At 35.3% G+C, this 110751-nt stretch carries 101 protein-coding genes and 5 riboswitches; of the genes, 42 read left to right on the top strand and 59 right to left on the bottom strand.

Annotated elements, in window-relative coordinates; all coding sequences use genetic code 11:
• The 7 genes from D1606_RS00520 to D1606_RS00480 all read right to left on the bottom strand — a co-directional run.
• On the bottom strand, positions 1-459 hold a 459-nt coding region (locus D1606_RS00520; protein WP_119414059.1), incomplete at its 3' end, for an aminotransferase class I/II-fold pyridoxal phosphate-dependent enzyme.
• Positions 446-1402, bottom strand: coding sequence for an adenosylcobinamide-phosphate synthase CbiB (cbiB, locus tag D1606_RS00515; RefSeq protein WP_119414058.1), 957 nt, complete (start codon positions 1400-1402; stop codon positions 446-448). The genes cbiB and D1606_RS00520, both read right to left, overlap by 14 nt.
• Position 1403: 1 nt before the next feature.
• Positions 1404-2879, bottom strand: a complete 1476-nt coding sequence (locus D1606_RS00510) for an adenosylcobinamide amidohydrolase (protein ID WP_119414057.1) — start codon at positions 2877-2879, stop codon at positions 1404-1406.
• A gap of 2 nt (positions 2880-2881) precedes the next feature.
• A complete protein-coding gene (locus D1606_RS00505) occupies positions 2882-3877 on the bottom strand; it encodes a FecCD family ABC transporter permease (RefSeq protein ID WP_119414056.1) in 996 nt (331 codons plus the stop codon).
• Positions 3874-4833, bottom strand: coding sequence for an ABC transporter substrate-binding protein (locus D1606_RS00500; RefSeq protein WP_119414055.1), 960 nt, complete (start codon positions 4831-4833; stop codon positions 3874-3876). Before D1606_RS00500 ends, D1606_RS00505 begins: the two co-directional genes overlap by 4 nt.
• Positions 4834-4945: 112 nt before the next feature.
• A riboswitch (cobalamin riboswitch) is annotated at positions 4946-5135 on the bottom strand.
• A gap of 1213 nt (positions 5136-6348) precedes the next feature.
• On the bottom strand, positions 6349-8016 hold the full coding sequence (gene argS / locus D1606_RS00485; RefSeq protein WP_119414052.1) for an arginine--tRNA ligase: 1668 nt from the start codon (positions 8014-8016) through the stop codon (positions 6349-6351).
• Entirely contained in the window at positions 8013-8453 is a 441-nt protein-coding gene (locus D1606_RS00480) for a YwiB family protein (protein WP_119414051.1), read from the bottom strand. The genes argS and D1606_RS00480 overlap by 4 nt, the downstream gene beginning before the upstream one ends.
• A 325-nt stretch (positions 8454-8778) precedes the next feature.
• Between D1606_RS00480 and D1606_RS00475 the strand changes: the two genes are divergently transcribed.
• On the top strand, positions 8779-10833 hold the full coding sequence (locus D1606_RS00475) for a transglycosylase domain-containing protein (protein WP_119414050.1): 2055 nt from the start codon (positions 8779-8781) through the stop codon (positions 10831-10833).
• Between the two features lie 331 nt (positions 10834-11164).
• Here the strand turns inward: D1606_RS00475 and D1606_RS00470 are convergent, their stop codons facing one another.
• Positions 11165-11677 carry a YwhD family protein gene (locus D1606_RS00470; RefSeq protein ID WP_119414049.1) on the bottom strand — a complete coding sequence of 171 codons (513 nt, stop codon included), beginning with the start codon at positions 11675-11677 and terminating at the stop codon, positions 11165-11167.
• 67 nt (positions 11678-11744) lie between these two features.
• Here D1606_RS00470 and D1606_RS00465 point away from each other — a divergent pair, with 67 nt between their 5' ends.
• Positions 11745-11930: a 2-hydroxymuconate tautomerase gene (locus tag D1606_RS00465; protein ID WP_119414048.1), complete on the top strand. Its 186-nt coding sequence runs from the start codon at positions 11745-11747 to the stop codon at positions 11928-11930.
• A gap of 53 nt (positions 11931-11983) precedes the next feature.
• Here D1606_RS00465 and D1606_RS00460 read toward each other — a convergent pair whose 3' ends face one another.
• The 3 genes from D1606_RS00460 to D1606_RS00450 form a co-directional block, all read right to left on the bottom strand.
• On the bottom strand, positions 11984-12490 hold the full coding sequence (locus D1606_RS00460; RefSeq protein ID WP_119414047.1) for a YwgA family protein: 507 nt from the start codon (positions 12488-12490) through the stop codon (positions 11984-11986).
• Positions 12491-12512: 22 nt separating this feature from the next.
• The gene (locus D1606_RS00455; RefSeq protein ID WP_119414046.1) at positions 12513-13811 is read right to left on the bottom strand and encodes an HD domain-containing protein; all 1299 of its coding nucleotides are present in this window, start codon (positions 13809-13811) and stop codon (positions 12513-12515) included.
• Between the two features lie 172 nt (positions 13812-13983).
• On the bottom strand, positions 13984-14241 hold the full coding sequence (locus D1606_RS00450) for a YuzB family protein (protein ID WP_119414045.1): 258 nt from the start codon (positions 14239-14241) through the stop codon (positions 13984-13986).
• A gap of 170 nt (positions 14242-14411) precedes the next feature.
• Here D1606_RS00450 and D1606_RS00445 point away from each other — a divergent pair, with 170 nt between their 5' ends.
• Positions 14412-15053: an RsfA family transcriptional regulator gene (locus D1606_RS00445; protein ID WP_119414044.1), complete on the top strand. Its 642-nt coding sequence runs from the start codon at positions 14412-14414 to the stop codon at positions 15051-15053.
• Between the two features lie 100 nt (positions 15054-15153).
• Here D1606_RS00445 and lipL read toward each other — a convergent pair whose 3' ends face one another.
• Positions 15154-15987: an octanoyl-[GcvH]:protein N-octanoyltransferase gene (lipL, locus tag D1606_RS00440; RefSeq protein ID WP_119414043.1), complete on the bottom strand. Its 834-nt coding sequence runs from the start codon at positions 15985-15987 to the stop codon at positions 15154-15156.
• 163 nt (positions 15988-16150) lie between these two features.
• Here lipL and hemQ point away from each other — a divergent pair, with 163 nt between their 5' ends.
• On the top strand, positions 16151-16918 hold the full coding sequence (hemQ, locus tag D1606_RS00435) for a hydrogen peroxide-dependent heme synthase (protein ID WP_119414042.1): 768 nt from the start codon (positions 16151-16153) through the stop codon (positions 16916-16918).
• A gap of 41 nt (positions 16919-16959) precedes the next feature.
• Here the strand turns inward: hemQ and D1606_RS00430 are convergent, their stop codons facing one another.
• A complete protein-coding gene (locus tag D1606_RS00430; RefSeq protein ID WP_119414041.1) occupies positions 16960-17724 on the bottom strand; it encodes an HAD-IIB family hydrolase in 765 nt (254 codons plus the stop codon).
• Between the two features lie 365 nt (positions 17725-18089).
• On the opposite strand from D1606_RS00430, the gene gerQ reads away from it, so the two are divergent.
• A complete protein-coding gene (gene gerQ / locus D1606_RS00425) occupies positions 18090-18467 on the top strand; it encodes a spore coat protein GerQ (RefSeq protein WP_119414040.1) in 378 nt (125 codons plus the stop codon).
• Between the two features lie 202 nt (positions 18468-18669).
• On the opposite strand, the gene D1606_RS00420 is transcribed toward gerQ, so the two are convergent.
• The 4 genes from D1606_RS00420 to D1606_RS00400 form a co-directional block, all read right to left on the bottom strand.
• Positions 18670-19044: a DUF423 domain-containing protein gene (locus tag D1606_RS00420; RefSeq protein WP_119414063.1), complete on the bottom strand. Its 375-nt coding sequence runs from the start codon at positions 19042-19044 to the stop codon at positions 18670-18672.
• Between the two features lie 16 nt (positions 19045-19060).
• Positions 19061-19348 carry a YwdI family protein gene (locus D1606_RS00415; RefSeq protein WP_119414039.1) on the bottom strand — a complete coding sequence of 96 codons (288 nt, stop codon included), beginning with the start codon at positions 19346-19348 and terminating at the stop codon, positions 19061-19063.
• 325 nt (positions 19349-19673) lie between these two features.
• Positions 19674-20351 (bottom strand): uracil-DNA glycosylase, encoded by a 678-nt coding sequence (locus D1606_RS00405; protein ID WP_119414038.1) that lies wholly within the window; start codon positions 20349-20351, stop codon positions 19674-19676.
• 4 nt (positions 20352-20355) lie between these two features.
• On the bottom strand, positions 20356-21090 hold the full coding sequence (locus tag D1606_RS00400; protein WP_119414037.1) for a DUF4230 domain-containing protein: 735 nt from the start codon (positions 21088-21090) through the stop codon (positions 20356-20358).
• A 248-nt stretch (positions 21091-21338) separates the two neighbouring features.
• Here D1606_RS00400 and D1606_RS00395 point away from each other — a divergent pair, with 248 nt between their 5' ends.
• Together D1606_RS00395 and thiD are read left to right on the top strand one after the other, a co-directional pair.
• On the top strand, positions 21339-21608 hold the full coding sequence (locus D1606_RS00395) for a hypothetical protein (protein ID WP_119414036.1): 270 nt from the start codon (positions 21339-21341) through the stop codon (positions 21606-21608).
• Positions 21609-21816: 208 nt separating this feature from the next.
• Complete coding sequence (gene thiD / locus D1606_RS00390; RefSeq protein ID WP_119414035.1) at positions 21817-22650, top strand: bifunctional hydroxymethylpyrimidine kinase/phosphomethylpyrimidine kinase; 834 nt, start codon at positions 21817-21819, stop codon at positions 22648-22650.
• A gap of 90 nt (positions 22651-22740) precedes the next feature.
• Here the strand turns inward: thiD and D1606_RS00385 are convergent, their stop codons facing one another.
• Together D1606_RS00385 and D1606_RS00380 are read right to left on the bottom strand one after the other, a co-directional pair.
• Positions 22741-24186 carry a magnesium transporter CorA family protein gene (locus D1606_RS00385; protein ID WP_119414034.1) on the bottom strand — a complete coding sequence of 482 codons (1446 nt, stop codon included), beginning with the start codon at positions 24184-24186 and terminating at the stop codon, positions 22741-22743.
• 69 nt (positions 24187-24255) lie between these two features.
• Complete coding sequence (locus D1606_RS00380) at positions 24256-25026, bottom strand: ABC transporter permease subunit (protein ID WP_119414033.1); 771 nt, start codon at positions 25024-25026, stop codon at positions 24256-24258.
• A 214-nt stretch (positions 25027-25240) separates the two neighbouring features.
• On the opposite strand from D1606_RS00380, the gene D1606_RS00375 reads away from it, so the two are divergent.
• Complete coding sequence (locus tag D1606_RS00375) at positions 25241-25594, top strand: YojF family protein (protein WP_119414032.1); 354 nt, start codon at positions 25241-25243, stop codon at positions 25592-25594.
• Positions 25595-25610: 16 nt separating this feature from the next.
• Entirely contained in the window at positions 25611-26303 is a 693-nt protein-coding gene (bshB2, locus tag D1606_RS00370) for a bacillithiol biosynthesis deacetylase BshB2 (protein WP_119414031.1), read from the top strand.
• A 204-nt stretch (positions 26304-26507) separates the two neighbouring features.
• Here bshB2 and D1606_RS00365 read toward each other — a convergent pair whose 3' ends face one another.
• The gene (locus D1606_RS00365; RefSeq protein ID WP_119414030.1) at positions 26508-28670 is read right to left on the bottom strand and encodes an ATP-dependent helicase; all 2163 of its coding nucleotides are present in this window, start codon (positions 28668-28670) and stop codon (positions 26508-26510) included.
• 182 nt (positions 28671-28852) lie between these two features.
• On the opposite strand from D1606_RS00365, the gene ilvA reads away from it, so the two are divergent.
• Positions 28853-30112: a threonine ammonia-lyase IlvA gene (gene ilvA, locus D1606_RS00360; RefSeq protein WP_119414029.1), complete on the top strand. Its 1260-nt coding sequence runs from the start codon at positions 28853-28855 to the stop codon at positions 30110-30112.
• Between the two features lie 88 nt (positions 30113-30200).
• On the opposite strand, the gene D1606_RS00355 is transcribed toward ilvA, so the two are convergent.
• From D1606_RS00355 to D1606_RS00340, 4 genes are all read right to left on the bottom strand, one after another.
• Complete coding sequence (locus D1606_RS00355; RefSeq protein ID WP_119414028.1) at positions 30201-30731, bottom strand: hypothetical protein; 531 nt, start codon at positions 30729-30731, stop codon at positions 30201-30203.
• Positions 30732-31054: 323 nt separating this feature from the next.
• A complete protein-coding gene (locus D1606_RS00350; RefSeq protein ID WP_119414027.1) occupies positions 31055-31852 on the bottom strand; it encodes an ABC transporter ATP-binding protein in 798 nt (265 codons plus the stop codon).
• Complete coding sequence (locus D1606_RS00345) at positions 31845-32867, bottom strand: ABC transporter permease (protein ID WP_119414026.1); 1023 nt, start codon at positions 32865-32867, stop codon at positions 31845-31847. The genes D1606_RS00350 and D1606_RS00345 overlap by 8 nt, the downstream gene beginning before the upstream one ends.
• Before the next feature lie 16 nt (positions 32868-32883).
• Positions 32884-33888 (bottom strand): ABC transporter substrate-binding protein, encoded by a 1005-nt coding sequence (locus D1606_RS00340; RefSeq protein WP_119414025.1) that lies wholly within the window; start codon positions 33886-33888, stop codon positions 32884-32886.
• A 291-nt stretch (positions 33889-34179) separates the two neighbouring features.
• A riboswitch (PreQ1 riboswitch) is annotated at positions 34180-34225 on the top strand.
• Between the two features lie 7 nt (positions 34226-34232).
• Here D1606_RS00340 and D1606_RS00335 point away from each other — a divergent pair.
• Positions 34233-34718, top strand: coding sequence for a QueT transporter family protein (locus D1606_RS00335; protein WP_119414024.1), 486 nt, complete (start codon positions 34233-34235; stop codon positions 34716-34718).
• A 61-nt stretch (positions 34719-34779) separates the two neighbouring features.
• Here the strand turns inward: D1606_RS00335 and D1606_RS00330 are convergent, their stop codons facing one another.
• A complete protein-coding gene (locus tag D1606_RS00330; protein WP_119414023.1) occupies positions 34780-36387 on the bottom strand; it encodes a long-chain fatty acid--CoA ligase in 1608 nt (535 codons plus the stop codon).
• A gap of 318 nt (positions 36388-36705) precedes the next feature.
• Here D1606_RS00330 and D1606_RS00325 point away from each other — a divergent pair, with 318 nt between their 5' ends.
• Positions 36706-37032, top strand: a complete 327-nt coding sequence (locus tag D1606_RS00325; RefSeq protein WP_119414022.1) for a YflT domain-containing protein — start codon at positions 36706-36708, stop codon at positions 37030-37032.
• Positions 37033-37193: 161 nt separating this feature from the next.
• On the opposite strand, the gene D1606_RS00320 is transcribed toward D1606_RS00325, so the two are convergent.
• Positions 37194-38141 carry an L-threonine 3-dehydrogenase gene (locus tag D1606_RS00320; RefSeq protein WP_119414021.1) on the bottom strand — a complete coding sequence of 316 codons (948 nt, stop codon included), beginning with the start codon at positions 38139-38141 and terminating at the stop codon, positions 37194-37196.
• Positions 38142-38386: 245 nt separating this feature from the next.
• On the opposite strand from D1606_RS00320, the gene D1606_RS00315 reads away from it, so the two are divergent.
• Complete coding sequence (locus D1606_RS00315; protein WP_119414020.1) at positions 38387-39025, top strand: hypothetical protein; 639 nt, start codon at positions 38387-38389, stop codon at positions 39023-39025.
• A 108-nt stretch (positions 39026-39133) separates the two neighbouring features.
• Here the strand turns inward: D1606_RS00315 and D1606_RS00310 are convergent, their stop codons facing one another.
• The 6 genes from D1606_RS00310 to D1606_RS00285 all read right to left on the bottom strand — a co-directional run bounded on the left by D1606_RS00310 (position 39134) and on the right by D1606_RS00285 (position 44886).
• Positions 39134-39967: a MetQ/NlpA family ABC transporter substrate-binding protein gene (locus D1606_RS00310; protein ID WP_119414019.1), complete on the bottom strand. Its 834-nt coding sequence runs from the start codon at positions 39965-39967 to the stop codon at positions 39134-39136.
• Between the two features lie 55 nt (positions 39968-40022).
• Entirely contained in the window at positions 40023-40715 is a 693-nt protein-coding gene (locus D1606_RS00305) for a methionine ABC transporter permease (protein ID WP_119414018.1), read from the bottom strand.
• Positions 40705-41718, bottom strand: a complete 1014-nt coding sequence (locus tag D1606_RS00300) for a methionine ABC transporter ATP-binding protein (protein ID WP_119414017.1) — start codon at positions 41716-41718, stop codon at positions 40705-40707. The genes D1606_RS00305 and D1606_RS00300 overlap by 11 nt, the downstream gene beginning before the upstream one ends.
• Before the next feature lie 128 nt (positions 41719-41846).
• Positions 41847-41946, bottom strand: a riboswitch (SAM riboswitch).
• A gap of 121 nt (positions 41947-42067) precedes the next feature.
• A complete protein-coding gene (locus D1606_RS00295) occupies positions 42068-42403 on the bottom strand; it encodes a YolD-like family protein (protein WP_119414016.1) in 336 nt (111 codons plus the stop codon).
• A gap of 39 nt (positions 42404-42442) precedes the next feature.
• Positions 42443-43699, bottom strand: a complete 1257-nt coding sequence (locus D1606_RS00290; protein WP_119414015.1) for a Y-family DNA polymerase — start codon at positions 43697-43699, stop codon at positions 42443-42445.
• 398 nt (positions 43700-44097) lie between these two features.
• Complete coding sequence (locus D1606_RS00285) at positions 44098-44886, bottom strand: carbon-nitrogen family hydrolase (RefSeq protein ID WP_119414014.1); 789 nt, start codon at positions 44884-44886, stop codon at positions 44098-44100.
• Between the two features lie 160 nt (positions 44887-45046).
• Here D1606_RS00285 and D1606_RS00280 point away from each other — a divergent pair, with 160 nt between their 5' ends.
• The 4 genes from D1606_RS00280 (at position 45047) to D1606_RS00265 (ending at position 49139) form a co-directional block, all read left to right on the top strand.
• Positions 45047-46222, top strand: coding sequence for a pyridoxal phosphate-dependent aminotransferase (locus D1606_RS00280; RefSeq protein WP_119414013.1), 1176 nt, complete (start codon positions 45047-45049; stop codon positions 46220-46222).
• A gap of 139 nt (positions 46223-46361) precedes the next feature.
• Positions 46362-46471, top strand: a riboswitch (SAM riboswitch).
• Between the two features lie 90 nt (positions 46472-46561).
• The gene (locus D1606_RS00275; protein WP_119414012.1) at positions 46562-47386 is read left to right on the top strand and encodes a MetQ/NlpA family ABC transporter substrate-binding protein; all 825 of its coding nucleotides are present in this window, start codon (positions 46562-46564) and stop codon (positions 47384-47386) included.
• A 62-nt stretch (positions 47387-47448) separates the two neighbouring features.
• A complete protein-coding gene (locus tag D1606_RS00270) occupies positions 47449-48468 on the top strand; it encodes a methionine ABC transporter ATP-binding protein (protein ID WP_119414011.1) in 1020 nt (339 codons plus the stop codon).
• Positions 48468-49139, top strand: coding sequence for a methionine ABC transporter permease (locus tag D1606_RS00265; RefSeq protein WP_119414010.1), 672 nt, complete (start codon positions 48468-48470; stop codon positions 49137-49139). Before D1606_RS00270 ends, D1606_RS00265 begins: the two co-directional genes overlap by 1 nt.
• A 205-nt stretch (positions 49140-49344) precedes the next feature.
• On the opposite strand, the gene D1606_RS00260 is transcribed toward D1606_RS00265, so the two are convergent.
• The 3 genes from D1606_RS00260 to D1606_RS00250 form a co-directional block, all read right to left on the bottom strand.
• Positions 49345-50544: a glycine C-acetyltransferase gene (locus D1606_RS00260; RefSeq protein WP_199670621.1), complete on the bottom strand. Its 1200-nt coding sequence runs from the start codon at positions 50542-50544 to the stop codon at positions 49345-49347.
• 221 nt (positions 50545-50765) lie between these two features.
• Entirely contained in the window at positions 50766-51473 is a 708-nt protein-coding gene (locus D1606_RS00255) for a response regulator (protein WP_119414008.1), read from the bottom strand.
• A complete protein-coding gene (locus tag D1606_RS00250; protein WP_158582295.1) occupies positions 51463-54120 on the bottom strand; it encodes a sensor histidine kinase in 2658 nt (885 codons plus the stop codon). The genes D1606_RS00255 and D1606_RS00250 overlap by 11 nt, the downstream gene beginning before the upstream one ends.
• Positions 54121-54391: 271 nt before the next feature.
• On the opposite strand from D1606_RS00250, the gene kdpF reads away from it, so the two are divergent.
• From kdpF to kdpC, 4 genes are read left to right on the top strand one after another with little or no spacing between them, the layout of a single operon-like run.
• Positions 54392-54469 (top strand): K(+)-transporting ATPase subunit F, encoded by a 78-nt coding sequence (gene kdpF / locus D1606_RS19260; RefSeq protein ID WP_119414062.1) that lies wholly within the window; start codon positions 54392-54394, stop codon positions 54467-54469.
• Positions 54470-54484: 15 nt separating this feature from the next.
• The gene (gene kdpA, locus D1606_RS00240; protein ID WP_119414006.1) at positions 54485-56188 is read left to right on the top strand and encodes a potassium-transporting ATPase subunit KdpA; all 1704 of its coding nucleotides are present in this window, start codon (positions 54485-54487) and stop codon (positions 56186-56188) included.
• A 14-nt stretch (positions 56189-56202) separates the two neighbouring features.
• Positions 56203-58248 carry a potassium-transporting ATPase subunit KdpB gene (gene kdpB / locus D1606_RS00235; protein WP_119414005.1) on the top strand — a complete coding sequence of 682 codons (2046 nt, stop codon included), beginning with the start codon at positions 56203-56205 and terminating at the stop codon, positions 58246-58248.
• Positions 58249-58263: 15 nt separating this feature from the next.
• Positions 58264-58872 carry a potassium-transporting ATPase subunit KdpC gene (gene kdpC, locus D1606_RS00230; RefSeq protein ID WP_119414004.1) on the top strand — a complete coding sequence of 203 codons (609 nt, stop codon included), beginning with the start codon at positions 58264-58266 and terminating at the stop codon, positions 58870-58872.
• Between the two features lie 472 nt (positions 58873-59344).
• Here kdpC and D1606_RS00225 read toward each other — a convergent pair whose 3' ends face one another.
• The 5 genes from D1606_RS00225 to D1606_RS00205 form a co-directional block, all read right to left on the bottom strand.
• Complete coding sequence (locus D1606_RS00225) at positions 59345-59974, bottom strand: YczE/YyaS/YitT family protein (RefSeq protein ID WP_119414003.1); 630 nt, start codon at positions 59972-59974, stop codon at positions 59345-59347.
• A 105-nt stretch (positions 59975-60079) separates the two neighbouring features.
• The gene (gene ybaK, locus D1606_RS00220) at positions 60080-60562 is read right to left on the bottom strand and encodes a Cys-tRNA(Pro) deacylase (protein WP_119414002.1); all 483 of its coding nucleotides are present in this window, start codon (positions 60560-60562) and stop codon (positions 60080-60082) included.
• A gap of 15 nt (positions 60563-60577) precedes the next feature.
• Positions 60578-61204, bottom strand: a complete 627-nt coding sequence (locus D1606_RS00215; RefSeq protein ID WP_119414001.1) for a hypothetical protein — start codon at positions 61202-61204, stop codon at positions 60578-60580.
• Between the two features lie 134 nt (positions 61205-61338).
• Entirely contained in the window at positions 61339-63513 is a 2175-nt protein-coding gene (locus D1606_RS00210) for a DNA topoisomerase III (RefSeq protein WP_119414000.1), read from the bottom strand.
• A 261-nt stretch (positions 63514-63774) separates the two neighbouring features.
• A complete protein-coding gene (locus D1606_RS00205; protein WP_119413999.1) occupies positions 63775-64338 on the bottom strand; it encodes an NADPH-dependent FMN reductase in 564 nt (187 codons plus the stop codon).
• Positions 64339-64573: 235 nt separating this feature from the next.
• Here D1606_RS00205 and D1606_RS00200 point away from each other — a divergent pair, with 235 nt between their 5' ends.
• The 5 genes from D1606_RS00200 to D1606_RS00180 all read left to right on the top strand — a co-directional run bounded on the left by D1606_RS00200 (position 64574) and on the right by D1606_RS00180 (position 68958).
• On the top strand, positions 64574-65650 hold the full coding sequence (locus tag D1606_RS00200; protein ID WP_119413998.1) for a CMP-N-acetylneuraminic acid synthetase: 1077 nt from the start codon (positions 64574-64576) through the stop codon (positions 65648-65650).
• A gap of 47 nt (positions 65651-65697) precedes the next feature.
• Positions 65698-65889: an SE1832 family protein gene (locus D1606_RS00195; RefSeq protein WP_119413997.1), complete on the top strand. Its 192-nt coding sequence runs from the start codon at positions 65698-65700 to the stop codon at positions 65887-65889.
• Between the two features lie 334 nt (positions 65890-66223).
• Positions 66224-67786 (top strand): ribosomal protection-like ABC-F family protein, encoded by a 1563-nt coding sequence (gene abc-f, locus D1606_RS00190; protein ID WP_119413996.1) that lies wholly within the window; start codon positions 66224-66226, stop codon positions 67784-67786.
• A gap of 317 nt (positions 67787-68103) precedes the next feature.
• The gene (spx, locus tag D1606_RS00185; RefSeq protein WP_119413995.1) at positions 68104-68508 is read left to right on the top strand and encodes a transcriptional regulator Spx; all 405 of its coding nucleotides are present in this window, start codon (positions 68104-68106) and stop codon (positions 68506-68508) included.
• 24 nt (positions 68509-68532) lie between these two features.
• Complete coding sequence (locus D1606_RS00180) at positions 68533-68958, top strand: MarR family winged helix-turn-helix transcriptional regulator (RefSeq protein WP_119413994.1); 426 nt, start codon at positions 68533-68535, stop codon at positions 68956-68958.
• Positions 68959-69162: 204 nt separating this feature from the next.
• Here D1606_RS00180 and D1606_RS00175 read toward each other — a convergent pair whose 3' ends face one another.
• On the bottom strand, positions 69163-69711 hold the full coding sequence (locus tag D1606_RS00175) for an RNA polymerase sigma factor (protein WP_119413993.1): 549 nt from the start codon (positions 69709-69711) through the stop codon (positions 69163-69165).
• A 377-nt stretch (positions 69712-70088) separates the two neighbouring features.
• On the bottom strand, positions 70089-71336 hold the full coding sequence (locus tag D1606_RS00170; protein ID WP_119413992.1) for a hemolysin family protein: 1248 nt from the start codon (positions 71334-71336) through the stop codon (positions 70089-70091).
• A 162-nt stretch (positions 71337-71498) separates the two neighbouring features.
• On the opposite strand from D1606_RS00170, the gene D1606_RS00165 reads away from it, so the two are divergent.
• Positions 71499-72881, top strand: a complete 1383-nt coding sequence (locus D1606_RS00165) for a dipeptidase (RefSeq protein WP_119413991.1) — start codon at positions 71499-71501, stop codon at positions 72879-72881.
• 83 nt (positions 72882-72964) lie between these two features.
• On the opposite strand, the gene D1606_RS00160 is transcribed toward D1606_RS00165, so the two are convergent.
• Together D1606_RS00160 and D1606_RS00155 are read right to left on the bottom strand one after the other, a co-directional pair.
• The gene (locus D1606_RS00160; protein ID WP_119413990.1) at positions 72965-73543 is read right to left on the bottom strand and encodes a nitroreductase family protein; all 579 of its coding nucleotides are present in this window, start codon (positions 73541-73543) and stop codon (positions 72965-72967) included.
• Between the two features lie 112 nt (positions 73544-73655).
• Entirely contained in the window at positions 73656-74135 is a 480-nt protein-coding gene (locus tag D1606_RS00155) for an amidase domain-containing protein (RefSeq protein ID WP_119413989.1), read from the bottom strand.
• Between the two features lie 304 nt (positions 74136-74439).
• On the opposite strand from D1606_RS00155, the gene D1606_RS00150 reads away from it, so the two are divergent.
• The gene (locus D1606_RS00150) at positions 74440-75462 is read left to right on the top strand and encodes a DUF2804 domain-containing protein (RefSeq protein WP_119413988.1); all 1023 of its coding nucleotides are present in this window, start codon (positions 74440-74442) and stop codon (positions 75460-75462) included.
• Between the two features lie 37 nt (positions 75463-75499).
• Here D1606_RS00150 and D1606_RS00145 read toward each other — a convergent pair whose 3' ends face one another.
• Positions 75500-76243, bottom strand: coding sequence for a glycerophosphodiester phosphodiesterase (locus tag D1606_RS00145; RefSeq protein ID WP_119413987.1), 744 nt, complete (start codon positions 76241-76243; stop codon positions 75500-75502).
• 354 nt (positions 76244-76597) lie between these two features.
• On the opposite strand from D1606_RS00145, the gene helD reads away from it, so the two are divergent.
• Positions 76598-78820 carry an RNA polymerase recycling motor HelD gene (gene helD, locus D1606_RS00140; protein WP_119413986.1) on the top strand — a complete coding sequence of 741 codons (2223 nt, stop codon included), beginning with the start codon at positions 76598-76600 and terminating at the stop codon, positions 78818-78820.
• 315 nt (positions 78821-79135) lie between these two features.
• Here the strand turns inward: helD and D1606_RS00135 are convergent, their stop codons facing one another.
• Entirely contained in the window at positions 79136-79999 is an 864-nt protein-coding gene (locus D1606_RS00135; protein ID WP_119413985.1) for a GNAT family N-acetyltransferase, read from the bottom strand.
• Positions 80000-80116: 117 nt separating this feature from the next.
• On the opposite strand from D1606_RS00135, the gene D1606_RS00130 reads away from it, so the two are divergent.
• The gene (locus tag D1606_RS00130) at positions 80117-81163 is read left to right on the top strand and encodes an acyltransferase family protein (protein WP_119413984.1); all 1047 of its coding nucleotides are present in this window, start codon (positions 80117-80119) and stop codon (positions 81161-81163) included.
• Positions 81164-81248: 85 nt separating this feature from the next.
• Here the strand turns inward: D1606_RS00130 and D1606_RS00125 are convergent, their stop codons facing one another.
• The gene (locus D1606_RS00125) at positions 81249-83072 is read right to left on the bottom strand and encodes an ABC transporter ATP-binding protein (protein ID WP_119413983.1); all 1824 of its coding nucleotides are present in this window, start codon (positions 83070-83072) and stop codon (positions 81249-81251) included.
• The gene (locus D1606_RS00120; protein ID WP_119413982.1) at positions 83065-84798 is read right to left on the bottom strand and encodes an ABC transporter ATP-binding protein; all 1734 of its coding nucleotides are present in this window, start codon (positions 84796-84798) and stop codon (positions 83065-83067) included. Before D1606_RS00120 ends, D1606_RS00125 begins: the two co-directional genes overlap by 8 nt.
• Before the next feature lie 508 nt (positions 84799-85306).
• Between D1606_RS00120 and D1606_RS00115 the strand changes: the two genes are divergently transcribed.
• Positions 85307-87319: a bifunctional diguanylate cyclase/phosphodiesterase gene (locus D1606_RS00115; RefSeq protein WP_119413981.1), complete on the top strand. Its 2013-nt coding sequence runs from the start codon at positions 85307-85309 to the stop codon at positions 87317-87319.
• A gap of 71 nt (positions 87320-87390) precedes the next feature.
• Here D1606_RS00115 and D1606_RS00110 read toward each other — a convergent pair whose 3' ends face one another.
• Both D1606_RS00110 and D1606_RS00105 read right to left on the bottom strand, forming a co-directional pair.
• Positions 87391-87855 (bottom strand): threonine/serine exporter family protein, encoded by a 465-nt coding sequence (locus tag D1606_RS00110; RefSeq protein ID WP_119413980.1) that lies wholly within the window; start codon positions 87853-87855, stop codon positions 87391-87393.
• 10 nt (positions 87856-87865) lie between these two features.
• Positions 87866-88612, bottom strand: a complete 747-nt coding sequence (locus tag D1606_RS00105) for a threonine/serine exporter family protein (RefSeq protein WP_119414061.1) — start codon at positions 88610-88612, stop codon at positions 87866-87868.
• A gap of 141 nt (positions 88613-88753) precedes the next feature.
• Between D1606_RS00105 and D1606_RS00100 the strand changes: the two genes are divergently transcribed.
• Positions 88754-90145, top strand: a complete 1392-nt coding sequence (locus D1606_RS00100) for a polysaccharide deacetylase family protein (RefSeq protein WP_119413979.1) — start codon at positions 88754-88756, stop codon at positions 90143-90145.
• A gap of 62 nt (positions 90146-90207) precedes the next feature.
• On the opposite strand, the gene D1606_RS00095 is transcribed toward D1606_RS00100, so the two are convergent.
• Positions 90208-91380 carry a saccharopine dehydrogenase family protein gene (locus tag D1606_RS00095; RefSeq protein WP_119413978.1) on the bottom strand — a complete coding sequence of 391 codons (1173 nt, stop codon included), beginning with the start codon at positions 91378-91380 and terminating at the stop codon, positions 90208-90210.
• A 295-nt stretch (positions 91381-91675) separates the two neighbouring features.
• Here D1606_RS00095 and D1606_RS00090 point away from each other — a divergent pair, with 295 nt between their 5' ends.
• The 5 genes from D1606_RS00090 (at position 91676) to D1606_RS00070 (ending at position 96578) form a co-directional block, all read left to right on the top strand.
• Positions 91676-92470: a TIGR00266 family protein gene (locus D1606_RS00090; RefSeq protein WP_119413977.1), complete on the top strand. Its 795-nt coding sequence runs from the start codon at positions 91676-91678 to the stop codon at positions 92468-92470.
• A gap of 265 nt (positions 92471-92735) precedes the next feature.
• Positions 92736-92858: a cytochrome c oxidase subunit 2A gene (locus tag D1606_RS00085; protein ID WP_119413976.1), complete on the top strand. Its 123-nt coding sequence runs from the start codon at positions 92736-92738 to the stop codon at positions 92856-92858.
• Positions 92859-92891: 33 nt separating this feature from the next.
• Entirely contained in the window at positions 92892-93368 is a 477-nt protein-coding gene (locus tag D1606_RS00080; protein WP_119413975.1) for a cytochrome c oxidase subunit II, read from the top strand.
• Positions 93369-95060, top strand: coding sequence for a b(o/a)3-type cytochrome-c oxidase subunit 1 (locus tag D1606_RS00075; protein ID WP_119413974.1), 1692 nt, complete (start codon positions 93369-93371; stop codon positions 95058-95060). It begins immediately after the preceding gene.
• A gap of 327 nt (positions 95061-95387) precedes the next feature.
• Positions 95388-96578, top strand: coding sequence for an MFS transporter (locus tag D1606_RS00070; protein ID WP_119413973.1), 1191 nt, complete (start codon positions 95388-95390; stop codon positions 96576-96578).
• 57 nt (positions 96579-96635) lie between these two features.
• On the opposite strand, the gene D1606_RS00065 is transcribed toward D1606_RS00070, so the two are convergent.
• The 8 genes from D1606_RS00065 to D1606_RS00030 all read right to left on the bottom strand — a co-directional run bounded on the left by D1606_RS00065 (position 96636) and on the right by D1606_RS00030 (position 106936).
• Positions 96636-97676: a ribonucleotide-diphosphate reductase subunit beta gene (locus D1606_RS00065; RefSeq protein WP_119413972.1), complete on the bottom strand. Its 1041-nt coding sequence runs from the start codon at positions 97674-97676 to the stop codon at positions 96636-96638.
• 14 nt (positions 97677-97690) lie between these two features.
• Complete coding sequence (locus D1606_RS00060) at positions 97691-99904, bottom strand: ribonucleoside-diphosphate reductase subunit alpha (protein WP_119414060.1); 2214 nt, start codon at positions 99902-99904, stop codon at positions 97691-97693.
• A gap of 182 nt (positions 99905-100086) precedes the next feature.
• Positions 100087-100263, bottom strand: a riboswitch (cobalamin riboswitch).
• Between the two features lie 223 nt (positions 100264-100486).
• On the bottom strand, positions 100487-101800 hold the full coding sequence (locus D1606_RS00055) for a PepSY domain-containing protein (protein ID WP_158582294.1): 1314 nt from the start codon (positions 101798-101800) through the stop codon (positions 100487-100489).
• A gap of 84 nt (positions 101801-101884) precedes the next feature.
• A complete protein-coding gene (locus D1606_RS00050) occupies positions 101885-102574 on the bottom strand; it encodes a PepSY domain-containing protein (RefSeq protein ID WP_158582293.1) in 690 nt (229 codons plus the stop codon).
• Positions 102561-103919 (bottom strand): HAMP domain-containing histidine kinase, encoded by a 1359-nt coding sequence (locus tag D1606_RS00045; protein ID WP_119413969.1) that lies wholly within the window; start codon positions 103917-103919, stop codon positions 102561-102563. The genes D1606_RS00050 and D1606_RS00045 overlap by 14 nt, the downstream gene beginning before the upstream one ends.
• A complete protein-coding gene (locus D1606_RS00040; RefSeq protein WP_119413968.1) occupies positions 103909-104628 on the bottom strand; it encodes a response regulator transcription factor in 720 nt (239 codons plus the stop codon). Before D1606_RS00040 ends, D1606_RS00045 begins: the two co-directional genes overlap by 11 nt.
• Positions 104629-104907: 279 nt before the next feature.
• Complete coding sequence (locus D1606_RS00035; protein WP_119413967.1) at positions 104908-105735, bottom strand: undecaprenyl-diphosphate phosphatase; 828 nt, start codon at positions 105733-105735, stop codon at positions 104908-104910.
• 112 nt (positions 105736-105847) lie between these two features.
• Positions 105848-106936 (bottom strand): metallophosphoesterase, encoded by a 1089-nt coding sequence (locus D1606_RS00030; protein ID WP_119413966.1) that lies wholly within the window; start codon positions 106934-106936, stop codon positions 105848-105850.
• Between the two features lie 189 nt (positions 106937-107125).
• Between D1606_RS00030 and D1606_RS00025 the strand changes: the two genes are divergently transcribed.
• From D1606_RS00025 to D1606_RS00005, 5 genes are all read left to right on the top strand, one after another.
• On the top strand, positions 107126-107476 hold the full coding sequence (locus D1606_RS00025; RefSeq protein WP_119413965.1) for a lmo0954 family membrane protein: 351 nt from the start codon (positions 107126-107128) through the stop codon (positions 107474-107476).
• Positions 107477-107490: 14 nt separating this feature from the next.
• On the top strand, positions 107491-108147 hold the full coding sequence (locus tag D1606_RS00020; RefSeq protein ID WP_119413964.1) for a PspA/IM30 family protein: 657 nt from the start codon (positions 107491-107493) through the stop codon (positions 108145-108147).
• A 138-nt stretch (positions 108148-108285) separates the two neighbouring features.
• On the top strand, positions 108286-108981 hold the full coding sequence (gene liaF, locus D1606_RS00015; protein ID WP_119413963.1) for a cell wall-active antibiotics response protein LiaF: 696 nt from the start codon (positions 108286-108288) through the stop codon (positions 108979-108981).
• Positions 108978-110027: a sensor histidine kinase gene (locus D1606_RS00010; protein WP_119413962.1), complete on the top strand. Its 1050-nt coding sequence runs from the start codon at positions 108978-108980 to the stop codon at positions 110025-110027. The genes liaF and D1606_RS00010 overlap by 4 nt, the downstream gene beginning before the upstream one ends.
• Positions 110005-110640 carry a response regulator transcription factor gene (locus D1606_RS00005; protein ID WP_119413961.1) on the top strand — a complete coding sequence of 212 codons (636 nt, stop codon included), beginning with the start codon at positions 110005-110007 and terminating at the stop codon, positions 110638-110640. The genes D1606_RS00010 and D1606_RS00005 overlap by 23 nt, the downstream gene beginning before the upstream one ends.
• Positions 110641-110751: the final 111 nt, after the last annotated feature.

Genomic DNA, 110751 nt, shown 5'->3' with positions numbered 1-110751 from the left:
TGTACAAAGATATAAAATATCAGCTTGTTGCATGTCTTTAATAATTTGAACAATCGGTAACTTCCAAGTTGTTATGTCATCGACCTCGATATGAACCATTTCAACATGATTAGCTGCCAAAGTTGCTTCATATTCAGAAAATGTTGGATGAATAATGATAGCCCTTTTGCGTTGAAATATGGTTGCCAATAATGAGAATATCTCTGCAGCTCCGTTTCCCAATAACACTTGTTCCTCATCAACATTATGAAACTTTGCTATAGCAGCCAAAAAAGGTTGTCCTTGTGGATCTGGATAACGTGAAATTAGTGGAAATAAGTCATCCCACTTTTCTCGAATGAAAGATGGTGGTCCAGCAGGATTTACATTTTCACTAAAATCAATCATTTCCATAGGTTTTTTTATGGATAATTGTTCATATAAACGATGTGGATTAGCGCCATGATTAGGTAATGACAATATAAATTCCTCCTATTACTACACCTATTAGCCAAAACCAAGTTGTCACTGTGTGCATTTGTTCAATTGCTAGTTTAATATGTTTTGGTGCAAGTTCTGTTTCTGGTTCTCCCATTTTTGCTCGTTCAGAAATAATTCCTTTATAACGATTTGTTCCGCCTAGTTGAATACCAAGTTGATAGGCTGTTGCTGCTTCTAAAAATCCACTATTAGGACTTGGATGTTGTTTAGCATCTCTTAACCATCCTTTAAGACGATATGAAAATGAATGCAAAGACTCTTTTTTTGTCCCGATTAACATAAGAAATCCAGTTATTCTGCTCGGTATGTAATTAAAAACATCATCTGTATGTGCAGCAACATATCCGAAATCTCCATATTCTTCATTCTTATAAGCAACCATTGAGTCAAGTGTATTGACAGCCTTGTACATCCAGGCTCCTGTTGCACCAAATAGGAATGCCCAGAATAACGGAGCTGTAACGCCATCGCTTGTATTTTCAGATACCGTTTCTACTACACCCCTCGTCACTTCTGGTACAGATAACTTTTCAGTGTCTCGACCGACAATCCATGAAAGCTTTACGCGTGCTTCTTTTAAGTCTCCTCCAACGAGTGGCGTATAAACGTCCATCGCAGCTTGTTGGAGACTCTTTTGTGCTAGAGCTACGGCAATCATTATGCCTTCCACTAATATGCCGAAGATCGTTCCCACCGTATAAGCAGCAATAACAATGGCGTAGCTTACAACAGTTGATATTCCAACAACTATCATAACAAGAAGTAATCCTTTTAACTTTCGAAATTTGCCCTTATTCAAGTGAATAGTAAGCCATTGAATTAGATTACCTATCCATCTTACAGGATGCGGCATTTTGGGCGGATCACCGATAAAACGATCTAGTACTACCCCAAGCGTACAGGCGATTAAATGTGCCAGCATCTTACAACACCCCTTTTGCACGTTTATAGTCTTGTAGTGCAATGCGAGTTGTTTCAAATACCCCACGGCCAATTAGTTTACCTATCCCTGTAATAGTTCCTGCATATTCAAAAAAGGGACCGTTTTGTGTAGCAGCAATAAGAACACTATCTGTAGATGTGCCGGTTGCAGTTGTATTAGATATATTATCTTGAATATTCTCTACTGCTAATGCCTTTACTTTCGCTTCTGTTGCAGTAATCATTGCTTGCATAAAGGACTCATCTGTTAAAGTGCCATTGACGAACACCCATGTATTAATCGTCCCAACATGAGTTGTTTCAACACGTTTATAAGCTTGTGAAACATCTACTGCGTTCCCTACACCTGCTGTAACCGCTACTACAATACTGCCTACTTGAGACGAATACTCCCTGATTACGACGTGTTTTGATGCAACTGCAGTCATCATGGCTACTGTATTAGATGGTGAAAAGCCGTGTTTTTCAAGATACTGTTTTAGTTCTTCATGCGCATTCTCACACATATAATTCTTATCAACTGAACGATTGATAAATGATTGAAACCATCCAAAACCTGCGTTATGAACAGCTGAAGAAATTGTTTTTAACGGAAACATTGTTTGTAACTCCACAAATTCATCTTTAACCTTTATTTGCTTTGATGTGATGGTCATTGATGCTTGCCCTTCTTCTTGAAAATCAGGGATTAACGTTACCTGTGGCTTCGGCATCACAGGGTGTGGATAGCTTGAAACTTTTGTATGGTAGACCTCCATCACATGCTTCTCTTTTAACACTTCATGTGGTTCACCAATAGAGCTAATTTGTCCATTTTCGAGTAAAATCAATTGATCACAATATAGTGAAGCTAAATTCATATCATGAAAAATCGAAATCACCGTTAAATCATGATACACAACCTCATGTCGAATCATATCCATCAGTTTCCGTTGATGTTCGATATCTAAATGATTAGTTGGTTCATCTAATAGTAGTAAATCGGCTTGCTGCGCTAAAGCTTGTGCAACAAACGCCCTTTGTTGCTCCCCACCGGAAAGAAAATCCAATTGTTGATCTGTGTATTGTGTAATCCCTGTTTGATCCATTGCAGTAGCAACTGCCTCTTCATCATCTTTTGACCATGTTTGAAACCAACTATTTTGATGAGGATAACGGCCAATTGATACAGTCTCACGAACTGAATGTGAGAAGGCATGTGCATGTAACTGAGGTAAAACAGCCATTTTGCGTGCTAATTCTTTCGTTGAATAGTCTTTACGATTCTTTCCATCAATCAGAACTGAACCACTTGTTTCAGCAAGTATTCCACTAATTACTTTTATAAGTGTAGATTTCCCGCTTCCATTAGGGCCTAAAATGCCAACAAATTGCCCTTTTTCTACTTTAAATGAAATATCCTTTATAATAGGTTTTTTAGGATCATATCCACCACTAAGTTGTTTTACATTAAGCATTCCTATGCTCCCTTCGTTCTACGTTGACGGAAGAAAATATAAGCAAAAACCGGCGCGCCAATAAAGGATGTTATAACACCGATAGGTAATTCTGTTGGTGCAATGATTATACGGGCGACCAAGTCACATACAATCAGTAATGATGCTCCATTGATAAAAGATAATGGTAATAGATGACGATGATCTGCACCAAATAGTAATCTAGTCATATGTGGGACAACTAGTCCGATAAAGCCAATCGTTCCTGAAACCGCGACCGCCGAACCAGTTAACATTGAACCCCCAAGTAGAAGCATAAGTTTACTTCTTTTCACATTAACACCTAAATACTTTGCCCTTTCTTCTCCAAACAACATAGCATTTAGCTCACGGCGATTAAACCATAACATCAATGCCCCTATAAGGATGAATGGCCATACCATCTTCACATAAGGCCACCCACGCATCGATACGCTTCCCATCAACCAGCTAATTATTTGTCGAAGTTCTTCTCCTGTTAGCGCAATCATTAATGATATAACAGCGCTTAAAAATGAACTCATGATTATTCCTGTTAAAATAAGTGTTTCCATCTTCATCGTACGATCAACTAATTTAGCAAATCCAATCACTGCAAATAGAGATAGCATTGCTCCTACCATGCTAAATGTAGGTAAAGTGAATATCCCTAAAATAGGGGCTGAAATATTGAAAAAAAGCGTCATCACTGCACCTACTGAGGCACCTGATGACACTCCTAACGTATATGGATCAGCAAGTGGATTTTTTAATAAGCCTTGAAAAGCAGCACCTGCAATTGCTAATGCTGCTCCAACAAGTCCAGCCAATAAAACACGTGGCATACGAATATTCCATAAAATATTTGTTGCCATTTCATCAGCTTCTGTATCCCATAACGTACTTAGTGGTACCTTTACAGAACCTACAGATATACCGAGCCATATACTCAGTAACAAGATGAATATGGCTACAATATACCCCACTACTATTTTCCTCATTTGAATACCTCTGGATAAACTGCTTTTGCTATTTCTTCTAGACCATCAGCAAGGCGAGGGCCTGTCCGAGCTGTTAAATCTTGATTCACTTGTACAACTGCGTCATTTTTGACTGCTGTAATACTATTAAATCCTTGACGTTTTTTTACTTTTTCTACGATATTCGGAACATCTTCCATTACAATCATTGTATCTGGATTACGTTTAACAATTTGCTCTGAATCGATTTTAAACCAACCTGATTGATCATCTACAACATTTTTGATATTTGCTAGGTCTAAGATTTCTTGCATAAATGTATCCTTACCTGCTGTATAAATTTCCGGTTCATCTGAAGTTTCTACAAAAACAGAACGTTGTTTCACATTTGCTACTTTATCTTGAACTTCTTGTACTTTTGCTTTCATATCTTCAACAATTTGATCTGCTTTTTGCCCTTTGTCTGTAATTTGGCCAATTTGTTCGATCGTGTTATATGTTTCTTCAAAGTTTGTTGCATTTTTTACTACAAAAACAGTAATTCCTGCATCTTTTAGTTGTTGTAATCCTGCCTCTACTGATTTGGCATTGGATTCATGCGCAAACACTACATCTGGTTTTAAACTTAGTATTTTCTCAATATCATATTCCATGCCGCCCACTTTTTCCTTTTTAGTAGCAGCTTCTGGATAGTTATCGTTATCAGTTACACCTACAATTTTGTCGTCTAAACCTAGCGCAAATAATATTTCTGTATTACTAGGGACTAAAGAAACTATCTTTTTAGGGGCTTCTTTAAATTCCACATTGTTACCGAGTGCATCTTTTACCATCATTGGATATGTAGACGTATTTTTTGTTGTTTGCGTAGAATTTGTTTTGTCACTAGATGATTTTTGCGAATCTCCTTGTCCACATCCTACAAGTAAAGCAAATACCATTGTGAGCATTATTGCTAATTGCCATATTCTTTTCATTGATCGAAGTGCCTCCTTCAGCAAAATAAAAAGCCTCTCTATTTTTTCGAGAGGCATCATGAATCCAGTAAATATTAAATATACTGGCACCCATCCTATCCTCGTAGTTAAACTGGTGTCTTTAAATACGGCAGGTATCCTGGCTTGTGTTCAACGCTTCTCGTGCCTTCCCGAAAATTTTTCAGTGGCAATTATACGAGTTACTCACACTTACAGTGGCGGGACCGCATCGGATTTTCACCGATTTCCCTTTTCACTTAACATTTTACCGAATGTTAAGAACCGTACTTTTTTAACTATTGAATTGTCTATCATTATACCGAATATTTTGTTTTTATGGAAGGTACCTTAAAATAATTAAAGTTTTACGGAATAGTTTTGACCTATTGAGTGGGGGTATAATTCTTATGAGTTGTGCTAATTGGTGCCTGAGTTGTGCTAAACAGGGCGCGAGTTTCCTAACTTTATACTCTCGGTAATTTTATACTTGAAGCTATGTATCTCTTATTTTTTCTTTCGATTGAGTAATTTTAGTCGATGGAGCTTACATGTCCCCTAATTCTTTCCTACGTAAAAAAGCTAAGCAAAATAAAAGGACATCGCATATTTTCACACAAAATATACGATGCCCTTGCTTATTTTTTGAGATTCGGGCCTTCCAGCGCTTGTCGGGAGCCCACAGGATATGGGTCAGATAGCCGTTGCGACACGATGTTGCGCTTTTAGGCTATCTTCCTCTTAGCGAGCGCGTTCAGCAATTAAATTATCCAGCTTCTGCGGCTAGTCCCTCGAGTCACAACGCTTTCTCGGTCGAAAACTGAAATGACGTTTTCGATTCGAAAGCTTTTGTGATTTTCGGGTCTGAGCAAGCCGCCTCAGCATTTAATTTTATCCAGCTTCTCGCGCCAGCCCCTCGAGGTCGCTTCAGTCCCTCGGTCAAAAGCTGAAAACATGCTTTTGATTCGGGCCTTCCAGCGCTTGTCGGGGCTAAACGGACGCGTTCAGCATTTAACTTTATCCGGCTTCGGGCGCTAGCTGCTCGAGTCGCTTCGGTCTCTCGGTCGAAAGCTGAAAACACGCTTTCGATTCGAGCCCTCCAGCGCTTGTCGCAGCTGAACGAGCGCCCTCAGCACTTAGTTTTATCCAACTTCTGCGGCTAGTCCCTCGAGTCACAACGCTTTCTCGGTCGAAAACTGAAATGACGTTTTCGATTCGAAAGCTTTTGTGATTTTCGGGTCTGAGCAAGCCGCCTCAGCATTTAATTTTATCCAGCTTCTCGCGCCAACCCCTCGAGGTCGCTTCAGCCCCTCGGTCAAAAGCTGAAAACATGCTTTTGATTCGGGCCTTCCAGCGCTTGTCGGGGCTAAATGGACGCGTTCAGCATTTAACTTTATCCGGCTTCGGGCGCTAGCTGCTCGAGTCGCTTCGGTCTCTCGGTCGAAAGCTGAAAACATGCTTTCGATTCGAGCCCTCCAGCGCTTGTCGCAGCTGAACGAGCGCCCTCAGCACTTAATATTACATTTTTTCTGGTGCTGATACGCCTATTAGTTTTAGTGCGTTTGCTAATGTTGTACGTACTGCTGTGATTAATGCGATACGTGCTTCAGAGCGTTCTTTGTTTTCTTCATCTAAAACTTTTTCTGCATTATAGAAACTGTGGAATGTTGCAGCAAGTTCTTGGATGTAGTTAGCGATACGGTGTGGCGCACGTACACGAGCAGCATCCGCTACGACTTGTGGGAAGTCTCCAACTTTTTTCAATACTTCAATGTCTTTTTCAGATGATAATGTATCAAGATGTTCAGTTGAAGCTGCAAAGCCTTTTTCTGATGCTTGACGTAAGATTGAGCAAATACGTGCATGTGCATATTGTGCATAGTACACCGGGTTTTCGTTTGATTGTTTTACAGCTAAGTCTAAATCAAAGTCTAAATGAGTATCGCCTGCACGCATTGCAAAGTTATAACGAACAGCATCTAAACCTACTTCTTCTACAAGTTCGCGAAGAGTTACTGCGTTACCAGTACGTTTAGACATTTTAACTTTTTCACCATCACGTAGAAGGTTTACCATTTGAATTACTTCTACTTCTAATGTATCACGATCATAACCAAGTGCTTCGATAGCCGCTTTCATACGTGGAATGTAACCGTGGTGGTCAGCTCCCCAAATGTTGATAAGCTTATCGAAACCACGACGTAATTTATCTTCGTGATATGCGATATCAGGAGTTAAATATGTGTAAGAACCATCAGTTTTGATCAATACGCGGTCTTTGTCATCACCAAATGTAGTAGAACGGAACCATGTTGCGCCGTCTTGTTCAAATACATGACCGTTTTCTTTTAGTTTTTGTAATGCAGTTTGAACTTTTCCTTCTTTGTATAAAGAAGTTTCAGAGAACCAAACATCAAAATCTACACGGAAGTCTTTTAAGTCTTTTTGAAGTTTACCGAATTCATGTTTCAATCCATGTTCACGGAAGAATTCAAAACGTTCTTCATCAGATTTTTCTAATACGTCTTTACCGTATTCAGCAGAAAGTTCTTTTGCAATGATAATGATATCTTTACCATGGTAGCCATCTTCAGGCATATCAAAATCTAAACCTAGCGCTTCACGATAACGCGCTTCTAGAGATTTTGCTAATTTTGTGATTTGGTTACCTGCATCATTAATGTAATATTCACGTGATACATTGAATCCTGCGAAATCTAAAACATTACATAAAGAATCACCAACAGAAGCACCACGAGCGTGACCTAAGTGAAGGTCACCAGTTGGGTTAGCAGAGACGAATTCTACTTGAACTTTTTCACCTTTACCGGCATCTGTACGTCCATAGTTAGAACCTTGTTCAAGAACTGTTGTCACTACTTCAGCTAAGTAATCTTTGCGTAAAATAATATTCATAAAACCAGGTCCTGCAATATCAATTTTTTCAATATTTGTGCCTTCAGTTTCAAGATTTTCTAAAATCGTTTCAGCAATTGCACGAGGTGGTTTTTTTGCTAATTTTGTTAGCTGCATAGCGATATTAGTTGCGTAGTCGCCGTTTTCTTTGTTTCTTGGTGTTTCTAAATGAATGTTCAAAGCAGTTGTATCTTCTACAAGATTTGCTTTTTGGATTGCTGCAACAAGTGCTTCTTTAATAGATTGTTGAACTTGTTCTACTGCGTTCATTTGTTTCCCTCCGTATAGTTCAGTTCTAAACAATAGTCTCCGACAGATTGTTCACCGATTATTAGTTCATATTGCAAATAAAATCGACCGTTTTGAATAGTTTCGGACGGTTCAAATTTCATTTCTTTCGTTTTTGTTACAATAGGCAATTGACCATATTCACTATTATAATGACCTCTTCTTACTTGTCCAAGTACAAATGGCATTCGCATTTTCACATCACCATTGCGCATGATAATGGCATCTTCTTGGCCAAATCTAAGAGTCGTATTCATACGTTGATCTTCTTGTATTTCCTCGTATTGCAAATAGATTTGATCATTCTTTTGCATAATTTCCCCTTCAGACCACAGTTCAAATTTCTCAGTTTCTGTGCCTGGTTGGGTAATCGTTGTTATGATTTTTAATTTTACGGGTGCTGTCAATACATCTGACATTTTAAGACGCCTCCGTTTTCCGTTTAATATAACCTTCTTATTATAGGATAGGAATATACCTATTTTCAAGATACAACATGAATATAGGACATTTTTGTGATTATACGATTTACTCACGAGTGTTTTCGCTCACTCTCGATACTATTCCAATAGAAAACAATTTCCTAATGAATATAAAACTCTAAACCAGACATTTACCCACATCTCTCAAATAATGATATGGATGCAAACTTCTAATTTTTCGACAAAATTAGTGTTTTTCCTTCGTTTAGTTTATCTAAAGACTTCACATACTAGATTCATCAATGTGAAAGGAAGCGATTAGATGAACCGAGCTGAACATCAACGGCAACGGAAAAGAAAACAACGTCTAAAGAAAATCGTCATTTGGGTTATCGTATGTGGCTCAGCAGTTGCATCTGCCCTGTTATCACTTCGAATATATGCACAAATTACAGGTGCGCCTTCCTTGACGGTTCCAAAAGCAACTGTTTTCTTAGATGCAGATGGAGCACAATTAGGAGATAAATTTGCACAACAGCGTCGATATTGGGTAGATCTAGATGAGATTTCTCCTTTTGTAACGAAGGCGCTTATTGCCACGGAGGACCAAGACTTTTATAGCCATAACGGATTTGACTATACACGAATTGCCGGTGCCTTATTTAAGGATATAAAGGCAATGAAAAAAGTCGAGGGTGCTAGCACAATTACACAACAATATGCTAGAAACTTATATCTATCACATGATAAAACATGGTTAAGAAAAATAAATGAAGCATTATATGCCTATCGCTTAGAAACTTTTTATAGTAAAGATCAAATATTAGAAGGCTATTTAAATACCGTATATTTTGGTCATGGAATGTATGGTGTAGAGGCTGCAAGTAGATATTATTTTGCAAAATCAGCAAAAGATCTAACTCTTCCAGAGGCTGCATCGTTAATAGCAATTCCAAAAGGTCCAAGTATCTATTCGCCTCTTGCAAATGAAGAAAAAAATCATGATAGACAGCAACTTATTCTAGCACTTATGCAGAAACAAAATATAATTACTAAAGAGGCTAAAGAACGAGCACAACAAACAAGACTCTCCTTCAAATATGATGAATGGGATAGTGGAAAAACAAGCGCACCGTACTTTATCGATACAGTATGGGCAGAAGCACAGAAAATATTAGAAAAGAATGGACGTAGTATTGAAGAGGGAGGATGGACAATTCAAACAACGTTAAATACTTCCCATCAAAAAGCTGCAGAAGAAGCAATTGAAAAGAATTTACCTAATTCAGGTTTACAAGTTGGCTTTATTAGTATGGATCCAAAGACTGGATACATTACAGCATTAGTCGGTGGTAGTCAGTATGCAAAAAGTCCATTTAACCGTGTGACCCAAGCTAAGAGACAACCAGGCTCAGCCATTAAACCATTCTTATATGCAACTGCATTAGAGGATAATTTTTCGCCTTTAACATTTATGGATGCAGAAAAAACAATTTTCACTTATGATGGTGGACGTTCTGAATATGAACCTAAAAATGTGAATGGAAAGTATGCTAACCATCCACTATCATTGGCACAAGCACTTGCGATATCCGATAATATATATGCTGTAAAAACATATGAAGAAATCGGTTATCGTAAATTCAAACAAATGTTAGATCGTTTTGGTATAGGTGAAACTTTACAAAATACACCTTCTGTAGCATTAGGTACAACTGAAGTAACACTAAAAAATATAACATCAGCTTATAATACGATTGCTGCAGGTGGTGTTAAGAGAACACCTATTTCAGTACTCTCTATAAAAGATTCAGATGGAAAAGTTCTTTACAAAGTGAAAAAACAAAGAGGATCTAAGAGAGTATTGAAGAAAGACGATAATTTTATCTTGACTCAACTAATGACAGGTATGTTCGACCCAGTATTTAATGATTATGCACCGGCAACAGGTATTAGCATTAGAAACAAACAAACACGCCCGTATGCAGCAAAATCAGGTACCACTCTCACCGATCAAATGATGATAGGATTCTCCCCTACATTAACTGCTGGTGTTTGGAATGGTTACGATCAAGGAAAGCAAATGACAAGTGAAGCGGATAGCCGTGCGACTAAACAAATTTGGATAGACTTTATGGAAAGTGCTCACAAAGATTTACCTAGTGAACCGTTCATAGCACCTAATGGAGTAGAAGCAGCTATCGTTGATGTTGAAACTGGTGGTATAGCAACAAAAAGCTGTAGCAGACAACGTCTTGTTTATGTAAAGAAAAAGGATGTACCCAAGAAAAAATGTACAGATCCTTCTATTGTAAAAGATTTGACAAGAGAAACAGACGATTCGTGGAGCCTTTTCCCTTTTTCTCTTTTTGAATAATATATTTTAAACTGACTCGCATTGTTTTTAAGGTTTGTTAAACCTAAAACAATGCGAGTTTTTTTATGCACTAAAAAACTTTCATTCCAATGAAGTCCGTTATCCATTGGAATGAAAGCCTCTTCGCTTACTAAAGTATAAGAATTATTAAGCATTAAGCTTGGTCCATACAAAATGCCAAATAATACTCATTTAAAAGTCAATAAGCATTTGTCCTAGCTTACTTTACTTTTGTAAGCTTTACCTTCAGTTTATCGTCTTTCCATGTCAGTTTCAACTATGTTTCTGAAAACACTTAGGAAATGTCACAGATTTTTCAATTTTTGGTTTCCTAAAATCCTAAATCAGTGTGTAATTGAGTATCACTGTTTTCCCACATTTCTTTATTGAAATTCTTCAAGAATTCCCCTAAAACGTGTTTTGATGAATCATCCATATGTTCTACAATGATATGTCTTTTCATCGATTTGTCCATTTTATTGACATGGTCTGCAAGAATTTTATAACCACGGCGTTTTTCACGATTAACAACCATTTCACATGCTGTTACACCTGCATAATATGCGCCTTCTGGTTTTTGCTCAATTGTCACCCAAACTAACCAATATGGTTTTCCGCCCTCTGAATCAGCTCGATCAGTGGTGAATTTTATGCCCTTTTCTACTGCACTTCGAGCATGCATGGCCCCAATATCAACTTCAGCCGTTTTTTCTTCAATATCAATAATAACAGGTGATACATTTTCAAGTGATAGAGTTCCAATACCAAACCCTTTGTGACCGTCAGTCGGATTGTTTTTTATAATGGTAAATTCCATTTTTTTTGGTTTTTCTTCATTTGTCATACGCTAAATCCCTCCGTTCTGTTATTATAACGAATATACACTATATTTTACATGAGGAGGACTTAGAATGCCTGTAGTAACGATTAAAATGATTGAAGGACGTACTGACGAACAAAAACACAATCTAGTCGAAAAAGTGACCGATGCTATTTCAGAAACGGTTAATGCCCCTAAAGAAAATATTACAATTATTATTGAAGAAATGAAAAAAGAACATTATGCAATCGGTGGCGTTCGTAAAAGCGAACAGTAATATAAAAAAGTGTATTCGGTAGAAAAGTCGAATACACTTTTTGTGATTTAATATTAGTTCACTTTAAATGTTGAGAGCATGTCAATTAGTTCGAAGGCGTCCTTTATTTCTTGTTCTGTAAAATTCAGTTTTCCCTTTACAACATGGACTTTCTCGATTTGCTCTTCTCTTGATAATTCTCCAAAGTATAATAGTGTTGATACCAATTCCAAAAATCTCGCACTTTTACTATTCAAAATATGAACAACTTCGTTTAAATTTTGTTGTTCTTCACATAAAGCTTTTGAAAAATCTATCCCCTTATCTGTTACTTCATAACAATATTGAACATAGGATCCCTTGTCTTCCATTTGTTCAGTTAAAAAGCCCATTGTACATAGTTCCTCAACACGTAATGTAAGTTCTTCTGAATACGGTCCATAAATATGGAAATGATATTTTTCATGGAATGGAAATTGCATCTTCTTAGCTATATAAACCATCTTCTGTAACTTTTTGCGACCAGTGACTTGTCCTGCTAATGACACGAATTGTACGACTTTAGCATGTTCTTCTAGCACGATTTTCTCCTTTCGAGAAGGCTTATCCTCTCAACACATTTAGTATTTGTTTTCGTAATGTTTTTTGTTTCCCGTTTTGCAATAATGCATCTTCAGGAAAATACAGTTTGTGATCTGATCTACGTTTACCTGATATAGCATCTACTATTTGAGAACAACGTGATAATTCTTTTATCTCTCCATTTGGCATTAATAATTGAATCGGTACACGTTCCTCTTCTTCACCAGGGCGATAGAAATCATATGGTAAGTCAGAAATAGAATCATGTACTAAGTAATATTTTGGGTTAATCCCTACTTGGATAAACAAATCCTCTAAATCTCTTAGTTTTTGATACTCATTTGCCGGATCAAATTCGATATATTTGAATAACTTTCTATTAATAAAGCGGCGACTCAAATCACTTAATATAGGATCCTTTTCTTTTGTCCACATTTGAAAATACGTTAACAATATACTTTCATCTAAAGATATATAATCTTCCAACTCTATCTGGTTATTGAAAAACGCGATAAATGGCGTAGGTTCTTGTAAAAATTGATAGTTTTCTTTACTTAACTCTTTTGCGCGATGCAAGATTTTCGTTAAAATAACTTCAGCACTTCTGGAAACAGGGTGGAAATAGACTTGCCAATACATTTGATAGCGACTCATAATATAGTCTTCTACTGCATGCATACCACTAGATTTAATCACTACTTGGTCTTCTTGAGGCCTCATAACGCGAAGTATTCTTTCCATATCGAAGTGCCCATAACTAACACCTGTAAAATACGCATCTCTTTGTAAGTAATCCATGCGATCTGCATCGATTTGGCTTGAAATCATACTAACCACTTGTTTGTTTACATACGTTTTAGCTATAACATCCGAAACTTTCTGAGGAAAGTCTGGTGCCACGCGAGTTAATACTTCGTTTACTTCTGTGTCACCTTTGATAATAGCTCTAGTAAATGCTTCATGGTCTAAGTCAAAAACATGTTCAAATGCATGCGAAAATGGGCCGTGACCCAAATCGTGCAATAAAGCTGCACAAAGTACAACGAGGCGTTCGCCTTCATCCCATTCTGGTCTACCCTTGAACACATCATCGACCATCCGACGTACAATTTCATAAACTCCTAAAGAGTGGCTAAAGCGGCTATGCTCTGCACCGTGAAACACCAAATACGTCGTTCCTAGCTGTTTAATACGGCGTAACCGTTGGAACTCCTTAGTACCGATTAAATCCCAAATCACTTGATCTCGTACATGTATATAGCGATGCACCGGGTCTTTGAATACTTTCTCTTCAGCTAACTTTTTTGTCGCATAACTCAATTTAAGCACCTCCACTAACCCTGTTTTAAAGTTCTTGCATACCTTTTATATTTCAACATTATAAACGAAAAAACCACCTTATTAAAAGGTGGAAAAAGTCGTATAAAAGAAAAATTTATGATACTTTTTTATTCTAATTTCGCGAAAAATTAAGATACTTCTAAGTAGTACCTTATTTTTCTTGATAACTTTCTGGTAATTTCTTTTGTGATTTTAATTTTGCGATAATTTTGGGCATTAATTCATCTTCCGTATGAGCTGCACATGGACGATTATTTACAATAGTAAATGTTTTCCGAAGTCCAGGTCCGCAATAAGATTGGCATTTAATATCTATCGTCGCATCTGGATCAATTTCTTTAAGCTTAGGAATTAATGTTTTTAAATTAACGGCCTGACATTCATCGCAAACACGAAATTCGTTTGCCATTTTGTCTACAACCCTTTCTATATCTCAATTTTAAGTCTATGTAATAGTGTAGCGTATTTTCTATCTTTCATTCAAGACATAATACTCATAAAGCGTTTACAAGTTTATGAATAAAAAATATAAAAACTGTCTAGGCTAATCCTATGAATCAAATAGGAGGTTTTAAATCAATGAAAACAAGACAAGATGCTTGGTTACCAGAAAATGATGAATTATTAGCAGAAGCTGTTTTACGCCATGTAAAAGAAGGAAGTACACAACTCACCGCTTTCGAAGAAGCTGGAGATGCACTAAACCGCACTGCTGCGGCTTGCGGCTTTCGCTGGAATGCAGTAGTACGAAAAAACTATGAGAAAGAACTAGCTTCTGCTAAAAAAGAGAGAAAGGAAAGAATGCGCATTTATGGTACTTCTGCTAGAAGAAGAACTGCTGGACTATATCTGCTGCCAAATGAAAAGCATAATGAAGTGACGCGTTCAATTCCACTTTCTGCAATGTCAATCGACCTTGTTATTGCATATCTAATGCGTTTACAACAAAGTGACTTCCATGATGAAGAAGTGACAAGATGGCGTCATCTAGCAAATATAGCAAATGAAAAAGCTTCACAATTAGAAAAAGAAGTACTGCGATTAGAAAAAGAGCATCGTAATATGAAAAAAGATTACGACCAATTTATGCAAGTGATGAACCGCGCAAGACGTTTAATGACTCTAGGCACAGAAGATGAACATATCGCACCTATATTTACGATGGAGCGAAATGGTAATCTCGTTAAAAAAGAAGATTCTTCAGTAGGTGTCGAAGAATAGTATTTAAAAAGCCTGATTGTTATTGTTGAAAAATAGCAATCAGGCTTTTTCTAAATTTCCCAGGAAATCGACAGAATAGGAAATTAAATTATAAATGTCTTTAACGTTTTGACAACATCGATTGATTTCTGTCGAGAACTCTCTTCAAATAGAATGTATACAATTCCATTTCATCTTCTTGTAATGTTCCCATTTTCACTTCATCACTTAAAGTAACTAGCAAACTCTGCAAGTCTATAGTTGTTTGTTGTACAGTCAATGTTTCATCTACTAATTCGTTTAAAGAAGCCATTACTTCTGGTTTAATATCTGGATATTTAAACTTTGTTTCTGCTCCTTGCAAACTAATGTCATAGAAATCACGGACAAGCTTTGCTCTTTCGACTCCGCTTCCTTCAATACATAGATAAATTTGTACAGCAATCCCTTGACGTAAACGGCGTTGGGAAATCCCTGCAAATTTCTTACCATTAATACTTAAATCATAGGAGCCTGGGCAATAAGAACCCACAATTTCATATGCTTCTATCTTATCTGCAACTTTTGGAAATAACCTTTTGATCAGCGAAACCATAATATCATAGCCAGTATTAATATCTATTTTTTCCTCTTTCTCAGATAAAACCATTGAAATATTCAATACACCTGGATCTAATACAACAGCCAAGCCACCTGAATTTCGAACGATTGGTTTAAATCCTCTATCTTTTAATAATGCCATTCCTTCCTGAACATGTGGCAAGCGATGATCTTGAATCCCAAGTACAACCGATTGATCGTGTACCCACGTCCGAATTGTTGCTGGGGATAAACCTTGTCCAACTAATTGGCATAGTGTATCATCGGCAGCAAATGATTCTAATGGTGAACGTCCTTTACCACTAACCGATTGATCCCAAAAACGCCATACTGATTGTTGTAAATAATCTTTCATAGTCAATTCTCCCGAAATTGTTTTATATACCCTATAAGCATACATGATTTTAACGAATAACTCATGTCAAAATGGTGAAACCGAAGCGTTCTACATAGACCTCTCAAGCATTTATGTTAAAATTAACGTGAATGATTCTCAATAAGAAGGAGTGTCCACGATTATGATCGAAGCAGCACAAACACTAGATGGTTGGTACGTATTACATGATTTCCGTTCAATTGACTGGGCTTCATGGAAATTAGTTTCCGAAGAAGAACGTAAAGCAGCCGTTGATGAATTCATCAACTATCTAGAAAAAATTAACGAAGCAGATATTGCTAAAACAGGTAGCCATGCTTTCTACTCTATCTTAGGTCAAAAAGCAGACTTCGTGTTAATGACATTACGCGAAACAATGGAAGAACTACAAGATCTTGAAAACGAATTCAACAAATTAGCAATAGCTGATTTTACAATTCCAACTTACTCATATGTATCTGTAGTTGAACTTTCTAACTACTTAGCAAGCAAAAAAGCTGGAGATGAACCAGCTGAAGATCCATATCAAAATCCTCATGTACGTGCACGTTTATACCCTGAGCTTCCACGTTGGGAACATATTTGTTTCTATCCAATGGACAAACGTCGTCAAAAAGGCGCTAACTGGTACATGATGGAGATGGATGCACGTCGCGAATTAATGCGTTCTCACGGTTTAATCGGTCGTAGTTATGCTGGTAAAGTTAAACAAATTATTTCTGGTTCTATCGGTTTTGATGACCATGAATGGGGCGTTACATTATTTGCTCATGATGTTCTTGAATTTAAAAAACTTATTTACGAAATGCGCTTTGATGAAGTTTCAGCTCGTTATGCAGACTTCGGCGAATTCTTCGTTGGTAACATCATGGATAATGATAAATTAGTTAAGTACTTAGCTGTAAAATAAAAAAATTCCCGCTCTTTCTAGAATAAGAAGAGCGGGTTTTTTTAATATGCGAAACGGTTATCCAATTCCGATAGTTTTTCAATTATTTTTTCTTCTCGCAACGAATCGTTTTCAATATTTTCATCTGCGTAATGTGACAGTAAGGGATGTTTTCCAATCATTACACTATGTTGGGCATTTTCGAACATACTGATATCATTAGCATCATTGCCAAATGCAATATACTTTCCTTTTTGAACGCCTAATTGTTGAAGGGCATTCCACTTATGAATACCACAAGGAGTAATCTCTAATATCCCCTCTTGGTGATGAGTTTGGATAATTACGTCTAATTTATCTAGCTTTTTTCTTAGCCCCATCATATTAAAAGAAGTTAGAATAGCAATTTTCACAACATGCTCTAATTTTCCTATTGGTTTATTTACAGCAAGCTTTTTTGTATCAAAATTAGTTAAAATTGGATGATCAGCCGGACCTGTATAAGAATAATCCCAATCACCTTCAATTAAATAGGTAGCGTGATATTCTTCCATTAAATGTTTTATCTTTTCTAAAGTAATATCATCAAACCCAGCGTTTTGTTTTATATTCCCATTTACACATAATAGAGAACCATTTCCTCCAACCATTTTATAGCCATGGAATCTTTTATGTAGAATTGGCAATATATCACGAATTGGGCGTGCAGATGCAAATATAACTTCATGTCCTTTTTCCGTTAACAGTTCGAGACTGTTTAATATAGATTCAGTAACTTGCTTTCCTTCAAAACAAATCGTACCATCTAAATCAAAAACAAATTGCATATAAACACTTCTTTCTGTTTTTTTACATAATCATCTTAATACTTTACTTAAAAGTATACGATTGTATTGATTACATACGAAGGATGTGGCATGTATAAGATTATTTCCCTCCTTCCAATAATTTTATACAAATTTTCTGGTTCTTATTTTACCCAACTGTCATATATAAAGAAGAGGAGGTTATATAATGCCTGTTTTAGAGTAATGTCCAAAGAGCTTGATTTACTGCTCTAGTTATGTAGGTTACAGGTGATTATCCTACAAACTTTTATAGGCATCTAAAGACTGACATTATAAAGCACATGTTTTTTGTCTCCATCAGTAGATGATTGTCCACAAGTATAATATTCTGAAAGGAAGATGAAATGGTTCAATATTATTGGACACCAAATTATTCTGGCGGTACGCAATATCCTAGTGGTGCAGCCTTTCCTAGTGGCACCCCTCAACCTACTGCAGGTACGCCTGGAACAACAAACGTTTTTCCACAAAGAGAACAGTCCTATATCGAGAATATTCTCCGTTTAAATCGAGGAAAGCCTGGAAACTTTCACTTTTCTTTTGAACATGCGGTTGCTCCACAAGGAAATACCCTTAATATAAGAGGTGTTGTGGAAGCTGCAGGTCGAGATCATGTTATTTTACGTGAACTTAATACAAATCATCGATTCTTGATGCCTATGATTTACTTCGATTATGCAGAATTTGATGAGCAAATGAATTACTTCAATCAAAATCCATAGGCGTAAAAATGCCATATGCTATAAGCATATGGCATTTTTAGTTTTTAGAACTCAAGCTGCTTTTCGTCCGGCTTCGCTTTTATTTATCCAGCTCTGCCGGCTTGACCCTCGTGTCATTTCGGTCCCTCGGTCGAAAGTTGTAAAAATACTTTCGATTCGGGCCCTCCAATGCGCGTCGGGCCAGTTCGAGCCGGCTTCGCTTTTATAGTTTTGATGCAGTTAAGATTACCATTAGCCATGAGATTAGGAATAGGACGCCTCCAATTGGCGTAATGGCACCTAGAATTTTTATTTGAGTGATTGCTAGAACATATAGGCTTCCTGAGAAGATTATGACCCCTATGAACATAATAATTCCTGCGCGTGATAGCATTGTGGTTGGTCCTAGAATACCTTTACTAATTAAAATACCAATTACGATTAAACCAATTGCATGGAACATTTGATATTGTACAGCCGTATCCCATATTGCTGCATAATGTTCTGTTAATACATCTTTTAATGCATGTGCACCAAAGGCACCAAAAGCAACTGCTAGAAGTGCATATACTGCACCTGCTATAATATTAAATTTCATCGTTGTACATTCCTTTCTAAAAGTCAAAAATTGAATCACCATTTGCATCGTCTTCTTGTAACTTGTTAACCATCAACGATGGGGAAACTTGTCCGGAAGTTTGCTGTGGTGATGGATTTACATTTGTCATCATCTTAGGAAAACTAGGACTAGATGGAAGTTTTGTCCCTTCCCTATGTAAAGCTACATCACATAATGCGCGAATGGCAGAAAGCTCCTCACGTATTTGTGCATCTGAAGTAGTAGATTGCGCTTGTGTTATATGCTTTGCTATTTCAGTGACAATTACTTCATAAGAAATCATTGTACTTTTCCCCCTGCTTTTTGCTCAAACTTTAAACAATCCAAGCCTGACGATTTTTTTACTACAATTGAAGGAATCGCTTTACTTTTGAATTGATAGGCACGACATCCTCTAGGATTGTGCTGATCCCAAGTGACAAAAAAAGTGTTTACATTTAAAACAACTCTGTTGCATCTTGCGTCCCCTCTTCACTTGACTTTAAGAATGATTCGCCAAATTGAAAGTTTAAAAGACACTTTCGATCTGGTCCCTCTTTTAGTATCACTTTACCATGTTTATAGTTTTTGGTGTAGTGTGATTACTTATACTGTCATAGACTTTTCATCTATTTTGTTAAATCAAAGTCAATCGGTTCCATCCCCCATGCCACTAGTTGATTGTTGATTTTCGAATATGGGCGACTGCCAAAGAATCCTCTATAGGCACTCAAAGGACTTGGATGAGGTGCTTTAATAATAGCATGACGTGTCGTATCAATTAGTCGTTCTTTTTGTTGTGCTGGTCTTCCCCATAATACAAAGACAATAGGTTCGTTTCGTTGTGATAACTTTTGAATGACTGTGTCTGTAAACTGCTCCCATCCATGAGCTTTATGTGAATGAGCTTGATGAGCACGGACGGTAAGCACTGTATTTAATAATAATACTCCTTGTTGAGCCCATTTGATCAACGTACCGTCTCTTGGAATATCATATCCGAGATCGTCATGTAGCTCCTTGAACATATTTTGTAAACTTGGTGGATGTGGTACACCGGGTTTAACTGAAAAACTCATTCCATGTGCTTGACCTGGTCCATGATAAGGATCTTGCCCTAAAATCACAACTTTTACTTTGGCATAAGGTGTATAACGAAAGGCACTCCACATATCTTCCATAGGTGGATAAACTGTTTTCGTAAAATATTCTTGCTTTAAAAACTCGCGTAATTGTAGATAATATGGTTTTTCAAACTCTGCTCCTAATACATCTTGCCAATCATTATCAAAAATAATCTTCGACATTTTTCTACTCCTTAAACTTCACTGTGACATGGTACCCAACTAAAGAGAACATTTCAGCTACTGATTTCTTAGCATTTCTTTCAGCAGTCTTCAGTACTCCCTGTGTCGTTGCCTCTTCAATCATCTGTTTTTTTGCAGCAGCGGCTAAATCATATGCTTCTGAAATATCCGGTTTACTTCGGAATAGTCCTTCACTTGAAAACACTTGTACTTTATCAAAGTCAATCTCTGGTTCACCTAATATTTCTGCTGAAGGTAATGTAATTGTAGCTATCTTTTTCTTTTCATTAATCTCAATATTTTTATCCGATACATTTGAAAAATTGACTCCAGCCTTTACTCCCCCAGGAATAACGACTAGTAATTGTCTTTTAGTACCAGGTAAATTTATACCAATTTCTTTTCCGAATAGTTCGTTATTTTCACGTTCAATCATGACCTTTGTATAAGCTTCTGCAGTTGTTAACTCATTGAGGTTTTGAATACGCTCTACAAGAGAACCCTTTTGTTCAGCAAAACTATTTCCTTGAATAAGCTTCCAAGTAGCAAAGGGTAAGATTATTATTGATAAGATTATTATTATCGCTGCCCACACATACCAATTTTTCAATAAGCGGATTAGTATCCTACTTCTAAAACGTACGCGAGAGCCTGATGCAACCTCCATAATCGTGGCTGCTTGTTGCTCACCCATATGGAAATCCTTTAGCACTTTTTCTAGCTCTTTGTTAGTTTTCATAGGCTTTCCTCTTTTCTTACCTTTATTATATCTTTCTATTAATATACTTTCTGCTATTGTAGCTAGAAAGTAGACTATTTGTCGAAATGTTAGGTTTCTCAAAAATATTTCTTTTTTATCCAAAAATCATTTACGATACTACTAGAGGAATGAAGGAATGAAGAAATTAATAAATAAATAATTTCTTTTAAATCAAATTTAATCTTACAATACATATCTCTTTTTTTATTCTACTGGAGGAATTTTAGATGAATTTTCAATGGAAAGAAAGACTTAAAAAAGTTTCAGATGTAACTACAAACACAAAATATGTACCTGAAAAAGCGAAGACTATTGGGGTTTTCTTCTTTTATTTATTTGTTTTAATCATTATGCTTGTTTTATTGTTTTTTGTCGTTGGTTTATGCCAACGAAATCATTACATTGCCGCTATCATAGTTGCTATCATTGGTTGTAGCATAACTTTCTTTTTATGGAAAATCATTAGCGCTGATTCAATTGACAATGAGGAATTTTAAATTGGTGATTCAACTCACTTAAATGTGCGCAAATAAAACTGACCACATCAAATTTATGATTTTTGACTATTTTCTTCTACTCAGTTTAGTCCCTATAATAAAGAATAATAGATATACACAATATCCCGCTTATGAAAAGGCGCAGGAAGGACAAACTATAACAACTGTTGTCCGAAAAATTTGATAACTATTTAAAGGAGTCCTCATTATGTCATTGAAAAAAACGTTAACAATTGCTGGTTCTGATGCATCAGGTGGTGCTGGTTTAGAAGCAGATTTAAAAACATTCCAAGAACACGGCACATATGGTATGGCTGCAGTGACTGTCATTGCAACAATGGATCCGGATAATAATTGGTCTCATGGAGTTTACACATTACCAATAGATGTCTTAAAAGCACAATTAAAAACTACTTTTTCAACAGGTATCGATGCACTTAAAACAGGTATGTTATCAACAGAAGAAGTGATTAAAACTTCTGGTGAAGCGATCAAAAATTCTGGTGTACAAAATGTTGTTATCGATCCAGTTATGGTATGTAAAGGTGAAGATGAAGTATTAAACCCTGGTAATGTCGATGCAATGATCACATACTTACTTCCTCTTGCTTTAGTAACAACTCCAAACTTATTTGAAGCAGGTCAATTAGCAGGTATGAAGACCCCTAAAAACATTAATGAAATGAAAGAAGCTGCTGAAAAGATTCATGCACTTGGTGCGAAAAATATCGTCATTAAGGGTGGTCGTTCAATCGATCCAACTAAAGCATTCGATTTATACTACGATGGTGAAAAACACTATTTACTAGAAACACCTAAAATCGATACTAGCTATAACCATGGCGCAGGTTGTACTTTTGCTGCCGCTGTCACAGCTAACCTAGCAAATGGACTTGATGTAAAAGCAGCAGTTATTGAAGCAAAAGAATTTGTTGCTGCTGCAATTACTCATGGTTGGAAATTGAACAAATTTGTAGGTCCTGTTATGCATGGTGCTAAAGGCGTTTATGGCGCACCAGAAATTACAGTAACTGAGATTTAATAGAATAAAACTAACGAAAAGAGCTTCCATTCCATTTTAAGGTTGGAAACTCTTTTACTTTATGATTGAACAAATTTCAATTATGCTTTTTTAATACCACTTTTTCAACTGAATTTTTCTTCTTCCCCATAAGTATATGGTGCTTAACAATAATCCGGCAGACATCAAAATTCCTGTTACTGCTGTCACCAAACATATCCATTCATATATTGAATAGTGTAAGATTTTTGACCACTTATAGCCATTATCCCATTCATTTACAACAAGGTTCATACCGAAAATTCCAGAAATAACTGAGAACATCGTTAAAATAAATAATAATTGGTTTTGTCTCTGGTCTGATGTTTTTTCTTGATTGACATATAGTGCATCCAATGTTTTTGCAACATCTCCAAATAACTCATCGATTTTGAATATACTGCGTAATCTTTTTGCCATTTCTCTACTAGACGAACGACTGCTAACTTCTTGAAAATAGAATTTAGATGAAAATATTGTTATTTGCTTCATCAACTTTTCTATATACACTTCATCTGTTCTCCAAGAAAGCTCGCTATATCTAAAGGATAATTCTAATAATGTTAGTTTATAAAAATAATGTAACAACACATTATAATAATGAATGCCCATAAATCGAGCTCTAGCTTTTCTCCGCAATACTTCATCAGCTTGCTTAAAAACAATCGTTGTTTGCACATGCTCTGTTGTAATGTCGCATAACTTCGGCATATATCGGTTGTTAATCTTCGTTTGTAGATACTCTTTCATATGTTCCTTGTTACCTGAAGAGATATAAGGAAGACCATTTTCTGTAAAGCCATCTAATTGGCTTACCCGGTAAATTTGTTCGATTGATAATTCATCTTCATCTATCTCGATATATGACGAGACCAGCATTCTTTCATCTTCAAAAAAAGGTAAACTACCATAGTAACCGTTACGAATTTCATCATGAATAATATACGGTTGAATTTCTGGACAAAGATACATCATAAAAAGATCATTTACAGTATGAAAAGTATAAGACGAAACAAAAAGCCTGACACCCTTTTCATCCAAAGCTTTCGGTTCTAATATACGGAAGTGATGCATAAAATCCAATGTTTCAGACAGCGAATAATTATCTTGTAATTCAACCCGTACTGTGGCAAATCCTACACCAAATGGACAAAGTATTACGTCTACGCTTAATATTTGAAAATGATAGTGGCGATCATGGATGACCATTTCACCTTTTTTAGGAATAGCTTTTGAAAAGCGATGAAAAGCATGTTCATCGACGCTACTAGGAAATAGTCTGCGTTCTATGTATGGCAAAAAATTTTGATTGAGTGCGATATTCGAAATTTTAATATCTCCATAATAGGCAGATTCCTGAGTTTCGTCTTGCAAATCAAAAAATTTAAAGCCTTTTGCCAACAATTCTTCTGCCAACTTCTTATTATCTTTCTCAACAAATAAAAAAGGCATCATAGACGTCATCCATACTCTTGAAGTTTTACTTTCTTTATCTACACTTGGTAATGTGAAATTCACCCTACTCGCCTCCTTGACCTAGTATCCCCAAAGTTACTTTTTTTATGAACATAGGGAAAACAAAGCCTTTTAACGAGTTTTTTCTTTTAATAAAATCATTTTTTCTTTTAGTTGTTGCTGATTCCACGCAACAACATCTTCGGGAATATCCTTACGATTAGATAACTTCCTATCTAAAGATTTTGTAACAACAGAAGCTCTTGAATATCCTTCAATCATAGCAGCGATAGATAAAATCACTAATGCGAAGCAAATTGCTGGACCTAATGGTAACCAAGGTGCACCTTGCAAGTAGCCGAAAGTTGAACCAAATAACCCCGCCCATTCAAAAGATATGGACATCGGTGGATCGCCGAACATTGGGCTGTAATTTACCTTTGTCCCACCCAAAAATAAATCTAACAAACCCAAATGTGCAAAAACTATTAGTGTCTCCAAAATTTGTTGACCATATAAAACAAATAGTTTTTCTCGCAATTGAGGAAATAAGTGTTTTCGAATAATGCGAAACTTACTTGCCCCAAGTGTTCTAGATGCTAAAATATATTCCTTTTCGTATAATATGGCAGCCTCATTACTAATTAGCGAAGCAACTATTGGTACAGTCAACATAGCTAATATTACGACTTCAATGATAATTCTCTCCAGTAAAGAGTTACTAAAACCGTCTTGTGGCATCCACAGTACAGGCATTAAAATTATAGCGTCTAAATAATAAGTAAAAGTAAATAAAAATGTATGACTTTGTACACCTTCTATTAAAATTGGTAATCCACTTATCAAAATAATCCCTATAATAGCGCAGATCAGTTGTAATAGACGATTAGAAAAATCCTTCATTTTTTACACCTCCAAAAACAAAAATTAAAAATAATCAGATAATTTTAATGATAGCATATGTTAATTCAGTTTTATGAACAATTTCTTACGAAAAGCCCTATAGGGTAAGGACCTTTTTTAAAAAGCTATATTATAAAAATGCTTAGCAATCGCATTTACTTTAATAATTCTCTATACTATAGAGTAGATTCTATCTTCTGGAAGGAGCATTTTGATGGAAATAGTAGATACAAAAAAGCTGCAAGAACTTCTGAATTCCTTTGCAAATAAAGATGTCTATATACATTTAGAAACTACAAATGGGGCGTATGCAAGTCACTTTGATGAAAAAGTATTTAATGCAGGTGCCTTTATACGCAACGTAAAATTGAGCTATGAATTAGGTAAAGTAACCCCTGATGCACCTCATCGTGTTGGTTTAAAACTGCATAATGATGGTTGGGTTTACGCACAAGGTATTACACACTATGAACTAGATGAATTGGGTCGCTTATTAATGGCTGGACATGGCTACGATGGCAAATTGGCCGTTGCTTTAGAAATTAGCGAAACACCATTCGCTTATTAAAAGGAGTTGAAAAAACATGCTACAACCTGAACGTCAAATTCTTGTCGTATTCCCACATCCAGATGATGAAGCATTCGGAGTATCTGGAACATTAGCGCAATATGCAAAAGCAGGCACACCGATTACATATGCTTGTCTTACTTTAGGTGAAATGGGTCGAAATCTTGGTAATCCTCCATTCACTACACGTGAAGGACTTCCACTTATTCGTAAAGAAGAGTTGAAAGCTTCATGTGATGCAATCGGTATTAAAGATTTACGTATGATGGGCTTACGTGATAAAACCGTTGAATTTGAAGATGACGAGAAAATGGTTCAAATGATGACGGATCTTATTGACGAATTAAACCCTTCACTAATCATTACCTTCTATCCAAACTATGCAGTTCATCCTGACCATGAAGCAACTGCAAGAGCAGTAGTCCGAGCAGTACGACGCATCCCTGAAGAAAATCGTCCACGTCTTTATGGTGTTGCTTTTGCAAACGATACTCTAGAAGGACTTGGCGAACCAGATATCGTGAATGATATTCAAGATGTCAAAGAAGCTAAATGGAATTCTATGCATGCGCATATTTCACAAACTGGTTGGATTTTACAAGAAGAAGCCAAACGAAAAAATGAAGGTGCAACAGAAGATGATAACTGGCTTGTCATTGAACGTATGTATTCTTATCGTTGGCATGAAGATTTTGAAGAGAAATTCTAGAATTAGAAGTCCCTTTTGAAGAGGCTATCCAAAGTATGCTTCTAAATACTTTGGTATAGCCTTTTTTTAATAATACGCCTCAATAATATATTTCAGATTGAAACTGGATATAAAATATTCAATGTCATTTTTGCTATAAGATTCCGTTGAAAGATCTTTACTCTCATCGTAATTTTGTAAAATTATTGTGTATTCCTTATTTGCCTATGTTCTTTTTAAATATCCATGACTCAAACAAAAATCTAGCATGAACTTTTTAGGACCTACGGATTCAAAATCAATTTCAATTGAGTCTAACGTAATGCTTGTAATTCTTCCAACTCCATATAAATGATGTTCTACTTCATGTCCTATACTTAAATCTGATTCATCTGTAATTGCATTTTCAGATATTACTTGATAACTTGGGCGTTTAGGTTGTTTCCTTGCTGTCGTTTGTTTCACATCTTCTGGCGCGATGATTCTACGGACATTTTGAACAAAGCGTGATTCTTTTACATGCACATCACTTCGAACATTGTAAGTTAGCAATTCTAAATGATGACGTGCTCGTGTCATCCCCACATAAAAGAGGCGTGTTGCTTCTTCCATTTCATCTGTATTTCCTAATTCGTACTCTTTAATATCCTCATGATTTGGTAGAATCCCCTCGATTAAATCAATCATATATACACTGTCATATTCCAATCCTTTTGAACTATGTAGTGTTGATAGAGTTACAACGTTTTGGCCTTTATACATTTTAGAAGTTCGCATTAGCTTTTCAATTTCTTTTAAGCGTCGGGCAAATGATTCTAGATCTGGACGTTCTTTAGCAATTTGCTCTAATGTATTTAAAACGTCGAATAAGTTATCCTCATTCATCCGCAAATGTTCAGCCATGTTTTTTAAGGACTTATCATATCCTAATTTTTGGCGAATCATTTGAATCGCTTCATAAGGTTCTTGTATTTGAAGTTTATGAATGGTTTGCTTTGCCCTTTTTAGCACTTGCTCTTGGTACGGGGCATGGACAATTTTTTGCAACCGGTCAAATGCTGATTCTTTACTAGCACTTCTTTGTAGTTGTTGAATTTGTCCTTTTTTAATATAGGCGCCAATTTTTGTATAAACCTTTTCCAAAATATCGACGCGCGAATCATTATAAGAAAGTCTCATAATATTTAAAATATCTTCTACAATCCAATGACGGAAAAACTTTAACTCAACATCTTTCATATAGAAGGGAATGCCTTCATCCATTAGCTTATTGCACAGTAAAATGGCTGAGTTATTGTTGCGATATAAAATAGCAACTTCTGATGGATGTTCTGCTTTTTGTATTTCACCAACAACATAATTAAGTTGTAAATCATAGCGTTTCAAATTATGAATTTCAATTGGTTCACCCGCTGGATTTTCTGTGAACATCTTCTTCGGATAACGATGCCGATTCCTTTTAATAAATTCGTTTGCAGTATCTACTATTTCTGACGTCGAGCGATAGTTTTGTGCCATCGTCACAGTCTTGGCATTTGGATAGATCTTTTTAAAATTGAGAAGCTTTCTTACATCTGCTCCCCGCCACATAAAAATCGACTGATCATCGTCTGCTACTACACAAATATTAAATTGTGGAGCAGCTAGAAGATAGACAATTTCATGTTGAATAACTGAGTTATCTTGGCTTTCATCCGTTAAAATATATTCAAATCGTTGTTGATACTTGTTTCGTAAGAACTCGTCTTCACTCAATGCTTTATAACAATAAGTTAACATATCATCAAAATCTAATAGCACTAATCCTGGATATTGGACCTTAAAAGCTTCGTACTGTTTATACATATCTACAAGCCCTGGCATCATCGTCTTTTTTTGAACAAGAGAATCTTCAGGAATCATTCTATTTTTGACAAAACTACAGTATGTTATTAGTTCATCCATTTCATCTTCAGAAGGAATTGTATTGCGTTTTTGTGCGAAGATATTCCGCAAAATTGTCTTTTTATCAAAATCATTGTTCAGATTTCCCTCAATAATTTCAAAGTTTTGGTGATGAATAGAGAAATACTCGCGTACAATTTGAAATGCAATACTATGAATTGTAGAAAAGTGAACACGTTCACGAATAACAGATGAGAAGAATTGATCAAACCTTGCAGCCATGTCTACGGCTGAAGCCTTACTAAAAGTGATGGCTAGAATTTTATGTGCAGGTACTTTTTTTACCAATAATAAATACCCTATTTTCATATTCAATGTTGTTGTTTTCCCTGACCCTGGGGATGCAAGTAGTAATAGCGGTCCTTTCGAATAACGTACAGCTTTTTGTTGTACTTCATTCAGACATACTCCTGTCAACTTTTGCATCTTCTCAAAAAAGTTCATACTGCACTAACCTTCCTCTTATTATGTTCTTTCTATTATAACGAAAATATCGTTCGTATAACCTTTTTCATCATTTTTGTAATTATTATATAAAATATTTAGAATTGACTTAAAATTTCGGATTTTTAGAGCTATAATTAGTTAAACTCTTTTGAATCTTACAGAAAGTGGGAGGTTTTAATGTGACTGTACAAGACAAAACTGTACAGGTGGAAAACGTACTAATCGCCTATCAATTTTTGAAGGATGTCGTCGTACATACACCTTTACAAAAGAATGAATATTTATCAGAAAAATATGAAAGTAATGTTTACTTAAAACGTGAAGATTTACAACATGTTCGCTCGTTTAAACTTCGCGGGGCCTACTATAAAATTAAAACAATCGAAGAACAAGCACGTGAAAAAGGTGTTGTTTGTGCAAGTGCAGGAAATCATGCACAAGGTGTAGCTTATGCTTGTGCACATTTAGGCATTTACGGGCATATTTTCATGCCAACAACCACACCAAAGCAAAAGATTGATCAAGTAAGGATGTTTGGTCGTGAATTCGTCGAAATTATTTTAGCTGGAGATACTTTCGATGATTCCGCGAAAAGTGCAATGGAGTTTTCTGATGCAGATGGTCATATTTTCATCCATCCATTCGATGATGCAGATATTATTGCCGGACAAGGTACAGTTGCTGTGGAAGTGATGAATGATATTGAAGAGCCACTTGATTTTGTATTTGCTAGTATTGGGGGCGGCGGACTAATCTCCGGAATCTCTGCGTACGTTAAAAATCTTTCACCACAATCCTCTATTATTGGTGTTGAACCTGCTGGTGCAGCAAGTATGAAAGAAGCTCTTGCTGAAGGTCATCCAGTCGAGTTACCTCATATTGATAAGTTCGTGGATGGAGCAGCTGTTCAATGTGTTGGAGAAAAAACATTTGAGATTTGTAAAAAGTATGTAGACGATATTGTTACAGTACCTGAGGGAAAAGATTGTACGACAATTTTAGATTTATATAATAAGCACGCAATTATTGCAGAGCCTGCTGGTGCTCTACCTGTTGCTGCACTCGATTATTATAAAGATCAAATTAAAGGCAAATCTGTTGTTTGTATCATTAGTGGCGGTAACAATGATATTAGTCGTATGCAAGAGATAAAAGAAAAATCACTTATTCATGAAGGATTATTATATTATTTCCTTGTTAGTTTTCCACAACGAGCTGGTGCACTTCGCCAATTCCTAACGGAAGTATTAGGACCAGAGGATGATATTACAACCTTTGAATATACAAAGAAAAATAATAAAGAAAGTGGTCCTGCACTAGTAGGCATCGAATTAAAAAATCCTGAAGATTATGCAGGATTACTCGATCGCATGAAGCATAATGGATTTTCTTTCAAAGAAGTAAACAATGATAGTACACTATTTGCATTATTAGTATAAGTATGTAGCTTAACTTTAAATAAAACAAATTGAAATCTTCCTACGTAACGTAACAAAACCTCCAAAGAAGCCATGATCTTTGGAGGTTTTACTGTATTGAATAGTTGTTATGAAATGCTGATACTTTACTTTTTTTATGATTTTCAAACTCATTTAGAAGCTGTTCATGCATCGTTTTAGCATTTTGTACGCTAACCCAAAATATATCAAAAGAGTAACCAGACACTGTCGGGTTCCATTTACTAAGGCGCTTTTGGATGTCTTTTCCATACTTTTCCGATGTAGAAATAACCGTTGATCTACCAATGCCAGGATGATTTATGCATTGTATATCTTCAATTTCATACCAATAGATTTTATGATGACTAAAATCTATCTTAACCCCTTCATCGTCCCAGCAAATCCCACGTTTCTTTATACGAGCAATCAAATAATAAAAGCCTAAAAATGAAAATGAAAAATAAACACATATTCCAACAAAAAGCATAACAAATTGACGCCATGTCCAACTAGTTAAATCCGGATTGTTAGCAATTTGAGCAATAGCACCAACAATTGTTAAAAAGCCTACGACTAATAATAAAAGTGTACTCCATAAATTTGGCAAAAATTTATTCATATGAATGCTCCTCGACTCTTGGTAGATTCGTTAATGGTAACTGAATTTATTCTATTATAACGGATATTTGTTTGCAGGACCTTTTTTGTTTATTAAACTTAATTTAATTATATCCTTTAGGCTATAATAATTCATTTTCTTAGGCGTATGAGTATGAGCGATTCGATTTAATATTAAGTTTTTTATTTAAAAGCATAAATTTCCTTTCTAGAAAGACGATTTTCGGGTGCACGGTTTCAATTTCAAACAAATCATGTAAAAAATAGAGAAAAAGGCGACTTTCCGTTCAAAGTAAAACAGAAAGTCACCGGTATTTCTCCTTATTAAACACTTAATAGAGTTCGATCTGACACCATTTTCTCTCCACGTATACGTTGGAATTCGGCCATTAAATCATCGATTTGTAAATCTTTTTTCGCTGATGGTTCTACTTCTAAAATGATTTGTCCCTTATCCATCATAATTAGTCGATTTCCTAAGTCAATGGCTTGTTGCATATTATGCGTTACCATTAATGTAGTTAGGTTATCTTTTTCAACAAGTTGTTTAGTAAGATTCGTGATTAGTTCCGCTCTTGATGGATCAAGTGCCGCTGTATGTTCATCAAGCAAGAGAATATTAGGCTTAGTAAAAGTTGCCATTAATAGTGATAATGCTTGGCGTTCCCCACCTGATAAAAGACCGACCTTCGCATTTAAGCGATTTTCTAGATTTAAATGTAAGGTTGCTAAAGATTCTTTAAAAAATTCTCTACGTTTTTTATTTACACCAATACGTAGTGAACGTTTTTGATGACGCGAATACGCAATGGCAAGGTTCTCCTCGATTGTCATCGTTGGCGCTGTTCCTGCCATTGGATCTTGGAATACACGACCTATAAATTGTGAACGTTTATATTCTGGTAATCTTGTTACATCTTTACCATCAATTTTTATATGCCCAAAGTCAGGAAGTAAAGCTCCGGAAATCATGTTCATCATTGTTGACTTTCCAGCACCGTTACTACCAATAACCGTGACAAAATCCCCTTCTTTTAAGTCTAGAGTAATATTATCTAGAGCTACTTTTTCATCGGGCGTTGCTTCATTGAAGATTTTGTTGATTCCTTTTAGGTTAAGCAATTGTCTTCGCCTCCCGTCTTTCTGCTAAAGCACGTTCTGCACGACGTTTTGCTTTTCGAACCTTGTCTTTCCGTTTTTTTCGAAGCGTTGGTACTACTAATGCTATGACAACTATAATTGCTGTGATTAACTTCATATCTCCTGTATCTAAAAACTCTACTTGTAATGCTAATGCAAGAACAATTCGATAAATAATCGCACCGAAAATGACAGCAAATGTTGTACGAACGATTGTCTTTGTTCCGAAAATGGCTTCCCCAATAATAACAGAAGCTAAACCAATAACGATCATGCCGATTCCCATTCCAACATCAGCAAATTTACCATATTGTGCAATTAGAGCGCCTGATAGTGCAACCAGTCCATTGGATAAACCTAACCCTAAAATCACTAGTGTATCTGTATTTGCAGAGAAACTACGAATCATCTTGTCGTTATCTCCTGTTGCACGAATTGCTAAACCCACTTCTGTTTTTAAGAACCAGTCGAAGGTAAACTTAATCGCAAATGTCAAAACGAACATGATAAAAATTGTGCCCCATGTATTCGGAACATGTTCTACACCTAAGCTTAGTAACATGTTGTTTAAAGCAGTATCTATTCCAAGCTTTTCCCAAAATCCAAAAAATAGAGTAAAAAGTGAATCTGAGTTTGCGAGTGGAATATTCGGGCGTCCAACAGCTGTATCTATAGTCAATCCCATAATTCGCAAGTTAATGGAGTATAAAGCAATCATCATTAATATCCCTGATAGTAGTGGATTGATTTTTGCTTTAGTGTGTAGGAGGCCTGTAATTGAACCGGCAACAAAGCCAGCTAATGTTGCACATAATGTGGAAATAATCGGATTGTATCCTAGTGTAATCATTGTTGCTGCGGTTGCGGCACCTGTTACAAAACTGCCGTCTACTGTTAAATCAGGAAAATCTAACACTCGGAATGTTAGATACACTCCGAGTGCCATAATAGCGTAGATGATCCCTTGCTCCACTGAGCCAAAAATTGCTGTAAACACATGAATCATCTCCAATCTATTTAACTACTTCTGCTTTCCATTCTTCTTTAATGTCTACGCCAATTTTATCTGCTGTTGTTTTGTTAATTTCCAACTTTAAGTTTGCAGGGTATGCTACAGGAATATCTGCTGGCTTTTTACCATCCTTTAGAATTTCTACAGCTTTTTGTCCAGCTTCATAACCAATATCATAATAACTGAAACCGTATGCTCCAAGACCACCGCGTGCTACTGAATCTAATTCCCCTACCATGACAGGAATTTTCTTGTCATTTGCTACATCTAATACAGATTCAAGAGCTGATACTACTGTGTTATCAGTAATAATGTAAATTGCATCAACTTTACTAACTAGTGATTCTGTCGCTTGTTTTACCTCCGCTGATGTAGATGCAGATGCTTCTACTATTGTAATTCCAGCATTTTTTGCTTCCTTTTTCACTCTATCAACTTGTACTCGTGAATTTTGTTCACCAGAGTTAAATACCATTCCTACTTTTTTAGCCCCTAATTGTTCGGATAAGAACTTCACAGTATCTGGAATTGCTTCAGGATGTGTATCTACCGTTCCTGTTACGTTACCACCTGGTTTTTCCATTGATTTAACTAATTCTGCCCCTACTGCATCTGTTACTGATGTGAACACAATTGGGATATCAGATGTTGCTGCTGCTACAGCTTGAGCACTTGGTGTTGAATTTGCAAAGATCAAATCCGCTCCGCTGCCTACTAAATTATTAGCTGCTGTTGTATTAACACTTTGATCGCCTTGCGCAATTTCTGTTTGATACTCAACTTTTAAACCAGCATCTTTTAGTGCTGCTTTAAATCCTTTTGTAGCTTCGTTTAATGATGGATGCTCCACTATTTGTGTTATACCAACTTTATATGTTTTGCTATCTGCCCCTGCATTTGAATCTTCTTTGTTAGATGATGAATCATTTTTGCTACCACATGCTGCTAAGGCTAAAACGACTATAGCTGTTATTAAAAGTAATACATACTTTTTTGTTTTCTTCATATAGCAATCCCCCTATTTTTCTTCTATATAATAAAGAATTATTGTAATATTACAGAATGCTCTTACAATAGTCAATAATATTTAGAATATTTGAAAACTTTAAGACGCCAAACTTTAGCGCTTCAACCCGTTGAATCATTGGCGTATAAGGAGTTCCGGAGTCCTCCTTTAATTTGTGTCTAATTTGTGAATTTTTTAATGTACTCAATAGCCTATTTAATCACTCTTTTAATTAATGAAAGTTTGACATTCTATTTTCATAGATTTAAAATTGATTTTTGGTTGATTAAAAGTAACGTGGTTCGAGACCATCCCACGTAAAAAAAACTAGGGGGAACTTAATAATGAAGACAAAATCTTTAGCAGTTAGCGCAATTATTGCCGCTCTTTACGTTGCGGTTTCAATGCTTATTGCGCCCTTTGGCTTTACAAATGTACAATTTCGCATATCAGAAATGTTCAATCATCTTGTTGTTTTTAACAAAAAATATATGATTGGCATTGTACTTGGTGTAGTTGTCACTAATCTTTTCTCACCACTTGGAACGTATGATTTAGTATTTGGTGTAGGACAATCGATTCTAGCACTTAGCATTACTATTTTTTCGGCTCGCTTTATCAAAGGCCAACTATCTCGCATGATTTTCAATACAATTGTGTTCACGATTACAATGTTCATCATTGCAATTGAGTTGAATCTTGCGTTAAATCTACCATTCCTATTTACATGGTTGACAGTAGCTGTTGGTGAATTTGTTGTAATGGCTGTCGGAATTCCCGTTATATCAGCACTTAATAAGCGCATTCACTTTGGTCGATTAATAGATTAGTATTTTATAAAAAAGAGCAATTTCCTGTCAGGTTGACATAGGAAATTGCTCTTTTGTAATTTTATAATTTTAGACTTTTTAAATCTTCTCGAAGTTTTGCTTTTAGGAATTTCCCAACAGATGTCTTAGGGATTTCCTTTAAGAAAACTACATGATCTGGTACCCACCATTTTGCAAATTGTCCTTCTAAATAGGTAAGTAATTGTTCTTTTGTCGTTGTTCTTCCTTCTTTTAGAACGATACATGCTAACGGCCTTTCTTGCCATTTTTCATCTGGTATCGCAATAACGGCTGCTTCAAACACATCTTCATGTGTCATTAAAGCGTTTTCAAGATCTACCGAGGAAATCCATTCTCCCCCACTCTTAATCAGATCTTTTACACGATCAGTTATTTTAATATAACCTTCAGGTGTCATGACTGCGATGTCTCCTGTATATAACCAACCGTCTTTAAATGCTTCTGCTGTTCTTTCGTCACGATAGTATTCGTCGGCAATCCATGGTCCCCTGATTGTTAACTCACCCATCGTCTTTCCGTCCCAAGGCACTTCACCAGTCTCATTTACAACACGAGTTTCGATCAAAGATACTGTTAAACCTTGTGTTGCACGAATGTCTAATTTTTCTTCTTTTGACCATTGCTCCATTTCAGTAGTATAGGTAGATAAACTAACTATCGGTGAAGTTTCTGTCATACCATAGCCTACGATAAATGGTACGTTATACTTTTCTTCAAAGGCTTTGATCAAACCTTTCGGTGAAGCTGATCCACCACTTATAATGGTACGTAAAGAAGAAATATCTCTAGGATTCCCTTCTAATTCTTTTAAAACCCCTAGCCAAATTGTTGGTACGCCGGCTGTTAATGTCACTTTTTCTTGTTCTATCAAATCTAATAATAATGCTGGCGTGAACATTGGGCCTGGTAATACTTGAGTTGTTCCAAAATTAACTGCAGCAAAAGGCATTCCCCATGCATTTACATGGAACATTGGAACAACTGGCATAGCCACATCACTTTCGCGAATCCCAAGTGAATCTGCTAAACCAAGTGCTATACTGTGAAGTACTAAACTACGATGCGTATAAACAACGCCCTTAGGAAATCCTGTAGTTGCACTTGTATAGCACATCCCAGCTGGCATATTTTCATCTAAGTCCTCTGGGAATTCGTAATCCTCTCCCGCATCGGCTAGTAATTGTTCGTATGAATGAACATTCTCTAGCGTTGTTTCAGGTAGTTCTAATCCATCTTGCATGACGACAATATGTTTTACTGACTTTAACATTGGAATTGCCTTTTCTACCAATGGAAATAGATCCCCATCAATTAATAGAATCTCATCTTCTGCATGATTGATAATATAAATAATATGTTCTGGTGAGAGACGGATATTAATCATGTGAAGAACTGCTCCTGCACAAGGAACCGCAAAATATGCTTCTAAATGTCGATGATGATTCCATGCAAAAGAACCAACCTTTGTGCCCCTCTTCATGCCTAATTTCGTTAAAGCTTTTGCTAACTTTCTAGTACGTTGTCCAAACTCCTTGTAAGTTATACGATGAATCGTATTTTCTGCCGTTCTTGAAATAATGAGTTTCTTTGGAAAATAACGCTCTGCCCTCTTTACGAAATCTGTTAATACTAACGGTGCTTGCATCATGTTAAATCATCTCCTTTGTAAAAATACTTTTAAAAACACATCAAGTAAGTTTTCACATAATGTAGATATTTTCCATCCATATTATGCATTTATCTATATGAGACCCAATTCCATTAGTAAACTTTATTTAAAAAGTTTAAAAATAATGAAATCAATTCAATCTAGTTAATACTATGATTTCTTAAGAGAATTATGTGTGAATATATGGTAGTAGATTAAAATATTTTATACCGATGTACGCTGAAAATATGAAAACAACGTGTATTCTTGTCACTTTTGGGAATAACTTAAGGAGAATTCAAATAGGAGGAGAAGCTTATGATTCATAATTTTTCTGTAGAAAATGTAGTTCAAGCAAAAAGTCAGATTGAGAAGTTGGAATCACAAGGTCTTAAACGTGATAGTATTTATGTTTTTGCCCACTACGATGAACGTGAAGAAGATATTACTAATGCTTTCAAAACTGCTGAAGTAGGGATGAAGGACCAAGGCTTTTTTAATACGATGAAAAATATTATCGTTTCTCGTGGAAACGAACTTCGCAACCAAATGGAAGCTATAGGGTTAAGCAAAGAAGAAGCAGCTGTTGCAGAAAAAGAGTTAGATCAAGGTAAACTTATTATTATCGCTAAAGGATTGCAATAAATTTTTAGTTAGGCGTTGTTGTTTCTATTTTAGTGAGGTTTATTTCTTTTTGGTGGTTTTTATTTCTTTTTTAGAGTGTTTTATTTCTTTTTGGCACTCCTTTATTTCATAAAAAAGAGAATCCCAATTCATCCAGAATGGGATTCTCTTTTTGTTCAAAATTATGCTGAATGGCTAATTTTTTTTTCTAATTTTTTTAGCATATCTATTGTCATTGCATCTAAATCATATTTTGCGTTAAATCCCCATTCCTCTTTTGCGGCACTTGCATCAAGAGAATCTGGCCAGCTATCTGCAATCGCTTGACGAACGGGATCTACGTCATAATCCATTTTGAATTTAGGCATTTGTTTGCGAATAGAAGCAGCTATTTGTTCAGGTTCAAAACTCATAGCTGTTAAGTTAAAGGCATTTCTGTGTATTAACTTATCTGGGTTTGCTTCCATCAAGTCAACAATTGCTTGTAAGGCATCTGGCATATACATCATATCCATGTAAGTATCTTTTGCGATATAAGACGTATATTTTCCTTCTTGTACAGCTTTGTAGTAAATATCAACAGCATAATCTGTTGTACCACCACCAGGAGGCGTAACATTTGAGATTAAACCTGGGAAACGGACACCGCGTGTATCTAATCCAAAACGAGTATGATAGTAGTCACATAAAAGCTCACCAGCCACTTTGTTAACACCATACATGGTTGTTGGACGTTGCAAAGTATCTTGAGGCGTATTATGTTTTGGTGTTGAAGGTCCAAATGCACCGATAGAACTTGGTGTGAAGAATTGTAAACCTAATTCACGAGAAACTTCTAATGCATTAACAAGGCCACCCATATTTAAATTCCAAGCGAATAGTGGTTTTTCTTCTGCAGTTGCAGATAATAACGCCGCCATATGCATCATTGTATCGGCACCAAATGCTTTTGCTATATCGTGCATACGTGTAGCATCCATGACATCAAGAACCTCAAACGGTCCTGCTTGTGTAGATACTTTTCTTATATCTGTCGCCAACACATTATCCTTACCATATTCATCGCGTAATTTCGCCACTAACTCAGATCCAATTTGTCCACATGCACCAGTAATCATAATTTTTTTCATTGTTACTCCTCCTTCTGTCAACTACATATGTATTTTTGGAGTGTACATATTTTATAAAAATACAACTGTATTTTTAGAGTGTACATTAATAACGCTTTTATTTAACGTTATTACTATATTTTTCGTTAAAAATATTATATATTGTATTCTTTAAAAACACAATAGTTGTTTCTCTTAAAAGAACACATATACAAAAAGACTTTTTTGAATATTTTAATTATAATAAATGAAAAGGAGTGAAGCTCATGCAATTATGGAAATTGACACTGATTTATTTATTTGCAATTATCGCTTGTACTTTTTTGCTATTAATGGATATATCTAAATGGCTAATTTTCATTTTACTTTTTCTTTATGTTTTTTCATTTACCATGTATCCTCACTTCAACGCATTATTATGGACAAACAATCTAAAAAAAGTGGAACATTTTCTTGAATCAAATAAGCATCGCTCTCTCTATGCATACCCTTATGCAATCGCACATCAGACTGTCGCCGAACAAAAAGCCGCTCTACAAAAAATAATCACCTCCTATAAGCAACCGTACGTCAAGCATAACTACGCTTCTATACTTGCAATGCTAGAGAAGGATTATCATCGTGCCTTATCTGAAGCAAAGCAAATTACAAGAGAACCATTCCAAAGCTATATGATTGCCCACAGTGAAGTATTTTTAGGAAACTATGAACAAGCTAAAGCTTTAATACCCAAATTCACAGAAAAGTGGATGTCGCCTTCCATTGAAAGTTTAATCTCTTTTAAACAACAAGATAGGAAAAATTTTAAGTATCATTCAACAAAAGCTATTAAACAAGCTAGAGGTATTCAAAAGTATTTGCTCGTTTATAGCTTTCAAGAAATGGAAGGGAAAATGAAAAGCTGATTGGCTGCTTTTCTATAAAAGAATATTGAATAGCCCATATAAAAAGGGAAATTGCGCCAGGCAATTTCCCTTTTTGTTTATATCGAACATATGCGATTAGGACTGATTCTATTTATTTTTCATCCAATCAGGTTTACCAAATCCTTTGAATTGTGAATCGATTACTTTTTCAAATTCATCAGATTCAACAACTTCTTTAAGATCTTTTGCAAGTTGTGAATTTTCATCTGCTTCACGCACTGCTACGACATTACGGAATTGATCAGGCATGTTTTCTAGGAATACGGCATCGTCTAATTTCATACCTGCTGCTAATGCAAAGTTTCCTGGTACACCAGCTAGATCCGCACTTTCTACAGCACGAGGAAGTCCTGCTGCTTCAATTTCTTTGAATTTTAAGTTTTTAGGATTTTCCTTTATATCTTTTGTAGAAGCTTTTAATTGGTCAATATTATCATCAATTTTGACTAGTCCCTGATCTTGTAAAGATTTTAAAGTACGAGCTAAGTTTGATGGGTCGTTTGCAATGGCAATTGTTGCTCCATCTTTGATATCATCGACTGATTTATATTTTTTAGAGAAAAAGCCCATTGGTGCTGTTGGTACAATGATTAGACCTTTGATTTTTGTTCCATTTTGTTTGTTAAAGTTTTCTAAGTAGATAGAGTGTTGGAATAAATTCGCATCAATGTCACCAGAATCTAATGCTTTGTTCGGTTGGATATAATCACTAAATTCTTTTAACTCTACTTTGTATCCTTTCTTTTCAAGCTCCGGTACGATTGCTTTTTTAAGCATATCACTATATGGACCTGCTGTTGCACCAATTGTAATGTCTTTTGTTTTTGTTGCTTTACTTGTATCTTTTGATTTATCTCCACCACAAGCCGCTAAAGCCACTGCTAGTACTAGCGTTAATACGCTAAACAAAAATTTCTTCATGTTTAAAACCCCCAATTTTTTATAAAAAGCTATTTTTTCAGAATGCTAGTTACTTTTAACGTTTATCGACTGCTTTTGCAATCGCGTCTCCTGCTAATTGAATTGCTTGGACAATGATGATTAATATCACAACTGTCGCGATCATAATAGTGTTGTCATAACGGTAGTAGCCAAAGCGAATTGCTAGGTCACCAATACCACCACCACCGATGATTCCTGCCATTGCTGAGTATGCTACTAAACTAATAATTGTCATGGTGATTCCTTGAATGACACCAGACTTTGCTTCTGGGAGTAACACGTCCTTAATAATCATCCAACGCGTCGCTCCTACAGCAATAGACGCCTCAATAACACCTTTATCAATTTCTCGAAGTGATGTTTCAACAAGTCTTGCGAAAAACGGAATTGATGCGACTGACAAAGAAACACTTGCTGCAATAGGCCCTATCGTATCGCCTATTAACCACTTAGTAACTGGGAATAACGCTACTAAAAGAATGATATATGGAATTGAACGTATTAAGTTAACGATAAAGCCAACCACTACATTCACAAAGCGGTTACCAAGTAAACCGGATCTACTTGTAGAAAACAAGCCTTTTCCTGTGATGAATAAAAGCAAACCAAGTGGTAAACCAATCACCAAGGCTACTGCTAAAGAAATCCCTACCATTAGAAGCGTTTGACCAAATGCTTTCCAAATATCAGGAAGCATTTCTGTAAAATGACTAGGATCAAATAACATTGTCTAACACCTCCACTGTGACTCCACGACTTTCCATATAGGAAATCGAACGGTTAATATCTGCAACTTGCCCATTCAGTTCCATTAGGAAAATGCCGAGTGGCCTTTCCTGTATATATTCAATCGTGCCATGTAGAAAGTTCCCACGTACTTCAAATTGTTGTAGCATATCTGAAATGACACCTTCGCCAGCTACATCACCTTTGAATAAGATTTTAACAATTCTCCCTTTGACGTTTTGTAAAATGGTTGGTGGAATATCAAACGACACTACACTGTTTATAAATTCTTGCGTTAGGGGCTTTTCAGGGTTGGCGAAAATATCATAAACCGCCCCTTCTTCGATTACCTTTCCATTTTGCATAATCGCCATGCGATCACAAATTTCCTTCACAACGTCCATTTCATGTGTTATTAGAATAATTGTAATACCAAGTTCTCGGTTGATTTTCTTTAACAATCGTAAAATAGAGGTTGTTGTTGTTGGGTCAAGCGCTGATGTTGCTTCATCGCAAAGTAATATAGAGGGGTTATTAGCTAATGCTCTTGCGATTCCCACACGCTGTTTTTGTCCACCACTTAACTGGGCTGGAAACACATCTTTTTTATCTGACAAACCAACCATATGGAGCAACTCTTTGACTCTTTCATTTCTCTTTTCTTTTGATATATTTGCAGCTTTCAATGCAAACTCAATATTTTCCCCTACTGTTTTTTGGCTAATTAAGTAAAAGTGTTGGAAAATCATCCCGATTTTCAATCGTGCTTGTCGAAGTTGCTCACCTTTTAATTTTGTTAAATCTTGACCATCGATTAATATCTGTCCATCTGTTGGCTGTTCTAATAAATTAATGCACCGTAATAAGGAACTCTTGCCTGCTCCAGAATAACCAACTATTCCAAATATCTCTCCGTTATCAATTGTCAATGAGACATGATCTACACCGGTTACGCTTTTCTTTTTTACCTTGTAAATCTTTGATACATTTTGTATTTCCAGCATATACATCCCTCTAATCATTGTTAAATTACTATTGCACAAAAATTCATAATTTCTATTGAAAAACTATGTATTCCTACTAAAAAAAGATACATCCTTCTACTGAAAGATGTATCTTCTAATCAGATGTCGATTTATCTTTCAGAAATAAATTCTGTAGGAATTAGCACCTTCCCAAACGGGGGTTGCTGGACTTCACAGGGCCTATCCCTCAGTCACTCTTGATAAATTCCATTTGTTAAGTTGTAAGTTTATGTTAACCATATTATTTCTTTTTATATTATTTGTCAATCTATTTTTAGAAAAAATAAATTATTTAAAAATATTTTTATATTGGCTTATTTTATGTCTATTATTCAAATACCTTAACATTGAGGATAAATTCTACCGGAACCCATTTATCTTTATATTGGGTATCATTGTGTAGGCATAGCTTTTTTTCTTCGCTAATTAGTTTGGTGATGATTCCTCTATAGTGAACACTAGTTTGTTGGTGCCAAACGTCTAATAATACTTCTTTTTTGCCGTAATATGCTTGCAAAAGTTCTTCCTCTAAGGCTTGTAGGGTCCATTCATCAAAGGTCGGCTTTGTGATTTGCTGATCTTCTTGTTGCCAGGTTCTTAGTCTTTGTACATGTTCTGGCAACATCATAGCAGTCCATTTTATGTTACCTCGATCACGTAACATTTGTAATACCACTCCTTAGTATTGGAATCAGTTTTAGATTTAAATTTTATGCCCACCGAGTAATTTAGAACGATCGATAGCTGTTCCTGCATTTGTATATGATACGGCACGTAATAGAGCCGTAGAACCATAGTGGGTACGAAGGTGATCCATTGTGGTCCCAAGTTGTCGCCGTTTCCAACGTGTTTTATCAAAAAAACTAAGTTGCATAGAATGTTCTGATTCTAACTTTGAAATACTGACACTGATTTGTCGTACAGGGCGCTCGTTGTATTGTTCGTTCAATATCTGTTGGCAAATTTGATAAATAATCATCGTATCGTTTGTTGCTTCATCTATCGTACGTGAACGCTGGAAACCTCCTCCAAAAGCGTTTTTGCTATAAGAAATCCCAAGCGTAATCGTACGTCCTACTTTATAAGCTTCACGCGCTCTTCTTGCCACATCTTCACACATTTCTAGAAGTACGGCGAGCACTTCCGTTTTAGTGTTGTAATCCCGCATCAATATTTGGCTTTTACCATAACTAATTTGACCTTCTATCAATGGCGCTTCGCCAACTTTTGATAGATCAATTCCCCAAGCGTGATAGTAGAGTTGATTGCCCATAATACCAAAATGCCTTTCTAATGTTGTTAAATCAGCGTGCGCTAAATCCCCAACAGAAAAAATCCCCATATTATTAAGGGTTCGCTCGATTCGATGGCCAATTCCCCACATTTTAGATAATGGTGCAACAGGCCATAGCTTTTTTTCTACATCTTCAAAGTCCCACTTCGCAAACCCTGTTTTTTTTGCATCTAAATCAAGTGCAAGTTTTGCTAATAACATATTAGGACCCATCCCAACTGTGCTAGGAATTTCAAATTGGTTATAGAGTTCATATTGGATTTGGTGTGCTGTTTCTACAGGATCTCCCCACAGTTTTTCAGTGCCAGTCAGATCCACAAAACTTTCGTCAATGCTGTATACATGGATGGCCTCCTTCGGCACATAGCTGTTCAATAACTTGGTGATTTCGACTGACATGCGTACAAAGTATTCCATCTTAGGTTCAAACAAATGAATATCTGGATGCTTCGGTATCTCATATAGTCTCGTTCCAGTTTTCACTTGAAAACGTTGTTTCATTATTGGAGAAGCAGCCAGTACAATACTTCCTTTTTGTTCGAAATTCCCTATAACTGCAATTGCCTCTTTTTCAACGTCTAAATGAGCTAAAGTAGCCATACAACTAGCATAAAAACATCTCATATCTATACACATAATGGATCTTCTCGGCATATTTTCATACATTTCAGCACACCTCACAAAAGGAACGTTTGTTCTTATTTTAAAATGAGATAAGTGAGATGGCAAGTAAGAATTCGCACTTACCAATAAACAACAATATTTTTGTTGGTATTATCCTTTTCAGGAAGTCCGTTTAAAGATCGTGCTATTTAATCCACGGAATTTCTTGTTCAATCCACGCCTTTCTGTCTTCAATCCACGCAAATGCATGTTTAATCCACGCTTTCTCGTCTTCAATCCACGCAATTTTGAATTGTATCCACGTTCCGTGAAATTGATGTCATTAATTAAAAAAGGCTTTCATAATGCGTCCATTTAGTTCTCATGCTTTAATCCGTAAAAAAATATATGAAAATCCCCAAACTAAAACCCACTCTGCTCAGCAAAATGGGTTTAAGTCGTTATTTCAAAATATCTTTATACAATTCTGGGCGTCTATCATCATATACAGGAATCTTCTTACGTACCTCATCAACTTTTGAAAAGTCTACATCGACTATGGCTAACTCTTCATCTTCGCTCCCTGTCCATAAAACTTCACCCCACGGTTCAATCACCATCGATTGACCATTAAAGTTTTCTTTTTTATGGCTGATGCGATTTACCGCAATGATAAAACTTTGGTTTTCAATGGCACGAGCCTGCAACAAAGTTTTCCAATGATCAATTCTTGCAGTTGGCCATTGTGCCGATACAAATATAACTTTTGCGCCATTTAACGCATGAAGACGAAGCCATTCTGGGAAGCGAATATCATAACAAATCACTCCAGCACCTTGTAAGTCTCCTAATTCAAAATTATTTTGCCCCTCACCAGCAGATAGATATAAATGTTCATCCATCAAGCGAAACAAATGCGCTTTATCATACTCTCCAACTAATTCGCCATCACTATCTACTGTGAACATTGTATTGAAGAATCCTTCTCCTTTTTTCGTTGCTACTGAACCACCTACAATATGGATGTGGAGCTCTGAAGCTAATGCTTGGAGGAATTTCTTTGTCCTTTCACCATTCACATCAGCTAACTCACCTAGTTTTTCTAATGCATAGCCCGTATTCCACATTTCTGGCAAAATAACGAGTTCAGCTCCTTTACTAGCTGCTTCTCTTATAAATTCTTCTGCTCTTGTAAAATTTTTTTCAACGTCGCCAAAAGCTACGTTTAATTGGATACATCCGATCTTCATTTTTGCACCACCTATGGACATTTTTTGAAAAAGGTTATAGTATTTTCACTAAATCGTTTTTTAATTCTGAAAATTCATCTTTATACTATTCTATCTATATCAGATTGAAATGTATAGTCATGAACTTAACACAATCTTAATGTATTGGAGGAATACATATATGGAGTTATCCACAAAACTACAAAATTTACCGAAACAATTTTTCGCAAATCTCGTAAAGCAAGTAAGCGCGGCCATTGCAGAAGGCAGGGATGTGATCAACTTAGGACAAGGAAACCCTGATCAACCTACACCTGCACATATTGTCAAAGCAATGCAAGAGGCAACTGCCGATCCACAGATGCACAAATATTCACCCTTTCGTGGTTTACCTGAACTAAGAGAAGCCATCACTACATTTTATAAGCGTGAATACGATGTAGATATTGACCCTGCTACAGAAGTATCGGTTCTTTTTGGTGCGAAAGCAGGTCTTGTTGAACTACCTTTAGCAATTTTAAACCCAGGTGATACGATGCTATTACCAGACCCTGGATATCCCGATTATTTATCAGGTGTTACATTAGCTGATGTTCGATTTGAAACAATGCCACTATTGGCTGAAAATGATTTTCTTCCAAATTATCAAAAGCTTTCTGAGGATGTTAAGAAACAAGCAAAATTGATGTATTTGAACTACCCAAATAATCCTACAGGCGGCGTTGCTACAAAGGAATTCTACGAAGAAACTGTCAAACTAGCAAAAGAAAATGATATTACCGTATTGCAGGATTTCGCCTATGGAGCAATTGGCTTTGATGGTAAAAGACCAATTAGTTTTCTTCAAACTGAAGGTGCTAAAGACGTTGGTATTGAATGCTATACATTATCCAAAACGTATAATATGGCAGGCTGGCGCGTCGGTTTTGCCGTTGGTAATGCACAAATCGTCGAAGCATTGAACCTTATACAAGATCACCTCTTTGTTAGCCTATTCCCGGCAATACAACTTGCAGCAGTTGAAGCATTAACTGGTGATCAATCTTGTGTGACAGAACAAGTGACGATTTACGAAAACAGACGAAATACATTAATCAAAGCTTGCAAAGAAGCTGGTTGGTCTGTAACAGCACCAAAGGGATCCTTCTTTGCATGGCTTCCTGTTCCAAAAGGATTTACAAGTCAGGAATTTGCCGATTTGCTTTTAGAAAAAGCAGATGTGGCAGTGGCTGCGGGTAACGGCTTTGGAGAATATGGCGAAGGTTATATACGCGTAGGATTATTAGTAGATGAAAAGCAAATAATTGAAGCTGTTAAAAGAATTAAAAAATTTAATTTTTTTAAAGAAACTGTTTAAGTTAGAAAATAAATGCATTTTCGATTAAAAGCCATTAAAAATCCATACTATTCTAGGTGGAATTATATAAAATGATATTGACTATACTGAATTTTTACTGTAAATTGAATTATCATAAAGTTTCAAATTAAATAAAAACCTCTTATCAAGAGTAGCTGAGGGACTGGCCCTATGAAGCTCGGCAACCTTCCCACCCGTGGAAAGGTGCTAAATCCTGCAAGACGTACAAAACGTTTTGATAGATAAGAGAGGTGAACTCTAAAAGATGAAGCCCCTCTTACTATTAAAAGAAGAGGGGCTTTTTTATTAAACTCTTATGAACAAAAAGGAGGAAATCAAATGAAAAAATTTAGTTTCGCATTTATTTTATTATTACTTGTAGCCGTTGTTAGTGCGTGTGGCAATGGTGAAAAAACTGAGGACGGTAAAGCTGCTGCATTAAATACCAAGAAATTAGTAATAGGTGTTACAGCAGGACCTCATGAAGAAATCGCAGAAAAAGTAGCTGAAGTTGCAAAAAAAGAAGGATTAGATATCAAATTAAAAGTATTCTCAGATTATGTATTACCTAACACAGCATTACATGAAGGTAGCTTAGATGCAAACAGCTTCCAACACGTTCCGTTCTTAAAACAATATAACAAAGATAAAGGTGACAATCTTGTAGCTGTTGGTAAAACCATTTTAACTCCAATGGGTATCTACTCTAAAAAATATAAAAACTTCGATGATATTCCAAATGGTTCAAAAATTGCTATTCCAAACGATCCGACAAACGGCTCTCGAGCACTAGAAATTTTAGAAAAAGAAGGATATATCACTTTAAAAGACACTGGGGATGACCTTCCAACAGTCTATGATGTTGATCAAAACAAAAAGAATCTTAAATTTATCGAATTAGAAGCTGCACAAATTCCAAAACAATTATCTGAAGTTGCAGCAGCAGCAATTAATACAAACTTTGCTTTAGAAGCTAAACTTAGCCCTAAAAAGGACTCTATCTTACTTGAAGGTACAGATTCACCTTATACAAACGAAATTGTTGTACGTAAAGAAAACAAAAACGATCCAACTATTAAAAAATTCGTGAAAGCTTATCAATCTGATGAAGTAAAAAAATTCATAGAAAAGAAATATGAAGGTTCTATAATCCCATCTTGGTAGAACATAGTTAACATGGATTGCCATCACATCGGTGGCAATCTCTTTTAAAAAGGAGTGATATGATGATTAAACTAGAACATGTTACAAAGAAATTTGAAGTTAACAAGAAAACAATAACTGCTGTTAATGATGTCAATATTGATGTTAAAAAAGGTGAAATTCATGGGGTAATTGGTTATAGTGGTGCCGGAAAAAGTACATTAATCCGCTGTGTAAATTTACTTGAAAAACCAACAGAAGGAGATATATACATAAACAATCAAAAAATTACCGACCTCTCTCCTAACAATCTTCGGACAGTTCGTACAAAAATCGGTATGATTTTCCAAGGTTTTAATCTATTAAAAACAGCTACTGTTTACGACAATATTGCACTCCCCCTCAAACTATTAGGTTTTGATAAAAAAGAAGTAAAAAAACGCGTTGAAAAATATTTGAAAATTGTCAATTTGGAAGATAAGGCAAATAACTATCCAGCTCAATTATCTGGTGGTCAAAAACAGCGTGTTGCTATCGCTAGAGCACTATCTCAGGAGCCGGAAGTTTTACTAAGTGATGAGGCGACAAGTGCTCTTGATCCAGAAACAACAGAATCCATTCTTGACCTACTACTTAAAATTAATAAAGAATTTGGCATCACTATTCTACTAATCACTCATGAAATGAACGTTATTCAAAAAGTTTGCGATTATGTATATGTATTAGAAAGTGGTCAAATTGTTGAACAAGGCTCTACGATTGACTTATTCACGAGTCCACAACAGCCTACAACGAAAAAATTTCTAAGCACCATTTCACAACGTAACCTATCCAATTCACTAATTGAACAACTCAATGTAACAGGGAGCGTTACTCGCCTTACATTTGTTGGAGAAAGTACAGGTAAACCTGCATTGGCTGAAGTGAGTAAATTATTTAATGTAACTCCTAATATTTTAACAGCCAATATTATTGAGCTAAAAAATGGTGTTGTCGGCAATATTGTCATCCATTTAAATGGAAATTCGCAAGATGTGAACAAAGCACTTCAATATTTAGAAGAACAAGGTGTTCATACTGAACAATTAAGAGGTGAAAACTAATGAATCGTTATGAAAGATTTGTAGATCAATGGCTGCCTATCATTTGGAAAGCAGTTTTAGAAACCTTCCAGATGGTCGGAATTTCTTTACTATTTGCTGTTGTCATTGGTATTGCATTAGGTATTCTAGTCGTTCTAACTAGACCTGGTCAAGCTTTAGCAAATAAATTTGTATATCAAATTATTAACTTAATCATTAATATTGTTCGTTCTGTCCCATTCATCATATTATTGTTCTTTATCTTACCTTTTACAAAGGCAATTGTTGATACAACAATCGGTGTTCGCGGAGCAATTGTTCCACTCGTTGTTTATACAGCTCCTTATATAGCACGTTTAATAGAATCTGCTTTGTTAGAAGTAGATGCCGGTGTAGTAGAAGCCTATACAGCAATGGGTGTCAAAACTCGAAAAATTATCTGGAATGTTATTTTACGTGAAGCAAGACCGTCCATTATATTAGGTCTTACGATTGCAACTGTTAGCTTAATTGGTGCAACAGCAATGGCTGGTATGGTCGGTGCTGGTGGACTTGGTGACCTCGCTTACCGTTTTGGATACTTACGTTATGAAGTAGATGTTATGTATGCAACAGTTTTCTTACTAATTGTGATTGTTCAAATCATTCAATCTTTTGGCAACCGCTTAGCAGCTAAATTGAAAAAAGATTAGAATGATTTTGTAAGCTATCCTATTAAAACCTCTAAAATTTCCAAGTAAAGCATGAGAAATCAAAAAAGGCTGTCCTATAAGTAGTAACTTACGGGCAGCCCTTTCTTTTTATAACAAATATCCGCTATGAAGTATTACTCCCTGCGGTGGACGAATTAAGAATCCACCATCCTCATAGCAAAGTATGATTATCAAGAAATTTGAATTATTTAATAACCCCTAATTCTTTCCCTACTTTTTCATAAATAGCTAATGCATCATCCAACATTTCCTTTGTATGAGCTGCAGTTGGCATATTACGAACACGGCCAGTACCTTTTGGAACAGTCGGAAAGACAATGGCTTTTGCATAGACGCCTTCTTCAATTAGACGAGATGAGAATTGTTGAGTTAGTTTTTCATCTCCAATAATACATGGAGTGATTGGCGTTTCAGAGTGGCCAATATTAAAACCTAATTTCTTCAGACCTGCTTTTAAATAATCACCGTTTTCCCAAAGCTTGTCACATAGTTCTGTTGAATCGATTAACATTTGAACAGCACGAGTAATCGCCGCTACATCGCCTGGCGGTAGAGCTGTTGAGAACAAGAATGGACGTGAACGAACTTTTAACCAATCGATTAAGTTTTTCTTCCCTGCTACATAGCCACCAACAACACCAATTGCTTTTGATAGTGTACCAATTTGGAAGTCAATTTCATTTTGTAAACCAAAATGTTTAACAGTACCTTTTCCCTTCCCTGTTACTCCAGTACCGTGAGCATCATCAACATATGTAATAAGGTCAAATTCCTTTGCAATTTCTACGATTTCAGGAAGTTTGGCAATATCACCATCCATTGAGAAAACACCATCAGTAATGACCATGACTTTATTGTAAAGACCAGATTCAGTGGCCTCTTTTGCTTTTTTATGAAGATCTTCCATATCAGAATGGTTAAAAGCAATAATTTTTGCTTTAGAAAGACGACAACCATCAATAATAGAAGCATGATTTAACTGGTCAGATAAAATCGCATCATTCTTATCCATAACAGCTGAAATAGCAGCCATATTACAGTTGAAGCCGGATTGATATGAAATAGCAGCCTCTGTTCCTTTAAACTCTGCTAATTTTTCTTCTAATTTCACATGTAGATCGAGTGTACCGTTAATCGTACGGACAGCACCAGCACCAACGCCATATTTGTCAATTGTTTGTTTAGCAATTTCTTTTAGTTCAGGATTTGTTGCTAAGCCCAGATAGTTATTTGAAGATAGGTTGATCAGTTTCTTACCACGTACTTGAATAATCGGACCATTAGCACCTTCAACAGGATCAATGTGGTTGTATAAACCTTGGTCACGAAGTTCTTGCAAGTTGTCATTAACGAATTTGTTGAGCACGTTAGACAAGGTCATCATCCCTTTCATACATTATAACGATATTGTAGCATATCAAACTTTCATTTTGTACTCCTGAAAAGAACCATTATAAAGAAATCTTTTGTATTCCTTTACAAAAAGGCACTCAATGTACTTTTCAAAAATACAGTTGTATTTTTGAAAATAAACCCCATCCGAATTTCATGCTAGTTTTCTAGTAAAAAAAGCCAATCTCCTTTTTAAAGAGATTAACTTTACCCTCATTTACGTTTCTCCCAATGAATCATGCGATAGCCTATTCGAATATGGGTTTGAATAAATCTTGGTTGATTTACATCTTTCTCAATTTTTTTTCGAAGTGTAGCCATGAAGACACGCAAATTTGGTACGTCAGTATCGAGCGCATCTCCCCAAACTTGCTTTAGTAAATAGTTATGAGTAAGTACTTTGCCGAGATTTTTACTTAGCGTTTCTAATAGCTTATATTCGTTTGGAGTGAGATGAATTTCCTCGTTATTAACATACACAGTATTGGATAAATAATCTATTGAGAGTGGTCCATTCGTAAATACAGATTGTTCTTTTTCTATATCGATATTAGCAACTGAGCGTCTTAGCGCAACACGAACACGAGCAAGCAATTCATCAACACTAAAAGGTTTTTCGACATAATCATCTGCTCCCATATCAAGCGCTTTAATTTTCTCAGTTTCTTCGCCACGAGCACTGACGACAATAATTGGCGTTTTTGACCAAGTACGGACTTTTAAAATAACGTTGATACCATCCATATCCGGTAAACCGAGGTCTAAAATGATGACATCTGGATGCATTGAAACAACTTCCTTTAATGCATCCATGCCCTTTGTAACAAGTTTATAATCGTAGTCGTGAAGTTCTATTGTCATTTTAATAAGATTTCCGATGGCAATATCATCTTCAACAATTAGTATTTTTTTATGATTCATTCACTACACCTCCTTTTTTTAAATAAAAGCTAAAAATAGCTCCATGAGGCATATTATCTCGAACATTTAATTCACTTTCATGCAATTTTAAAATGGTTTGACAAAGAGATAAGCCAATACCTAGCCCGCGCTTTGCATCACTTTGTTCCATATGACTCTTTTTAAATGCTTGAAACAGTTCTTTCTTTTGTTCATCAGCAATACCGTTGCCTGTATCTCGAACTTCAATAAAAACATTATCCCCTTTTTCAAAAGCGTAAATTGCAACACTACTTTGGTGAGGAGTATAGGTCACCGCATTATCAAGTAAGTTAATAAGTACTTGCCCAATTAATCGTGTGTCCATATATGCCAAAAGAAACTCAGATTCAATATGTGCTTGAATTAGTCGGGTACTATTTTTTGAAAGTTGATGAATTGCATCATTAATAACATCTTCAACCAATTCCTCTTGAATTTGAAGAGGAAAGTACCCATTACTTAACTTTGATACAGCAAGTAAATTTTCTACCAGTTGTACAAGTCGATTGGAATTGTAATAAATATCTTCATACAGTGTTTGGCGCTGATTTATAGACATTTTGTAATCATCCGTTTTCAAAATATCTGCATGTCCCAAAATACTTGTAAGTGGTGTTCGCAAATCATGTGAAATAGAGCGCAACAAATTGGATTGAATTTCTTCTAATTCCTTTTCACGGCGTACATTCTCATTAATACGCAGTAGTTGCCATTTATCAATTGCGAGTGAAAATTCATTTAAAATCGCATGTAATATTTGACGTTCAAAAGTAGGCAACTGACCTTTTTTATGAAGTGAAATGCCAATTACACCTGTAACTGTATTATTTGAAAGAAAAGGAACGTAATAACCGTAAGCTTCTTTAAAGACATCTGTTGCCATACCTGCAACACGTTCGTTATTTATAACCCATTGTACAATGGCAAGTTCATTTTTATTGTTGAATTCATTCTCCTGTTCCTTATTCTGCGCTGAAGAAAGAAAAGGTGATTTATAAAATGTATGCTTTATATCCCGTTTATCCTTAATAATGTAATAGCATACAGGGCGCTCAGTTAATTTAACAATTTCCGAGGAACCCACTTCAATTAATTGTTCAAAAGATGAGGCAGATTGAAGCTTACGATTCGTTTCTAGTAGTGTTTCCATACGATAGGATTTTTGAATGGCCTGTCGTTCTTGCATTTTTACTTTTTTCGTTAAGCTACTTGTAATGATACCCGAAACAAACATGATAATAAAAGTCATTGGGTAATCCTGATTGTACGCTTCAAACGAAAAGATTGGTTTCGTGAATAGGAAGTTAAAGATCAATACTGCAACAAGTGAACTAATAATGTTCATTACCCAGCTAGTCGTCCAGATAGCTACTATCAATACACCTAAGATATAAATTGTAATAATATTTGCTTCACTAATCCCGAGGGATTTAAAGAACATCCCAACAATCGACGCGATGCTAAAGATAAGAATCATCTTAAGTAAGTCAAAAGGTTGTAGTTTGAAATCTGTTTTAAAATCCATCGTTTTCTTTGGTGTATTTTCTTGATCTGGGACAATGTAGATTGATAAATTCGGTAAAAGCTCATTTAACTTATCAGTGATTTTCGTTCGTCCCCAATAATTTGCTTTCGTTATCGTTCTGCCAATAACAAGCTTTGTTACGCCACTTAATTGAGCATAATTAGCAATTGCTGTAGCGATGCTGTCTTCTTGAACTGTAACCACATTGCCACCCAACTGATCAGCTAATTTCAAATGTCGCTTTAGTCGTTCTTCATTTGCTTGTGTCATCGTTTGGTTGGTATCTCGCTCTACATAAAGCGCGGTAAATTTACCATGTAATGCTTGCGCAAGTCTAGCAGCAGTTCGAATTACTTTTGCATTCGTAGGAGAGCTACTAATCCCTACTAATATATGTTCTAGCACGTTATTTTGCATAGCATTTTCATATGAGTTGTTCGTTTTATTATGAATTGTATCAGCAATTCTTCTCAGAGCAATTTCTCTTAATGCTATAAGGTTGTTAATTTGAAAGAAATGATTTAAAGCTTTCTCTACATACGTTTTTTTATAAATCTTGCCATCTTTTAATCTTTCAATTAACTCATCAGGTTCAATATCGACGAGTTTAATCTGTGATGCCTGGTCGATAATTACATCTGGTATACGCTCACGAACTTTAATATGCGTAATTTCTTCAACAAGGTCATGTAGACTTTCAATATGCTGAATGTTTAGAGTGGTATACACATTAATCCCCTGATTCAGTAATTCCTCTACATCCCCATAGCGCTTGGTATGCCTAAGATTGGGTGTATTCGTATGAGCCAATTCATCGATTAAAACAATATCTGGTGCACGCCGAATAATACCATCTAAATTCAATTCCATAAATTGTTTTCCTTTATATGAAATAGCTTTTGTTGGTACTACTTCAAAACCTTCAATAAGTTCCATCGTTTCTTTACGAGGATGTGGCTCTATATAACCGATGACGACATCTGTTCCAAGTTTGAGTTGCTCTTTTGCTTCTTTTAACATGGTATAAGTCTTTCCAACACCTGCTGCATACCCCAAAAATATCTTTAACTGACCACGCTTATGATTTGAATACTGAGTCACTTCAACATCGCCTCCCCTTGCCTTCATTATAATTACTTTCCACACAAAAAGGACGCGCTTCTTAACATCTTAATGCCATCTTAATATCTAATCTAAAATCCAAACACTATATTAATTTCTTTTCATCTATAGTAAAACCAATCACAAGCAAGAAAGGATGTGCAAAATGTTGGAACTATACATGATTTTCATATTAATAATAAGCTTTATGAGTCTTTTTGCTTTAACGACATGGTGCTACAAAGAAGTTGAAAAGTAGAGGTGAAATCAAATGTGGATCTTATTAATGATCATGATTATTTTAATTGGATATCTCGTACACGCTTTACTAAATCCAGAAAAGTACTAAAGGAGGTCCTTTACCATGTGGCAAATTACGATTGTTTTACTTATCTATTTACCACTCGTCCTTATCGCAGGACGCTACTTATATAAAGTCACGATGAAGGAAAAGATGTGGGGCGATGGTTTCTTTAATCGAGTGGAGAGCATTATTTATAAACTGAGCGCAATTAAGCAAGAGGAGATGACAGGGAAACAATATATTTTCTCTTTACTATTTTCAAATGCAGTAATGATTGCTATTGGATATTTCATTTTACGTATCCAATCTTCTCTTTTCTTAAATCCCAATGATATTGGAAATATGGAAACGACATTATCATTTAATACGATTATTTCCTTTATGACGAATACGAATCTACAGCATTATAGTGGCGAATCAGGTTTAAGCTATTTATCTCAAATGCTTGTAATTATCTTCATGATGTTCACGTCTGCAGCATCAGGCTATGCCGTATGTATGGCTTTTTGCCGAAGACTAATTGCTAAAACAGATGTACTTGGGAATTTCTATGTTGACTTTGTACGTGTTATTACCCGTATTTTATTGCCTTTATCTTTTGTGGTTTCTCTATTTCTAGTATCGCAAGGTGTCCCTCAAACGTTTAAAGAGAATATTACTTTAACTACGATTGAGCATAAACAACAAGACATTGCGTTTGGGCCCATTGCAGCAATGGAATCAATTAAACACTTAGGAACAAATGGAGGTGGTTTTAATGGGGCGAACTCATCCACACCATTTGAAAATCCAACTGTGCTATCCAATATAGTAGAAATACTTTCGATGATGTTACTGCCTGGTGCTTGTGTAGTTGCACTTGGTTTAATGATTACGTATCGGAAAAACCGTAATCACAAAGCTTTGATTGGTAAGCAAGGTACCTCTATTTTCATAGCAATGAGTGTGATTTTTCTTATTGGAATTGCTGTTGTATATGCGAGTGAAAGTGCAGGAAATCCAGAAATCCATGCAATTGGCATTGACGATAGTACCGGTAATATGGAAGGAAAAGAAACCCGCTTCGGCATCGCCCAATCTTCATTATTTACTGCTGCAACGACTGCATTTACAACAGGAACTGTAAATAATATGCATGACACATTAACACCCCTTGGAGGTTTAGTACCATTATTCAATATGATGCTAAATGTCGTATTCGGCGGTAAAGGTGTCGGCTTGATGAATATGATGATGTACGTTCTTCTTACAATCTTCATTGCGTGTTTAATGATTGGTCGAACACCACAGTTTTTAGGGAAGAAAATTGAAGCAAAAGAAATGAAACTCATTGCACTTTGTATTTTAATTCACCCTACTATTATTCTTGGCTTCTCAGCATTAGCAGTCACCACAGCAGGCGGAGTTGCAGGGATTACAAATCCAGGTGCTCATGGCTTATCACAAGTACTTTATGAATTTGCATCATCTTCGGCGAATAATGGTTCAGGATTTGAGGGGTTGGCAGATAACTCAACATTCTGGAATGTGACAACCGGTTTGGCTATGTTTTTTGGCCGCTATACATCCATTGTGTTACAAATCGCTATTGCTTCGTTACTAGCGAAAAAACTCGTGCACAATGAATCAATCGGTACATTAAATACAACCAATGCGACATTTACAGTATTCTTAGTCGCAATTGTCCTCGTTGTTGGTGCATTAACATTCTTACCTTCGATTGCACTTGGACCAATTACGGAATTTTTACAGCTTAACTCATGAAAAGGAGTGAGAACATGGGAGCAAAAAAGAATGGCCTCTTAACAAAGGAGATTGTAGCCACTTCATTCGTAAGTGCTTTTAAAAAATTTAATCCAATATATATGTTAAAAAACCCTGTTATGTTTGTCGTTGAAATTGGATTTTTCCTCGTTGTACTGTTATCAATCTTTCCTTCTCTATTTCACGCAGGAGAAGAAGATCTTCGTTTATATAATGGCATTGTTGCGGTTGTGTTATTTTTAACGATTTTGTTTGCAAATTTTGCAGAATCAATAGCACAAGGTAGAGGAAGGGCGCAAGTTGCAACTTTGAAGAAAACCAAATCTTCTACATCGGCAAGAGTGATTATTGATGACCATGAAGTAATGAAACAAGCGAGTGAGCTTAGACATGGTGATATTGTTATAGTTCGTGCCGGTGAAACGATTCCAAATGACGGTGAAGTAATTGATGGAATTGCAACTGTAGATGAATCCGCTATTACAGGTGAATCTGCGCCAGTCGTGAAGGAAAGAGGTGGTGATTTCTCATCTGTTACAGGCGGTACGATTGTCACAAGTGATGAATTAACCATTAAGATCACTTCACTTCCAGGGGAGTCCTTTTTAGATAAAATGATTTCTTTAATTGAAGGAGCAAATCGTAAAAAAACTCCTAATGAAATTGCATTAAGTACATTGCTCGTAAGTTTAACCATTATCTTCTTATTAGTGGTGATGACGCTTTATCCAATGCTGCAATATTTAAACATCGACATTTCAGTTGCAACTTTAATCGCATTAACAGTTTGTCTTATTCCAACAACAATTGGAGGTTTACTATCTGCAATTGGTATCGCAGGAATGGACCGAGTAACACAATTCAATGTGATTGCGATGAATGGGAAAGCAGTAGAAGCATGTGGTGATGTAGATACATTAATTTTGGATAAAACAGGAACAATTACTCACGGAAATCGTATGGCAACAGCTTTTCTTCCAGTAACGGGCGTTAGTCAAGAAGAACTGACAAAAGCAGCATATTTAAGCTCATTAACGGACGACACCCCTGAAGGAAAATCAATTATTACTTTAGCTAAGGAGCAAAAACTTGCTGTGCAAGATGTTGAACAGATCATTCAATCAAGTGAGCATATTCCGTTTACTGCACAAACACGAATGAGCGGTCTCGATACAGCAGATGGTGTACGGTATCGAAAAGGAGCTTATGACACGATTAAGAAAGAAAGCAAGGCTGTTCCTGGAGATTTAGAAAAGCTTATTCACGTTGTATCAAACGAAGGTGGTACGCCTCTAGTTGTAATGAAAAATGAAGTAATTCTCGGCGTAATTTACTTAAAAGATGTTGTGAAGTCTGGTTTGAAGGAACGCTTCAAACAGCTACGCGAAATGGGTATTAAAACCATTATGTGTACAGGAGATAATCCACTTACAGCCGCTTCAATCGCAAAAGAAGCTGGAGTTGATGGTTTCATTGCAGAAAGTAAACCAGAAGATAAAATCCAAGTAATAAGAGATGAACAAAATCTAGGAAAGGTTGTCGCCATGACAGGTGATGGTACGAATGATGCACCAGCACTTGCTCAAGCAGATGTTGGTATGGCAATGAATTCAGGTACAAATTCTGCCAAAGAAGCAGCAAATATGATTGACCTAGATTCCGATCCAACAAAAATAATTGAAGTCGTTGAAATCGGGAAGCAGCTTTTAATGACTCGAGGAGCACTAACAACATTCAGTATCGCAAATGATATTGCGAAGTATTTTGCGATTATCCCAGCAATTTTATTAGTCGGCATTCCGGAGATGAATCGTTTAAATATTATGCACTTAGAGTCTTCAACAAGTGCTATTCTTTCAGCACTTGTTTTCAACGCCATTATTATTCCCCTACTCATTCCTGTGGCGATGAAAGGTGTGCAATATAAAGCGATGAGTTCATCAAAACTATTAATCAAAAACAGCATAATTTACGGAGTTGGCGGTGCGATTGTACCCTTCATCGGCATTAAAATGATCGATATGATCATTGCACCACTACTCAAAATGATAGGAATTTAGAGAGGAGTCATGACGATGAAAAAAATATTTTCACAAATCAAGGCAGCTTTTTTAACATCTGTTGTGATGATGATTATCTGCGGCCTTATTTATCCATTTGCTGTGACTGGTGTTTCACAACTAGTTTTCCATGATAAAGCAAATGGTAGTCTGATTAAGATAGATGGTAAAGTAGTAGGATCGAAATTAATCGGTCAAACCTTTGAAAATCCAGCTCACTTTATTAGTCGCGTTTCCAGCGTGAATTATAATGTATATGAAAAAAATGATCCAAACTATGCAGGTGTCAGTTCTGGAAACTTTAACTACGCCCCATCTAATCCAGAATTGACGAAAAGAATGAATGACAGTGTAAATGAATTTTTAAAGAACAATCCAACTGTTTCTAAAAAAGATATTCCCGCTGATTTAATCACAAGTTCAGGCTCTGGATTAGATCCACATATTTCAATTCCTTCAGCTAAAATACAGATTGATCGTATTGCAACAGCATCTCATTTATCGAAAGAAGAGGTGCAAAATATTATAAAAGAGGCCACATCCAAAAAGGTATTTGGTGTGTTAGGAGAAGACAAGATGAATGTATTGGAGGCTAATATGTTAATAGATAAAAAGATGAAGTAAGAGAACAAACATTATCTGCATATTTCAAAAAATTTTCAATTTAACATAAAAATATTAAAAAGCAGAAACGAAAAACAAATTATCTTGTTTTTCGTTTCTGCTAATATAATTTGAACTTAATAGCCAGTATTCATTATATAAGATTATTTATATTTCCCTTTTTGCTTTCCCTTATTTGGTTTTTCCCCCTCTAAAATCGCTTCATAAGCGAAATCTACAGGGTTTAATGTCATGTTTTGCTGCATAAAAAGTAATCATCTTCACATTACCTTTTTTAAACATCTTTCTAATATCCAGTGCTTGCGTATCTGTTACATTAGATGGATTTTGTTTATCTGCCTAACTACCTGTATTCCCCATAAAACTTGTTTACCGAAGCCAAGTGGAATGATTGATTACTGATTTCCATGCAATGGTAAGAAGTCTACTCCAACCTCTAATTTCTTTTGAAAAATCAAGGGATTTAATATTATTAATAAAATGCGACTTGTTGTTCACCAATACATTTCTTTAATAGTTTACGACAAATTGTTAAAGAAATTTGTACAATTGGTCCGAGTGCAAATACCATAATAATTGTTCCAATGCCCACTGGTCCTCCAAGAAGGTACCCAGCTACTGCAACAACAATTTCCATAATCGTACGCGCTACTGTAATACTACAATGGAACTTTTCTACAGCTAATAGCATTAAACTATCTCGAGGTCCTGCACCTAAATTAGCAGAAATGTAAATACCTCCTCCTACAGCGATTAAGATCACGCCCAAGGAAAAGTCCATAAATTGCAATGCAATATGATCAACATCTGGTAATAACCAGTTGAAAAAATCAAGGAATAATCCCACAAAAATCATATTAAGAAATGTCCCTATTTTTGGAAGTTGGTGCATACCTATTGAGGAAATTGTGATAATGAGAATACCTGCAATATCCGACCATAAACCAATAGATAAACCAAAGTGATTAAATAATCCAATATGGAGAACATCCCATGAGCCTACACCAAAGCGTTGTCCTTTTACTGTTAATGCAATTCCTAGACCAATCACCATAAGTCCCGTAAAAAAGAATAACCAACGCCATCTATTTGCCTTCTTCATATAAATCCTTCTTTCTTAATAACAAACAAAAAGCCATTTTATGTTTATACATAAATGGCTTTTTGATAAACTAACTTTTCTATTGTATCAAGAATAAGAGGATTTTCAAGTAAGTGATATTAATTTTGCCATAGAAGCTTTTACCAGATTCTCTGGTGTAATACAAATCTGCATACCGATTTTCCCCGCACTTATATACATTTCATCCACCTGTTCAGCAGAAATATCGACAAATGTTGGATATTGCTTCTTCATACCAATTGGTGAACACCCGCCACGAATATAACCTGTGTTCGGAAGTAAATCCTTTACATGAAGCATTTCAATTTTCTTTTCCCCAACAACTTTAGCGGCTTTTTTTAAATTGAGCTCTTCAGCTACAGGTATTACAAAAACATAGAGTTTTCCTTTACCTGCTGTAGCTACAAGTGTTTTGAAGACCTTTTCTACTGGTTGGTTAATCTTTGTTGCAACTGATAAACCGTCTATTTTTCCTTCTTCTACCTCATATTCCGCAAGTAGATAAGGAATCTTTTGTTGATCTAACAGCCGTACTGCGTTTGTTTTTTGTATTTTATGTTTTGCCATGGAACATCACTTCCTCTATACAGCACGGTAAATTGTTGGTTCTGCAAAATGGAATCCTTGTTTAGCCATTTGCATATGGAAAGCGTAATGAGTAATAGCCTTTTTGAAAAGACGTTGTTTGGCTTTTTCTTGTGCATCTTTAGCGCTATCAATTGCAGTTGTACTTTTTGCTTTCTCATGGTCGTTCATTTGGATGACATTAGATAATTCCGTTTTATGAGTAGATTGACTTTGTGTTTTTTGGATTGTTTCAGTAGCAGTGGCAGCCACGTTCAAATCCTGTTCACTTGGATTTTCTGGAGCCAGTGCCGCTTGACGTACATCCTCTAAAATCGCAATGGTTTTGTTATCAGGAGAATCTATGTTCACTTGGCTCATTTCACTATAATCAGTGGAACTTGGCACTTCTTCCTGGTTAACTTGATCCTTTAAATCGCGAATAGCTGCCTGAACTTGAGGTTGATGTTCTTTTTCTTTTTTCCCTGTCAATAAATCCACCAGTTCTTCAAGCGCTGGATTAAATTGAGGTTTAAAATATTGTGCGTTTTTTCGATATGCATCATCTGCTGTTTTCTGGCGTAGTGCTCTCTTACGATTTTCAACTTCAGCATAACGATTACTTACAAGAGAAGTCACATTCATGTCAATCACCTCTTTACTAATATCGATATAGTTATTATTATATTAGCACCAAAAATCGAGATACAAAAATGTCTATTTCCTCAAATCTATTAACAATATTATACAGGTAAATATTACTACATTTAACAGTAAAATTAATCTTTGTCCCCAAACAACTTTTGTAACGCCTCTGCCATTGCATTATTTGCTGGTTCTTCTTGCTTTTTCATATACTTTTGAACATCACGTTTCGATACTTTTGTATTACCTGTTGCCTTTTTTCGTTTTTCAAAAGCTGATAGTTTTTCACGGTGACCACATGAACATACGAAGATACGTCCATCACCTTCACCACGTAATTCTAATTTTTTATGACAAACTGGACAACGGGCATTTGTTAATGTCGATAATTTTTTCTTATATCCGCAAGTACGGTCTTGGCAGACTAACATTTTACCGCGTTTTCCGTTTACTTCGAGTAAAAGTTTTCCACAATCTGGGCAATGCTTGCCAGTAACATTATCATGTTTGAACTTTTTATCACTAGTTTTAATATCTTTTACTGCCTTTTTAGAAAAATTAACCATATTATTAATGAAATCGGATTTTTTTGCAGAACCTTTAGCAATTTTCGTTAATTCTGTTTCCCATTGTGCTGTCAATGCTGGGGATTTCAAATCGGCAGGTGCAAGGTCTAATAGCTGACGACCTTTTGACGTTGTGTATAAGTCTTTTCCTTTTTTCTCAATAACAAATGACTTAAAGAGTTTTTCAATAATATCAGCACGTGTTGCAACTGTTCCGATACCACCTGTTTCATGTAATGTTTTGATCAACTCTTTGGATTCCCCACTCATAAATTGCGTTGGATTTTCCATTGCTGCAAGTAGTGTACCTTCATTGAAACGTGCTGGTGGTTTGGTTTCTCCCTGTGTCATCGCAATGGCACGTAATTTTACATTTTCACCTTTTTTGAATACTGGCAATGTATGACTAGATGATTCTTCATCATCTTGGTGATATACCTTTTTCCATCCTTCATCACGAACCGTGTTGCCTTTTACTTTGAATATTTCGCCACTTACATTCAAAGTAACGGTTGTTTGATCATATTGATAAGGTCCAAAGAATACTGCTAAAAATCGTTTGGCGATAAGATCGTATAATTTTCTTTCTTTGTCAGAAAGGTTAGGCAAAATAGCTGGTTCTTCTGTTGGAATAATGGCATGGTGATCTGAAACCTTGGCGTTATCCACTACGCCTTTTTGTGGTCTTACTTGTTTATTTCTTAACAATGAGTTAGCTGCAGCACGGTTATCCCCAACCGCTGATGCTTTAATACGTTCAGCTAACGTGCCCACCATATCAGATGTTAAATGTTTGGAATCTGTCCGTGGATAAGTAACAATTTTATGGTGTTCATATAAGTTTTGTAATGTGGATAACGTTTCTTTTGCAGACCAACTCCAGCGTTTGTGTGCTTCTTTTTGTAATTCTGTTAAGTCAAAGAGTGTTGGTGCGAACGTTTTTTTCGGCACTGTTTGAACATCTTCTACAATTGCTTCATGAACATGATCGAGTTTTTTTAGTAACTGCTCAATTTTTTCCTTATTAAAGGATTGTGTCTGATTAGTCCCTTTTTCAGACCATGTAAATGTAGCTTCGTTTGTGATAGCTTGAAGTCCATAATAAGTTTTTGGTTTAAAGTTTTTGATCTGTTCTTCACGTTCCGCAATCATAGCAAGTGTAGGTGTTTGTACTCGACCTGTTGATAGTTGTGCATTATACTTCACTGTCAATGCACGAGTTGCGTTAATCCCTACAACCCAGTCTGCTTCTGCACGTGCAACTGCTGCTTCGTATAAATTGTTATATGCTCGTCCGTCTTTTAAATGTGCAAAACCGTCTTTTATCGCTTTATCTGTGACTGAAGATATCCACAGACGTTTAATCGGCTTATGGCATTTCGCTTTTTCTAAAATCCATCGGGCAACAAGTTCCCCTTCTCGTCCTGCATCTGTTGCAATAATAACCTGATTAACATCCTTACGAGCAAGTTGTGTCTTCACTGCATTAAATTGTTTTGTTGTTTGACGAATTGGTACTAGCTTAAATGGATTTGGGATAATCGGTAGATCCTCCATTTTCCATTCTTTATATTTGTTATCGTACTGTTCTGGATCTGCATGTGTCACTAAATGGCCGAGCGCCCAAGTGACTATATATTGGGAACCTTCTAAAAAGCCATTCCCCTTTTTGTTACATCCTAAGACACGTGCAATATCACGTCCCACAGATGGTTTTTCAGCTAAAACTAAAGATTTAGACATAATTCTGCTCCTCTCAATGTCTTCTATTATAACGGAAATAACGTATAGATTAAAAAATGATGCTAGGATTGCGGATTGAAACATGCTACCTAAATGTTGCCTTTTAAAATTTTGAAGAACATCCCCAATACTTCTGTTAATTAAAATTTCTAAGCGTGTCAATAATCTTAATAATTCCACTCATTGCGTATAAAAAGAACTGTATTCGGCAATGATTTTACATCGAATACAGCTCTTTTCATATTTAATCATATTTTAATATTAGTGTTGATCAATCGTTTCTTTCGGTAAGTTCTTGCTTAGTTCGCAATATTTTACGAATACACGCGCCATTTCGCGAAGACGTTCATGAACGTTTTCATCAATAATTTTGTTCTCTTTATCAAAATGTCCAGCATGTGTATACACGTAATTTGGTGTAACTAATGCACGGAAATAATCAAGGATTGGTTTTAATTGATTTTCTACTACCAAATGATGTTGATAAGTACCACCATTTGCGACGATTGAAACTGGTTTGTATCTCAATGCTTTTGGATGAAGAAAATCAAATGTATTCTTTAAAACCCCAGGTATTGACCCTTGGAAAATTGGTGTTGCCAAGATGTATCCATCTGCTTCTTCAATTGTTTTAACTAATTTTTTCATATCGTCATTATATTGGTCAAACGGACGACCATCTACAAATTGATGATCGAAATCAGCTAAATGTAATTGTTCAATTTCTAAATTAGTATCAAATTCTTTTATATATTGTTCAACTTGCTCTAAAATAGCACCGGTTTTTCTACCAATAATGGTGCCATCAAGAAGTAAAATCTTCATATGATGTTTCCTCCAATTCAGAATTCCTAGAGTTATTGTAACAAATGCGGAAGCCTTTCATAAGGTACCATGCTTGAAATAAGCACAAATCAGTCTTTTGACGGAAAAGTAAAATCTCCCTTAAATTTATAGAAACACTATAATTTCTAGAGTTTTATAGATTCGATACGATTTTATACATATTACACCTCTTCATCCCATAAATTGAAAAGAGCAGCGGAAAGGATGGAGATATATGAAATATAAAAACAATGAGGAAACAAATAAAAAGACGGTCTTTGTAGGAGCTGTGACTCCTTGCCATAATCTTTACCCAATTGAAAGAATTATTACACTCTCTGCCATGTTCGACAAGCAACAAACTGAAATACTCGTTAGACATGACGAACACGCTCTAAATTTTTTAAAACAAAAAGGCATTACTCCAATTGTGTATAAAAACGATAAACAATTAATAGCTGAACTTTCTAAGCTTTCACCTGATTTACTTATTCATGATGCCGGTAACACTGAATTGCCTTTAATCGATCACTTGAAAACATTTATCCCTACGATTCTCCATTTTGATGATTTTGGAGAAGGAGGTTCATCAGCAGATTGTGTTTTCCATACGCTGTACCAAGAAAAACGCGAAAAATTATTACCTCATTTTTTAGTCGGCCCTTCTTCCTATGTTGTGCCAAAACAATTGCAAGCAATATCGAAAAATGCAGATAATTTATCAGATAAACCTCATATTGTTGTAGCGATTGAAGGTTCAGACCCAGAAAATACAAGCTATCGTGTTCTACGCCATTTGTTACAACTGCAAATTCCTATACAAGTTTCGGTGATTGTGCAAATGAGTTATGCACATGATGTGGATGAACTAAAACTAATGGCACTTAGCCGAAAGAATATTAAGGTAATACAAAAAGATAACGCCCTCTATGAATTATTAGAAGTGGCGGATATTGTTATTTGTGGAGCAAAATATACACCTTATAAAGTAGCTACAATCGGCATTCCTTGTATCGTTACTTGCCAAGATGAGCTAGATATGCAACATATCTTCCCTACCGAAGCAAACGGTTTTATCAATCTAGGGTTAGGCAAAAAGCTAAAGCAATCCTTGTTGCAGAACGCAGTGATGGAATATCTCCTACATGAAACAAGGTGTGAACATGCTATTCGCAAGCAACTTAATATTGATTTAAATCGTAACAACCAATACATTCAGTCATTATTAAAAAGCTTCATCGCAAGTCCTGCAAAATCAACTGCTTTTTTAGTTGAAGAACAAGCCAAGAAAACTAGTGGTATGATACAATAACAAAAAGATGAACATAATTGATATCTTATCCACAAAGGAGCTTTGTCATGCCAACAAAAGATGAATTACTATATCAAATTGCCGAACTAAAAAGCGACTATATTCGCCAACAAGGTGATATCGAAAAATTAGAATCCACAGGATATCCAGAGCTTATTGAAAAAGCTGAACAGCGCCTTTCTGATATGGAAAAACAACTAGCTGATTTGAACAACCAGTTAAAAGCTTACGAATCCTAAAGCGCCTGCCCACTTAAAGGCGCTTTTACTGTGCTAAAAACTATATAAGAAAATCCTTTAAAGAGTAAAACTTTCATAAGTGGCTGATTTTCGATTTACGAGAACTAGTGCAACGTTATCAATAGCTCTAAGTTGACTTCATTGCCACTTATGATTTTGTTGAACCAATCAGGCTTTTACGAGCAGCTTCACCGACCTATCCTTTTCATTTCTCGCAATTTTGAGGTAGGTTTCTTACTGCTCGATACGCGAGATAAATACTTTTCACCAAATACACCACTAATTACACTACCCATGCGTACTTTATGGCATGGATACGGAGGACCCAAAATCAATGAGTATATTAACAGTTGAAAAATTAGGCCATACTTTTGGCGATCGTACCCTTTTTAAAGATGTATCATTTCGTATTGTAGAAGGAGAACATGTTGGTCTTGTTGGAGCAAATGGTGTTGGTAAATCAACATTAATGCACATTCTAACGGGTGAACTAATTCATGATACTGGTCGCGTTGAATGGCTACCAGGTACACATTATGGTTATTTAGATCAACATGCAGTATTAACACCTGGAAAAACAATACGTGATACATTACGTGATGCTTTCTTGCCTTTATATAAAAAAGAGGAAGAGTTGAACGAAATTACTGCTAAGATGGCAGATGCTACACCTGAGGAATTAGAGAATTTACTTGAAGACATGGCTGTTATTCAAGATGCCTTGGATGCAGGCGATTTCTATACATTAGATATAAAAATTGAGGAAGTTGCACGTGGCCTTGGTTTAGATGCCATTGGTTTAGAGCGTGACGTTACTGCACTTTCAGGTGGACAACGTACAAAACTATTATTAGCAAAACTTCTATTAGAAAAACCAAAAGTTTTACTATTAGACGAACCTACCAACTATTTAGATGAAGAACATATTACTTGGTTAAGCAATTATTTAAAAGGTTATCCACATGCCTTTTTATTAATCTCACATGATACGGAATTTATGAATGGTGTAGTAAATGTTATTTTCCACTTGGAATTTTCAAAACTAACTCGTTACACAGCTACTTACGAAAAATTCCTCGAGCTTGCTGAAATCAATAAACGTCAGCATATCGATGCTTATGAAAAGCAACAAGAGTTTATCAAAAAACAAGAAACGTTTATCGCCAAAAATAAAGCTCGTTTTTCTACTACAGGTCGTGCAAAATCACGTCAAAAACAATTAGATCGTATGGAAAGAATTGACCGTCCTGAAACAGCTGCAAAACCACAATTCTCATTCAAAGAATCTCGTAGTTCTAGTCGCTATGTTGTAGAAGCTGAGAATTTACTAATTGGATATGACAAGGATAAACCACTACTTCCACCACTTACTTTCCAAATTGAACGTGGTGAAAAAATTGCCCTTGTCGGGATGAATGGTATTGGTAAATCTACCTTATTAAAAACCATGTTAGGTAAAATCCCTGCACTTGGTGGTAAAGTCGAACGAGGTGATTTCTTATATCCTTCCTATTTTGAACAAGAGGTAAAGGCTGGATCTATTACACCGATTGATGATGTATGGAATGCTTATCCTGCGTTAGAACAAGCGACCGTTCGTGCATTACTTGCAAAAACTGGATTAAAAAATGATCATATTTCTCGTCCATTGAACCAATTGAGCGGTGGAGAACAAGCAAAAGTTCGTTTATGTAAATTAATGATGGAAGAAAGTAACTGGATGCTATTCGATGAACCGACAAACCATTTAGATATAGACGCAAAAGAAGAACTAAAACGTGCCATGAAAGAATACAAAGGAACCATCGTATTAGTCAGTCACGAACCAGAATTCTACGATGGACTTGTCACAAAAGTTTGGAATGTCGCAGAATGGTTCGCTCAAGGCCATCAATAATTTTCACGTTACTCATTTGGAGATAATAATTTAAGATGCTTTTCTAAAAGTACAATTCAAAAACTAATTTTGAATTGTACTTTTTATATTTACAAATAGTCTTAAAATGCCTAAAAAATATTCATATTCACTAATCTGACTCAAAATATTATCGCATTATATTGATACAGTGATACATTTTTATAAAAAGTGAACATTTCTTGAATTTGCACATTTTTTCGTTAACCATACTCATTTTTTCTTAATTTTTTGTTGACTTATAAATATCTTACTGGTAAGATATAAATATAATATGAATAAAGAAAGTAGGAATCTATATGACAGTTACAATTTATACTCAAACAAGCTGTACTTCATCTAAAAAAGCTTTACAATGGCTACGTGATAACGATATCTCTTATAAAGAGAAACGTATTACTTCCGAACCTTTAACACTTTCTGAATTCAAACGCATTTTAAGTATGACTGAAGATGGTACAGATGAAATCATCTCAAAAAACTCCAAGGATTTTAAAAATTTACATTGTGATGTTGAACAATTATCTATACAAGAACTTTATAATATTGTAAAAGATCATCCAAAAATGCTACGTAGCCCTATTCTTTTAGACGAAAAACGTCTTCAAGTTGGTTATAACGAAATGGATATCCGTCGCTTTATCCCTCGTAGAGTTCGTGCTTATGAATTGTATGAAATGCAACGCTTATCGTATGAAAGTTAATGATACATTTTGGAGATGAAAATTATGAATGAGGCAAGAAGAGAAAAGATTACTTCCCTTTTTGAAGTTGTATCTTCATTAGAAAGAAAGTGGGCAAACGAGTGGAATAGCCATAATACGATGGGGTTGTCAAAAACGCACATCTTCATACTGGATATACTTGAATCGGAAGGTCCAATGCGTCCATCCTCTTTAGCAGAAAAACTACACGTCACTACAGGTGGTGTTACTGTACTCACTACAAAGTTGATGAAAGCTGGTTATATTAACAAAACACAGAACCCAACCGATCGTCGCGCTTCTCAACTTGAAATTACTGATGCAGGACATGAACTTTTAGAGGCTGCCCATGAACATATTAATAGCATTGTCGATCGTATGTTCGGCATGCTTACAGAAGATGAGATTCAGTCTTTAAAAATTATTTTCTCTAAATGCTTGCTTGGATAATTTTTAAAGCAAACAAAAACATCTGCTCCTGGTGGTACAACTAAATCTACCACCGCGAAAATGAGATTTCTTATTATAAAAAAAGAGGCTGCTCCGTAAGTTTTCTACTTATGGGGCAGCCCCTTTTATTCATTCTAACCTTCATCACAGCCAACGACCTCTGTATAGACCGTCTAGTGCTGTGATTAGAATTGATATTGATTATTATGCAGGTAAAATGACTTCTTTTGAAGTTGCATCAGACATCATAATATCTTTTAAACGTTGTTTTGCACGGAATAGACGAGATTTCACTGTTCCAATAGATACTTTCATCAATTCAGCAATCTCTACTAAAGAATATTGATTGACATAGAAATATAAAAGCGTATTACGATAGATACTATCAAGTTGATTGATCTTTTCTTGAACAATTTTTGAAACGGCTTCTTGTTCTACAACTGTTTCTGTAGAAGGATCATTGTTGGGAACCAAATCTAGTACTGGTACGTCTAATGTTTCAGGTTGGTTCATCATATATTTGCTACGACGAACATTTTTGCGATAGCGGTCGCGGAATGTATTCATACAAATAGTAGTAAGCCATGCTTTTACGTGTTCAACTTCTGCAACATAAGATTCATAACGGACAACTTTTACCCAAACTTCTTGCATGAGGTCTTCTGCCTCTGCTCTGTTACGTGTTAGTTTTAAGCATAAGTGATATATATAACGATTGTATTCTTCATAAACATTTTCAAGTGTAGTATTCATCTTTAAATATCCTCCGGTTTATCGTCTTGCTTTGATAAACCTATTTTCGCAAAAACAAAGCTTTCACTCTATCGGATTAACTTTCAATTACATTACATTCATGTAAGGTTTGACAGTCCTATGTGTAATGAATGTTTTTCAAACGTTGATTGAAAGAAAAACAATAGCTTTCTTTATCACAAATTAAGACTCGTTTATTATAACTCAGGTCCTTTATCACCGCTCTCACCTCTTTTATCACAAGTCGATTTAGAACTCCATTTCTTTTATTTTTATATATAGACCCACTACTCAACTATTTATAAATTACCAAGATTACCGTCTTTTCGATAAAAAAAGCCCAAAGCATCGTATGCTTTAGGCATTTATATAATAATTTATTCTGCTTGCTCTTCAAAAGTTTGCTTTGTAATCGTTAATTTTATAATTCGGCTATCATCGACTTCAGTTACAACAATGTGAAGGTTTTCAAAATCAAACGTTTCACCAGGTTCGGGAATATGCAAACTTTGCTCCAGTACAAATCCCCCAACTGTTTCGTGATCTTGAGGGATGTCCACATGGAAGATTTCATTGGCTTCTTCAATTTCTAATCGTCCATGACAGACTAGTGTATCTTCTGTTAGTTCATAAACGAGCGACTCTTCTTCCTCATCAGATTCATCTTCAATTTCTAGCCCAATCATTTCTTCAATAATATCTTCATGTGAAACGATTCCAAGTGTACCGCCATATTCATCTAATACGATAGCTAAATGTTTCTTCTGTGTAAGCATTAAAGTAAACACTTTCTCAATGCTTACAGTTGAAACTACAAATAATGGGTCTTCATCGATAAAATCAACTAACTTCTTCGAAGGATTTAATGACCATTCCACGAATTTCTTTGAATAGAACATCCCTACTACATTGTCCAAACTTTCTTCATAAACAGGATAGCGAGTAAATGAATACTCTAAAATTGTATTTCGTACTTCATCATAAGTAGCATCAATGGTTAATCCTATTACATCTGTACGATGTGTCCCCATTACATCAGATACGTCCTTATCCGGAAAATCCAACATTTCTTTCAAACGATCAGATTCACTCTCATCAAATGTACCTTCCGTAGAAGCAACGTCAACCATACCTCTTAACTCTTCTTTTGTTAAAGTTGCTTCAGTTACTGTACCATTTGAAAGAATACGGATAAACAAATTTGTAAATCCTTGTACAATCCATGTGATTGGTGTAAGAATTCTTACAAAAAACGCAATGACTGGAGCAACAACATATGCAAGTCGATCAGCAAATGTAACAGCAATTGTTTTTGGTAAGACTTCTCCAAATATAATAATAATAATTGTTAAAACCGTGGTAGCCACTGAAACTTGCCAATTATGACGTAGAGCAATAATCGTCAATAATGTTGGCATCAAAATGTTCACTGTATTATTTATGATTAGTATTGTCGTAATCATACGATCTGATTGAGTAAGCAATAGGTTCAACTTTTGGGACATACGGTCCCCTTGGTTTGCTCTCAATTGGACCTTCATCCTGTTAATAGCTGTTAAAGCTGTTTCACTTCCTGAAAAGAAAAATGATATGAGCAAACATATTATTAATCCAAGAAATTCCAACTATATTCCTCCCACAAAACTGTTAAAATTCCGTTCAATATTACACTTCATAATATACCATATTTTAGTTAAATCTGTATTTGAGAGGGTTGGGCTTTCTATATAAAATAATAGCTATGGTATAATAATTCCATTATTGAAATACTGAAATGAGGGATTTAAGTGAGTCAATTAGAAGCATTAGATACTTACTTTACTAAACATCGAGATGAACATCTTGAGGAAATGAAACAATTTTTATCTATTGCGAGTATCAGTTCTTTATCTGAACATAAAGAAGATATGATAAAAGCAGCAAATTTCCTTGGAGAGTCTATGAAGAAAGCTGGGCTCGAAAATATTAAAATCAATAAGACAGCTGGCCATCCAGTTGTAACAGCTGATTGGTTACATGCTGAAGGAAAACCAACTGTATTAGTTTATGGTCACTATGATGTTCAACCTGTAGATCCTTTGGAATTATGGGATAGCGAACCTTTTAAACCTGAAATTCGTGACAATATTTTATATGCACGCGGATCAAGCGATGATAAAGGACAAGTGTTCATGCATGTAAAAGTAATTGAAGGTTTGATGAAAGAAAATGGTGAACTACCTGTTAACGTAAAATTCTTAATCGAAGGTGAAGAAGAAATCGGAAGTGTACATCTTCCTGAGTTTGTTGAAGCTCATAAAGAAGATCTTGCAACAGACTTAGTATTAATCTCAGATACAAGTCTTTATGCACCAGGTCGTCCAGCAGTATGCTACGCATTACGCGGATTAACAGGTGTTCAAATTGACGTTCGTGCTGCTAAAGGAGATCTTCACTCAGGTATTTATGGTGGCGGTGTCCAAAACCCAATCCATGCATTAGCTGATATTCTATCTTCATTCCACGATGAACATGGCACGATTGCGGTAGACGGTTTCTACGATAAAGTCCGTCCAATTACAGCTGAAGAAAAAGCAGCTTATGAAGCATTAGATTTTGACGAAGAAGGCATTAAAGAAGAAGCTGGTGTCAAAGAATTATATGGCGAAGAAGGTTACACTTACCTTGAACGCACATGGGCTCGTCCAACTTTAGAAGTAAACGGTGTATTTGGCGGCTTCTCAGGTGAAGGTATTAAAACAGTTCTTCCTGCAACTGCTGGAGCAAAAATTACTTGTCGCTTAGTTCCTGATCAAGACCCTTACGAAATTGTTGAACAATTACGTGCACATATTGAAAAACATAAACCAGCTGGTGTGGACATTACAGTAACTGATTTCGATAAAGGGAAACCTTTTATCACTCCGCTTGATCATCCATATATTCAAGCTGCTGGTCGTTCATATGAAACTCAATATGACACAAAAACAGCCTATATTCGTGCAGGTGGTTCTATTCCAATCGTAGCTACATTTGACGAAATCCTAGAGGTGCCTGTTATCATGATGGGCTTTGCCTTATCAACAGAAAACTTCCATGCACCAAACGAACATTTCCACTTAGAAAACTTTGATAAAGGACTTCGTGTTATTAGTGATTACTATTACGAAATCGCCAATTTATCAAAATAGATTCTAAAAAAACCGGAATTCCTATTAATAGGAATTCCGGTTTTTTTAGCTTAAAAGGAAGGGTGAAAAAAATACCTTCACAATTATTCCTTTTCACCAAAGTTAGTAACAATTTCTTCAGCAGATTTACGTGGTTTTTCTTTAGGAATTGTATCAAAATAACCAAATTGAAGCATGCTGATAATTCGTTCTTCTGGTTTTACACCTAGTGCATCACGGAATTTTGGATTATCAATCCAGTTTGGTGTTTTCCAACATGCACCGATTCCACGGTCCCATGCTAATAATTGAATGTTTTGGATAAAGCCACTTGCTGCTGCAAAATCTTCATAACGTTCTTTTTGGCGAACGTCTTGAGGTACAATGACAAATGCATAAGCACCCGGGGTTACGAATTTTTGCATTTTCTTCGCAAGTACTTCTTCAGATAGCTCTTTCCAATCTGGCACTGCATATTCACGGATTAAATCTTTCAATTCATCTAATTCAGAGCCACTAGCTAATACAATTCGCCATGGTTGACGATTACCATGATTTGGCGCCCATACTGCAATATCAATGATTTCCATTAAATCTTCACGATCTACTGGTTGACCATTAAACATTTTAATAGAACGACGACCACGGATAGCTTCTTCAACAGATAAAGATTGTTCGTTCATCATAATCACTCCTAATACAATCACAATTTACATAGAATATACCTGGTATGTATATTACTAAAATCAACCTTACCACAATCTTTCTAAAATATAAAAGAACATAACTGCAAGGTTATATGACATCTATTTTGAAAAAGTAATATTTTATATTAGGTGTATATGCACTTGAATCTTCATATGTCCATAATCGATGATAACTGTTCGTTGTATGTGCATTCACGTATGGTACACCCTTAACAATACTTGTTATGATTAAGGTATGATTAATTTTACCGTCACCATCAAAATCTAAAAAGATTAAATCCCCTAACTGTAATTCACTGACACTATCCACTCGTTTTCCGACTAATCCTGTTTTAGCCGTTTCTAAATACCAACGGAGCGCATTTGATGTCGTCCAGCTATAACTCCAAGTTCCACCTTTGATCCACCAACCCTTAGCACGATTAGGTGCATCCGTCATAGGAGCTCCACCTGCCAATAAACATTGTGAAATGTAATTTGTGCAATCATCATCGAATTTTGGAAAAGCAGGATTGAAACTGTTCCACCAACGATTAGCATATTCAACTGCCGCTTTCCTATTATACATAGCCCAAAACCTCCTGTTCTTACCTTATGTAAAAACAGCACTATTTGCTACTTATCCTTTAAAGAAAACCGATATCATTAGAAAGATCAAAAGAAATATTATATAGATTTCGTATGATTACATTTACTTTATTCGGTAAATATTTATATATTTATATCCAATTATGTCAATAATATAAACTCAAAATTATTAAAGAACACAATTCTTCATTTTTCCATGATGAAGTGACAAAAATCACATAATTTTTGGTACAATAAAAACAACTTAGTTGTATCTCTTATTTTTGTTTGAAAGGATGTTTGAATTGACTCAGCACGCTGAAAAAGAGATTGTTGAACCAACATTACTATGCGATCATAAAGGAAACTTAAATCCTGCTGCTATTGGGTATGCTAGAAAGCCTATTATCCAAAGTAATTTAAAGGGTCATTTCATGCGCAAGAAAAAGTGGAATTATTGGTGCATATTCGGTGACGATATTATGTTCTCGGCGACCATTAGTCATTTAGATTACGCAGCAGTATGTTTCGTTTATTTTCTCGAATATGAAACTCAAAGATATTTTGAAAAAACGATTACAATCCCTCTTGGTAGTCGTTTAAAAATGCCTGAAAATGTTTTGGAAACAATATCTCTAAATAATAGTGATATGAAAGTCCAAATATTATACTCTCAAGGAGAAACTCAAATGACGGTCACAATCCCTGATTTTGATGATGAACTTTTACACGCTGATTTAACAATCAAACATCCAGAAAGCGATGACTCACTTAATGTAGTGATTCCTTGGAATCGTCAAACATTCCAATTCACAGCCAAGCACCACTCATTACCAACAAGTGGCTATGTGAAAATTGGCGATAAACGATACAACTTTAACGAAGAAGATTGTTTTGCAGTATTGGATTATGGGCGAGGAATTTGGCCAAGAGAAGCTGTTTGGAATTGGGCAATGGCGTCACAAAGTTGTGGCAATCACCGTATTGCTATAAATTTTGGTGGTCAATGGACCGATGGAACAGGTATGACTGAAAATGCTCTGTTTATAGATGGGAAAATGCAAAAAATCCATGAAGACGTTATTTTTAAATATAATAGTCAAGACTTTATGCAACCCTGGCATATTCATACAAAATTCACCGATGATGTTCACCTTACCTTTACACCATTTTTTGAACGTGAAGCCTCAACAGATGTAAAACTAGTAAAATCTAAAGTTCATCAAATGGTGGGCTACTATGATGGACGTATTCGATTAGAGGATGGGTCTATTATGCCTATTCAACAATTACTAGGAACAATAGAAGAACATGTTGCGAAGTGGTAAAAAAAAGAGAGGCCTATAAAATTAGACCTCTCTTTTTTTAGTTCATTTTCCAATTGTACTTTTTACTATATGCATGTCGGTACAGTTTTTCTGGATAATCTGTAAATACACCGTCTACTTCAATCTCTTCCATCAAATCGTAATCATTGGTTGTATTAACGGTGTATACTCGTACTGTATTGCCAGCATTAATGGCTTTTTTCGCAGATTCTCGTTTTGCTGCAACAAGTGAAATATGCAATGCAGTTGCACCAATCATTTGACCATATGCATCTAGATTCACTAATATTTTCATGAATAGTGCAGCCACTTCATTGGTAGGTGCCTTTTGAAGAACTCGTTCTACTATTTCATGGTCGAATGATGAAAATAAGACACGCTCCATCATCTCATGTGATTTCACTGTTTCAATAACATCATCTTCTAGACCTGGATATTCAAATACATCGGTTTTCAATTCAATATTAATCATATGATGTGTTGTTCTGAAAATATCAAGCACTTCATCGAGTGTAGGAATTTTCTCTCCAGTAAAATGCTGACCTTTCCATTTACCAAAATCATATGACCGAATTTCTTCAAATGTCATATCACGAATATAACCTTTCCCGTTCGAAGTACGGTCAATTTTTTCATCATGATTAATTACCAATACGCCATCCTTTGTACGCTGAACATCTAATTCAACGCCGTAAATCGGTAATTTTGCTGCTTCTTTAAAAGCAAGTAATGTATTTTCTGGATAATCACCTGATGCACCACGATGCGCGAATATTTTCATTTGTTTTCCTCCAGCAATTTTCTAGTTACTAAATACATCCTATCGCTAGAGCAAATTTTATACAATATTTAAACTTCATATCAACTACGCATTAGCGTATAGTTATAATTATTACCCTAGGATAAAGTGAAACTTCCATTAGTGGGAGCTTCATCTCCACTGATGGTTAGTTGAACCAATAGGGCTTTTATGGGCAGTTATTCCCCTACCCTCTTTGGTGGGAATTACTGCCCGTTTATTGCGACTTCCTTCAGTGAGGTTCCTACATACAGGACGTACAAGTGCCAACTTTGCCACAGGATTGGGCTCTAGTTGACTTCATCATATTTGGATAAAAAAAGGAGGCCAAATTTAATGACGCAACATCCGGATTTTAAAGAGGAAGAACAACATTTAGCTTATACAAAATACTATATGCAAAAATTATTAGACGAATCAAAACGAGACGTTCAAACTGCACAAGAAAATATTCGAACGGCAATGGCTGATTTAGATTACTTAGATTCAAGTTTAAGCTACCAAAATATTTTAACAAATGCTCGTTTCTTTGATATGGCCAAAAACCAAAGTGAAGGATTAGAGGCGATTCGTCAAAAGCCCTACTTTGCACGTATTCATTTCCAAAAAGAAGATGAACCCTCTGAAAAATTATATATCGGAAAAACATCACTTTTTGATCGCGAAACGCAAGAACCTATTATTGTAGACTGGCGTTCTCCAGTTGCTAATGTATATTACGATGGACGTCTTGGTGATTTAACTTATGAAGTAAATGGAGAAGAAAATAAAGGTCATCTTTACTCAAAACGTCAATATAAAATAGAAAAAGGTCGATTACTAGAAGTACGTGATATTGACCTCACTACAAATGACGAACTTTTGCAGGATGCTTTAGCTGGAAAGGCAGATGTTCGCTTAACAGAAATCGTTTCCACCATCCAAGCGGAACAAAACGAAGTTATTCGTGCACACTTAAAACAGCCAATTCTTGTTCAAGGGGCTGCAGGTAGTGGTAAAACTACGATTGCCCTACATAGAATCTCCTATTTTCTATATACAATGGGTGAACACTTCCGTGCACAAGATTTAATGATTTTAGCACCAAATAAATTATTTATAGATTATATTGCAGACGTTTTACCTGAACTTGGGGTCGGACAAATTTGCCAGACAACTTTTGCTGAATATGTACAAAATGCTACCCACATAAAGCTAAAATTACAGGATCCAAATAAGCAGCTAGAGGATTTAGTAAAACAAGACAAAATAGAAGAAACGACATTATGGGTTTCTAAAATGAAAGGAACTCTCGAATACAGAGATATAATGGCACGCTATGTAGCAAAACTAGAAGGTGCAATTGCTGATCAATTTGAAGATGTTTATATTGAAAAATACCGCATCTTAAAAGCTTCACATTTACGTCGACTATTTTTAGAGGATTATAACTACATGCCTTTAGAAAAACGATTAGCAAAAGTTCGCTCTGTGATGCAAAGTCATATTCGACAAAAGCGAAAACAACTTCTCTATACGTTAAAAAAACGCTATGATGCTGTTCTTGATAAAGCTCTGTTCGGCATTCGAGATGACGCAAAACGAAAAAAGGTTGTCACAAAATGGATTGATGAACGCGATGCAAGACTTCCTGCAGTAGAAAAAGAGTCAAAAACTGTTGTAACTCGTTATATGAAAAGGTTTGAAAAGTATAAGATTAAATCATTGTATCGCGAATTTTTGACGAATAGAGTCTTACAAGAAGAACTTGCACCGGAATGGTCTAAAAAAGAACATGGTTTGTTTGAAGAAATGCACAAAAAAGAAACGTGGGCTTTAGAAGATTTAGCTGCAATTTTCTATTTATATGCAAAGATTAAAGGCATCAAAGAGGAATGGAAGATGAAGGTAGTCTTTATCGATGAAGTGCAAGATTATAGCTTGTTTCAGCTTGCTGCTTTAAAAGAGGGGCTTGAGACAGATATGTTCACAATGGTTGGTGACCTTGCACAAGGGATTCACAGCTATCGTTCATTGACAGATTGGACACCCGTTCGTGAGCTTTTCCCTAGAGCTAGTTACAAAACATTGCAAAAAAGTTATCGTACTACAATTGAAATTATGGCTGTTGCTAATCGTATTTTAGAAAAAATGAAAGAAGATTTACCTTTAGTAGAACCCGTAGTTCGTCATGGGGATGAACCAACATTTCATGAAATGCAAAAGTTCGATACATCAAAAATCATTGAAATCTATGAACAAATTCGAAGTAAAGGACATCGCTCCATTGCTCTTATTTGTAAGACAACAATTGAAGCGAAAATGGCGACAAAAGCATTGCAAAAAACGTCAATTAAAGTGCAATCATTATCAGAGACATCTGAAATTGACCAAGATGCACTTTTGATCATCCCAAGTCATCTTGCAAAGGGGCTTGAATTTGATGCTGTCATAATTGCAGCAGTAGACCAACCATTCCGTGATACACCGATTGATCGTAAACTTTTGTATGTTGCAATCACTCGTGCTATGCATGAATTACATTTACTCGCTCCTAAAAAGGAAGATCTCTTGATTTAATCAAAAAAGCATGAAAACATCCATAAAGATGTTCTCATGCTTTTTTATTTTCTAGAAGGAATTGGATAATAACGTTTCTTATGACTTTTGCTTAAGTTTCGACTAAAGAGTTTTAGTAAAAATTGTGTGAAAAATTTTTTCTGTGAAACCTCATTCTTTGGTAATGCAGGCATCCTCATTCAATCCCCTCCAAAACCTATTATCATTCACTTCTATATTATGTTTTTTATTTAAAAAGTATACATATTAAATGTCAATTATTTATTAATTTTGTGTAAATTTTACCCTTGATGTCAAAGTTGTAAGTATTGGTATTTAGGCTCTCACAAAGTAATCTATTTGGTTTATTGGTGTAAATCCAGCTTTCTTGTACACACTAATTGCACTGTTATTATCAATTTCAACTTCTAGTAACACTTTGTATTGGTCAGATGTATATGCATAGTTTTTTACCCATTGTAAAATAGATGAGCCTATTCCTTGACCACGAAGTATTGGATCTACTGTAAGTGCTGTAATCCATATACCCGTTTCATTTTCAACTAACGAAACTGTCCCAACTATTTCTTGGTTTCGTTCTACCATATAAAGTGATCGACCTTTAGTCGTTGTATTAAGTGAAATAAGTTCTTCAGTTTCTTCAGGCAGATCTCCAAAACCATCGTGCATTAATTGGATGAGTTTATTTTTATCTTCCTCTTTAAAAAAGCGAACATGAATAAGATTGGAAACTTCACTTTTTTCTGAAGGGGCTTGCAATGTAGCTTCTGAAGAGTTGTATTCATAGCCTTGTTGGTGCAAAAACTGATGTCCAACTTCATCTGCAAAGGATACAGCCATATCGCCTGTTGCTCCTCTTTCATTTAGGGCATTTTTTAAACCATCTACAAGCACTCTTCCAATACCCATTCTGCGGTATTCTGGGTGTACAACTACAGTCCATTCATATGTATTTAATCCAAATAAATCGTTGGCCACTATGAATCCTAAAAGTTGGTCTTCTTCACTATATGCTAGAATAACAAAACCTATATTCTTATAATTCCCCCAATCATTGCAATTTGTTAATGGCGAAATATCTTGATGATATTGCTCTTTAGTTTTTTGTATTATGTCCATCATTTCCTTTATGGTCAATTCATCCATAGGAAATGATGCTTTCATTAGATAAATATTCAACTATAAGTCCTCCGTTTTGTAATAGTTTTGAAATATAAATGATATAAAAATATTATTTTACCCTACTTTTATTCATGCGACTAAAGGTATAGAATATCGCTTTGGAGGCTAAAAATAATGACGAAAAAAAGATTAACCTGGGTCGATGCAACAAAAGGTTTTTTAATGTTGCTTGTAGTAATAGGTCATTATCCAAAACAACTGGATTATCCTTTACTAACATATATTTATTGGTTCCATATGCCTGCATTTTTTGTTCTTAGCGGCTTATTTTTTAGACCAGCTGATTCTAGTACCTCTATGATTCAATCTATCAAAAAAAGATCTATACAATTACTAGTGCCTTACATATTCTTTGTATTTATCATAACATGTCTCCGTTATGTATTAGCTTTTTGGACTGGGCACGTAGATATTGAATATTATAAACATGATTTACTTACTATTCTTTTTGGCGGGCGTTTCGCTCGTGGCTCTTATGGAGTAATTTGGTTTATCACTACATTATATTTTACTTATATTGCATTTTTATTTGTTACCCGTTATTTAAATCGTATAAACCAAGTTTTATTTATTACACTCTGCTATATAATTGCCCAATTAGAAAGTTTTTATGTAGTGAATATTGTAGGTGGGTCTGTCGATGAAGCATCCCAAACTATTTTAGTACCTTGGAACTTAGATGTAGTACTCATTGCAATTGGCTATTTTGCAATCGGTTATTTTGCAAAAGAAATTTTCTTACACATAAAACTCCCCTTATGGATTACATGTACATCTATTTCTATAATGGCTATGAGATTAACCTGGAACGAAGAATTAGACTATCATCTTAGTATGAAATTTATTCGCTACAGTCATCCAATATTAGATATCGCACTACCTATTGCATTTCTAGTGATGATTTTTGGACTATTCCAATTTATATCGAAGTATATTCGCCTGAAGGTGTTGGAGTTTATTGAAATGCATTCTATTACAATTATGTATCTGCACATATCAGTAGATAAATTGATAAACGATTTTATAGAATACGAATTGTTAGGCTATACATTGATTTGCCTATTCATCCCACTAATCATTTCCGTATTCATGCAACGGTTCATGCCTTATGCTACTTTGTTAATGGGTAATTTTCGATTTAAAAAAGTGGCAAGATCGTAAAACAAGCATGCATTTATTTTCAAATTTAACCGTTCAAAAGCAAATTAAATTACTTTTGAACGGCTTATTCAAAACAAGTCTTAGCTTATAATGTTGACTGTTGTAACATTTGATAGAACACGCCTTTTTTAGCTATCAATTTTTCCCTTTCCCCTGATTCTATTAACTTTCCTTTTTCCATAACTAATATAAGGTCAGCTTTTCTAATTGTATTTAATCGATGCGCAATGACCAAACTTGTACGGCCCTCCATTAATCGCTCTAAAGCCTCTTGAATCTCTAATTCCGTTACTGTATCAATACTGCTAGTTGCCTCGTCTAACAAAAGAATAGCCGGATTGGCCACCAATGCTCTTGCAATGGATAACAATTGCCTTTGACCTTGACTAATTTCTCCTCCATCTGCAGTTAAAACGGTATCATAACCGTTTGGTAATGACATGATAAAATTGTGTGCATTAGCTTTTTTTGCTGCATTAACAACGTCATCATCGGTTGCTTGAAGTCTTCCATAACGAATATTTTCTTTAATAGTTGCTTCAAACAAAAAAGGCTCTTGAAGGACAAACGCCATTTGGCTTCTCAAATTTTGTCGAGAGATTGTTTGGATTGGACAATCATCGATTAAAATACGTCCTTGTTGAGGATCGTAAAAACGAGCAAGTAACTGCATAATAGTTGTCTTACCAGCCCCCGTAGCACCAACTAAAGCAACTGTTTGTCCTTTTTTCACATGAAAGTTAATATGCTCTATTGTTGCTATATCTTCCTCTAAATTATATTGGAAAGATACATCTTCAAATGTTACATCTCCTCGAATTTCGCGTATTAACTCGCCTTTTCCTTGGTCTTGCTCCTCTTTTTCATCCATTATCGTAAATACTCGTTCTGCACCAGCTATAGCTGACAGTACATTATTAAACTGGTTCGATAAATCATTCAAAGGTCTTGTGAATTGTCTAGCATATTCAGAAAAAACAACAATTGTTCCAATAGAAACATAACCTTTTAATGCTAGAATTCCACCGACTCCTGCAACAATTGCAAAGCTGGTATTATTTAATAAGTTCATCGTTTTCGGAATTGCACCTGAGTATACATTTGCCCAATACCCTACTCTACGTAAATCACTACTTTTGTTAGCAAACTCATCAATCATCCGTTGTTCTTGAGAAAATGCCTTAACTACCCTTTGACCAGAAATGGTCTCTTCAATCATTCCATTAAGTGATCCTAAAGCTTGTTGTTGTGTTTTAAATAATTTCCCTGTCCTTCTCGTAATCCAACGAGTAGAAACAAACATAACAGGAATAATTAGCATCGTTAAAAAAGTCAGTAGCGGACTCATTGAAAACATTACTACCAAAGTTCCAACTAACGTTATAACACTCGAAAACACTTGGATAAATGTACTATTTAAGGTGGAACTAATATTATCCATATCATTGGTCATACGACTCATCAATTCGCCATGTTGCCTTTTATCGAAGAATGCAATTGGTAATCGTTGAAACTTTGCAAATAGTCCTGTTCGCATTCGATATACCGTTTGTTGTGCGATTCCAATCATCCAATAATTTTGCAAAAATATTGAGATAGACAATCCAATATAAACAAATATCAGAACTAAAATCATACTTTTTAAACCTGTAAAATCTTTTTTTATCATATGGTCATCAATTATTTTACCGATTAGATATGGACCTAATAATGATAAAATTGAACTTATAACGACCATTAGCAAAATGATGATTAACAAAGCCCTTTGTTCATCTACGATTTTCCAAATTCGACCTAATGTTTTTCGCCAATCGCTTGCCCTTGCGCCTTTTCTCTTTTTTGAAGATTGAATATCTTCTTTAGTTAAAACAGGTTCATATATATATGATCGCAGCTTTGATTTAATCATCACCTTTTACCCCCAGTTCCATTTGGGATTGCGCAATTTTTTTATATAAAATTGAACTTGCTATTAACTCTTTATGTGTTCCAAATGCAGAAAGAACACCATCTTCTAATAATATAATTCGATCTGCACCTTTAGCTGTTCGTATTTTCTGTGTTACCACAAGCATCGTTGCTTGTTCCTCTTCTAACGCTTTCCATAACGCAGACTCTGTTTTTACGTCTAGAGCGCTTGTACTATCATCAAACAATAGAAACTCAGGTTTTCGTAAAATTGCTCTTGCTATAGATAGTCTTTGTTTTTGACCACCAGATAAATTAACGCCTTTTTGACCTACACGTGTTTGATATCCATTTTGAAAGTCCATTATGGAATCATAAATTTGAGCTTGTTTTGTGGCTTTTATTACTTCTTCTTTTGTCGCCTTTGTTTTCCCCCAAGTAATATTGTCAAAAATAGTTCCTGTAAATAACAATGACCGCTGTGGTACATATCCGATTGACTGACGAAGATTCTTTAAATTCCATTCTTTAATGTCTACGCCATCGACTAATATACGACCTTCTTCTACTTCATAAAATTTGGTGATAAGCTGCAATAACGTTGATTTTCCAGAACCAGTTGCACCCATAATGGCGATTTTCTCACCCTTTTTACAGCTAAATGAAATATTCTTCAATACGTATCTGTCTGTTTGTGGATATTTAAACGAAACATTTTCAAATACAATTTCGCCTTTCTTATATGGTGCCTCTATTTTTGTAGGTAAAACAACTTCCTCTATTCCATCCTTGATCAATAGTATTTCTTCCATACGAGTTGCCGATGCTTTCGCACGTGAAAAAAGTGTAATGATAAAAGCAAACATTGAAAACGAACCGGTCATACGCATTGTATAATTGACTATCGCTGCTATATCTCCAATATTGGTTTTCCCGTTTTGAATTTGCCCTGCTCCAAACCATAAAATAGCTAACATCGCAATATTCATCACGATTAATAATATAGGCTGGATATATTCCATTAAACGTAAAGCACTTGACGTATCTTTTTTTAATGCACTTGCAACCTTTTCAAAGCGACTCACTTCATATAAACCTCGTAAATAAGCTTTTACTAAACGCATCGCTTGTAAATTTTCTTGAATCATTCGATTTACACGATCTACTTTATGTTGAACTAATGCAAAATTACCGATACTCTTCTTCACCATCATATACATAAAAACCGCAAGAACTGGTATTCCAATACATAAATAAATGGCCAATGATGCGTCCACATAAAATGCCATGATTAAACTACCTAAAACTACTAAAGGTGCTCTCAACATAATACGTAAACTCATAAAGAATACCTGTTGCACTTGTGTTACATCATTTGTTAACCGTGTGATTAAACTTGCAGAAGGAAATTGAAGAAAAGTTGCCATTGTAAATGATTGAACCTTTTTAAACAGTGCATTTCGCAAATCATAAGCAAAATTTTGTGCAGCATACCCTGCAAAAAAAGAATTACAAATACCTGCCAAGAAAGCAAGTAATGCAAGAAGCATCATAATTGACCCCCATAGCCAAATCGTATGACTTTCCCCTACAACGATTCCTTCATCTATTATTTTTCGAATAAGTAATGGTTGCGTAAGCTCTACAGCTAATTCAACAAACATTAGCATAAGCGCTATAATAATAGATAACCTATACCTTTTTATGTATTGAAATATCGTATTCAATGATAAACTCCTTTCTTACGGTTCCATATAATTATTTTTAAAAAATTCGAATTTTCTTTAACTATGTAATACATTTTACTGTTTTTTTATACTAAAGATATGAATAGAAAAAAACGAGAATACAGCAAAATAATTGTAATTAGCAAATTTTCCAAATACAATGGTAATAATAAAGTAGCATACAATTAAGAGATTGTTAGCATAAACGGCTTAAATAATTCGATAATTATACTCTTTCATAACACTAATTCTACCCTTAGTCATTTATGCGAATAAGTATTACGTTCTATATAGCAAGTTTATTATCTATATTTTTACAATACGTATTACTTAACTCTAAAATTATTAATTATATATATACTACTGTATTCACAAAAATAATTTTAAAACTCTCCGTTATTATTGTCCTAAAAATTTTTTTCTTTAACTCTCATTCTATTACTAATGACTTATCACTTTCTATTTACTATAATAATAAATATAGAAAACTCAAGGAGACTTAGAATTCATGAATGATATTCAAACAATTTTTCAAGCTGCTAATCCTGTATTAAACCAAACACCCTATCCAATGATGATTTTGAATCCTGAAGGCCTAGTTGTTGTTTGGAACCGTCAAGCAGAAAAGACATTTGGTTATAAACAAGAAGAAGTAATTGGAAATTCCACTCCCTTTATAGAAAAGGAAAGGACAAATCTATATAAAGAATTATGGCAAGAAATTATTCATTCTACAGAATTGTTTCAACTAGAACCTATTGCTGTACATACTAAGAGTGGAGAAATTTTGAATATTCCCATCACCTTCAAATCATTTACCATTGATAATAGCCGGTTAATTTTTTGTCAATTTATAATGGCTTCATCAGAACAGAAAAAAATTGGATCTTTCAATGAGTTTTCAAGTATTCGTGAAGGTTTAGAATCTTCTTTTATGATGCTATCTATTGATAACGAAGGGTTAATTACATACGCGAATGATCTATTTTTAAAATATAGCAATTGGACACCGAAACGAATAATAGGAAAAAGTTTTTGGAAAATGTTCCCTGAGCAATCTGATGGTACTACAATAGCGGATACAATATGGGGAGAATTGACTAAAGGAAAAATATGGAAAGGAGAAGTTGAAAAAATAACAAAAGATGGACAATCCTATTGGGTCGACCTTACGGCAATTCCAATCTATACTTCTTCTCAAACACCTTCTAGCTTCATAACACTTGAAAATAATATTACGGAGAAAAAAATCTTACAAAACCGATTAGAGAAAATCGCCTATATCGATCATGAAACCGGTCTTATGAACCGATATCGCTTAGAACAAATTGTTAACGAAATGATTGCAGAAAATCATCATTTCTCTTTTGTCTATTTTAGCATTGATCAATTTTATTCTTTAAAAGAATTATATAACAATCAAGCAGAAAAAGTTTTACTTCAAGAATTTACACAAAGAATGAAGATGTTTTTCCAAGATAGTTCAATGGCACGTATTAATACCAATGAATTTGTTGTGATAACTCCACTTGGCGAATGGTTTATCCAAGGTTTCCTATCTTATTTGGAACAACATCCGATTTACGTAAATGGTCGAGTTCTTCCCCTTTCAATCAGTGGTGGAATTACAAAATATCCAGATGATCAAGTGTCCTTTACTCATTTGATGAAAGCATCACATGCTGCCATTCAAAAAGTACAGGCTGAAGGTGGTGGCAACATTGTTAGTCTATCAAAAGCTGATCATAAAGCATTACATACAAAATCAGTTATTGAAAAGCGTTTACTTGTTGCGTTAGATAAAAAAGATTTAAAAGTCTTATATCAACCACAACTAGATTTAAAATCTGGTAGAATCACTACCGTGGAAGCTTTAGTTCGTTGGGATGATGAAGAAATTGGATCTGTTCCGCCAGATATACTAATTCCTATAGCTGAAGAAACTGGATTAATCAATGATATTGGTTCATTCATGTTGGAACAAGCTTGTCAACAAGCTGCCGAATGGCACAAAAAAGGGATTGATCTTAAGGTAAGTATTAACTCATCTGTAAGAGAGTTTCGAGATAAAAATATGGTCAAACAAATACGTAAAATTCTTGAGGAAACTGGTTGTCCTACTGAATTATTGCGTATCGAAATTACAGAAAAATTTGCACTTGAAGCTGAAGCTGAAGCATCTATTATTCAACAAATGAAGCAATTGCAAAATGATGGAATTGTATTTGTTCTAGACGATTTTGGTACTGGTTATGCATCTTTCAGATATATGCAATTATTACCATTATCTCAACTTAAAATAGATCAAGCATTTATTTCTTCTATTCAATATCAACCAAAAAGCCAAAAGTTGATCCAAGGTATTATTCATTTTGGAAAATCGCTTAATATGCGCGTCCTTGCAGAAGGTGTTGAAACACAAGAACAGCAAGATATACTTACGGAATTTGGATGTGATGCAATTCAAGGATTCCACGTCAGCCGACCGATTGAGGCATCAGAAGTCGTAAAATTATTATAATTATTGCGCACTGCATTCCTTATAAATTTTAAAAGCGATTGGATTCACTTATTAGAATCCAATCGCTTTATTTATGAAGAAGATTTTACTAATTTCGCTTTTCTTTTACGTATTGCATTAAAGATTAACTGCATAAATACCTCTGCAAACACTAATCCCATCACAATTGCACCTGATATAATAAATACCCTTGCAGCATATTGTATGCTCTCTGGATAATCATTTTCAACAATTGTTCTCATCGCATTATATGCTAGTCCTCCCGGCACAAGCGGAATAATCCCCGCAACACTGAATACAATCATCGGTGTTTTGAATTGTCGTGCTAATATATGTGCAACAATTGAAATGATAAAGGCACCAGCAAATGACGCAAATACCTCATCTACACCTTGTCGGATAAATGCATAATAGATCATCCACCCCATCATACCAACTAAACCACAATGGAATAATGTCCTTTTTGGTGCATTAAAAATAATGCCAAAAGCGGCTGTCGCTATAAAACTAAGTATCCCTTGAACAACCCAATCCATAAATCTCCTCCTAAAATGACAACACAAGTGCTATACCCGCGCCAATTGCAAAAGCCGTTAAAAGTGCCTCCATTCCTTTAGCAACCCCTGATACAAAGTGACCTGCCATTAAATCTCGTACAGCATTTGCTATTGGCAAACCAGGTACTAATGGCATAACAGAACCGATGATAATTTTATCTAGCTGATATCCTAAACCTGCTTTATACACTAAAACAGATAGTAATCCAACAAATAACGATCCGGTAAATTCAGCAAAAAATTTAACCTTTGTCAAAGAATGCATTGCTAAAAAAATGAGGTATCCAATTCCCCCAATTACCATTGCTGAAGGAAAATCCACCCATGTCCCATTAAACAAAATTAAAAAGCAGCCACTGGCAATTGCCGAAGCTAAAACTTGTACCCAGATTGGAAAGAATAAATCAGTATGTTCAATCTTTATCAATTCGCTATAAGCTTCTTCTAGAGTAATTACACCCGCAGTTAACTTTCTAGAAACAGAATTAATAAACGCTATTTTTTCCAAATCTGTTGTACGACTTGAAATCTGTGCGATTCTTGTGGGTCTTTTATGCCCCGCAGAAAATATAATACCAGTAGGCGTAACAAAACTTTGGGCATCTGTTAAACCTTGTGAAATTGCCATTCTAAGCATTGTATCTTCTGCACGGTATGTTTCCGCACCACTTTGTATCAGTAACCGTCCTGCGAGAAGAAAACAATCGATTGCTAATTCTTCTTGGGCTGTTTCAATCAATTCCCCTCTCACCTCTTCATAAATTTGACTATTTTTAAATTATTTTAACAAAAATGAAATTTTTCTAAATTTTTTATCCTCTTTTAAGCCCTAATAAGTTAGAATGAAATTATCAACAATAAAGGAGGAAGTTAGGAAGTGACCACCATTCATCCAAAGAAAAAACCACGTTGGGTCGACCTTCTACTAATTTGTGCGATCCTATCATTAACTGTTCTCACCATTTTTCTAGTTAGTATGCGAAATGGCAATATCTCTTCCAACGATCATGAACATACTGCATTGGCTGCATCAGCAGATATAGTGAAAGAAAAGACAAAGTATAATGGTATTTACATTGTTACTGAAAAATCCACCAATAAAAATGCACCTTATACCATTCAATATCCGAAGACATCCAGTAAAGTATTCAATCAATCTGTAAAAGATACTATACATAAAGTACGCGACCAATATTTAAAGGATATGGAAAAGTCACTCCAAAAAGATGATCAAATAGCTGGCAATCTGTCTATTACATACAAAACTATCATACACAAGAAAAAATATTACTCATTTGTTTTAACACAATCTATATATATCGGTAAAGATTCTAAGCAAAAAACTGTAAAGACCTTTATGTACGATCAAAAAAATAATAAGCAAATCTTACTTCAAGATGTTATTCCGTCTCAAAAAAGCTTAACACAATTAGCTAATGCTGTTAAAGACGCAATGAGTAAGGACAAAGAACTGAAAAATATTATGAACACGCCTTCTATTAAAAAAGCAACAAAACCACTTTGGATAAACTTCGAAAACTATTCTCTTACCGATCAAACACTGACTATTTACTATAATAGCAGTATATTATCCAAAAATATTACAAAGATAAAAGCTGTTCATATTCCTTTATCTTCTATTAATAACATAGTTGCACAACCATATAAAGTAAAAGTTAAAAAAGCTGTACAGAAGAAACCTACAAAAGTCGTAGCCTTAACATTTGATGATGGCCCAAGTAATACAGTAACACCTAAAGTATTAAAAATATTAAAGAAACACCATGCAAAGGCAACCTTTTTCATGGTCGGTTCTCAAGTAAATGCTAATCCTAAAATTGCTAAACAAGTTTGGAAAGAAGGACATGAAATTGGAAATCACTCCTACACACATGCCAACTTGAAGCAACTAACAAATGCGCAAATTAAAAAACAATTATCAATGACAAACAAAGCAATCCATAAAGCGACAGGACATAACCCTACTCTCTTTAGACCTCCGTATGGATCTGTAGACAACAGGGTTCGCTCACAGACGAAACTTCCTACTGTTTTGTGGAGCGTCGATACAAGAGATTGGGAACATCGTAATTCAAAAAAACTCTTATCCTATGTTAAGAAATATACTTATCCTGGGGCCATTGTTTTAATGCATGATATTCATATGCCAACAGCAAATGGGCTTGACAATGTACTTAACTATCTGGAAAAACAGGGGTATACATTTGTTACTGTCTCAGAACTAAATAATATGGAAAAGAAAAAATAAGAAAGGGCCATTCTAAAAGTTCACCTTAAGTCTGTGAATTTTTAGAAGCCCTGTTTATATGCTTACCCCTTTACAATATTTGTTGAGCGGTGTTTCGTTTCTATAATAGTGACTCCTCGATGTTTCATTTCACGTATATACGCTTCTCCTGGGACAATTTTTTCTGGTGGAAATACTCCACTCGCAGCAATTGTACCATCACCAATTAGTTGGGCAACAACTGAAATAGTATTTGCTGTGGCTAACGCCATCGCAGTTTCATTATTTTCTGCATCTTTATAAGTGACCATTTCATATTCATAAGTAACTGCTTCTTCATTACGTTCACCTTTTACTAGAACACGTAATAATACAACATCTCGCTTTTTACCAAGTTCTAATTTACTTTGTAATACTTCTCGTAGTACATCTCTTGCCTTTACTTTGTTCCCATCAACGTTTACTTCTGTATCCTTACTCGTTAACCCTAAATCCACGAGTAACTTAAACTTCTCTGCATGTCCAGAATAACGGATTGTTTTATATTCTAAAGTTTGAATATCAGGGAATGATTGCGTTAACGTTGATAATCCTCCTGATGTATGGAAAGCCTCTAATCCCTTAAATCCTTTGAAATAGACAGGTTCAATTTCAGATAAAGAAGGAATTTCACGTAATACCCCGTCCCTAACAACATAGGAAGGATCAGTATAATGGTCAAAAACGCCCTCTAACGAAAATACAACGTTATATTCTAAAGGAGGCTCCTTCTCCACCGGAATACCGCCTACATATATTTTAATCTCTTTAACAGCATCTAATTTAGAAGCTCCAAAGCCAGCTAGAATATTAATCATTCCAGGTGCAACGCCTAAATCTGGAATAATTGTTATACCTTTTGCTTTTGCTTCAGAATCAAGCTTCAATATTTTATCCGTTACCCCACCAATATGACCACCTAAATCAACAGAGTGGACCCCTATCTCAACTGCTGTCCGAGCCACTTTTTCATTGAACTTATAAAATAGCGCATTCACAACAACATTTGCTTTCGACATTACAATTTTAAGTTGTTGATCATCTGAAGCATCTAATTTTAAAACTTCAATTTTATCAGTTTGAAGTTTATCAGCAAATTCCTGTGCTTGGACAACGTTTAAATCTGCTAAAAAAACCTTTTCAACATTAGGATTTCTTACTAAATCACGTGCAACTTCTTTTCCCATTAGACCAGCACCCAAGACTGCAACTTTCATATTATGATCCCCCTTGGTCAATATAGATTTTAGAACTTACTGTACTCTTTATATCTTTATGCATAACGCCGGACCTACATGTGTTATCTCACAAGTAAATAAATAACGTTTTATACTAGTTGAAATCATTATTATCTACTTTAAGCAATATATTTCTATTTTTATATTTTCTCTACAAAAAGGTTATTCCCTCTTTTTATAACAATTAAATTTAGAATTGTTGTTGAAACTTTTCTTCATATCACTTCGTATTTATACTTAAATTGAAGAGTTAAATTAAACTGGAGGTATAGAAATGAATAATCATGAAATTGATTACAAACTACATGGCGATGATATGCAATTTGTAGAGGTTGAATTAGATCCAAACGAAACAGTTATTGCTGAAGCTGGTGCATTAATGATGATGGAAGATGGCATTCGAATGGAAACACTATTTGGAGATAGCTCCAATAGTGGTGCTGGTGGCTTTATGAGTAAACTTATGGGGGCTGGCAAACGTTTAATCACTGGTGAAAGTTTATTTGTAACAACCTTCACTAACGAAGGAATGGGTAAAAAACATGTTTCGTTTGCAGCACCTTATCCAGGGAAAATCATTCCAATGGATTTAAGCGTATTTAATGGCAAAATTATTTGTCAAAAGGATGCATTTCTTGCAGCGGCTAAAGGTGTTTCAATCGGAGTCGAATTTCAAAGAAAGTTAGGTACTGGATTCTTCGGTGGCGAAGGATTTATTATGCAAAAATTAGAAGGCGACGGTATGGCTTTTGTCCATGCTGGAGGTACAATTATCCGAAAAGATCTTCAACCGGGCGAAAAGCTTCGAGTCGATACAGGATGTCTTGTCGCAATGACAGGCTCTGTCGACTATAATATTGAAGCAGTTGGCGGCGTAAAAACTGCATTATTCGGTGGTGAAGGGCTATTCTTTGCAACTCTTAGTGGTCCTGGTACAGTATGGATTCAATCATTACCATTTAGCCGTTTAGCAAGTCGAGTATTCGCAGCAGCTCCCCAAACTCCAGGAGGTCCTTCTTCTGATGAAAAAGGGCTTGGTGGTTTCTTTAACATGTTTAGTGATAACTAGTCTTCAACGGGAAACTAATTGTTCCGTAGAGATGTAGTACCACACTACAAAACCAAAAAGTGTATAACATATTTGTGCTTCACATTATTTTCTTGAAAAGAAGATAGTGTGGAGCATTTTATTTTTTCTAAAAGTATCTGTTATGAATCATCCTATAGACTTACATCAATAATCTCTTTCTTGAATGTCCATTTATAAAAATGGGTAGTATGTTAGCATATCTTGTCGAACTATCACTAGAAAAATTCATTATTGGAGGTCCATTATGGGAGACAAAAAACAACCAGATGCTAATCTAAAAGGAACCTTTTTCTTTGTAATAGCACTAGGCATTTTTATCATTATGACTTGGTCATCTATTCTAAAAATATATCTTGATCGGTTTTAAATTTTATTTAGGAATTGGAAAGAAGGTTAGTTAATGCATCTACACAAATATGAGAAATATTGGCTTATTTTTGGTGGTGCCTCTCTTATTGTATTTCTCTTAATAACGGGTATAATGGCATTCCATTATGGGAGCCATCCACCAAGTTCTATAAAAACGATCAACTATGAAAAAGTTGATGAAATCGCTCCTTTCAATAATCCTGGCGTCCACAGAGTATCAGGGAAGGATTGGGATTATGAGGTGGTATTAGTAGCCTCCGCTTTTTATTATAATCCAGCTGAATTGCATGTTCCTAAGGGATCAAAAGTTAAATTCATCATTACTTCTAAAGATGTCATTCATGGATTTGAAGTTGCTGGTACGAATGTCAATATGATGGCAGAGCCCGGATATATCTCTGAATATACGACAACTGTTGATAAAGCTGGTGACTATTTAATTGTTTGTAACGAATATTGTGGTGTGGGACATGCTCAAATGCATTCAATGTTAAAGGTGGTGGATTAAATGAAGAAACAAAAGCAAAAACCAACAGAAAGTTTTTCTGCTAAAACTGCTGGTGTATTAAAAGTAGACAACAAAGATGCTCATCTCGTATTAGCTCACATGTATGTTGCATTTATAGCTCTACTTTTGGGAGCTACTGCAGGGCTTCTGCAAGTACTTGTTCGCTCGGGGTATTTTGAACTACCTGCACCATTAGGTTATTATCAAATTCTAACGATTCACGGTGTATTATTAGCCCTTGTCTTCACTACCTTTTTTATCCTAGGCTTTCAAACTGCTGCTGTAAGTAGAACTTCTGGTGCACTTTCAGATACACAAAGAATACTCGGATGGATTGGTTTTTGGCTAATGACGATTGGGACAATTATGGCAACCATTATGATTTTACTAAATGAGGCATCTGTTCTTTATACTTTTTACGCTCCTTTAAAAGCACATTGGATCTTCTATCTTGGGTTAGCACTACTTATTATTGGATCGTGGGTTGATCTTATGGGACATTGTCTACGTTGGGAACAATGGCGTAAAGAGAATCCGCGCAAAACTACTCCCTTAATATCTTTTATGGCTGTTTGTAATAGCTTACTCTGGGTAGTCGCAACTTTAGGGGTAGCAATTGAAGTCGTATTCTTACTATTACCTTGGTCCTTCGGCTTAGTAGAACGTGTAGATGTATTATTGACCCGAACTCTGTTTTGGTATTTTGGACATGCTCTTGTCTACTTTTGGTTATTACCAGCATACATGGTATGGTATTGTGTTATTCCTAAAATTATTGGAGGAAAAATATTTTCAGATGGATTAGCTCGATTGTCATTTATCATGTTCATATTATTTTCTATTCCAGTGGGAATTCACCATCAACTAACAGACCCCGGAATTGATAGTCCATCAAAATATATACAAGTTGTTTTAACGATGATGGTTGTTATCCCGTCTATGATTACAGCTTTTTCTATGTTCGCGACATTTGAGATGCGTGGTCGTGAGCTTGGTGCAACCGGTTTGTTTGGTTGGCTAAAAAAGTTGCCTTGGGGCGATGCTCGTTTTCTTGCACCATTTGTAGGTATGGTTGCTTTTGTCCCTGGTGGGGCTGGTGGTATTATCAATGCCTCATTCCAGATGAACCAAGTTGTTCATAATACGATTTGGGTAACTGGTCATTTCCATTTAACTCTCGCCACAACTGCCGTTTTGACATTTTTCGGCGCATCCTATTGGTTAATACCACATTTAACAGGAAGAATCTTCACTCCCTCATTGAATAGATTAGGAATCATTCAAACAATTTGTTGGGCTGTTGGTATGTTATTTCTGGCGATTGGCATGCATTTTGAGGGGTTGCTGGGCGCACCAAGAAGGTCCGCTTTTTCTAACTATGGCGGTGCTGAAATCGCAGAGACTTGGGCATCGTATCAAATTGCTCAAGCAATTGGAGGTACATTCTTATTTATAGGAATAATTATTTTTCTTTATATTTGTGTAAGCCTGTGGTGGTTTACACCTAAAGGTGAGCAAGAATTTCCAATCGCTGAATTGGCTCCTCAAGCTGAAAAGACGCCTCCCATATTGGAAAATTTTAAAGTATGGATTGTTATATTAGCTGCTTTAATCCTGATTGCCTATACATTTCCGATTTACAATATCATTGAGAATTCCCCTATTGGTTCAAAAGGTTTTAAACTTTGGTAAACATCAGCTTAAGTTAATGTCATTTAAATTTCATGGTCTAGATGTGTTCTAAAATAAAAATACGCTTCTTCATTAAAATGGAGAAGCGTATTTTTATATTGAACTACTACATCTTATTCAAATTTCCCTTATTTAAGATTCATGTTATTAGTTATATTAAAAATTTTCCATTATTGTTATTTTAAATGTTATAATAATTCTAAATTTATCGAAGGAGTGACGAATATGAAAAGATTCATACAAACTTTCAACATTAAATCGGAGGACATACTGTCTTAATTTTTGAGAGTTTGACCTCCGATATCCTATTTAATCGGAGGAAAAAAATTGAAGATACAAAATATCTATTATACTGTTACGAGTTTACGCTCATTGTTCATACAAATTGTATTTACGGTTAATGCACTCTATTATGTTGTAGATGCCAATCTTAATGCTCTCCAACTTGTTCTTATAGGCACAATTCTAGAAGCCACTATTTTTTTATTTGAAATACCTACAGGGTTAATAGCAGATCATTTTGGTCGTAAGCGATCATTATTCATCGGAACTTTAATCATTGGTATTGCACATGTGTTTGAAGGGACTTTTCCTTCATTTTGGTCAATTGCCATTGCTTCTGGACTATGGGGTATTGGTTGGACATTTATAAGTGGTGCGGAAGAAGCTTGGATCGCAGATGAACTAAATGGAAAAGACTTAAATTCTGTATTTTTGAAAGGTGCACAGTTTGAATCATTGGGGCAATTTCTAGGTATTTTAATTAGCGTTTGCCTAGCTACACTATTCTCGGTCAAGATTTCGATTATTATTGCGGGTATAATGCTCATCCTATTGTCTTTGGGCGCGTTTTTAATCATGCCAGAAACAAAGTTTATCAAAGTAACTCATTCAAAAGATATTACGACAATCCGTCATTTATTCATTACGATTCGAGATGGTGCTAATCAAATTCGAGGCAATACGATACTCATAAGTTTGGCAGTTATAACCGTACTATGGGGATTAGCAAGTGAAGGTTACGATCGGCTATGGGGAGCACGTTTTATCGAGGACTTCCATTTATCTGAAGAAACATCTGTCTATTGGTTTGGTGCTTTTTATGCCTTTACCTTTTTGCTGAATATGATTATTTTGAAATATATAGAACGTCACATTCATAAAAACTATTCTGTAATTCTTCTAATTACAAATAGTTTGTTAACCATTATGGTACTTATTTTTGCTTTTAGCTCATATTTTACGCTCGCAATCATAACATATTTGATGGCTAGCACTTTACGAAAAGTTTATTACCCTATATCCAGTACAATGACCAATGAAAGACTAGCATCAAAAGGTAGAGCTACAGCTTTGTCGATGTTCGGCCAATTGGATGCCATTGGACAAATTGTTGGTGGCCCCATTATTGGTGTAATAGCATTATACACTTCTATCTCTTACGGAATTGCATCTTCAGCTTTACTCATTTTACCTATTATTCTTTGTCTTTTCGTGATGATTAAAAAGGAAAACTAACACAAGAAAGTGCTGTCCAATCCTTGAATTGGTGCAGCACTTTCTCGTTATCAAGAGTTATAGTTCGTCAAAACCATTGTCTTGAACATTGACTTTCACATATTGACGTGAACGTTGCTCGAAGAAATCCGTTTTGCCAAGGTCCACATCTTCGTAAGCTTTGATCCATTTCATCGGATTTTTGCGATATCCTTCAAATGGACGTTCGTAACCAAGTTGGTTGCAACGAACATTTGCGTAAAAGTATATATAATCTTCTACATCTTCAATATCTAGACCATCAATTTTATCCCCTATCACTTCTCGACCCCATTCAATTTCAAGCTCAGCCGCTTCACGGAAGATTGCTTCTACTTTTTCTGCTCGTTCAGCTGTATTAAACTCTGGGTATTCCTCTAACAATTGTTTATATATTTTCACAAACAGATCTACATGCAATTGTTCATCACGGTTAATGTAGTTGATCATTGTACTTGTTGCGACCATTTTTTGATTGCGTGCCAAGTGATAAAAGAATGAAAAGCCCGAATAGAAGAATAGACCTTCTAGAATAACATCATACACAATCGAATCTAGCATATGCTCTACAGTTGGTTCTTCTGCGAATTGTTTATATCCTTTGATCACAAAGTCATTACGCTTTTCAAGAACAGGTTCAGTACGCCAGAAATCGAACACTTCATCTTGCTCATCTTTTGAAACAAGGCTAGACAAAATGTAAGAATAAGAATGATTATGAATGACTTCTTGTTGCGCCAAAATAATCATCAATGCGTTGAGACTTGAATCTGTTAAATAATCAGCAATACGGCCTGCATAATCGGTTTGGATACTATCTAGCAATGCTAGTAAACCAATAATCTTCTTAAACGCTTGCTGTTCATCAGTTGTTAACTGTGGAAATTGTTTGATATCGTTACTCATATTAATCTCAAATGGTGTCCAGAAGTTACCTAGCATTTTTTTATATTTTGGATATGCCCAACTAAATTGAACATCATCCCAGTTTAGTATATTAGAAGAACGGCCATTGACAATTTTAGTTGAGCGGTTCGGTGCTTCTTTATCCATTAACACACGTTTTTTTACTTCAGTCATTTTTATCTCCCCCATTAACTAGCACAAGATTCACATTCTAATAATTCAACGGATGTAGAGCGAACATAGTAAGTTGTTTTGACGCCGCTATTCCATGCATTTAGATGAAGTGCTAGTAAGTCTTTCGCCTTTACTGTGTTTTGAACATATAAATTTAATGAAATTCCTTGGTCAACATGTCGAGCACGTGCTGCATTTTGTTTAATCGTCCAATTTTGATCGATGAAATAGGCCGATTTATAGTACCAAGTTGTTTTTTCATTTAAATCTGGAACAGTTACTGGGATTTTATAATCCTTTTTCTCTTCAGAATAACTTTTTTGGAAAATAGGATCGATACTTGCTGTACTTCCAGCAATTATAGATGTTGTAGAATTTGGTGCAACAGCCATTACATAGCCATTGCGCATTCCTTTTTGTGCTACCTTTTGTTTGAGGTCTGTCCATTTTTCATCATGATAGCCACGACTTTCAAAGTAACTACCTGTATGCCAATCAGACCCTTCAAATAATGGATATGCACTTTTTTCTTCTGCAAGTTTCATAGAGGATTGAATTGTTAAATAGGCGATTTTCTCGTATAATTTATCCGCAAATTGGACTGCCTCTTCCGATTCCCAAGCAATACCTGAGACTGCTAATAGATGATGCCAACCGAATGTACCAAGACCAATACCTCTATAGCGTTCGTTTGTTAGTGCAGCTTGTTTTACAGGAATATTATTCAAATCAATAACATTATCGAGCATGCGAACTTGAATGGGAATTAGTCGTTCTAATACATTTGCTGGAACAGCTCTTCCTAAATTAATAGATGATAAATTACATACCACAAAATCTCCAGCTTTACGACGAGTAACAATGATATCATTTTCAAGCTCTACCGATTCAAATTCTGTAGGAGACATGTTTTGTGCAATTTCAGTACATAAGTTAGACGAGTAGATCATTCCTTTATGTTTGTTCGGATTTTTACGATTGACTTCATCACGATAGAACATAAATGGCACTCCTGTTTCTAACTGACTACGCATAATCCTTTTCATAATATCAATCGCAGGTACAACATCTCGAGATAATAGTGGATTATTAACACATGCTAAATAATTGTTACGGAATGACCCTTCTCCACGTTTTTCATCGTATGAATCCTCTAGGTCAAATCCCATTACTGTACGGACTTCATGTGGATCAAACAAATACCAGTCTTCACGATTCTCTACAGCTTCCATGAAAATATCAGGTAAACAGACACCAGTGAAAATATCATGTGCACGCATTCGTTCATCGCCGTTATTTAATTTCAAATCTAGGAATGAAAAAATATCCTTATGCCATACATCTAAGTAAATAGCAATGGCACCTTGGCGTTGTCCGAGTTGATCTACTGATACAGCTGTATTATTTAGTTGTTTGATCCATGGAATAACGCCGCTTGATGCCCCTTTGAATCCCTGAATAGATGATCCACGGCTACGAACCTTGCCCATGTACACACCTATACCGCCTCCAAATTTTGAAAGTGTTGCTACGTCTGTGTTAGAGTCATAAATACCTTGTAAACTATCATCTACAGTGTCGATAAAGCAACTTGATAGTTGGCCATGTGTTTTCCCTGCATTTGCTAATGTTGGCGTTGCTGTCGTCATATAAAGATTACTCATTGCCCAATAAGCTTCTTTTACTTTTTCAATTCTGTTCTCTTTTTCTTGTTGCATTAGGGTCATGGCAATAACCATCCAACGCTCTTGCGGTAATTCAATAGGTTTCTTATCAAAATCACGTGTGACGTAGCGATCCATCAACGTCTTTAACCCTATATAAGTAAATAATTGATCTCTCTTTGGTTCTAATTCTTTCGCTAATTGTTGTAATTCATCTTTTGAATAAGCATTCACTAAAATTGGGTTGTAGAGACCTTTCGCAACGAACTTATGAATATGTTCAGTGAACACTTTATACACATTCTCTATTGAAACTTGTCGGTTGTCAGCAGCTTCTTTATAAATTTCCATTAGTAAAAGACGTGCTGCAACAAATGTCCAATACGGTTCTTCTTCGTCTAAAAAGCTTAATGCGTCTAAAGCTAGTGCCTTTGTCCATTCATTTTCTGCGGCATTGGGATGTTTTTTTTCAAAACGTTCATGTTTGCGTCGTAATGGACTGATTTCTTCTTTACCAAATTCATCTTCCAAACGCTGCAATACTATTTCTTTTTCATCAATCATTGTTACCAATATTGTCGTCTCCTTTTATACAAATGATTTTATTAGTCAAAATAAAAAACGATCATCAGTCTTCTTCGACTAACGATCGCTCTAATTGAAATGGAAACAAATAAACCACAGCAAAAAACATACGAAATATGCTGTGAAATATGTACTTCCACTTCTCAACCCCCGAAGAAAGTGTTGTAACGAAAATACTGGTAGGTCTACTGGCTTGTGTTTCATCCAATTTGTCATCCTTCCCAAGCATTGCTCAGTGGTTATTTGACAATTGTCCACACTTACAGTTGCGGGGACAGCTTCGGCGTTGAACCGAATTCCCTTTTAAACCATTACTGGTACCAATCTTCGTTTCATACTATATATTGTGCTTTTGATATAAATACAATCTAACATATTGTGTTTACTTAATACAAGTCTATTTGCAAAATTAAAGAAAAAGCACGACAAACTTATTCTATATTTTGTCAAACAAAATACACCAACCTATTTTAATGCATAGAATAAGGACATTTAAAAAAAATAAAAAAGCTACCCAATTCATGTACTTAAAACGAATTGGATAGTTATTTTACTATTTTATCAATCTTCATAATCTTTCTCTAAACTTAAAACTTCACCTGTTTGAGCATCAATTTCAAGTTCATATTCATAAGTACCATCTTTAATCTCTACTTCATAAACTCCATCTTCTAAATCAATTTTAGTAACAGTTCCTTTTACTTTTGATAACGCAATTTGAGAAGCTTGTTGTGACGTAATATAAGATGAATTATTATTAGTAGTAACGTTATCAACTTTTTCTTGTTCTTGCTTAATAATCTCACCTGTCTGAGCATTTATATCAAAATCATATCCATACCCATTCGAGATTACTGATACTTCATATACACCATCTTCTTGGTCATAGGTTGCAGATGAGATAGTTCCAGAAACTTTCGATAGTGCGATTTGTTTTGCCTTTTCCACACCAATCAGTGCTGTGGAATCACTTAACGAATTGTATTCTACGGCTTCTTTTTGCTGTTTAAGAATTTCACCTGATGTAGCATCAATTTCAAGTTCATATTCATATTTTCCGTTTCTTACTTTGACTTCATAAACACCATCTTCACTATCTAAGTTAGACGTTATGATTGAGCCACCACCAACTGCATTAAGGGCAACTTCTTCAGCATTTCCAATACTTAAGCCAGCATTTGATAATGTTGAATTATTCGATTGTTGATCGATAATTCTTCCTGTTTCCGCATCAATATGAAGTTCATATGTTTTGGCATTCTTTTTAACATGAACTATATATATTCCTTTACTTGGATGATATTGAGCTGTTTGAACAACACCATCAACAGAACTTAAAGCAATTTGTTTTGCTTTACTCAAACTAATCGCTCGATCACTTTTAGAAGAAAATTTTGTTTTTTCTTTTTTTAAAATCTTCCCTGTATATGCGTCGATATCAAATTCATATTCGTATTTTCCTTTAATAATTTCTATTTCATATACACTATCTTCTTTATCAAATTTTGCCTTTTGAATCGTTCCCTTAACAGATTTAAGGGCTATTTGTTTTGCTTTTTCTAGACCTATAAATTTATTACCAAGTGTTGTCGTATAATATTCGGTTGATTTTTTTAAAAGTTCACCTGTTTTGGCGTCTAATTTCAGCTCATATTTTGCTTTGGGTCCTTTAACTTCTACTTCATAAACAGGTCCCATATTTTCATGGTCTAGCTCCACCTTATATACTTTTCCTTTTACATAACTTAGAGCCTTCTTAGAAATTTCTTGAGACGATAAAATGTCTTGTTTTGCCGAATATTTTGCTGCTACTCCAACTACTCCTGATATTACTAAAGAACCTGTAATTGCTAATGCAATGATTGTCTTTTTCATCATTTCCGCCTCCTTTTGTTACATTTACTATATACAACTAAAATGAAAATACTGATAGAGTAACATTAGATTTTGGTGAGAAAATTAATCATTCGTAATTGACATTACTTTCCCCGATACACCGTGTATTTGAAAAGTTTTGTTTATACCTTTTTTCTCTATTTTGACTAAATAATATCCACCACTGCTTGTCTCATAGTAAGTGGTATTTTGAATCGTACCATTCAATTTCTTTATAGCAATCTGCTGTGCTTCTTTTTTACTTATAGCAGTATTTTTAGCATTCAAATTAACACGAGTCTCAGATAAAATTTCACCTGTAATCGCGTCTACAATAATATTCAGTTTTTTGTATTGAGCAGTGACTTGAATTTGATACACCATTTCATTTTGCCATGTATTTAAAAGCTCACTCTCAATTCTTCCATTATAATGATTTTTTATAACTCGATTAACTTCCTGTTTAGACAAAATATCTTCCTTTTTTAAACCATCTAGATCTGTTCTTTTCATCTGAAGTACTTTGCCGTCTTTCGCTCTCACTTCAATATGATAGTTCGCCCCATTTTTTGATAATTCCATTGCGTACTCATCACCATTGTTTTTAAAGGAGACAATTTCTCCACCATACATCGTTTCAATACTTTTATAAACTTCCTCAGTAGATTTTCTATTTTCAGTAGACTCATGATTCCACATTAAACAAACACTGAAAATCGCCGCAATAGCTAATATAATAATTGTTAGGAGTGACAAATGTTTAACTTTTCTCATTTGGTACCTCCTTTTGTTCATTAAAAGTCAATATCATGGTGGTACCTACCCCTACTGTACTTTCTACTGATATGCTGATATTTAACTGGTCAGCAATTTCTTTGGCAATAGCAAGGCCTAAGCCAGTCCCACCTGTTTTGCGATTTCGATCTTCACTTATTCGATAGAATCTTTCAAAAAGATGTGGAATATGCTCTTCGGCAATCCCATCCCCATAATCCTGAATTTTAATAATGTAAGGTTCTTCAGATAAATGTACATGTATTTCGTCATTACTATAACGTCTTGCATTTTCAAGGAAAATAAATAAGAGTTGCTTCATCTTCTGATGATCTGTATTTACCAACATAGGTCCTTTTCCATAAAGATAAAATTCTCTTTTATAAGTTTGACGCATTTGTTGTAATGTCTGTTGTAATAATTGATATATATCAATCTGTTCCTTTTTTAAAGGTGCATTTTCTTTATTTTTTGCAAGTTCAAGCATTTGTTGAATCATTTCTGTCATACGAATAGATTCACTTAATATAGCCTCTACTGATTCTTCCGCTACCTTTTTATTATCAAATCCCCGACGTTTAAGAAGTCTTGCATAACTTTCAATCACTGTAAGTGGTGTTTTTAATTCATGCGAAGCATTGGAAACAAATTGCTCTTGCTTACGGTAATTTTGTTCAAGCTGTGACATCATATTGTTAAACGTTGAACTCATTTCCCCTAATTCATCTTTTCCTTGCTTACGTATAACAATTTTCTCAAATGTTCCTGATTGACTACTTCTTTTCATAGTAGCTGTTAATCTTTGAATTGGTAGAAGTACTATTTTAGCAAGCGTCATACTTGAAAGCATGACGAAAATCGTGGCTATAATAGTCATTCCACTCAGTACCAGTCTTAATAGCGAAAGTGTTCTCGCTACATTTTTCATTGATTGCATAATTTGAACATATACAACAGAACCGTCTTTCCAAACAACTGGTACATTAAGAGAGAGAATGGCTATACCTTTGTATTCTTCAACTTGATAGCTCTTTGTGTTCAATTGCGGTTTATAGGATTCGATACCTTCCATAGATTGAACAGCTACTAGTTGCTTTCCTTTTTGGTCAATAATTCGAATAGCTCCATTAGTAGGTATATAAGCTCGTAAAATTGTCGCCGGATCATTAATGCCGCTAGTTTGACTAATAGAAGTCACAAGTTCCTGCGATTCCTCTAACAGTTGTCTATACTCTGTATCATAAGCCATTTTCTCATACATAAAGTAGATGCCGACAGTCATAATTACTAGAATAATAAGCATTAAAATTGTCGAGAATATATGAATTTTCGATTTAAGTTTCATGTGTCTTTTCCTTTAGAACATAACCCACACCACGTACTGTGTGTATGAGCGGATTGTTAGACCCTTTGTCTATTTTCTGGCGTACGTATCGAATGTATACATCTACTACATTTGTATCTCCATAGTAATCATATCCCCACACCCTATCTAATATTTGCTCACGCGTTAAAACTTGTTTTGGATGTTTGAGTAAATACAATAACAATTCAAATTCTCGCGGAGTTAAATCGATTGATAGTCCGTCTTTATTTACTTCTCTTGTTTTTTCATGCATTGAAAGTCCACCATATTCATGAAAATAGATATCTTTTTTTATGTCCTTAACATCGTTTTTTTGTTTTTCTTTTTGAAATCTTAATGCTACTCGAATTCTCGCCAATAATTCTTCAATTTCAAAAGGTTTTGTAATATAATCATTTGCCCCGAGATCTAATCCTGTCACTTTATCTTCGAGTTCATCCTTTGCAGTTAACATAATGATTGGTGTTGAGTATTCTGTAGCTCTTATTCTTTTTAAGACATCAATCCCACTTATAACGGGTAACATGATGTCTAACAAGATTAGATCCCATTGTTGTTCTCTGTATAATATAAGTCCATCTGAACCTGTATAAGCAATACCCGTCTCATACCCTTCAAACTCTAATTCTAATTGTAGGACACGCGCTATTTTCTCTTCATCTTCTATAATTAAAATTCGTTCTGCCAAATTCTTCACCTACCATTTACTGTGATGAACTTTTAAATAATTTAGATTTCCATATTTAAAAGTTTTACTTTTATCGTAGCATGTTTTTATGAAAATATAATGAGAATAAACCGGCAATTGATAAAGATGATAATCTTATTCTTTATAATAAACAAAAATAAAAGGACTGTCCTATAAGTAGAAAACTTACAGGGCAGACCCTTCTTTCAATAAAAAATATCCGTTATAATGTATTACTCCTGCGGTAGTCAAATCTAAACTCCACTATCCGCATCCCTTTTACATAAATACGAAGAATGATAGTACAATGGCTAATACAATACGATAGATTGCAAATGGCACTAATTTTACTTTTGAAATAAGTTTCAAGAAGAATTTAATAGAGATTAATGCAAAGATAAATGCACTTATAAATCCTACAACATAGAAACCCATGTCCCCAAAGTTAATCTCATCCCAGTGTTTTAAAAGTGAAATACCACTAGCACCCGCCATAATTGGAACAGCCATGATAAATGTAAAATCTGATGCTGTTCGGTGATCTAATCCTAATAATACACCGCCAGAAATTGTAGCACCTGAGCGTGAAAATCCTGGCCATAATGATAGACATTGTACAAGTCCTACTTTAAAAGCTTGGACATAAGAGAGATCATCAAGTGAAGTTACTTTAGGTCTTTTTGGTCCAAATTTATCTGCTACAATCATCAAAATCGCACCAACAAATAATCCAATGATTACTGTTTTAATCCCAAATAAATAACTATCGATATAATCTTCTAATAATACCCCTAATACACCAGCAGGAATAATCCCCATAATAACATGCAATAAATTAAATCTGTGATGTGGTTTCTGTCCTTCAAGATGATATAAACCTATCAAACTTAACATTCGTTTCCACATGACAACTACAACAGCTAGGATGGACCCTAACTGAATAACAATTTTAAAAGTATTGGCAGAAGATTCTCCTAAAAACTCTTTTGTTTTTAACCACATGTCATCCACAATAATCATATGACCTGTAGATGATACTGGAGCAAATTCTGTCATTCCTTCTACAAATCCTAAAATAATGGATTTTAATAGCTCTAAAAAGTCCATAGTATCTCCTTAATTATTTTTTATTTTACTTTGTTGAATGATTACCTTTCATTACAAACAAAACTATCATAACATATGAAAAGAAAAAGCAAACTTAAAGTTTCATTAATGATTAGTCCACTAACTCAACATCTACAACCCACATTTCACTTCTACTATTCGTACGAATAGGTGGACCCCAAAAGCCAAAACCTGATGAAACAATAATATGAGTAGATTTTTTCAAAAGATAGCCATAATCTAGTTCGAATAGTTTACGAGTAATCCATTGATTCGGCCACATTTGTCCCAAATGGGTATGTCCAGAGAGATGCACGTCTACTCCAAGATTTACAGGTGTTTCTAAATCCGAAGGTGTGTGATCCATCACTATCCAAGGAAATTGGTCATCCACAGCTTTAGATAATTGCTCTAAAGATTTACGATCCTTATTTGTTTTATCTTCTCTTCCAGTTACATAAAACGTATTTGCTACACAAATTGTTTCATCTTGTAGAATTTTTACGCCTGATTTTTCCATCTCATCTATAAATAGCGGAATCTGTTTGCCATAATATTCATGGTTTCCTAGTACACCATAAATACCATATGTAGCTTTTAATGTCTTCATGACTTCATCCATCTGATATGCCTTATACCAATATGGATGATCGTCTACGATATCTCCTACAAGAAATACAATATCCGGCTTTGCAGCATTTGAACGTGAAACAAACTTTTGTAATAGTCTCTTATTCGATAAGATTCCAAGATGAAAATCAGAAGCAATCACTATACGATATTTTTTTCTTTCATTGCTATACTTTCTAATCTGAATTGTCTTTGTACGTATTATCGGTGAGTATGCCATGTATGATCCAAATATAATGATTAAAGCAAAAATGCTAAATATTACATACCCTACCCAAATCATATGAAATGAGGGGAAAAACCATAACAATAAATTAGCGATTGGAAATAATAATAATCCATATTCCATTACAATCAGCCAATAGCAACTTACTACTTTTGTAATTCGAAACTGCTCATTGATATTGCTAAGAATAATACTATAAGCCATATAAAGCCAGATAGCTGAAAATACCAGTGGATTACTTACATGAAAAGCACCGTGCAACCAATGGTAAACATTCCAACCAAGATAAAAGACAACTACATTATATAAAATGAAAAATATAGAAACTGCCATTATTTTCTTCATTATTGAATATATTCTCCTTTAATATCATATGTAAGTATTTTACATTTAATGGATAGAAAAATACAAACAATAACTAGTCTTAGATTGGCTCAGCCTCTAGACTTAGATAAAAATCAATTTCCAGACCGTTTAGAGAAATTCAATTTCCTCTTATGATAGAAATACAAACGAAGGGAGAGGAAATAACCAATGAAAAAATTTGGTTTATTGATCATCGGTATTATAGCAGCCATCACAATTCTAAGCTCTTTAGGAGCTTTATCAGGACTAGCCATTTCAGCAGCTATTCTTTATGCAGGAGTGCACTTCTATTTGAAAAGTAACTCCACATTCGCAAAAGTTGTGTGGGCACTCGTTGCTATTGCTGGTTTATTGACAGCAACTGCAAATATTCCAGGATTTATCGGCTTAGCAGCAATTGCTATCTTGTGGTACATCGTACACAAATGGGGCAGTTCTTCTAGCGAATCATTTGTTGCACCAAAATCAGAGGATCCATTTACAAACTTTGAAAATCAATGGAACGAATTATCTAAATAATTGGAGGGACCAACATGGTGAACTTACTACAACGTTTGAAATATACAATCGAGGCGGATTTGAATCGTCTATTTGACAAAAAAGAAGAAAAAAATCCAATTGCGATGTTAAACCAATACATTCGCGAAGCAGAAAAACAAACAGAAGAAACTGGGAAATGGCTAGAAAGACAAGGAGCTTTAAAACAAAAGCTTGAAAAAGAACTTGAAGTTGCAAATGAAATGCATAACAAACGTAAAGCTCAATTAGAATTAGCAAAGCTAAGTGGTGAACAAGACTTAATCGGTTTTGCAGAACAAGAAATGGCTGCCTATGAACAACGCAGTATCATTATAAAAACAAGTATAGATAAAACAACCGAAGAGTTATTTGGGCTAGAACGCAAATATGAAGAAATGAAACATAAGATTAAAGATATGAAACTCCGTCAACTACAACTAATGGGAAAGGAGAATGTCGTTCGAGCACATAACCAAATGGACCATATCCTTCATCCAGAAACAACAGGCTCTATTAACGATAGACTTGATACATTTGAAGAAATGGAAAATTACATTGATCGTCTTGGTCAAAAAATTGATCAGCAACATGAAATTACTTCTATGGAAGAACGTTTAGCTCAACTTGAGAAAAAAATGACAAAAAAAGAAACTCTTGAATCACCACAATAACTAGACTTCTAGAGGACTACCGTTATACTTAAAAAGAGAAGGGAAACCTTCTCTTTTTTCCCTTATATGTAATGAAACTCCCATCAGTTAGGTCAGTCTTACATCAGATTATGCGAAATGTTTAAAGGAGGGACATCTATGACGCAGTTTTCAACGAACAAACTCACAATGCTAACTCTTATTGCATTCCTGCTTATTTTTACGGAATCAACCTTTTTTGAAAACGGCAGCATTATGTTTGTTGTTCTTGGTGCATTTTTCATTTATATAAGTATGCGCAAAAGACGAAAATGGCTTTTTTGGTCTGGCGTCATATGTATAGCGATTGCACTCACATCTATGTGGAGTCTACGTATCATTGTTGTAGCCACATTATTGTATGTGTTATGGAAGATGAAAAAAGGCGACCCTGTCCATATATCATTTTCTAAGCCAGTTACACAACAATCTGTTACGAAACCTATTAAAAATAAACTTTTTTCATTTCAAAATACACCACTTCAATCTTACGAATGGCAAGATGTGCATATTCAAAGTTTTGTAGGTGATTTGTATATTGATACAACTCAAACTGTTTTGCCAAAAGGTACTTCCCTAATTTCTATTCGACAAGGATTTGGGAAAGTCAGGATTATTGTTCCATACGAAATCCCTGTTCGACTCCACTATAATACATTTGTTGGAGATGCTAAATGTTTCGGCAATGCTTATCCTAGAATTTGGAATGACACAATTACACTTCGAGATGGGTATGATTTAATAGAAGAGGCATCTACCGAACTAATCATCACCGTATCAACATTATTTGGAGATGTTGAGGTGATTCGTCAATGACAAAATTTCTAACTCGTACACTTACAACCTTGTTTTTTGAACTAATCTTATTAACAGCTATTTTCTTTCTTTTATATGGAAATACGTTATCTAAATGGGAAGGTCTTTGGGTATCACGCTACTGGAATCTACCAATTGTTGTTTTATTCATTTCTTTATGTTTACTATTTAGCGTTTGTATTGCTACTTGGAGTCTCCTTCTAACACATCAAAAAGAACAACAATTCGAATTAGCCTTACAAAATGCAGTGAAAAATGATAATCAGTCGCTTGAAACATTCGAGATTAATGCTAGCTTACAAAAATCATTAACTTCTACAAAAGAATTAATCAGTACGCAACGGAAAAGTTTACAAAAAATGACCAATGATAAAGCTGTCAACCAAGATCTCATTATTCAAGAACGCATTGTTCAAGAACGACAACGATTGGCGAGAGAACTACATGATTCTGTTTCCCAACAACTTTTTGCTGCATCTATGTTACTTTCAACAGTGAATGAAACAGTTTCAGCAGATTTGTCAGATGACACAAAAAGAACTCTACTTCAAACTGAACAAATCGTACAACAAGCACAACTTGAAATGAGAGCATTATTACTACACCTTCGTCCTGCAGCATTAAAAGACAAATCGATTTCAAAAGGTTTAGAAGACTTGCTTATTGAGTTACAGCAAAAAGTAACCTTTACGATTAAATACCGTCTTGAAGATGTACATCTCTCAAAAGGTGCCGAGGATCATTTATTCCGAATTGCTCAAGAAACTTTGTCTAATACATTAAGACATGCAAAAGCAACAGAACTAGAATTATTGCTTGTGGAGCGCAATGAACGTGTCATCTTCCGAGTACGTGATAATGGTATTGGCTTTGAAACGATTGATGAGAAAGCAGGCTCCTACGGTTTGCATAATATAGAAGAACGTGCTGTTGAAATTGGTGGTACCTGTAAAATTGTTTCTGTTCCATCACAAGGTACTGTCATTGAAATACAAATTCCAGTAGAAAAGGAGTTATTAAAAAATGATTCGAATTCTATTAGCTGATGATCACGAGATGGTACGCATTGGTGTTTCAGCATACTTACAAGCTCAGTCTGATATGACTGTTGTTGCTGAAGCTACAAATGGTCAAGAAGCCGTCGATTTATCTCTGCAACACCGTCCGGATGTCATTTTAATGGATATGGTTATGCCTATCATGTCTGGCTCCGAAGCAACAGAGGCTATTATAAAAGAATGGCCAGAAGCTAAAATAATGATTGTCACTAGTTTCTTGGATGATGATAAAGTCTACCCTGCCCTAGAAGCTGGTGCAATCAGTTACCTATTAAAAACAACAAATGCAAAACAAATTGCCGATGCTATCCGAAGTACTTATAATGGACAACCGATTTTAGAACCAGAAGTAACAAATAAAATGATGCAACGAATGCGCCATAAAGAAAAACCACTTCATGAAGATTTAACTGACCGAGAACAAGAAGTGCTTTTATTGATGGCTCAAGGAAAGACCAATCAGGATATTGCAGATGAACTATATATCGCTTTAAAAACTGTAAAAACTCATGTAAGTAATATCCTTTCAAAATTAGAAGTACAAGATCGTACTCAGGCTGTCGTTTATGCATTTAACCACCAACTTGTCCCTATTAAGTGAATTATACCTAATAGGGACTTCCTTTTCCCCGCTACTGCGGAAGCAAATAGGTAAATTACACCCTAATCAGCCGTCACTTTCCATACTATTTCCATTAAATAATAGATAATT

The organism is Rummeliibacillus sp. POC4 (assembly GCF_003576525.1).
GTDB lineage: Bacteria > Bacillota > Bacilli > Bacillales_A > Planococcaceae > Rummeliibacillus.
The sequence above is the reverse complement of the archived record's forward strand: the minus strand, read 5'-3'. Positions and strand labels throughout refer to the sequence as shown.

Coding starts and splice junctions, on each gene's coding strand:
- D1606_RS00275 (WP_119414012.1), top strand. CDS start 46,562: ATGAAAAAATTTAGTTTCGCATTTATTTTATTATTACTTGTAGCCGTT.
- D1606_RS00315 (WP_119414020.1), top strand. CDS start 38,387: ATGCAATTATGGAAATTGACACTGATTTATTTATTTGCAATTATCGCT.
- D1606_RS00255 (WP_119414008.1), bottom strand. CDS start 51,473: ATGAATCATAAAAAAATACTAATTGTTGAAGATGATATTGCCATCGGA.
- D1606_RS00480 (WP_119414051.1), bottom strand. CDS start 8,453: ATGTCAGATGTATTGACAGCACCCGTAAAATTAAAAATCATAACAACG.
- D1606_RS00320 (WP_119414021.1), bottom strand. CDS start 38,141: ATGAAAAAAATTATGATTACTGGTGCATGTGGACAAATTGGATCTGAG.
- D1606_RS00155 (WP_119413989.1), bottom strand. CDS start 74,135: ATGTATAATAGGAAAGCGGCAGTTGAATATGCTAATCGTTGGTGGAAC.
- D1606_RS00200 (WP_119413998.1), top strand. CDS start 64,574: ATGAAATATAAAAACAATGAGGAAACAAATAAAAAGACGGTCTTTGTA.
- D1606_RS00340 (WP_119414025.1), bottom strand. CDS start 33,888: ATGAAGAAAACAAAAAAGTATGTATTACTTTTAATAACAGCTATAGTC.
- D1606_RS00090 (WP_119413977.1), top strand. CDS start 91,676: ATGAATAATCATGAAATTGATTACAAACTACATGGCGATGATATGCAA.
- D1606_RS00180 (WP_119413994.1), top strand. CDS start 68,533: ATGAATGAGGCAAGAAGAGAAAAGATTACTTCCCTTTTTGAAGTTGTA.
- D1606_RS00465 (WP_119414048.1), top strand. CDS start 11,745: ATGCCTGTAGTAACGATTAAAATGATTGAAGGACGTACTGACGAACAA.
- D1606_RS00260 (WP_199670621.1), bottom strand. CDS start 50,544: ATGATGACCTTGTCTAACGTGCTCAACAAATTCGTTAATGACAACTTG.
- D1606_RS00065 (WP_119413972.1), bottom strand. CDS start 97,676: ATGACTGAAGTAAAAAAACGTGTGTTAATGGATAAAGAAGCACCGAAC.
- D1606_RS00470 (WP_119414049.1), bottom strand. CDS start 11,677: ATGACAAATGAAGAAAAACCAAAAAAAATGGAATTTACCATTATAAAA.
- D1606_RS00030 (WP_119413966.1), bottom strand. CDS start 106,936: ATGAAGAAAATAATGGCAGTTTCTATATTTTTCATTTTATATAATGTA.
- D1606_RS00145 (WP_119413987.1), bottom strand. CDS start 76,243: ATGAAAATATTCGCGCATCGTGGTGCATCAGGTGATTATCCAGAAAAT.
- D1606_RS00160 (WP_119413990.1), bottom strand. CDS start 73,543: ATGAACGAACAATCTTTATCTGTTGAAGAAGCTATCCGTGGTCGTCGT.
- D1606_RS00305 (WP_119414018.1), bottom strand. CDS start 40,715: ATGTTATTTGATCCTAGTCATTTTACAGAAATGCTTCCTGATATTTGG.
- D1606_RS00300 (WP_119414017.1), bottom strand. CDS start 41,718: ATGCTGGAAATACAAAATGTATCAAAGATTTACAAGGTAAAAAAGAAA.
- kdpF (WP_119414062.1), top strand. CDS start 54,392: ATGTGGATCTTATTAATGATCATGATTATTTTAATTGGATATCTCGTA.
- D1606_RS00175 (WP_119413993.1), bottom strand. CDS start 69,711: ATGAATACTACACTTGAAAATGTTTATGAAGAATACAATCGTTATATA.
- D1606_RS00375 (WP_119414032.1), top strand. CDS start 25,241: ATGGAAATAGTAGATACAAAAAAGCTGCAAGAACTTCTGAATTCCTTT.
- D1606_RS00280 (WP_119414013.1), top strand. CDS start 45,047: ATGGAGTTATCCACAAAACTACAAAATTTACCGAAACAATTTTTCGCA.
- D1606_RS00130 (WP_119413984.1), top strand. CDS start 80,117: ATGACGAAAAAAAGATTAACCTGGGTCGATGCAACAAAAGGTTTTTTA.
- liaF (WP_119413963.1), top strand. CDS start 108,286: ATGACGCAGTTTTCAACGAACAAACTCACAATGCTAACTCTTATTGCA.
- kdpA (WP_119414006.1), top strand. CDS start 54,485: ATGTGGCAAATTACGATTGTTTTACTTATCTATTTACCACTCGTCCTT.
- D1606_RS00290 (WP_119414015.1), bottom strand. CDS start 43,699: ATGTATGAAAATATGCCGAGAAGATCCATTATGTGTATAGATATGAGA.
- D1606_RS00085 (WP_119413976.1), top strand. CDS start 92,736: ATGGGAGACAAAAAACAACCAGATGCTAATCTAAAAGGAACCTTTTTC.
- D1606_RS00505 (WP_119414056.1), bottom strand. CDS start 3,877: ATGAGGAAAATAGTAGTGGGGTATATTGTAGCCATATTCATCTTGTTA.
- D1606_RS00210 (WP_119414000.1), bottom strand. CDS start 63,513: ATGTCTAAATCTTTAGTTTTAGCTGAAAAACCATCTGTGGGACGTGAT.
- D1606_RS00050 (WP_158582293.1), bottom strand. CDS start 102,574: ATGAGAAAAGTTAAACATTTGTCACTCCTAACAATTATTATATTAGCT.
- argS (WP_119414052.1), bottom strand. CDS start 8,016: ATGAACGCAGTAGAACAAGTTCAACAATCTATTAAAGAAGCACTTGTT.
- D1606_RS00020 (WP_119413964.1), top strand. CDS start 107,491: ATGGTGAACTTACTACAACGTTTGAAATATACAATCGAGGCGGATTTG.
- D1606_RS00110 (WP_119413980.1), bottom strand. CDS start 87,855: ATGGATTGGGTTGTTCAAGGGATACTTAGTTTTATAGCGACAGCCGCT.
- D1606_RS00125 (WP_119413983.1), bottom strand. CDS start 83,072: ATGATTAAATCAAAGCTGCGATCATATATATATGAACCTGTTTTAACT.
- D1606_RS00310 (WP_119414019.1), bottom strand. CDS start 39,967: ATGAAGAAATTTTTGTTTAGCGTATTAACGCTAGTACTAGCAGTGGCT.
- helD (WP_119413986.1), top strand. CDS start 76,598: ATGACGCAACATCCGGATTTTAAAGAGGAAGAACAACATTTAGCTTAT.
- D1606_RS00060 (WP_119414060.1), bottom strand. CDS start 99,904: ATGATTGATGAAAAAGAAATAGTATTGCAGCGTTTGGAAGATGAATTT.
- kdpB (WP_119414005.1), top strand. CDS start 56,203: ATGGGAGCAAAAAAGAATGGCCTCTTAACAAAGGAGATTGTAGCCACT.
- D1606_RS00420 (WP_119414063.1), bottom strand. CDS start 19,044: ATGAAATTTAATATTATAGCAGGTGCAGTATATGCACTTCTAGCAGTT.
- D1606_RS00450 (WP_119414045.1), bottom strand. CDS start 14,241: ATGGCAAACGAATTTCGTGTTTGCGATGAATGTCAGGCCGTTAATTTA.
- D1606_RS00010 (WP_119413962.1), top strand. CDS start 108,978: ATGACAAAATTTCTAACTCGTACACTTACAACCTTGTTTTTTGAACTA.
- D1606_RS00080 (WP_119413975.1), top strand. CDS start 92,892: ATGCATCTACACAAATATGAGAAATATTGGCTTATTTTTGGTGGTGCC.
- D1606_RS00355 (WP_119414028.1), bottom strand. CDS start 30,731: ATGAATAAATTTTTGCCAAATTTATGGAGTACACTTTTATTATTAGTC.
- D1606_RS00045 (WP_119413969.1), bottom strand. CDS start 103,919: ATGAAACTTAAATCGAAAATTCATATATTCTCGACAATTTTAATGCTT.
- lipL (WP_119414043.1), bottom strand. CDS start 15,987: ATGAAAGATTATTTACAACAATCAGTATGGCGTTTTTGGGATCAATCG.
- D1606_RS00075 (WP_119413974.1), top strand. CDS start 93,369: ATGAAGAAACAAAAGCAAAAACCAACAGAAAGTTTTTCTGCTAAAACT.
- D1606_RS00025 (WP_119413965.1), top strand. CDS start 107,126: ATGAAAAAATTTGGTTTATTGATCATCGGTATTATAGCAGCCATCACA.
- D1606_RS00430 (WP_119414041.1), bottom strand. CDS start 17,724: ATGCAATTTGTTTTTGATTTAGATGGTACGATTTGTTTTGAAGGAAAG.
- D1606_RS00115 (WP_119413981.1), top strand. CDS start 85,307: ATGAATGATATTCAAACAATTTTTCAAGCTGCTAATCCTGTATTAAAC.
- D1606_RS00295 (WP_119414016.1), bottom strand. CDS start 42,403: ATGTTACGTGATCGAGGTAACATAAAATGGACTGCTATGATGTTGCCA.
- D1606_RS00215 (WP_119414001.1), bottom strand. CDS start 61,204: ATGAATGTGACTTCTCTTGTAAGTAATCGTTATGCTGAAGTTGAAAAT.
- D1606_RS00335 (WP_119414024.1), top strand. CDS start 34,233: ATGAAGACAAAATCTTTAGCAGTTAGCGCAATTATTGCCGCTCTTTAC.
- gerQ (WP_119414040.1), top strand. CDS start 18,090: ATGGTTCAATATTATTGGACACCAAATTATTCTGGCGGTACGCAATAT.
- bshB2 (WP_119414031.1), top strand. CDS start 25,611: ATGCTACAACCTGAACGTCAAATTCTTGTCGTATTCCCACATCCAGAT.
- D1606_RS00195 (WP_119413997.1), top strand. CDS start 65,698: ATGCCAACAAAAGATGAATTACTATATCAAATTGCCGAACTAAAAAGC.
- D1606_RS00270 (WP_119414011.1), top strand. CDS start 47,449: ATGATTAAACTAGAACATGTTACAAAGAAATTTGAAGTTAACAAGAAA.
- kdpC (WP_119414004.1), top strand. CDS start 58,264: ATGAAAAAAATATTTTCACAAATCAAGGCAGCTTTTTTAACATCTGTT.
- D1606_RS00035 (WP_119413967.1), bottom strand. CDS start 105,735: ATGGACTTTTTAGAGCTATTAAAATCCATTATTTTAGGATTTGTAGAA.
- D1606_RS00405 (WP_119414038.1), bottom strand. CDS start 20,351: ATGTCGAAGATTATTTTTGATAATGATTGGCAAGATGTATTAGGAGCA.
- D1606_RS00400 (WP_119414037.1), bottom strand. CDS start 21,090: ATGAAAACTAACAAAGAGCTAGAAAAAGTGCTAAAGGATTTCCATATG.
- D1606_RS00475 (WP_119414050.1), top strand. CDS start 8,779: ATGAACCGAGCTGAACATCAACGGCAACGGAAAAGAAAACAACGTCTA.
- D1606_RS00205 (WP_119413999.1), bottom strand. CDS start 64,338: ATGAAGATTTTACTTCTTGATGGCACCATTATTGGTAGAAAAACCGGT.
- ybaK (WP_119414002.1), bottom strand. CDS start 60,562: ATGGCAAAACATAAAATACAAAAAACAAACGCAGTACGGCTGTTAGAT.
- D1606_RS00005 (WP_119413961.1), top strand. CDS start 110,005: ATGATTCGAATTCTATTAGCTGATGATCACGAGATGGTACGCATTGGT.
- D1606_RS00445 (WP_119414044.1), top strand. CDS start 14,412: ATGAAAACAAGACAAGATGCTTGGTTACCAGAAAATGATGAATTATTA.
- D1606_RS00500 (WP_119414055.1), bottom strand. CDS start 4,833: ATGAAAAGAATATGGCAATTAGCAATAATGCTCACAATGGTATTTGCT.
- D1606_RS00380 (WP_119414033.1), bottom strand. CDS start 25,026: ATGAAGGATTTTTCTAATCGTCTATTACAACTGATCTGCGCTATTATA.
- D1606_RS00415 (WP_119414039.1), bottom strand. CDS start 19,348: ATGATTTCTTATGAAGTAATTGTCACTGAAATAGCAAAGCATATAACA.
- D1606_RS00055 (WP_158582294.1), bottom strand. CDS start 101,800: ATGAAAAAGACAATCATTGCATTAGCAATTACAGGTTCTTTAGTAATA.
- hemQ (WP_119414042.1), top strand. CDS start 16,151: ATGATCGAAGCAGCACAAACACTAGATGGTTGGTACGTATTACATGAT.
- D1606_RS00365 (WP_119414030.1), bottom strand. CDS start 28,670: ATGAACTTTTTTGAGAAGATGCAAAAGTTGACAGGAGTATGTCTGAAT.
- spx (WP_119413995.1), top strand. CDS start 68,104: ATGACAGTTACAATTTATACTCAAACAAGCTGTACTTCATCTAAAAAA.
- D1606_RS00265 (WP_119414010.1), top strand. CDS start 48,468: ATGAATCGTTATGAAAGATTTGTAGATCAATGGCTGCCTATCATTTGG.
- D1606_RS00225 (WP_119414003.1), bottom strand. CDS start 59,974: ATGAAGAAGGCAAATAGATGGCGTTGGTTATTCTTTTTTACGGGACTT.
- thiD (WP_119414035.1), top strand. CDS start 21,817: ATGTCATTGAAAAAAACGTTAACAATTGCTGGTTCTGATGCATCAGGT.
- D1606_RS00510 (WP_119414057.1), bottom strand. CDS start 2,879: ATGCTTAATGTAAAACAACTTAGTGGTGGATATGATCCTAAAAAACCT.
- D1606_RS00325 (WP_119414022.1), top strand. CDS start 36,706: ATGATTCATAATTTTTCTGTAGAAAATGTAGTTCAAGCAAAAAGTCAG.
- abc-f (WP_119413996.1), top strand. CDS start 66,224: ATGAGTATATTAACAGTTGAAAAATTAGGCCATACTTTTGGCGATCGT.
- D1606_RS00330 (WP_119414023.1), bottom strand. CDS start 36,387: ATGATGCAAGCACCGTTAGTATTAACAGATTTCGTAAAGAGGGCAGAG.
- D1606_RS00095 (WP_119413978.1), bottom strand. CDS start 91,380: ATGAAAGTTGCAGTCTTGGGTGCTGGTCTAATGGGAAAAGAAGTTGCA.
- cbiB (WP_119414058.1), bottom strand. CDS start 1,402: ATGCTGGCACATTTAATCGCCTGTACGCTTGGGGTAGTACTAGATCGT.
- D1606_RS00395 (WP_119414036.1), top strand. CDS start 21,339: ATGAATTTTCAATGGAAAGAAAGACTTAAAAAAGTTTCAGATGTAACT.
- D1606_RS00285 (WP_119414014.1), bottom strand. CDS start 44,886: ATGAAGATCGGATGTATCCAATTAAACGTAGCTTTTGGCGACGTTGAA.